General features: G+C 45.0%; 101 protein-coding genes and 3 pseudogenes (1 of these 104 running past the window's edge). 37 read left to right on the forward strand and 67 right to left on the reverse strand.

Annotated features, from left to right (window positions below; all coding sequences use genetic code 11):
- Positions 1–217 precede the first annotated feature (217 nt).
- Positions 218–667, forward strand: coding sequence for a DUF2489 domain-containing protein (locus DN062_RS08010; protein ID WP_162301271.1), 450 nt, complete (start codon positions 218–220; stop codon positions 665–667).
- Complete coding sequence (locus DN062_RS08015) at positions 664–1041, forward strand: hypothetical protein (RefSeq protein ID WP_112158819.1); 378 nt, start codon at positions 664–666, stop codon at positions 1039–1041. The genes DN062_RS08010 and DN062_RS08015 overlap by 4 nt, the downstream gene beginning before the upstream one ends.
- Positions 1042–1048: 7 nt before the next feature.
- On the opposite strand, the gene DN062_RS08020 is transcribed toward DN062_RS08015, so the two are convergent.
- The 6 genes from DN062_RS08020 to DN062_RS08045 all read right to left on the reverse strand — a co-directional run bounded on the left by DN062_RS08020 (position 1049) and on the right by DN062_RS08045 (position 10091).
- On the reverse strand, positions 1049–3661 hold the full coding sequence (locus tag DN062_RS08020) for an ATP-binding protein (RefSeq protein ID WP_112158820.1): 2613 nt from the start codon (positions 3659–3661) through the stop codon (positions 1049–1051).
- A gap of 2 nt (positions 3662–3663) precedes the next feature.
- Positions 3664–4557 carry an ABC transporter substrate-binding protein gene (locus DN062_RS08025; RefSeq protein ID WP_162301272.1) on the reverse strand — a complete coding sequence of 298 codons (894 nt, stop codon included), beginning with the start codon at positions 4555–4557 and terminating at the stop codon, positions 3664–3666.
- A gap of 65 nt (positions 4558–4622) precedes the next feature.
- Positions 4623–6665: a TonB-dependent receptor plug domain-containing protein gene (locus tag DN062_RS08030; RefSeq protein WP_162301273.1), complete on the reverse strand. Its 2043-nt coding sequence runs from the start codon at positions 6663–6665 to the stop codon at positions 4623–4625.
- 39 nt (positions 6666–6704) lie between these two features.
- Positions 6705–8813: a TonB-dependent receptor plug domain-containing protein gene (locus tag DN062_RS08035; RefSeq protein ID WP_112158823.1), complete on the reverse strand. Its 2109-nt coding sequence runs from the start codon at positions 8811–8813 to the stop codon at positions 6705–6707.
- Between the two features lie 136 nt (positions 8814–8949).
- The gene (locus tag DN062_RS08040; RefSeq protein WP_112158824.1) at positions 8950–9525 is read right to left on the reverse strand and encodes a YceI family protein; all 576 of its coding nucleotides are present in this window, start codon (positions 9523–9525) and stop codon (positions 8950–8952) included.
- A complete protein-coding gene (locus DN062_RS08045; RefSeq protein WP_112158825.1) occupies positions 9522–10091 on the reverse strand; it encodes a cytochrome b in 570 nt (189 codons plus the stop codon). The genes DN062_RS08040 and DN062_RS08045 overlap by 4 nt, the downstream gene beginning before the upstream one ends.
- An 80-nt stretch (positions 10092–10171) precedes the next feature.
- On the opposite strand from DN062_RS08045, the gene DN062_RS08050 reads away from it, so the two are divergent.
- Positions 10172–11101 (forward strand): LysR family transcriptional regulator, encoded by a 930-nt coding sequence (locus DN062_RS08050; RefSeq protein WP_112158826.1) that lies wholly within the window; start codon positions 10172–10174, stop codon positions 11099–11101.
- Between the two features lie 7 nt (positions 11102–11108).
- On the opposite strand, the gene dacB is transcribed toward DN062_RS08050, so the two are convergent.
- Entirely contained in the window at positions 11109–12563 is a 1455-nt protein-coding gene (gene dacB, locus DN062_RS08055) for a D-alanyl-D-alanine carboxypeptidase/D-alanyl-D-alanine endopeptidase (protein WP_112158827.1), read from the reverse strand.
- 158 nt (positions 12564–12721) lie between these two features.
- On the opposite strand from dacB, the gene DN062_RS08060 reads away from it, so the two are divergent.
- From DN062_RS08060 to DN062_RS08095, 8 genes are all read left to right on the forward strand, one after another.
- A complete protein-coding gene (locus tag DN062_RS08060; RefSeq protein ID WP_162301274.1) occupies positions 12722–14077 on the forward strand; it encodes a TAXI family TRAP transporter solute-binding subunit in 1356 nt (451 codons plus the stop codon).
- The gene (locus DN062_RS08065) at positions 14067–15167 is read left to right on the forward strand and encodes an MlaE family ABC transporter permease (RefSeq protein ID WP_112158829.1); all 1101 of its coding nucleotides are present in this window, start codon (positions 14067–14069) and stop codon (positions 15165–15167) included. The genes DN062_RS08060 and DN062_RS08065 overlap by 11 nt, the downstream gene beginning before the upstream one ends.
- Before the next feature lie 85 nt (positions 15168–15252).
- The gene (locus tag DN062_RS08070; RefSeq protein WP_205126689.1) at positions 15253–15948 is read left to right on the forward strand and encodes an ABC transporter ATP-binding protein; all 696 of its coding nucleotides are present in this window, start codon (positions 15253–15255) and stop codon (positions 15946–15948) included.
- A gap of 5 nt (positions 15949–15953) precedes the next feature.
- A complete protein-coding gene (locus tag DN062_RS08075; RefSeq protein ID WP_112158831.1) occupies positions 15954–16853 on the forward strand; it encodes an MlaD family protein in 900 nt (299 codons plus the stop codon).
- The gene (locus DN062_RS08080; RefSeq protein ID WP_112158832.1) at positions 16850–17452 is read left to right on the forward strand and encodes an ABC-type transport auxiliary lipoprotein family protein; all 603 of its coding nucleotides are present in this window, start codon (positions 16850–16852) and stop codon (positions 17450–17452) included. Before DN062_RS08075 ends, DN062_RS08080 begins: the two co-directional genes overlap by 4 nt.
- Before the next feature lie 41 nt (positions 17453–17493).
- Positions 17494–17922 (forward strand): protein tyrosine phosphatase family protein, encoded by a 429-nt coding sequence (locus tag DN062_RS08085; protein WP_205126690.1) that lies wholly within the window; start codon positions 17494–17496, stop codon positions 17920–17922.
- A 51-nt stretch (positions 17923–17973) separates the two neighbouring features.
- Positions 17974–19731, forward strand: a complete 1758-nt coding sequence (locus tag DN062_RS08090; RefSeq protein ID WP_112158833.1) for a SulP family inorganic anion transporter — start codon at positions 17974–17976, stop codon at positions 19729–19731.
- A complete protein-coding gene (locus tag DN062_RS08095; RefSeq protein WP_112158834.1) occupies positions 19732–21798 on the forward strand; it encodes a hypothetical protein in 2067 nt (688 codons plus the stop codon).
- A 23-nt stretch (positions 21799–21821) separates the two neighbouring features.
- Here the strand turns inward: DN062_RS08095 and DN062_RS08100 are convergent, their stop codons facing one another.
- The 3 genes from DN062_RS08100 to DN062_RS08110 all read right to left on the reverse strand — a co-directional run bounded on the left by DN062_RS08100 (position 21822) and on the right by DN062_RS08110 (position 28810).
- On the reverse strand, positions 21822–22739 hold the full coding sequence (locus tag DN062_RS08100; protein WP_112158835.1) for a transglutaminase family protein: 918 nt from the start codon (positions 22737–22739) through the stop codon (positions 21822–21824).
- A 56-nt stretch (positions 22740–22795) separates the two neighbouring features.
- A complete protein-coding gene (locus DN062_RS08105; protein ID WP_162301275.1) occupies positions 22796–25411 on the reverse strand; it encodes a circularly permuted type 2 ATP-grasp protein in 2616 nt (871 codons plus the stop codon).
- A gap of 63 nt (positions 25412–25474) precedes the next feature.
- Positions 25475–28810 (reverse strand): transglutaminase family protein, encoded by a 3336-nt coding sequence (locus tag DN062_RS08110; protein WP_112158837.1) that lies wholly within the window; start codon positions 28808–28810, stop codon positions 25475–25477.
- Between the two features lie 332 nt (positions 28811–29142).
- Here DN062_RS08110 and DN062_RS08115 point away from each other — a divergent pair, with 332 nt between their 5' ends.
- The 3 genes from DN062_RS08115 to DN062_RS08125 all read left to right on the forward strand — a co-directional run bounded on the left by DN062_RS08115 (position 29143) and on the right by DN062_RS08125 (position 32364).
- Entirely contained in the window at positions 29143–30600 is a 1458-nt protein-coding gene (locus DN062_RS08115; protein WP_112158838.1) for a circularly permuted type 2 ATP-grasp protein, read from the forward strand.
- Positions 30601–30603: 3 nt separating this feature from the next.
- Positions 30604–31587 carry an alpha-E domain-containing protein gene (locus tag DN062_RS08120; protein WP_112158839.1) on the forward strand — a complete coding sequence of 328 codons (984 nt, stop codon included), beginning with the start codon at positions 30604–30606 and terminating at the stop codon, positions 31585–31587.
- A gap of 123 nt (positions 31588–31710) precedes the next feature.
- Complete coding sequence (locus DN062_RS08125; RefSeq protein ID WP_112158840.1) at positions 31711–32364, forward strand: hypothetical protein; 654 nt, start codon at positions 31711–31713, stop codon at positions 32362–32364.
- A 127-nt stretch (positions 32365–32491) separates the two neighbouring features.
- Here the strand turns inward: DN062_RS08125 and DN062_RS08130 are convergent, their stop codons facing one another.
- From DN062_RS08130 to typA, 4 genes are all read right to left on the reverse strand, one after another.
- Positions 32492–33934: a sodium-dependent transporter gene (locus DN062_RS08130; RefSeq protein WP_112158841.1), complete on the reverse strand. Its 1443-nt coding sequence runs from the start codon at positions 33932–33934 to the stop codon at positions 32492–32494.
- Positions 33935–34087: 153 nt separating this feature from the next.
- Positions 34088–34525, reverse strand: coding sequence for a D-aminoacyl-tRNA deacylase (gene dtd, locus DN062_RS08135; protein ID WP_112158842.1), 438 nt, complete (start codon positions 34523–34525; stop codon positions 34088–34090).
- 18 nt (positions 34526–34543) lie between these two features.
- Positions 34544–35494 carry a prolyl aminopeptidase gene (pip, locus tag DN062_RS08140; protein ID WP_112158843.1) on the reverse strand — a complete coding sequence of 317 codons (951 nt, stop codon included), beginning with the start codon at positions 35492–35494 and terminating at the stop codon, positions 34544–34546.
- 112 nt (positions 35495–35606) lie between these two features.
- Positions 35607–37415 carry a translational GTPase TypA gene (gene typA / locus DN062_RS08145; protein ID WP_112158844.1) on the reverse strand — a complete coding sequence of 603 codons (1809 nt, stop codon included), beginning with the start codon at positions 37413–37415 and terminating at the stop codon, positions 35607–35609.
- 402 nt (positions 37416–37817) lie between these two features.
- On the opposite strand from typA, the gene glnA reads away from it, so the two are divergent.
- From glnA to glnG, 3 genes are all read left to right on the forward strand, one after another.
- Entirely contained in the window at positions 37818–39230 is a 1413-nt protein-coding gene (gene glnA, locus DN062_RS08150; protein ID WP_112158845.1) for a type I glutamate--ammonia ligase, read from the forward strand.
- A gap of 219 nt (positions 39231–39449) precedes the next feature.
- On the forward strand, positions 39450–40523 hold the full coding sequence (glnL, locus tag DN062_RS08155) for a nitrogen regulation protein NR(II) (protein WP_112158846.1): 1074 nt from the start codon (positions 39450–39452) through the stop codon (positions 40521–40523).
- Positions 40507–41940, forward strand: a complete 1434-nt coding sequence (gene glnG / locus DN062_RS08160; RefSeq protein ID WP_112158847.1) for a nitrogen regulation protein NR(I) — start codon at positions 40507–40509, stop codon at positions 41938–41940. The genes glnL and glnG overlap by 17 nt, the downstream gene beginning before the upstream one ends.
- A 1-nt stretch (position 41941) precedes the next feature.
- Here glnG and DN062_RS08165 read toward each other — a convergent pair whose 3' ends face one another.
- The 4 genes from DN062_RS08165 to leuS are packed head-to-tail and all read right to left on the reverse strand — an operon-like array spanning position 41942 to position 46507.
- Complete coding sequence (locus DN062_RS08165; RefSeq protein WP_112158848.1) at positions 41942–42325, reverse strand: c-type cytochrome; 384 nt, start codon at positions 42323–42325, stop codon at positions 41942–41944.
- Positions 42326–43360, reverse strand: a complete 1035-nt coding sequence (holA, locus tag DN062_RS08170; RefSeq protein ID WP_112158849.1) for a DNA polymerase III subunit delta — start codon at positions 43358–43360, stop codon at positions 42326–42328. It abuts the gene before it with no gap.
- 40 nt (positions 43361–43400) lie between these two features.
- Entirely contained in the window at positions 43401–43901 is a 501-nt protein-coding gene (locus DN062_RS08175) for an LPS-assembly lipoprotein LptE (RefSeq protein ID WP_112158850.1), read from the reverse strand.
- 11 nt (positions 43902–43912) lie between these two features.
- Positions 43913–46507, reverse strand: coding sequence for a leucine--tRNA ligase (gene leuS / locus DN062_RS08180; protein WP_112158851.1), 2595 nt, complete (start codon positions 46505–46507; stop codon positions 43913–43915).
- 169 nt (positions 46508–46676) lie between these two features.
- Here leuS and DN062_RS08185 point away from each other — a divergent pair, with 169 nt between their 5' ends.
- Positions 46677–47246 (forward strand): zinc ribbon-containing protein, encoded by a 570-nt coding sequence (locus tag DN062_RS08185; RefSeq protein WP_112158852.1) that lies wholly within the window; start codon positions 46677–46679, stop codon positions 47244–47246.
- Here the strand turns inward: DN062_RS08185 and lnt are convergent.
- Genes lnt through miaB form a run of 5 tightly spaced genes read right to left on the reverse strand, consistent with a single transcriptional unit; the run spans position 47166 to position 52370 of the window.
- A complete protein-coding gene (gene lnt, locus DN062_RS08190) occupies positions 47166–48677 on the reverse strand; it encodes an apolipoprotein N-acyltransferase (protein WP_239995741.1) in 1512 nt (503 codons plus the stop codon). The genes DN062_RS08185 and lnt overlap by 81 nt on opposite strands.
- Positions 48678–48685: 8 nt before the next feature.
- Entirely contained in the window at positions 48686–49522 is an 837-nt protein-coding gene (locus DN062_RS08195; protein WP_112158853.1) for an HlyC/CorC family transporter, read from the reverse strand.
- Positions 49523–49531: 9 nt separating this feature from the next.
- Complete coding sequence (gene ybeY / locus DN062_RS08200) at positions 49532–49987, reverse strand: rRNA maturation RNase YbeY (protein WP_112158854.1); 456 nt, start codon at positions 49985–49987, stop codon at positions 49532–49534.
- On the reverse strand, positions 49984–50991 hold the full coding sequence (locus DN062_RS08205) for a PhoH family protein (protein ID WP_239995742.1): 1008 nt from the start codon (positions 50989–50991) through the stop codon (positions 49984–49986). The genes ybeY and DN062_RS08205 overlap by 4 nt, the downstream gene beginning before the upstream one ends.
- Positions 50992–51020: 29 nt before the next feature.
- On the reverse strand, positions 51021–52370 hold the full coding sequence (miaB, locus tag DN062_RS08210) for a tRNA (N6-isopentenyl adenosine(37)-C2)-methylthiotransferase MiaB (protein ID WP_112158855.1): 1350 nt from the start codon (positions 52368–52370) through the stop codon (positions 51021–51023).
- A gap of 107 nt (positions 52371–52477) precedes the next feature.
- On the opposite strand from miaB, the gene DN062_RS08215 reads away from it, so the two are divergent.
- Complete coding sequence (locus DN062_RS08215) at positions 52478–53413, forward strand: SPOR domain-containing protein (RefSeq protein ID WP_162301276.1); 936 nt, start codon at positions 52478–52480, stop codon at positions 53411–53413.
- On the opposite strand, the gene DN062_RS08220 is transcribed toward DN062_RS08215, so the two are convergent.
- The 6 genes from DN062_RS08220 to DN062_RS08245 form a co-directional block, all read right to left on the reverse strand.
- Positions 53410–54852, reverse strand: a complete 1443-nt coding sequence (locus tag DN062_RS08220; RefSeq protein WP_112158857.1) for a sensor domain-containing diguanylate cyclase — start codon at positions 54850–54852, stop codon at positions 53410–53412. The genes DN062_RS08215 and DN062_RS08220 overlap by 4 nt on opposite strands.
- A gap of 174 nt (positions 54853–55026) precedes the next feature.
- Entirely contained in the window at positions 55027–56034 is a 1008-nt protein-coding gene (locus DN062_RS08225; RefSeq protein WP_112158858.1) for an ABC transporter ATP-binding protein, read from the reverse strand.
- Positions 56031–57005: an ABC transporter ATP-binding protein gene (locus DN062_RS08230; protein WP_112158859.1), complete on the reverse strand. Its 975-nt coding sequence runs from the start codon at positions 57003–57005 to the stop codon at positions 56031–56033. The genes DN062_RS08225 and DN062_RS08230 overlap by 4 nt, the downstream gene beginning before the upstream one ends.
- Before the next feature lies 1 nt (position 57006).
- Positions 57007–57960 carry an ABC transporter permease gene (locus DN062_RS08235; RefSeq protein ID WP_112158860.1) on the reverse strand — a complete coding sequence of 318 codons (954 nt, stop codon included), beginning with the start codon at positions 57958–57960 and terminating at the stop codon, positions 57007–57009.
- Positions 57961–57988: 28 nt separating this feature from the next.
- Positions 57989–58975, reverse strand: coding sequence for an ABC transporter permease (locus tag DN062_RS08240; protein WP_112158861.1), 987 nt, complete (start codon positions 58973–58975; stop codon positions 57989–57991).
- Positions 58976–59034: 59 nt separating this feature from the next.
- Complete coding sequence (locus DN062_RS08245; protein ID WP_112158862.1) at positions 59035–60618, reverse strand: ABC transporter substrate-binding protein; 1584 nt, start codon at positions 60616–60618, stop codon at positions 59035–59037.
- 354 nt (positions 60619–60972) lie between these two features.
- Here DN062_RS08245 and DN062_RS08250 point away from each other — a divergent pair, with 354 nt between their 5' ends.
- The 5 genes from DN062_RS08250 to DN062_RS08270 all read left to right on the forward strand — a co-directional run bounded on the left by DN062_RS08250 (position 60973) and on the right by DN062_RS08270 (position 65926).
- The gene (locus DN062_RS08250) at positions 60973–62346 is read left to right on the forward strand and encodes an O-antigen ligase family protein (protein WP_112158863.1); all 1374 of its coding nucleotides are present in this window, start codon (positions 60973–60975) and stop codon (positions 62344–62346) included.
- A gap of 97 nt (positions 62347–62443) precedes the next feature.
- Positions 62444–63025 (forward strand): DUF6436 domain-containing protein, encoded by a 582-nt coding sequence (locus DN062_RS08255; protein ID WP_133256754.1) that lies wholly within the window; start codon positions 62444–62446, stop codon positions 63023–63025.
- Between the two features lie 97 nt (positions 63026–63122).
- Positions 63123–64568, forward strand: a complete 1446-nt coding sequence (locus tag DN062_RS08260) for a methyl-accepting chemotaxis protein (protein ID WP_162301277.1) — start codon at positions 63123–63125, stop codon at positions 64566–64568.
- A gap of 109 nt (positions 64569–64677) precedes the next feature.
- A complete protein-coding gene (locus tag DN062_RS08265) occupies positions 64678–65082 on the forward strand; it encodes an RNA-guided endonuclease InsQ/TnpB family protein (protein WP_239995749.1) in 405 nt (134 codons plus the stop codon).
- Between the two features lie 490 nt (positions 65083–65572).
- Entirely contained in the window at positions 65573–65926 is a 354-nt protein-coding gene (locus DN062_RS08270) for a reverse transcriptase family protein (protein ID WP_112158866.1), read from the forward strand.
- An 86-nt stretch (positions 65927–66012) separates the two neighbouring features.
- Here the strand turns inward: DN062_RS08270 and DN062_RS08275 are convergent, their stop codons facing one another.
- The 8 genes from DN062_RS08275 to DN062_RS18475 form a co-directional block, all read right to left on the reverse strand.
- Positions 66013–67614 carry a sensor domain-containing diguanylate cyclase gene (locus DN062_RS08275; protein WP_162301278.1) on the reverse strand — a complete coding sequence of 534 codons (1602 nt, stop codon included), beginning with the start codon at positions 67612–67614 and terminating at the stop codon, positions 66013–66015.
- An 87-nt stretch (positions 67615–67701) separates the two neighbouring features.
- The gene (locus DN062_RS08280; protein ID WP_112158868.1) at positions 67702–69582 is read right to left on the reverse strand and encodes a methyl-accepting chemotaxis protein; all 1881 of its coding nucleotides are present in this window, start codon (positions 69580–69582) and stop codon (positions 67702–67704) included.
- Between the two features lie 344 nt (positions 69583–69926).
- On the reverse strand, positions 69927–71093 hold the full coding sequence (locus DN062_RS08285) for a nucleotide sugar dehydrogenase (protein ID WP_112159032.1): 1167 nt from the start codon (positions 71091–71093) through the stop codon (positions 69927–69929).
- A gap of 2 nt (positions 71094–71095) precedes the next feature.
- Positions 71096–72493: a phosphomannomutase gene (locus tag DN062_RS08290; RefSeq protein ID WP_112158869.1), complete on the reverse strand. Its 1398-nt coding sequence runs from the start codon at positions 72491–72493 to the stop codon at positions 71096–71098.
- Between the two features lie 10 nt (positions 72494–72503).
- Positions 72504–73070, reverse strand: coding sequence for an Rpn family recombination-promoting nuclease/putative transposase (locus DN062_RS08295; protein ID WP_112158870.1), 567 nt, complete (start codon positions 73068–73070; stop codon positions 72504–72506).
- A 343-nt stretch (positions 73071–73413) separates the two neighbouring features.
- Positions 73414–73647 carry a DUF2442 domain-containing protein gene (locus tag DN062_RS08300; protein ID WP_036514630.1) on the reverse strand — a complete coding sequence of 78 codons (234 nt, stop codon included), beginning with the start codon at positions 73645–73647 and terminating at the stop codon, positions 73414–73416.
- 5 nt (positions 73648–73652) lie between these two features.
- On the reverse strand, positions 73653–73913 hold the full coding sequence (locus DN062_RS08305) for a DUF4160 domain-containing protein (protein WP_112158871.1): 261 nt from the start codon (positions 73911–73913) through the stop codon (positions 73653–73655).
- A gap of 8 nt (positions 73914–73921) precedes the next feature.
- Positions 73922–74107 carry a hypothetical protein gene (locus DN062_RS18475; protein WP_133256755.1) on the reverse strand — a complete coding sequence of 62 codons (186 nt, stop codon included), beginning with the start codon at positions 74105–74107 and terminating at the stop codon, positions 73922–73924.
- Between the two features lie 785 nt (positions 74108–74892).
- On the opposite strand from DN062_RS18475, the gene DN062_RS08315 reads away from it, so the two are divergent.
- A complete protein-coding gene (locus tag DN062_RS08315; protein ID WP_112158873.1) occupies positions 74893–75651 on the forward strand; it encodes a hypothetical protein in 759 nt (252 codons plus the stop codon).
- A gap of 8 nt (positions 75652–75659) precedes the next feature.
- On the forward strand, positions 75660–76085 hold the full coding sequence (locus DN062_RS08320) for a HEPN domain-containing protein (RefSeq protein WP_112158874.1): 426 nt from the start codon (positions 75660–75662) through the stop codon (positions 76083–76085).
- A 35-nt stretch (positions 76086–76120) separates the two neighbouring features.
- Here DN062_RS08320 and DN062_RS19200 read toward each other — a convergent pair.
- A pseudogene (locus DN062_RS19200) lies at positions 76121–76195 on the reverse strand (mannose-1-phosphate guanylyltransferase); the annotation flags it as partial.
- Between the two features lie 995 nt (positions 76196–77190).
- On the opposite strand from DN062_RS19200, the gene vapB reads away from it, so the two are divergent.
- The 5 genes from vapB to DN062_RS08355 all read left to right on the forward strand — a co-directional run bounded on the left by vapB (position 77191) and on the right by DN062_RS08355 (position 79675).
- Positions 77191–77421 (forward strand): type II toxin-antitoxin system VapB family antitoxin, encoded by a 231-nt coding sequence (gene vapB, locus DN062_RS08335; RefSeq protein ID WP_112158875.1) that lies wholly within the window; start codon positions 77191–77193, stop codon positions 77419–77421.
- Complete coding sequence (vapC, locus tag DN062_RS08340; protein ID WP_112158876.1) at positions 77421–77822, forward strand: type II toxin-antitoxin system tRNA(fMet)-specific endonuclease VapC; 402 nt, start codon at positions 77421–77423, stop codon at positions 77820–77822. The genes vapB and vapC overlap by 1 nt, the downstream gene beginning before the upstream one ends.
- A gap of 380 nt (positions 77823–78202) precedes the next feature.
- On the forward strand, positions 78203–78613 hold the full coding sequence (locus tag DN062_RS08345) for a hypothetical protein (RefSeq protein ID WP_112158877.1): 411 nt from the start codon (positions 78203–78205) through the stop codon (positions 78611–78613).
- Positions 78614–78753: 140 nt separating this feature from the next.
- Positions 78754–79068: a HipA domain-containing protein gene (locus DN062_RS08350; RefSeq protein ID WP_112158878.1), complete on the forward strand. Its 315-nt coding sequence runs from the start codon at positions 78754–78756 to the stop codon at positions 79066–79068.
- Positions 79069–79273: 205 nt separating this feature from the next.
- Positions 79274–79675, forward strand: a complete 402-nt coding sequence (locus tag DN062_RS08355) for a 3-phosphoshikimate 1-carboxyvinyltransferase (RefSeq protein ID WP_112158879.1) — start codon at positions 79274–79276, stop codon at positions 79673–79675.
- On the opposite strand, the gene DN062_RS08360 is transcribed toward DN062_RS08355, so the two are convergent.
- The 26 genes and pseudogenes from DN062_RS08360 to DN062_RS08475 form a co-directional block, all read right to left on the reverse strand.
- On the reverse strand, positions 79668–81095 hold the full coding sequence (locus DN062_RS08360) for a mannose-1-phosphate guanylyltransferase/mannose-6-phosphate isomerase (protein ID WP_112159034.1): 1428 nt from the start codon (positions 81093–81095) through the stop codon (positions 79668–79670). The two genes, DN062_RS08355 and DN062_RS08360, sit on opposite strands and share 8 nt — an antisense overlap.
- A gap of 246 nt (positions 81096–81341) precedes the next feature.
- The gene (gene rfbB / locus DN062_RS08365) at positions 81342–82412 is read right to left on the reverse strand and encodes a dTDP-glucose 4,6-dehydratase (protein WP_112158880.1); all 1071 of its coding nucleotides are present in this window, start codon (positions 82410–82412) and stop codon (positions 81342–81344) included.
- The gene (gene rfbD / locus DN062_RS08370; RefSeq protein ID WP_112158881.1) at positions 82405–83307 is read right to left on the reverse strand and encodes a dTDP-4-dehydrorhamnose reductase; all 903 of its coding nucleotides are present in this window, start codon (positions 83305–83307) and stop codon (positions 82405–82407) included. The genes rfbB and rfbD overlap by 8 nt, the downstream gene beginning before the upstream one ends.
- Complete coding sequence (rfbC, locus tag DN062_RS08375; RefSeq protein ID WP_112158882.1) at positions 83300–83875, reverse strand: dTDP-4-dehydrorhamnose 3,5-epimerase; 576 nt, start codon at positions 83873–83875, stop codon at positions 83300–83302. The genes rfbD and rfbC overlap by 8 nt, the downstream gene beginning before the upstream one ends.
- Positions 83872–84759, reverse strand: a complete 888-nt coding sequence (gene rfbA / locus DN062_RS08380; protein ID WP_112158883.1) for a glucose-1-phosphate thymidylyltransferase RfbA — start codon at positions 84757–84759, stop codon at positions 83872–83874. The genes rfbC and rfbA overlap by 4 nt, the downstream gene beginning before the upstream one ends.
- Position 84760: 1 nt before the next feature.
- Positions 84761–85870 (reverse strand): DUF1972 domain-containing protein, encoded by a 1110-nt coding sequence (locus DN062_RS08385; RefSeq protein ID WP_112158884.1) that lies wholly within the window; start codon positions 85868–85870, stop codon positions 84761–84763.
- Complete coding sequence (locus tag DN062_RS08390; RefSeq protein ID WP_112158885.1) at positions 85867–86556, reverse strand: acyltransferase; 690 nt, start codon at positions 86554–86556, stop codon at positions 85867–85869. Before DN062_RS08390 ends, DN062_RS08385 begins: the two co-directional genes overlap by 4 nt.
- A 10-nt stretch (positions 86557–86566) precedes the next feature.
- Positions 86567–87646, reverse strand: a complete 1080-nt coding sequence (locus DN062_RS08395; protein WP_112158886.1) for a glycosyltransferase family 4 protein — start codon at positions 87644–87646, stop codon at positions 86567–86569.
- A gap of 409 nt (positions 87647–88055) precedes the next feature.
- The gene (locus DN062_RS18530) at positions 88056–88223 is read right to left on the reverse strand and encodes a hypothetical protein (RefSeq protein WP_156460555.1); all 168 of its coding nucleotides are present in this window, start codon (positions 88221–88223) and stop codon (positions 88056–88058) included.
- 98 nt (positions 88224–88321) lie between these two features.
- The gene (locus DN062_RS19205) at positions 88322–88666 is read right to left on the reverse strand and encodes an ISAs1 family transposase (protein WP_239995751.1); all 345 of its coding nucleotides are present in this window, start codon (positions 88664–88666) and stop codon (positions 88322–88324) included.
- 36 nt (positions 88667–88702) lie between these two features.
- Positions 88703–88900, reverse strand: a pseudogene (locus tag DN062_RS19210) (transposase); the annotation flags it as partial.
- Between the two features lie 278 nt (positions 88901–89178).
- On the reverse strand, positions 89179–89943 hold the full coding sequence (locus DN062_RS08405) for a hypothetical protein (protein ID WP_112158888.1): 765 nt from the start codon (positions 89941–89943) through the stop codon (positions 89179–89181).
- A gap of 8 nt (positions 89944–89951) precedes the next feature.
- Positions 89952–90914 (reverse strand): glycosyltransferase family A protein, encoded by a 963-nt coding sequence (locus DN062_RS08410; RefSeq protein ID WP_112158889.1) that lies wholly within the window; start codon positions 90912–90914, stop codon positions 89952–89954.
- Positions 90915–91078: 164 nt separating this feature from the next.
- On the reverse strand, positions 91079–91330 hold the full coding sequence (locus tag DN062_RS08415; RefSeq protein WP_112158890.1) for a hypothetical protein: 252 nt from the start codon (positions 91328–91330) through the stop codon (positions 91079–91081).
- 241 nt (positions 91331–91571) lie between these two features.
- Positions 91572–92471, reverse strand: coding sequence for a glycosyltransferase family 2 protein (locus tag DN062_RS08420; RefSeq protein ID WP_112158891.1), 900 nt, complete (start codon positions 92469–92471; stop codon positions 91572–91574).
- A complete protein-coding gene (locus DN062_RS08425) occupies positions 92462–93655 on the reverse strand; it encodes an O-antigen ligase family protein (protein ID WP_112158892.1) in 1194 nt (397 codons plus the stop codon). The genes DN062_RS08420 and DN062_RS08425 overlap by 10 nt, the downstream gene beginning before the upstream one ends.
- Positions 93656–93925: 270 nt before the next feature.
- Positions 93926–95239 carry a lipopolysaccharide biosynthesis protein gene (locus tag DN062_RS08430; protein WP_112158893.1) on the reverse strand — a complete coding sequence of 438 codons (1314 nt, stop codon included), beginning with the start codon at positions 95237–95239 and terminating at the stop codon, positions 93926–93928.
- A gap of 724 nt (positions 95240–95963) precedes the next feature.
- Positions 95964–96752, reverse strand: coding sequence for a tyrosine-protein phosphatase (locus DN062_RS08435; protein ID WP_239995743.1), 789 nt, complete (start codon positions 96750–96752; stop codon positions 95964–95966).
- A 112-nt stretch (positions 96753–96864) separates the two neighbouring features.
- Positions 96865–99105, reverse strand: coding sequence for a GumC family protein (locus DN062_RS08440; protein ID WP_112158895.1), 2241 nt, complete (start codon positions 99103–99105; stop codon positions 96865–96867).
- Positions 99106–99107: 2 nt separating this feature from the next.
- Entirely contained in the window at positions 99108–99653 is a 546-nt protein-coding gene (locus DN062_RS08445) for a polysaccharide biosynthesis/export family protein (RefSeq protein WP_112158896.1), read from the reverse strand.
- A gap of 102 nt (positions 99654–99755) precedes the next feature.
- Positions 99756–100904: an outer membrane beta-barrel protein gene (locus DN062_RS08450; protein WP_112158897.1), complete on the reverse strand. Its 1149-nt coding sequence runs from the start codon at positions 100902–100904 to the stop codon at positions 99756–99758.
- Between the two features lie 98 nt (positions 100905–101002).
- Complete coding sequence (locus tag DN062_RS08455) at positions 101003–101488, reverse strand: hypothetical protein (RefSeq protein ID WP_112158898.1); 486 nt, start codon at positions 101486–101488, stop codon at positions 101003–101005.
- Between the two features lie 295 nt (positions 101489–101783).
- Entirely contained in the window at positions 101784–102152 is a 369-nt protein-coding gene (locus tag DN062_RS08460) for a VanZ family protein (RefSeq protein WP_112158899.1), read from the reverse strand.
- A gap of 53 nt (positions 102153–102205) precedes the next feature.
- On the reverse strand, positions 102206–103603 hold the full coding sequence (locus DN062_RS08465; protein ID WP_205126692.1) for an undecaprenyl-phosphate glucose phosphotransferase: 1398 nt from the start codon (positions 103601–103603) through the stop codon (positions 102206–102208).
- Positions 103604–103674: 71 nt separating this feature from the next.
- Entirely contained in the window at positions 103675–104349 is a 675-nt protein-coding gene (locus tag DN062_RS08470; protein WP_112158900.1) for a hypothetical protein, read from the reverse strand.
- Between the two features lie 185 nt (positions 104350–104534).
- On the reverse strand, positions 104535–105512 hold the full coding sequence (locus tag DN062_RS08475) for an NAD-dependent epimerase (RefSeq protein WP_112158901.1): 978 nt from the start codon (positions 105510–105512) through the stop codon (positions 104535–104537).
- Between the two features lie 201 nt (positions 105513–105713).
- Here DN062_RS08475 and DN062_RS08480 point away from each other — a divergent pair, with 201 nt between their 5' ends.
- Positions 105714–109007: a bifunctional diguanylate cyclase/phosphodiesterase gene (locus DN062_RS08480; RefSeq protein WP_112158902.1), complete on the forward strand. Its 3294-nt coding sequence runs from the start codon at positions 105714–105716 to the stop codon at positions 109005–109007.
- A 43-nt stretch (positions 109008–109050) separates the two neighbouring features.
- Here DN062_RS08480 and DN062_RS08485 read toward each other — a convergent pair whose 3' ends face one another.
- Positions 109051–109677: a peroxiredoxin gene (locus DN062_RS08485; RefSeq protein ID WP_036511016.1), complete on the reverse strand. Its 627-nt coding sequence runs from the start codon at positions 109675–109677 to the stop codon at positions 109051–109053.
- A 222-nt stretch (positions 109678–109899) separates the two neighbouring features.
- On the opposite strand from DN062_RS08485, the gene DN062_RS08490 reads away from it, so the two are divergent.
- Positions 109900–110337 (forward strand): protein tyrosine phosphatase family protein, encoded by a 438-nt coding sequence (locus DN062_RS08490; RefSeq protein WP_112158903.1) that lies wholly within the window; start codon positions 109900–109902, stop codon positions 110335–110337.
- A 243-nt stretch (positions 110338–110580) separates the two neighbouring features.
- On the opposite strand, the gene DN062_RS08495 is transcribed toward DN062_RS08490, so the two are convergent.
- The gene (locus tag DN062_RS08495; protein ID WP_112158904.1) at positions 110581–113211 is read right to left on the reverse strand and encodes a DUF2339 domain-containing protein; all 2631 of its coding nucleotides are present in this window, start codon (positions 113209–113211) and stop codon (positions 110581–110583) included.
- Between the two features lie 210 nt (positions 113212–113421).
- On the opposite strand from DN062_RS08495, the gene DN062_RS08500 reads away from it, so the two are divergent.
- From DN062_RS08500 to DN062_RS19060, 4 genes and pseudogenes are all read left to right on the forward strand, one after another.
- Positions 113422–113943 carry a hypothetical protein gene (locus DN062_RS08500; protein ID WP_112158905.1) on the forward strand — a complete coding sequence of 174 codons (522 nt, stop codon included), beginning with the start codon at positions 113422–113424 and terminating at the stop codon, positions 113941–113943.
- A gap of 172 nt (positions 113944–114115) precedes the next feature.
- Positions 114116–114682 carry a DNA-3-methyladenine glycosylase I gene (locus DN062_RS08505; protein ID WP_112158906.1) on the forward strand — a complete coding sequence of 189 codons (567 nt, stop codon included), beginning with the start codon at positions 114116–114118 and terminating at the stop codon, positions 114680–114682.
- Positions 114636–114767, forward strand: a complete 132-nt coding sequence (locus DN062_RS19055) for a DNA repair ATPase (protein WP_275668116.1) — start codon at positions 114636–114638, stop codon at positions 114765–114767. The genes DN062_RS08505 and DN062_RS19055 overlap by 47 nt, the downstream gene beginning before the upstream one ends.
- A gap of 79 nt (positions 114768–114846) precedes the next feature.
- Positions 114847–115026: pseudogene (locus DN062_RS19060) on the forward strand (DNA repair ATPase); the annotation flags it as partial.
- A gap of 116 nt (positions 115027–115142) precedes the next feature.
- On the opposite strand, the gene DN062_RS08515 reads toward DN062_RS19060, so the two are convergent.
- On the reverse strand, positions 115143–115343 hold the 3' end of the coding sequence (locus DN062_RS08515; RefSeq protein ID WP_205126693.1) for an extracellular catalytic domain type 1 short-chain-length polyhydroxyalkanoate depolymerase. Its footprint extends 837 nt past the window's final position; 201 of the gene's 1038 nt are visible here — the last part of the coding sequence; its start codon lies off the right edge, out of view; it ends in the stop codon at positions 115143–115145.

The following is a 115343-nucleotide window of genomic DNA, read 5'->3' on the forward strand; positions in this document are numbered from 1 at the left end:
TCATCGCCGATGGTAGTGTGGGGTTTCCCCATGTGAGAGTAGGTCATCGCCAGGCATTTATTTAGAGAAGCCCCTGATTCCATGAGTCAGGGGCTTTTTGCTTTTATAAAACCTTAAAACATAGGGTTTTAAACCATCTTTGTTTATACTTGCATCTTCTAATCTTGTAACACTAAGACACTTTTATTACCTTATGAATACGATACTTTTAATTTTCATGTTTTTATTGGTCATTCTTGGCCTTCTATTCTTTATCATAAAACAGCTTCGCAGTGAGAAAGAAAGGAAGGAGAGGATTCAAGATGAGCTTGTTAAGGCTGAAGAGGCTGCTAGAAAGCATAAAGCTTACTTAACCGAGAGCATCCAAATCATTTCCAAGGGTGTTCTAGAAGAACAATGTGGTATCACAGAAGGGTGCATACGGCTCAAGGTGCTTATCGAGAACATTGCACCACACTTATTGCAACATGCTGAGTTGAAAGTCATACAATTGATGTTTGATAAAACATCTCATATCCCTTTGCTTGATGACTGGAAGGCGCTTTCTAGTCTAGAAAAAGACAAGTTTTTAGCTGAGATGTCTGAAGTTGAAAAGATTTATAAGTCAGATGTACAGTCTGCCGCTCATTTTCTTTTGCAGTATCCATTCAATCAGACTCAGCAATGACCGAATTTTTTATTATTTTTGTGATTAGTGCAATTTTCATAGGGCTAGTAGGTATCTCGCTAGCCTTTGGTCGTTCACCTAGCTACCGCCCAGAGCGGGCTTATGTCTTGAAGTTGCTGCAAGGCATTCAGGATGGCACGACTGAGCCCCATGTTTGGGATATGTTTATTGGTTACCCCATAGGGCATGATCCTGAGTTGGAGCTTGTGCGGAGAGAAATCGTTGCTATACACGAAGGCGACGAAAACCATCCACCTGCACTTTCGGGTATTAATGATTTTATCTATGACCGTGAGACACGAAAGCGGTTGTCAGTGATTGAACAAAAACTAGAGACTCTCATAAAGAATCAGCCTATCGTTAAAGACTTCTAGAAGATTGTTATGCCTCCTCAAGATCCACAACACGTTTTAGACGATAATAAGCCTTCCAAATGGTTTTGATATCATCGCTCTTAATCGCATCAGACAGTGACGCTGCTGAATGTTCAATTTCTGGTTTCTCAAAGATGCCTGAAAAGCCTTTAAGTTGATGTAAGTTTTTGTCTATTTGCTTAAAACTTCTCGTTTTCATACAGGCTTCTATTTCATTGATTTGATCAATTAATTCGTTTTTCAGTTCACTAATTGTTGTCAGTTGTCGAGTTTCAGTAAAGCGTATTTCAATTTTGGGTAAGCGACTGTCTTTTTTAGCGAGTGCTGAGTTTAATAGATCTGACAACTTATCAATGTTAATGGGTTTTAATAAAACTTTAAAAATTCCTGTTGCATTTAATGCCTCTCTTTCTCTAGGCGAAATATTTGCCGTTAATGCGATTATTTCAAGTCCTGGGTGTGTTTTCTTAAGTAGTTTTGATGCTTGTATGCCATCCATATCTGGCATGTTAATGTCCATCATAATCAAATCAGGTGTGCAGTCTTTAACCTTTTCTATGACCTCCAGACCTGTTTCAGCATTCCGTACAGTGGCACCTGCTTCTGTTAGCATTCGATTTATGAGTAGGCGGTTGTATTTATTATCTTCCGCCACCAGTATGTCCAGGGGTGTATGGAGTCTTGGAATAATTTGGTTTTCTTCTGTGTATTGAATATTACGAAAGCCAAGCGCACTGTACAATTTACTCGGTGATACTGGTTTACTTAAGAGTTGTGTATTTTTGTCTCTAACTGAAAATTTACGATCAGACGGTACCATGAAAATTAATTTGATCGATTTGTATTTATGTCGAATTTGACGAAGGCTCATCTGCAATAGACGATCATTAGTAAGCTTTGGGGGAAAGCCCAATACAATACAATTGAAACTTTTTTTGCTTTTTAATAGATCTTTAATCGAAGTAAATTCTTTTGAGTAATCGGTAACGTTTTGCAATTGACTGTGTAGTGCTGATGACACTTTAGGGTGAGGGTCATATATAGCAACACTAATCGGAAGCATCTCAAGCAGTTCATCTCTATAGACATGTGTTTGGATCGGTAAATTAACAATAAACTCTGATCCAATCCCTTCATTGCTTTCGACGCAAATGCTGCCTTGCATTAGGTTAACCAATCGATTCACGATTGCTAATCCAAGACCTGAACCACCAAAGCGTCGACTAATGCTACTATCGGCCTGAGTAAATGAGGAAAAAAGTGATTGCTTATATTCCTCAGAAATACCAATCCCCGTATCTCTAATTGATATTTTTAAAGCCCCTCCATTTTTATGATCGTAGTAGGGCGATATGATAACCTCTCCTTGTTCTGTAAACTTAATCGCATTGCTAACTAGGTTCGTAATGATTTGTCGAATGCGAGTAGGGTCACCTTTCAAATAAGGGGGAAGTGCATTTATTGGGTTGTAAATGAGCTCAAGGCCTTTTCCATGTGCAGTCGGTGCTTGCATTTCGAGGGCTTTATAGAATAACTCTGAAGGGCTAAAGCTTATCTTTTCAAGCCTCATAACATCCGACTCTAACCGAGTGAAGTCCAAAATATCATCAATAATGGTTAGAAGTGTTTGTGAGGTTTGGTCAATAATCCGTAGATAATTTTGAGTTTCTTCAGGGCGGTTGTTCAGTTTAAGCATTTGTGTAAAGCCAATCACCGATGTTAAGGGTGTTCTAAGCTCATGACTCATCCGTGCTAAAAATGCATCCTTAGCATGGTTGGCATCATCTGCCTTTTCCCGTGCTTTAATTAATTCTAAATTGGTTGTTTCAATATCATGTAAACTGCGCGAGAGGGCTTTTGTTGCCTTTTCAATTCTGAGCTCAGCCTCTCTTCGACTTAGCTGAACATTAGCTGCAAGCTGATTAATACCGCTCGATAGCATATTGAGTTCGAGTGTGGCTGAGTTACGAGCACGCGCATTCAGTTCACCGCGTTGAAGTCGTTTAATGACTTCGGTCAATCCAATAATAGGCTCAGTAATGCGTCGACCAAAAAATTTGGCTAGCATCAATGTGATAACGAAGCCAATCATGATAATTTGCAAACTGCCTAAAATTATATGGTTTTGGCGTTTAATCATCGGTTTGGCGGATACTAGCAGAATGACCCACCCGATGATTTCACGCTGTGTATCGGCTATAGCGTATTCAGGATTATCACTGAATTGAATCGGCCCTACACGAACTGGCTGTAGGAAATACCAATAGTCATCAATGATTGTAAACTCTTCGGTTAATAAGTCGATTGGAAGTTCTTGATCCTCCGTTCTAAAAACAACATTTTTGTCTACATCTAGGAAGATCACGTCTGAGATCATAGGGTCCTTAAGCAATTGGGTACTTAAGGGATTGAGTTCATTAACATTTCCACTAAAGATTCCAAAAACAGAAGCGGCTGAGAGTAAACGAGTCAACTCTGTTCCTTTATCGATGAGGGCATTGCGTGAATCGTCGAGTTTCGTCGAAGTAAAGTAAAATCCTAGAATCAGAGTTAACACAAGCATTGGTGCGAGAGAGAGGAACAAGACACGGCTGCTTAAAGAGGACTGCGTGATTGTCATTACTACTTACTCGTTTTGAGTGCATCCAGCATCTCATCTATTTCAGGTAGGTTGATTTGAAGAGTCCTAGCTGCACTACGATTGACACTTAACGAGAAATAATTAGGGAAACTTGGTGGTGGTAAGTGTTTGTGTTTCATAAAGTAATCGAGTACTTCTCCCGTTTGGCGGCCAATTTGTGTTGGTGTTGAATAGAGCCCAATGACCGCACCTGCATCGACGTAACTTGCTGAAAAGCCTATTAGTGGAACTTTATTTCTAAGTGCTATATACAAGGACCAACGTGTTGCGCTTCTGTTGAAAAGTGCATTATCCGGCAAAGAGAGAAAAACATCACTTTGTTCAATAATGGGTGTTAATTCTTGTACAGGGTTGTCTGATTCGGATAAACGAGCCGATATTGGGGTAAAGTGATGCTTTCGACTATAGGCATCAAAATGCGGTTTAAGGTGGTGTGAGTTGGGACCCAACAGGGTTCCTAAAAACTCAGCATCTGGTTGAATCAAACGTGCTAGATGAATCTGTCGCTCCAAAGGTTGGTCTAAGAAAAGAGCCGAGAGGTGCTCTTGACTGAGCCTAAGCGATGCTTGAGTGGTTTGTAGAATGAGTTCATAGGCTTGCGACGGTAAGAAAGTACAGAATAGAGATTGATGGCTTTGAATGGCCGCTAAAACACTTTGGCAGGCACGCGCACCGATGGCGATGAATAGTTGAGATGAAGCAAGGCTCTGTGTTTGATCAGATATAGCATACACCTGTACAGGATGATCACTGTTTTGTTCCATTGCTGAGACAACATTCAGGTAAGTTTGTGTGTGCTCGCTTAGTACAACACTAACGGCTGCATAGGATTTAATGATCGATAAACAAAGCACTAAAAGAATACAAAGAGTCATGAAAAAACTTTTCAGTGATACTTTTAATCTTACGTATCCATTCATCACATGTTCCATTTGTGTATTCAATCAAGGCTGTATTTCATTTGAAGAAATACTCGCCGTCCAAAATGATGATCCTGGTAAAATTCCTGATAGGTTTTCCCTAACAAGTTTTGCAGCGTAAGCGATATCTCAACTTGAGACTGTTTAAGGCCTGACCAGCGTCTACTGAGGCGAAGGTCATTCCTTGTATAACTAGGTTGCTCTTCTAATGTGCCATAGGTTTTTCGCCATTTTGCCGAACTTACTTGATAGTGGCCAAAACTGACATTCCAATTATGCTGTGGTTTCCAGTTTATCAGTATTGACGTGCTATGCTTTGGAGTCAATCGTTGGCTGGGAAAATTTTCGTAGATCCCTTGGCTCCATTCGGATGTTTTATTTTCTAAGTAAGTATAATTCATCAAAAAGTCGAGACGGTCGTTAATTTCCCATTTGAATTGCGTTTCGATCCCCACATTTGACCAAGCCGCATTATTTTCCTTTTTTCCAGGCTGATGGGCTTCATTGGTTTTGCTTGTGACAATTCCACGTGTCACTTGCTCATAAAAAAGACGATTATCTACATACGCATTGAATGATGTGAATGCATGCAGTGCGGCAATTTCCCAGCTATTGATGCGCTCTGAGTTTAAACTGGTGTTATTGATTTCAAAAGGAATGTAGCCAAACTCCGTGTTGATGCCGAAGTTGACTTCTTGTTCCAACATTGAAGGTAAGCGCTCACTTCTGCTGAATCCTAGACGAACCAATGTGTTATCTTTAATTGCGTAGTTTGCACCGAGTCGAACAGATTCGGCCTCGTTATCTGTTTTACGTTGTTCGTAAGATAAGCCGAGATTGAGATTCAGCTGTGGTGTCAGTTGCAATGAACTGTTGTTGAAGAGCCGCATGCTGTTGGCATCAATGCGTCTCTGCTGCAGAAGAGCAGGACTGATTGTTTTTTCGTAGCGATGCTGAAGCCCTGTGTAGGTTCTGAAATTAGTCGCAGGCGTATACTCAAACCCTAAAAGGGTGCTTAGTGTTTGCGTCAATCCATCTTCTCGGTACCCTTTGTAATCTGGGTTAAGACTTAAAAAAGCTTGAGCATCCTTAAGGGTATTAATATTGCTAAATTTCATTAACGTATAAGGTTCAGGTGTTCGTTCTTCAAGCTTAAGATTTTGGTAAGCATGGTCAAAATGCATGGTTAATGCTGGGCTGATAATTGATGACCAACGCAGCTGTTGATAAAAAGTTCGGTAGTCTTGTTGAGCAATATAACGGTCAGTTTCAGGAAATGCATGATAGGGATAGAGGTAGCCAATATCATTAAAGCCGGTATCTATTCCAATGCGATAGGTTATTTGGTTATGTAAACTAGGGGAGAATTCAACGGTGGCATTAAGAGCACTTCGTCGACTGCTATCATTAAAGCGATTATTGCCATTATTTTCAGTATAAAAGCCTGATAATGAATAAAAAACCCCTCGATTTTGTTCAGAAAACTTGGCATGTACTTGGCGTGTGTTAAGTGAACCAAAGGTAGTGGATATTTCAGTTTTGCCAATCATTGCCGGATGTCGGGTTATAAAGTTGATTGAGCCTAAAAAGGCATTAGAGCCAAGTGTTGCAGTATTGGATCCACGAATAACCTCAACTCGTTCAATATCTTGCGGCAGTAAACCAATGCTGTTCCACAGAACAGTAGACAATAGAGGTGTATAGACAGAACGGCCATCAATCATTATTTCAAGATGGTTTGGAAATTGGTCATTTACGGAGTGGTAACTCGTACCGAATTTGTTGCTACTGACGTGGAAGGCTTGAAAACCCGGAACAAGACGTAATATATCCACAAGATGCTGCGCACCAGAGGCCTCAATCGTTTCTCTGTCAATGATGGTGACTGAAGACGGTGCTTCTAATAGTGTTTGGGCCATGAGTGTCGCCGATGTCACGACCGGTATGTGCGTAAGTAAGGCTGTTTCAGAAAGGTCTTCGGCTAAGGCTTTTAGGCTTATAAGGGCTAAGCTAAGCAGTATGCCTTTTTTAAGCGTATGCGATATAGAATCCAAAAAAAACAAAACGATTACATCCTTGTGGATCATGCCATTGAAGTTTTATTAATAGGTTAAGCGCAATTGTAGATAGGTCCTGCGTTCAAAATCATGGTGATCATAAAACTCTTGGTAGGTTTTATTGAAGGCATTTTGTACAATTACTGAGGTTTCTAAGTCTTGTTTTGCTCCTATGCGCCATTGCTTCGATACGCGCAGATCGGTTCTATTATAGGCATTTTTGTCGTCACCTTCTAGCCAATGCACCTTCCCCATAAAGTAATGAGAGGCACTTAGCTGCCAATCAGGTGCGGGTGACCAATTGATGAGGAGAGATGCAGTATGCTTTGGTGACAGCATAGAGCGATTAAAAAAACCACCGCCAATACCGTCATTTGACCATCGAGCTGCATCAGTGTCGATGTAGGCGTAATTGGCTAAAAACCAGATGTCATCGTTAAGTTGGAGTTTCAGTTGTGTTTCCACCCCTTGGTTACGCCACTCGCCAATATTGCGATTTTGCCGAGCTCGCTTATCTCTATGCTCTTCTGTTACGGCTAGATTATAGCTGGCAATACCCTGAGTGATTTTTTCATGGAATAGTCTTAGATCAATATAACCAGGTAACTCAGAAAACTTGTGAATAAAGCCGATTTCACTGCTATTGATCTGCTCGGGTTTTAGGCCTGAGCTGGCGATAACAGTGGTGTCATAAGTACTCCCATCAGGGTTGTATAGTGTAAAGTTATGGTGTCGCTCTACAAGCGAAGGTAAGCGCTCACTTTCGCTATATCCTATTCGTAACGTGCTGTTTTCGGTTAAACGATAATTGCTGCCGATGCGGTACGATAGGGCAGCCGAACTGCCTTCTTGCTTTTCAAATAAGGCGCCTACATTCAGTATCAGGTTTGGCTTGATACTGTATTGCAGGTGGTCAAAGATGCGGACTCGTGTGCTGCTTACGTCTCCAGTTTGAAATAGAATACCGCTCTTTCCTTGGTCATACCGCATGCCAACACCTGCTGTGTTCTGCAGATTGCCTTCTTGGTGATTGATTGCAAGTTGTAAGTCTTGTTGCGTGGTTGAGCCATCTTCGCCTAAGCGTCTGAAACCTGGGTTTGTTTCAAGTAGTGACTGTATGTTGCGATAAACTGCACTTTGTCGAACTAAATCGGGATAAAGCTGCCACAGAGCATATTCATTTGGAGAAAGAAGGCTATGCAATAAGTCATCAAGGGATTTATTCTCTTCTTCTAAGCGAACATGACTTCGGTAAGCCGTTAAATTGAGTTGGGTTTTGTCAGACAGATCTCTCCGCCAGCGAAGGTGTTGGTAGTCTGCATCATAGTCTCGACGAGCCGTATAGATACTGTAAAGACGGTACTGTGGGGCCTTAAGGGAACCAATGGTAATATGGCCAGTATCATACCCAAGCCAGATGTCTACTTGATCCTGTAAAGTGGGAGAGAAGCTACCCGCAAATGATATATAACTGCGTTGACCACCATCTTGGAAACGTTTACTGCCCGCGTTGGTTTCATGGCTTAGACTTAAACGATAGTGACCAGATGCATTGGCTTCGGTAAAGCGCACGTGACCCATTTGTGTATCTAAAGAGCCCAATGTTGAGTTAAGTTGCATGCGTGGCTCAGTGGCTGGATGGCGCGTAATGATATTAATGGCACCCATAAACGCATTTGAGCCATGAGTGGCGGTATTTGAACCACGAATTACTTCAATTCGCTCTATATCTGAAATATGCAGACCAAGAGAGTTCCAGTCCGGTGCTGAGATAAGCGGCATGTAAACCGAGCGTCCATCGACCATGACTTCTAAGCGGTTTGGGAAGTCATTTGAGAAGCCATGGTAAGTGACACCATACTTATTGGTATTGACATGAAAGGTTTGAAAGCCGGGCACTAATCTAAATAGGTCGGGAACAGTAATTGCACCAGATGCGGCAATTGTCGCTTTATCAATGACCGTGATGGATGCAGGCGCTTCGGTTAGGTTCTGTGATAAACGAGTGGCTGAGGTGACGACAGGAATGTCCGTGAAGAAATCGTTTTCGGTCGGAAAAACTAATTCATTGTGTGCATGGCTTACGGATACAAAAGAACATGCAGCGAGTACAAACAGGATAAAAAATCGAATTGGAAAAGGGCGATTTGACATTAATACTCTTCCGCACTGGGTCTAACTCACGATAATAGACGAACTATACCGGATGCCTAAGAAAAATAATATGCCATCACACTAATACAGAATTACCCTAAAGAGGGCAATTCTGTAAGCATCTAAAGATAATCGCTTATTTGCGAATACCTTCTATTATTAAGTCAAGATGGACTATTTCTGCAGCTGGGCCAAGATTAAAGTCAGCACCAAAATCAGGCAGGTTTAATTCCGCTGTTCCAATAAAGCCTGTTCTGTATCCGCCCCAAGGATCTTGACCTTCACCCACTTTTTCGACTTGGATATCAACAGGCTGTGTTTGACCTAAGAAAGTAAGCTGGCCAGACATTACGCCTTTGCCATCGCCTAGATCTTCATATGAGGTGCTAACAAAGCGAGCTTCAGAAAATTGTCCAACATTAAAGAAATCAGAGCTACGAATATGACGATCTCGTTCAGCATGGTTACTATCGACAGACGCTGTGTTAATAACGACTTCTAAAGTTGTGTCTTCTGGACGGTCTGCATCATAGGAGTAAGTGCCTGAAAACTCGTTAAAGCGTCCTGCGACATAGCTGACACCTAGGTGATTAATTTTGAAATTAATGGACGCATGTGCGCCTTGAGTGTCGATAACATAATCAGCTGCAAAAATAGGGCTTGCAACTAAAGCACCTATCAGAGCAAAAGGCTTAAGTTTTTGAAAAATCATTGAGTGTCTCCTTTGATGCCCAGCATTCGGCTGAGCGTATTGTCTTTCGATATGTAATGATGTTTGAGAGCCGCTAACGCATGCAAACCTACTAAAATCATCATGAGTGTTGAAGCGTAGAAATGTATGTCACCAGCTAAATCTTCTTGCCTAGTGGCTAGAAAAGGCAAAGCAGGCACACTAAACCAATCAAACACCTGAATACTGCGTCCATCTGCCGTCGAGATCATGTAACCAGAGCTCACGACGATCATTAAAAGTAGATACAATGAGATATGACCTGCTTTAGCCGCTATAGTTTCCAGTGAACTCGATGAATGTATCAGAGGTTTTGGCATCATCGCTGACCAGATCAGTCGTATTATCAGTAGACAGGCAACTAAAATACCGATGCTGCGATGAATGTTTGGGTAGATACGATAGCCTGGGTCATAATAGCCTAGGGATACGATATACAATCCTAGAGGGTACATCCCCAAAATCGTTAGAGCCATTAGCCAATGAATACTGATACTGATCCAGCCATATGTCTCAGTTGTATTAACCCATGAACGCGTAAATTTCATAATGTACCTTTGTTTAAGTTTCTATGCTTAGAGTAAAGCGTTCATGCTTATTCGTCTAATGCATTATTTGGATAGCCACTATGCATAAAGTGAATTTTGCAAATTTGGATTTGAATTTATTACGTGTTTTACATTGTTTGTTAGATGAAAAGCATGTGTCGAAGGCTGCTGACCGTTTGCATTTGAGTCAACCTGCCGTCAGTCGTGCTTTAGCTCGCCTAAGGGATAGCTTCAATGATCCACTGTTGGTGAGGACCGCTCAAGGTTATGCACTCAGTGCGCGAGCGGAGTCTATGCAATTGGAGTTGGCTGAGGTGCTGCGCTCCATTGATCGAATGATCGCTAAACCCATCTTTGATCCAGCGACAGATCGTGGCGTGATCAAAATGACGGGTTTAGATTTAGAGTTGGCGCTTTATGTCCCTCAATTGGTTCAGCGCATGCGAAAACTCGCCCCTTTTATGCATCTGGAAACCGTGCGGCAAGAGTTGGATAGCTTTTCGATGCTGGATAAGGACGATGTGCAGCTGAGTCTGAGTGGTCTAGAACCCATGACATCGGGCGGTAATTTTCATCGAGTGAAACTGGATACAATGCCAGTGGTCTGTTTGATGGATGAAGGTCATCCTCTTACCGGATCTGAGATGACGGCTGAAGATTATGCAAGTGCTCCACATGGCTTGGTTTCGATTACTGGGCGCGGGCCCGGCAGTATGGATCAAGTGCTTGAGGAAGTTGGGTTACAGCGAGAGGTTGTAGTGCGCTTAAGTGGTTTTATGTCTGTCGCCGATTATTGTGAAGGTACAGATTTAGTCTTCACGTTACCTTTACGCTTGGCGCAGCGTATTTCGGCGGGTCGAAAATTGAAAATGTTACCTTTACCGACTGCACTTCAGCGAAACCCAGTGGCTTTTTATATTTATTGGCATGCGCGACACCATCATGACCCCCGACTGACGTGGGTACGTTCGCAGCTCTTGGAAATTACCCAAGAGCTGCCTCGCCTTTGACGTCTACCTAGCAACTGCCATCTCGTCTAGGCTGTTGATAAGCCCAGTCGACAATAAGTTGTTGCATGCGAGTGCCATGGCCTTGATGAGCTTCTGGATGATTAATCATTAAGACCACCATGATATCTTCATCACAACGGCTGCGAACGTAACCACTAATTGCGGAGACTTGATTTAACAGTCCCGTTTTCAAATGCATGCGTCCGGCCTTCGGATCGTTACGGTATTGGCGGCGTGTGGTGCCGTCCACTCCCGAAATTGACATGGATGACATAAATTCAGGGCGATAAGGACTTTTCCAGCCAGCCTCTAAAACCTGCCCTAATTGATTGGGCGTAATGCGAGCGGTTCGGCTGAGACCCGACCCATTCTCAATATAGAGCCCCGATGTATTGACGCCTGCATTTGCAAGCGCATTGCTTAGGGCTACTCGTGCTTTTTCGAGGGTGGCCGGTGCACCTAAGCGTTCTGCACCTAGGGTGAGCGCCATATGGCGTGTCATCACGTTATGACTCCATTTATTGGCGACCTTGATGAGATCCCCTAAGGGACGGGATGAGTGCACCATCACACGCTCGCCAGTCAACGGCGTACCTGAGTGAGAACGAATTTGGCCAGTGAGCTCTCCCCCCCATTGCGCCCAATGCAAACGGAAGAGCTCGGCGGCATTATAAGCAGGGTCGACAGCGCTTCTCAGAAGTTCATAAGGGCCGCATTGCACAGGATAACTTCCACTTAGCGTGACTTGGTTTCCTGTAACATCGTAACGTATACCCCGCTGCCAAGCATCGCAGCTACCTGACCCTCTAGTGAGTTGATTGTTGATGCGCAGGCCAGGTAAGGGAGGCTCAACTTCAACTCGAATCTGATTAGTGCTGTTCTCTGGAATAATATGGAACTTTAACGCATTTGAGTTGACATGCAGAGCGTAAGGCAGTTGATTATAAGCTCTAAATGGTTGACCATCGAAGGCGCCAGGATCTCCCGCAGGAAGGTTAAAGTAGCTGTCATCTAAAATAACATTTCCTTCGATGCGTTTAAGTCCTGTTGTTCTTTGTAAGTCACGTAGCATGCGCCAGTGCTCTTCACTCACAAGTCCCGGGTCTCCAGTACCACGGATAATCAAATCGCCACGTAAAACGCCATTCACAATCGGTGCCGTTGTTCGTATTTCAGTGCGCCAAGTATAGTCTGGGCCTAGCTCCAAAAGAGCAGCAAGTGTCGTTGCCAATTTGATAGTTGATGCAGGGTTAAATAGCTTATCACTGTTATGACTCGCTAAAACCTGCGTGTCATTTGCGCGTTTAATCCATATACCCATTGAATCTAAGGGTAAAGATTGCGAGCGTATTGTTTGCTGTAAGCTTGATGGAAGGCTATCCGCATAGGTGATAGAGGATAAGCTGGTGTAACCCACGAACAGGGAAGCAATTAGCAAAAAATGGCGAGTTTTTCTTAACATGTTGAGTGCTCTTATCAATCCATTTGAGTAATAATCATCTCTGTATCATACAGATATTGCGTGATCTCTGTCAGCGCCAAATACACATATAGGCAAACACTGTGGTACTCTTTCATAAGAATACTTAAATATGACAAATGGTTAGGGGAAAGAGGCCTATGCGAGTAAGCCAACGCATGCGTTTAGGGATTGAATATGTGAATGTCATTCTTCCTTTTATTCTTCTTGGTGCCGTGCTCTTCGCAATTGCTTGGCCGTTTGTAGAGCCTGCTCCGCCAGAACGTTTTACCCTGTCCACGGGGGCGAGTGGCGGGGCGTATGAGCAAACAGGGCGCCGATATGCCGATGCGTTTGAACAGGCAGGTTTTGAATTACACATTGTTCCCAGTGCTGGATCGGTTGAAAACTGGCAACGTCTCTTACGCAAGGAAGTCGATGCTGCATTGGTTCAGAGCGGCACCCTGCCTGAGGGTCAGGCTCTCCAAGACGTTCAAGCCGTCGTGAGCATTGCCTTAGAGCCATTGTGGGTTTTTTATCGATTAGATACCCGATCAGCTACTGCAGACCCTCTTGCACGGTTAAGTGATCTGAGTGGAAAACGAATTGCTATAGGTGCAGAAGGCAGCGGTACTCAACGATTGGTGAGTTCACTGTTAAATGAAGTGGGTATGTATGGAACCCTAACGCAAGGCACCGAGTTGGTTAGTCTAGGCGGGCGAGAAGCGGTTGAGGCCTTGCGCAGCGGGCAGGTCGATGCCGCCGCCTTTGTGATGTCACCTGATGCCCCTTTAATGACTGATTTGTTGTTAGACCCGAATCTACACGTGCTGGATTTTAAGCGTGCTGAAGCGATTGCTCGTCGTTTGCCTTATCTAACGGCGGTTGTATTGCATCAAGGTGTCGTTGACTTAAAAAAGAATTTACCACAAAGGGATATTCACTTATTAGCCGCTTCTACGTATTTGGCCATTCATCGTGAGACACATCGTTCGATCGTCCAGTTATTGATTGAGGCAGCCAAACGTGATCAAACACGCTTAAGCTTGTTGGCGGAACCTGGGTATTTTCCCTCCTTGAGTCATATTGATTTACCCATTGCATCTGAAGCCGACTATTTTTTTCAGCGTGGCCCTAATATTCTACATCGACACTTACCCTTCTGGTTGGCATCATTGGTGGATCGCTTAGCCATATTGATCATTCCACTGCTGGCGATCATGATTCCACTTTTCCGAGTGGCCCCGCCGGCACTTCGCTGGCGTGTACGCCGACGTATTTATCGTTGGTATAAAAAGTTGCGTGTGATTGATGCTGATTTAATGCGCTCCGATACACCAATGGAGCTGATTCAACAGGATTTGAAACTGGTCAGTCACTTCGAGGATGATGTGGCAAATACGGATGTTCCTTTATCCTATATGGAAGAATTTTATAATTTACGTTTACATGTTGCCTACATAAGAGAAAGGTTAGAGCGTCGTTTAGCTCAGTTGGAGGATACACATGGCACTTAGCCATAAAACCGAACTACCGACCTTGGTCCTGAGGGATCAAGGCTATTGTTTGACTGGGCACTGGACCACACATCATATTCAAGCTCTTCAGCGTGTAGGTCTCCCTCGCTTAAAAGGTGGTACGATTGATTGGTATTCAGAGATTCAGTCTTTGGATACGAATGGTGCTGTTTTTTTACTAAAGCTGATTAAAAACAATGGATCTGTCTGGCCAAAAGGATTATCAACGGCACATGAGCGATTGTTAAACTATGTGGATCAGTATGCGATAGAGGTGCCGGCAAAAGCACCTGAGTTAAATATGCTGGCAGATATCGGTTATCGTGCGACACAAACGCTGGGACACGGGCGCGAATTGCTGGAATTTTTTGGTCGACTGTCGGCATTGCTGTTCAGCTTGTTGCTTAACCCACGTCAATTAAAAATTAAGATGCTGTTGGATGTTGTGCAGCGCGACGGTTTGCATGCCGTGCCTATTATTGCTCTTCTAGCATTTCTGTTGGGGGCGGTGATTGCCTATCAAGGTGGATTGCAGTTGGCGACCTATGGCGCCAATATTTTTATTGTTGAGCTGGTTTCATTAACCATGCTAAGAGAGCTTGCCCCTCTGATCTGTGCAATTATTGTGGCTGGGCGTTCGGGCTCCTCTTACGCCGCGCAATTGGCGACGATGCAAATGAACCAGGAGGTTTTGGCTTTACGCAGTTTGGGGCAGGACCCTTTTGCCTGGCTTATTTTACCAAAGCTGCTGGGGTTAATGCTGGTCATGCCGTTATTGACCCTATTGTCTATGTTTGCCGGTATAGCAGGTGGGATGGTCGTCGCATCCTTGCAATTAGGCTTGAGCCCTCTTGAGTTCCTGCAAAGGTTTGGAACGGAAGTGGGCGTAATCCATGTATGGGTAGGTTTGATTAAGGCCCCTGTGTTTGCTTTGCTGATTGTTAATGTAGGTTGTATGCAAGGCTTATTGGCAAAAGGTGGCGCTGAAGCGGTTGGGCATAGTACGACACGAAGTGTGGTACAGGGGATTTTTTTGGTCATTATTGCCGATGCATTGTTTTCGGTATTGTTTGCACAACTAGGTTGGTAGCCTCCAGAGGAAATGAATGACTGTCGTCAATCTTAAGGACATATGTACACGATTTGGGACGCATGAAGTCCATCGGGATTTATCTTTGACAGTAGAAAAAGGTGAACGCCTTGCATTGGTTGGAGGGAGTGGATGCGGTAAGTCGGTTTTGCTGAGTGAAATTGCGTTGCTTCGTCAACCTGATGCAGGCGATATTGAGCTATTTGGGCTTAGCCTGCAGTCATTGAATCAATCAGGCATGGCGCACTTACGTAAACAAATAGGCATGATGTTTCAGCAGGGAGCTCTGTTTAGCAGTTTGACCGTTCTTGAAAACATTATTTTGCCTCTTAGAGAGCATCAGCGTTTATCTGAGTCACATTTGCAAGAGTTGGCGATGTTAAAACTAAAACTGACGGGCCTTCCAGATATAGCTGCTTGGAAATACCCTCAAGAACTCAGTGGTGGCATGCTAAAGCGTGCTGCAGTGGCGCGCGCCTTGGCACTAGATCCAGCCTTATTATTGCTGGATGAACCAACTGCTGGACTTGATCCAGCAGGGGCGAGTGATTTTGACGAAATGCTGTTAGAGTTGCATGCAACCTTAGATTTGACCTTAATTCTAGTCACGCATGATTTGGATTCCTTGTGGCGAGTGACCAGCCATGTTGCTTTTCTAGGTGAAAAAAGAGTGTTAGCGAAGCAACCCATGTCTGTATTGTCAGAAAATTCACACCCAGATATTCAGCATTATTTTAGTAATACCCGCGCTCGCCGTGCGGCGATAGAACTGGAGAATTAAGTCTAATGAACCCTCGTATTAACTATACACTCGTGGGTGTGTTTGTCGTGTTCTTAACCCTAGCAGGTTTAGGCTTGCTGGCTTGGTTATCCCAAGATACACGACAGCTTCAGCGTCAGCCGTATGTGACGTATTTTAGCGAGTCCGTCGCAGGTTTGAATGAGCGTGCGACGGTACGTTACTTAGGCGTTCCTGTGGGAATAGTGGAGCGAATCTCTCTTGACTTAGAGGTAGAGGGGCGAGTGCGTTTAGATCTTCGTATCGATCCAGACACACCTATCCGAGAAAGCTCGGTTGCAACGCTTCAAAATCAAGGTATTACAGGTTTGTTGTTTGTCGAAATTAGCAGTGGGAATGCAGACAGCCCACGTCTTAAAACGTCGGCAGACCAGCCGGCTGTGATCACAAGTCAAGCGTCTCGTTTGTTGCAGATTGCAGATGCTTTAGGTGAGTCCTTGGGGCAAGTAAATGAGCTGATTCAAAATCTGAACAATCTAACATTTCAAATCAGTCTATTAACGGATGCAGAAATGCGAGATAAAATTGGCTCACTATTAGACAGTGTGGTTCGATTAACAACGAGTTTGGATGTGCAGTTGGACTCCTTGGATTTGCAGGTCTATGCAGATTTGGCGCATTCACTGATTCAGTTGAGTGATGAAATGCAACAGCAGTTGGTTCGTATACCCGATAGTGTTGATGGGATGGGCCGCCAAGTGCAAGAAAGTCTAGAGCAAGCAGGTCGACAGCTCGCGTTAATCTCAAGAGACAGTCAAGCAACGGCACGACAGGTCTCACCTGTGCTATCTGAATTGGAAACTCTGTTGGAATTATTAAATCGAGATACAAATGTTTGGCTGAAGGGGGCTGGTAAAAGGCCTCCTGGGCCTGGAGAAACCCCATGAAATACCTTCGCCATATTGTCAGTGTCTTTTTGCTCAGCGCAATAGTGAGTGGCTGTGCCTTGCTACCTGAGTCAGGCAATGCGCCAGTTCAATTGCAGTTAATGCCCTTGCTGCAAGAGAGTCGCAGGAATGTCGTCGAGGGAATCGATACGCCCGTGTTAGTGATAGAGCGACCCCAGTCCACGGCTGCATTAAATGGCCGTGCCATTTGGTTTCAGTCGGGACTTAATCAGCTCAGCCCTTTCCGTGACCATATTTGGAGTGAGTCTTTACCACAACAGATAGAGCATTTAAGTATCGATTATTTGTCTGGGCGTTTGTCTCAGGTCAGTGTCCATATGGACAGGCCGGGTATAGACTCAGACTATCGGTTACGAATTCATTTGCATCAATGGCATTTAGATCAAACCTCTCAACGTTTGTTGGTGGTGATCCATGCCGATTTATTGCGTGCGGATGGTCAGCGAGTTGTCAGTTGGCAATGGCAGCACTCAGAAGCTTTGATGGAGGTCAGTGCTCCAGGGTTGGCCGCCGCCGGACAGGTGTGGCTGCAAAAATGGTTAGATCAGGTTGCCGATGGACTACAAGAGTATTTATAACCAAGGTGCATTAAAGTGTGACTTGTGCACAGGAGAATAGAATGAGTACGACTTTACCCCCAATGCGTCAATTGAGTGAACATCTGCGCACGGCTGCGCAACTTTCGTCAGATGAGGTTAAGGCCTTAGCTGCGCAGGGTGTTAAAACCCTGATTTGCAACCGTCCAGATGGAGAAGAGGAAGGTCAGCCCAGTGCGGAGTCAATGCGCACTTTGGTGGAGTCTTTGGGAATGAATTGGTACTTTTTACCCGTTGTTTCAGGGCAAGTGATGGACGAACAAGGTGATGCGTTTGGCGAAATACTCGCTAAAGCTGAAGCACCGGTAGTGGCCTATTGTCGAACAGGCGCACGTTGCGGTTGTCTATGGGCGTTGAGTCTACGACATGAGCGCAGTGGTGAACGTTTGGTTGAGGCGTTGAAGTTGGCTGGATACGATATGCCAGATTTCTTTAAGCGCCTCCAAGGATAAAGATTTGAATGAATCCTCCTGCACCTGATAAGGCGGTCTGGATGTCACTGGATGCTTAAACAAAAGACGTCTCACCCTAAAGGGAATGCTTTGTACTCAGGTGTTTGGGGGCTTATTCGAGCGGGTGGCTATCAGCGGGCACTATTCGTTCAAGATCTGTCAGCGGCGTTGGTCGTCACCCTGATGCTGATTCCGCAGAGTTTAGCCTATGCACTCTTAGCTGGCTTGCCTTTGCAAGTAGGGCTGTATGCCAGTGTCTTGCCTTTATTGGCTTACGCGCTCTTTGGGACGAGTTCGAGTTTGTCCGTTGGTCCCATGGCCATTATCGCACTTTTGATCGCCATAACGCTTGAGCCCTTAGCCGTTAGGGGGAGTGATGAGTACGTTGCGCTTGCCATGTTATTGGCTCTTTTATCCGGCGTCTGTCTTGTACTCATGGGCGTATTGCGGATGGGGTTTCTTGCTAATTTTCTCAGTCATCCAGTGATGGCTGCATTTATAACGGCGTCCGCTATTCTAATTAGCTTAGGCCAGTTAAAAGGCATTACCGGTATTGCAGTGGAAGGCAGTACGGCTTGGCAACAAGTGAATAGTATTTTTCAATCCGTACATTCTCTTCACTTGCCAACTTTGGCATTAGGGGTTGGGTCTTTAGTCTTTTTACTGTTAATGAGGCGTTTCCTTTTGCCCTTATTAGCACCACTAGGGCTGTCTGCCAGGGGCGTGTTGCTCCTTTCTCGTATGACCCCCCTGATGGCTATTTTGGTCACGACTGGCATTGTATTTGCTCTAGGACTACATGAGCAGGGCGTCAGTATAGTGGGTGCTCTGCCTCAAGGTCTTCCTCAACTTCAACTGCCCCAGATCAGTTTAGCGCATATACAAATGCTGATCCCTGGGGCTATTTTAATTAGTTTGATTGGCTTTGCAGAATCGATTGCAATCGCAAGAAGTTTAGGAGCGATGAGGCGACAGCGCGTTAACAGTAATCGTGAGCTGTTGGGTTTAGGCGCGGCGAATGTGGTGGCGGGGTTTAGTGGTGGGATGCCAGTGACCGGAGGGCTTTCACGCTCGGTTGTTAATTTTGATGCAGGTTCAGTTACTCCTTTATCTGGCGTGATGACGGCGGCTTGTATTGCACTCATTCTATTGTACTTCACCGGTGTTCTTTACTATCTACCCCATGCCGTGCTGTCGGCGATTATCATTGTAGCGGTGCTTGGGTTGGCAAATTGGCAGGAGTGCCGACATCTATGGAATTATAGCCGTGGCGATGGCTTATCGTGGATAGTCACCTTTATTGGTGTGCTGTTATTCGGGGTGGAAGTAGGGTTGATGGCTGGCGTTATAGCTTCATTGGCGAGTTGGCTTGGGCGAAGCAGCAACCCTCATATGGTAGAAGTGGGGCGGGTGCCAGGCACAGAGCATTTTCGTAATACTCAGCGCTATGACGTAGAACGCTCAGAGCGCATATTAACCCTGCGCATAGATGAGAGTTTAATGTTTGCTAATGCGCAAGAGGTTGAGAACTATTTGTTAAATATGCTGGCGCAACGTACAGATGTTGAGCATTTGGTATTAATGGGATCGGGGATTAATCATATCGATGCCAGTGCGTTGGATATGCTAGAGCGTGTTAATGAGCTTTTGTTGGAGCAGGGGGTACAATTACATCTATCGGAAATAAAAGGCCCTGTATTGGATAGATTGCAGCAAACCCAGTTCTTGCAGCATTTGAGCGGTCAAATCTTTCTGACACAGCATCAAGCCATCCAGACACTGGATCAACTCGATAAAAGGGTAGACTAAATGTCAGAGAGCTTGAGATTAAGGCCTGTATTGAATGTCTTGGTCGCCGGTCATAGACAAGAAAGGCTTCAACGAAACTGGAACATTCAAAGTGATAGCAAGCGCTCCGAATACCTGAATGACGCGTTGCAAGTAGTCTTAGCTCAAGTTAAACAGGTTGGGGCCCAAGTTTTCCAAGATGCACATGTTTTGTATGAAGGCTCGCCTGAATATAGGCTGTTGACGGGCGTAGCGACTGGGGTCGATGAAATGGCTCGGGGCTTAGCCTCTGCAAATGGCTATTCCTTGCGGATGATGACAGCATCTACACCGAAAGAGCGGCTTGACTATGACCATCAACTGGTGAGTTTAGATAACAGCCGTACGCAAAGTGACATGGATGAGAGTGACTATCGGTTAAGAGATGATATCCTTTTAACCTTTTCGGATATCACGATCGCTGTTTGGGATGAGCAAGAACCGATCAAAATACGCAGTGGTACAGCTCATTTGATCCGTAATGCCTTGATTAAGAGGACTCCGGTCATTCTGCTGTCACTGCCAAAAGGCAGCGATACACCGGTCATAAAAATGACGGAGTTAACACGTTTAACAGAAGCTCGTCTGCTTGAAATGCAGACAATGGAGTGTTCACCTTATCAGTTACTGGCCTGTTTTTCTGAAGCGGATGATTTGCATTGTCTGTCTAGACGTCTTGATGAGTATTTGCGCTTAATTTTGGCACCGTTTCAAATGTCTGAGGCGGTGCAGGAAGAACTAAAGCAGCATCAGCTGATTATCGAACAGCCTTCATTTTTGCAATACTGTCTTCAAACATTTTGGTTTGTGCTCAGTTTTGGAGTCCTACCGAAACCTATGAATTCCAAGCAGTGGCTTAAGCGTCAAACAACTTGGTTAAAGGCCATGTTTCATCCACCGCAAATGAGCCAAGCGTTTAGGGTCTATCGCATTTTACATGCGAGTGCAGAGCGGGAAACCTTCCAAGACAGAACCATTCGGCATATTCATGTTTTTTGTATAGCCTTGTCACGTTTAGAGTTACGCCGTTTGTTGTCTGCCTTTATGCCAGGTGCGGGTGCGCCTCAAATATCAATGAGTGCAGAGCAAATGCCCAAAAGCGCATGTATCTCTTCAATTGGTTGGTCGTTTGCTTGGGCCGATCAACAGGCACATATCTACTCGTCTCGTCACAAACATGATATTTGGGTTATCTATTTTGCAGCTGCATTCGCCGTCCTTTGTGCGGTGGCTGGAACATTAAAAATATGGCCAGCCTCACAAGAGGGGCTAACGTTAACTTGGGTCTTTTTTGAGTATTTCTTATTGCACTTCATTTTAAGACGTGTGTTACGCTCACGTTTTAATGATTGGCATGGACATTGGTTGAGTTATCGTTTTATTGCGGAACAGCTGCGCTATGCGAATATTGGTTATCCGCAACTCGTTTTTCCATCGTCATTTCATCATTCGTATTGGACGGTACAGCAGAACACTCTATCGTTCAGAAGTGCAGAGCTTTGGGTTTTACAGCGGGTGTTGAAAACACAAGGGTTACCTCAGCCAGAATCAGGATACTGTTTATCAGAACAAAACCAAGAGCTGCTAAAAGGGATGCAGAAGGTGATAGATGAGCACCGTACTTACTTTTTAAACAGCTATCAGACGTTGCATCATGAACATAGCTATTTGCACAAATTGGCGTTTGGACTCTTTTCGGTTACGTTTTTAGCCGTGACGGTGCATTTTTTTGTGAATTTATCTTGGATCTTGATTTTTACCGCTTTCTTCCCCGCTTGGGGGGCGGCGATCCATGGTATTTTATCTCACAATGAAGTGGCTCGAATGTCAGCGATGTCGGGTCGGGTGTGGAGTCAGCTAGACACCTTTAACGATGCATTTGAGTTGTATCAAATTCGTTTACTTGAGCCTGATAAAACCGTCATGGGCACTTGGGACAAGGCGAAGGAGTTGCGTGAAATGACTCGGGCTCTACTGAACATTCTATCAGAGCAAAATCAAGAGTGGCGCTCGTTGCTGCAGCATAACCACCCTGATTTACCCGGTTAGAGCTTAAGCGCCTGACTCAAGTCTCAGGCTGCATTCGCGTCTGCAGTTGGCAGTGGAATGACATCCACGGCGACAGATAAAAAGTCATTGCCTCCTCCCGTCATTACCCCCTTGAGTGGCGTAACATCGGCAAAATCCCTACCCCAACCTAAAATGATGTAGCGCTCGTCGGGTAAGCAGCCATTGGTCGGATCAATTTCGAGCCAGCCCCATTGCGGAATATACACAGCGAGCCATGCATGAGTCGCATCTGCACCTTGAAGCTTTTCTTGCCCAGGTGGCGGTAGTGTTTCCATGTAGCCACTCATATAGCGCGCAGCTAACCCCAATGAGCGCAAGCAACCGATGGCTAAATGCGCAAAATCTTGGCAGACGCCACGACGAGAGGCAAGCACATCGAGAATAGGTGTTGCGATAGTTGTATGCTCGGGGTCGTAAATGAAATCTGCAAAAATTTGCTGATTGAACGCAATAATAGCATCAATTAATGAGCGATCGGAGGTAAAGCTCGTACGTGCGTACTCAGCCAATAACGCGTCATGACGAATAAAGTCTGAGTCCAACATAAACAGTCTTGCTTCTAAAAGATCTTGATCAATACAGGCTTCTAATGCCCTCTGCCCCGTTTTAAGTTGATCTACAGCGCTTTGCCAGTTGAGATCAATCTCTGCGGGTGGAAAGGGACGGGCCGAGGTGGTAATAACACTGCTTGCTGTCACTTCAAGCGTATTGTGAAGATCTTGCATCGAGAAGTAGTTGACGCGATTACCAAAAAAATCGGGCCGCTCGCGCAATCTGACAGGGGCGGGTGAAATAGATAGCTCAGCGGACTCAACCTCTTGCCAGGGCATGATTCTGGGCAAGAGGCGTGCTTCATTGTGGCTTAAGGTCACATCACTTGAGTAGTCATATCGAGTGGTGTGACGCAATTCGTATTTCATCAGTGTGTCAGGTGCTCTAGCTTAAAAGTGCTCTATTGTATCTAGACTTGGCATGCTTATACAGTGCTTTGCATGGTCACCAATTGGCGAGGTGCTTCCACATGGCTGAAATGGCTATGTGAAATGGCATTGGAAAGCTCCGACATGGGTTGGATGAGTTGATCAAGCAATGTGGCCAACGCAGCTTGTGCCTCTTCCGAATGATCTATGTTCACTAAGTTATCTAAGTCGGCAAGATGCAATGCACTTGTCGCTTGTATCACTAAGCGGGTCTCTTGGTTGCGGTAGGGCGAAATATTCGGATGTGGTAATCGCTCGATTTGTCGGCTAAGTCGTTTCAACATGTATCCGACGGAACGCGGGTTGGTTTCGTCAAACAACAGTAGATCTAGGATTGCGGATGGATGCAGTTGTGAACGATAACGACGACGATACACGGTGAAATTATCGGTGGTTGCTAACACAACTTCCCATAAGGGGATGCCGGGATGCCTAGCGGTGAGCAAGGCTAAACGCAGCAGTTCTAGCGATAGCAATATCCGTTCAATAAAGCGACCAATATCCAAAAAACGCCAGCCATAATGATGTGGCATTGTTTCGTTGCATAAACCAAAAAAGGCAGCAAGGTTGGTGACGACGCCCTCTAAATGCCGTTGTGCCATAATCGCGCTCTGTGCGCTTGGCATATCATTGAAGCGTTGGCGAAGATTGTTCACTGTGCGCCAAGCATCATCCCCTAGATGGTCACGAACCGCGCGGCAATTGCGTAGAAAGTGACTAAATAGCCAAGGCATGCCGTCGTTTTGGTGTTCTGCAAACAGTTCTAATAAACAATTTCGTAAATTCAAATACTCCGCACGTGTTAATCGAGTATTTTCAGTCGATGCTGATTTGAGAGCTTTAATTTCGCTCGGTACGTTTGGATAGTCGAGTTCTAGTGCCGCGAACAGGTCGGGAATTAAGCGGGTGCCTGTGTCTTCTTGGTCTTCCTGTTGTAAGCGAGAAAAGGTTTCACGTAGTAGACGTGATCTGATATCTAAACGTTCACCATAGCGTCCCATCCAAAAAAGGCTATCGGCCACTCGACAAGGCAGATCGGTGCCGTCGCGAGTGACAACAATGGGACCATTGGCTTGACGCAACAAACTGATATGCGGTTGCGGAACGGGTGCCATCACCCATATATCTTTGACGGTTTGGCTTTCCATTAACGGCGTGCCTGCATTGCCAATCCAAGCGAGTCCGCCCGGCATAATACGGTACTGGCGTTCTGCAAGTGGTTTGAAAAGGTCATCAGGCTCAACCAGACTGAACAAGCGTAAGTTCACGGGTTGAGGTTCGAACTGACGGCTTTTGATATTAAAAACAGGTGTTGTTGCCGCTTTAGGCTTATCCAATGCAACGAACAAAAAAGGCTGGCGTTGGATGGATTTATACAGCGTTTCCCGTTCGTTGACAGATAGGTTTTCAGGTTTGATCAAACGGGTCGGCGTGCGTACATCTTTAATTAGCCATTGCCCCGTTTCATTGAGAACACGCTCTAATTGTTGATCTTGGCCACACCATAGAGCAGCTCTATTCTTTAACAGCAGCTTTTCACCTAAGAGGTGTTGGCAGAGTTCTGGCATGAAAATGGATAAAGCGGGGTGCTCCAATACGCCAGTTCCTAAGGCGTTGGCGATTTCAACCTCACCATTGCGTGCAGCCTGCATTAAACCAGGAACACCAAGTAATGAATCGCCTCGTAGTTCTAGTGGATCACACCAAGGGTCGTTGATTTGTCGAAGAATAATATCGACGCGTTTGAGCCCCCCAAGTGTTCTCATGGACACTTGCCCATCACGAACGACGAGATCGGCGCCTTCAGCAAGCGTGAAGTTCATATAGTTGGCAAGCCAAGCATGCTCGAAATAGCCTGGACTACCGGGTCCTGGTGATAACAACACAATGTTGGGATGCTCTTTCTGACCGCGGTTTAAACTGGCTAGACAGCGCAGTTGGGCCTGTAAAAAACCGGCTAAGCGTTTAATCGGCGCTTCTCGGTACAAATTGGGTAAGGCACGGGCAAGGGTAATACGATTTTCGAGCGCATAGCCTGTACCAGAAGGCGATTGAGTCCAATCACCCAATACTTGCCATTCGCCTGAGGCATTTCGTATAAGATCTGTGCTGTGAAAAATGATATAGGGGCGATCCGGTGTTTGCTCTTCATTCAGTGCCGGAAACAGATAGCTTGGGTGAGTGTAAATGAGTTCAGGCGGTAAAATACCTTCTTTGATGACATTTCTTGGCCCATAGAGATCATTGACTAAGGCTTCAAGTAAACGAACTCGTTGTGTTAATCCTTGCTCTAATGTCTCCCACTCAACTGTACTGATCACATACGGAAGACAATCCAGCTCCCAAGAGCGCATGCGGCCAGGATCATCTTCATAGGAGTTAAAAGTAACCCCATTCTCATGCAGTAAGTTTTGCGCTTCTTCACTTCGCGCAAGCAGGGTTTCTGTACCTAGCTGGCTGAACTCCTCAAGCAGAGAATGCCATTGAGTACGAATGCGATCATCCGAACTAAAAAGCTCATCATGGGCGTGTACCCCATGCTGGTTCAGTTGTTTAAGATAAGCAGACAGCATTGCCTGAAATTCTGCATTAAGTGAATTGGGGTCGAACATCATGAGTTCCGTATTGGGCCAAGAGGCGGCTTTAGCCTCTTGGCGCTAAGTGAGAAGAGACAATTATAAATCAGAATCTCCTTTAGATCTGTGATCACGGCGAAGATCTAAAGTATGAGGATACTCAGGTTGGATTGTTTCAACACCTAAGTCCATTTTTCCTTGTGTATGACCTTGCGCCCAGAAACGAGACAAGCGTCTAGATTCTGCTGCGTTCGCATTCACTGGGAAGTCTTCGTAATTGCGCCCAGCAGGGTGTGAAACATGATAAATACAGCCCCCTAATGAGCGCTGGTTCCACGTATCCACCAAGTCAAACACTAATGGAGCATGGACTGGAATCATAGGATGAAGCGCGGAAGGTGGTTGCCAGGCTCGGTAACGAACACCTGCGACGGCTTCAGAGTTCACTCCTGTCGGTTGCAGAGGCACTCTGCGTCCATTGCAGGTGAGTATATGGCGAGCGGGGTTATAGCCAAACAGCTTGACCTGTAAGCGCTCTACGGATGAATCAACATAACGTGCTGTGCCACCGCCACTGACTTCCTCACCTAACACATGCCAAGGTTCGATGGCTTGTCGCAGCTCAATTTGTACCTGGTCGTAGATAACCTGCCCATGTTGTGGGAAACGGAACTCTAAGAAGCTTTCGAACCAGCTAGGATCAAAATCAAAGCCATGTTCACGAAGATCATCGAGTACATCTTTAAGGTCTTCCCATAAATAATGGGGGAGCAGCCATCGGTCATGCAGAGCGGTTCCCCAGCGAACCAGCGGTTTACGATAGGGCGTTTCACTAAAGCGCGCCACCAGTGCGCGTATGAGAAGCTGCTGCATCAAGCTCATTTGAGCATGAGGCGGCATTTCAAAGCCACGCAATTCGACTAAGCCTAAGCGCCCAGTTGGGCTGTCAGGGGAGTACAGCTTGTCTATACAAAACTCGGCGCGATGCGTGTTACCGGTAATGTCGGTTAACAGGTTGCGCAGCAGGCGATCCACCATCCACGGCTGTGGAATCTCGCCAACGGGCATTTGTTGAAAAGCAATTTCCAGCTCGTATAACGCTTCATGGCGGGCCTCGTCAATTCGAGGTGCTTGGCTGGTTGGGCCTAAGAACATCCCTGCAAATAAGTAGGATAAGCTTGGGTGGTGTTGCCAGAAGGTGATCATGCTGGCCAGTAAGTCTGGACGTCTTAAAAAGGGTGAATCAGACGGCGTTTCACCGCCGAGCGTGACGTGATTTCCGCCACCTGTGCCAGTGTGGCGTCCATCAAGCATGAATTTCTCGGTACCCAAACGTGCCAAGCGCGCTTCTTCATATAAGCACTGAGTTCTACTCACAAGCTCACGCCAGGTTTTTGATGGCATGATATTGACTTCGATCACCCCTGGATCTGGCGTAATCAAGAACTTCTCCATACGATTATCGGACGGAGGTGGATAGCCTTCGATACAGATCGGGAGCGCCATATCAGTGGCTGTTTTCTCAATGTGAGCCAACAATTCTAAGTAGTCTTCCAGTCGCGGTAATGGCGGCATAAAGACAAATAACTTACCTTCGCGTGGCTCAATACACAACGCCGTGTGAATGATAGGTCCATCAGCCGAATCCGGGGTCTGCTCCTGGATGTCTTGCTTTAGTGGCGTTGGAGCGTGAGGCCCTGGTGTTTGTTTTGCTTGCACGTCACTGTAGCGACTTGCAACTTCTCCATGCATATCGGCCAGTGGTGCTTGATGTTCAAACAAACTGGTAGGATGTTGGGTGTCGTCGCGACCTGCAAAGGGTAGGGCTGACAATGGAAGTCTGAGCCCCATAGGTGAGTCCCCAGGAATGAGGTACAGCGACTCACGTCGAACGGGCCAAGGCCCCGACTGCCACTTAAGGCTACTTGGATTGCGGTTCAGAGGGAGCGTGAAGCCAGTGATTTCATCCAAGCCTCGCTCCAATAGACGTGCCAGTCGTGCACGATTTTCATCGTCTTTCAGGTCTTCTTTGCGAAGATCGATATCAACGGGTTGCTGGCGCTCTAACCACAAGTAGTAGTAGGCATCTTCGAAACAGGGAATGATCCACTTTTCGGCCACCCCGATACGCTTAGCTAAGCGGGTTGCAAAGCGATTCGCCACTTCAGGTGTTGCTGAATAGTCTTTGTACATGTCGGCCAGTAGGCCGTCATTTTTCCAGACAGGAAGACCGTCTTTACGCCAGTAGCATGCTAAGGCCCATCTAGGTAAAGGCTCACCGGGATACCATTTCCCTTGCTGGTAATGGATAAGGCTGCCAGGGGCAAAATGTGGTCTTAGACGCTTTAATAGGCTTTCGGCGAGGCGACGCTTGTTAGGGCCTTGAGCTTCGGTGTTCCATTCAGGCGCATCCATGTCATCAATCGACACAAATGTTGGCTCACCACCCATCGTTAGACGGAGGTCGTTGGCCTCAATCCGTTCGTCTACATAGTCGCCAAGCGCATCGATTTTAGACCACTGCTCTTCTGTGTAGGGCTTTGTGACACGAGGATCCTCGTGAACCCGAGTGACACTCATCTCAAAATCAAATTCAACTTCACACTTATCCGAGAGTCCGGTAATGGGCGCGGCACTGGAAGGTTCGGGAGTGGCGGCCAAGGGAATATGGCCCTCGCCAGCAAAAAGTCCCGACGTTGGGTCTAGACCGACCCAGCCTGCACCTGGGATGAACACTTCTGTCCAAGCATGCAGATCGGTAAAGTCGACCTCAGTGCCTGAAGGGCCATCGAGCGCTTTGACGTCGGCCGTCAGTTGGATGAGATAGCCGGAAACAAAACGGGCCGCTAAACCGAGGTGTCGTAATATTTGTACCATGAGCCATGCAGAATCTCGGCAAGAACCCTGAGCTTTCTGCAAGGTTTCTTCCGCTGTTTGTACACCGGGCTCCATGCGAATCAAATAGTCGATGTCTTGCTCTAAACGCTGATTAATAGCGACAAGAAAATCAACCATAGGAGTTGGTTTATCGGTAACTTCTGTTAACCACTGTGTGAGTAAAGGGCCGGATTCAGTGATTTCTAAATAGGGGATTAGCTCTTTTTTTAATCCATCGGGGTACTTGAATGGAAAGTCTTGCGCATAGTCTTCAATAAAAAAATCAAATGGATTGATAACCGTCATAGGGGCTATCAGCTCAACATCAACATGCAGGTGTGTCACCTTCTCCGGGAACACCAATCGAGCCAGATGGTTTCCAAAGGGATCTTGCTGCCAATTTATGAAGTACTCACCACCGGACACTTTGAGTGAGTAGGCATCAATAGGTGTACGACTATGGGGTGCAGGTCTAAGGCGCACTAAGTGAGGAGAGAGGTTGACGGGTCTGTCGAAGTCGTAACGGGTAGAGTGCTTCAGTGCAACACGTATGGTCATCGTCTTAATCCGGTCAATGATCGTTAAGTTAGTATAGTGAATGAACAGCAATTGATATGCCACTTATACCGTCTATTTATGTAATTAATAGTGAATTCATAATAAAGGTAGAAAAAATGGGCTAACAAGAACTATAGTCTAAAAACAACGATTCATAACTAGAGGCAAATTGCTGCACTATTTTGGTGCTGATGTTGGTTTTGTTGATGAGCATTATGGTGCATAAATGGGGACGATAACGAAAAAACGCACATCCTTATCAACAAAATAACGGTTGGTATGGCAATTGCTAATATTCTTGTAACATCTACAAATAGAACGGAATGCATGCCATGAGTAAAGTTAACTGGCAAAATTATGCGTGTAATGGCTTTTACGATGAGCTACTCGCAGGGCCCGGACAACCGCGAGATGTTTCTCGGATGTTGTGTGAGTATTTAGCGCAGTTGGATGCACGAGAACTCGCTGATCATAAAACAGCGGTTGACGTTGCAATTCAAATGATGGGGATCACCTTTACGGTGTACACCGAAGGCAGCATGATCGATCGTGCTTGGCCTTTTGATATCGTTCCAAGAATTATTCCTTTAGACGAGTGGCAAAGAACCTCTGCAGGGTTAAAGCAGCGTGTTCAAGCACTCAATATGTTCATCGATGATCTGTATCATGATCAAAAAATTGTTAAGGATGGTGTTTTTCCAGCGGAAGTTTTAGCACAGTCTGTGAACTTCAGGCCTCAATGTGTTGGCATTACACCACCGCACCGTGTTTGGGCACACATTTGTGGCTCTGACTTAGTCAGAGATAAGGATGGTACGCTCTACGTATTAGAAGACAATTTGCGCGTGCCGTCGGGCGTCTCTTACATGTTGGAAAATCGCAATGTCACGAAGCGCGTACTGCCCGAGCTATTTGCAACAGGGCGGATACAACCGGTTGATGATTACACCGATCAGCTATATGACATGCTAGCATCTATGTCACCAAGACCTGGAGACGACCCACAAATCGTTGTTCTAACCCCCGGAATTTATAACTCCGCTTATTTTGAGCACTCCTACTTAGCTCAGCAAATGGGCGTTGAGCTGGTGGAAGGCAGTGATTTAGTGGTTGGCGAAGATGACTGTGTCTATATGCGTACAGTCGATGGTTTGCAACGAGTGGATGTCATTTACCGTCGTATTGATGATATGTTCTTAGATCCCGAGGCCTTTAACCCTGATTCAATGTTAGGTGTTCCGGGTCTGATGCGCGCTTGGCGCAGTGGTAAGGTTGCGTTAGCCAATGCGCCGGGAGCGGGGGTTGCCGATGATAAAGTCGTGTATGCCTTTGTTCCTGAAATTATACGCTATTATCTTGATCAAGAGCCTTTATTGCCGAATGTGCCAAGCTATTTGTGTATGTTCGAGGATGATCGCAAGTATGTGCTGGATAATCTCGATAAGTTAGTTGTAAAACCTGCGAATGAGTCGGGTGGCTATGGTATGTTGATTGGTCCTCACTCCACTAAAAAAGAGCGAAAGATTTTCGCTGATTTGATTAACGCCAATCCCCGTAATTATATGGCGCAACCTACGTTATCCTTATCAACCGCTCCGACTTTGTGTGATGAAGGAATGGAGCCGCGTCATGTCGACTTGCGCCCCTTTATTCTGTCGGGTGGTCAGTCCACTTATGTGACGATGGGAGGGCTCACTCGTGTGGCGATGACCAAAGGGTCCTTAGTGGTCAATTCCTCACAGGGTGGGGGTAGCAAAGATACTTGGATTGTCGATACTAAGAGGGGTTGAGTTATGTTATCAAGAGTTGCCGAAAGTGTGTATTGGATGGCTCGCTACCTCGAACGTGCGGAAGATACAGCACGGCTGATAAGTGTTAACAGCCATTTATTGTTGGATTTCCCCAAAGCTACCCGGTTGGGTTGGTCTTCTTTAGTGACTATTACAAGCAGTGATGAGGTATTTGACAAGTACTATACAGAAAGAGATGAGGAGAGTGTGCTCAGTTTCTTCTGTGGAGATCGTCGTTACAGTGGTTCGATTGTTTCGTCGCTTGCTGCCGCAAGAGAAAACTTGAGAACAACGCGTGATGTGATGCCTCAGCGTATTTGGGAGGAGGTTAACCAGCTGTTTTTGGCAATCAGCCATCAAGTTGAGGCTGGAATAACACCTAGAAATCGCGATGCGTTTTTGAATCGAGTCATTCGCAGTTGTGAGACGGTAAACGGGATGATTGAGGGAACGTTGAGCTATACGCAGGTTAGAACGTTTCTACAGTTAGGACGCTCCATCGAACGTGCTGACATGACAACGCGCATCATTGATGTCCGTTCAGAGAATCTATTGCCGCGTACTCCCGAAGAAATGACGCCTTTTGAAACCTTGCAATGGGTTAGCGTTTTAAAGTCTTTAACTGGGTTTCAGATGTACCGTCAGCATGTTCGTTTGCGCGTGCGAGGTCCTGATGTGCTTCGTTTCCTGTTGCAGGATGTGCGTTTCCCGCGCGCCGTTGCATGTACCTTAACCCAAGTCTGTGCCGAACTCAGCCAGCTTCCTGGCCATGTACGTGCATTGGCAGCGGCACAAAACTGTTTAGCACATATCACCAGTGCGGATATTCCGCTCTTGTCTTCAGAGCCGGATCAACTGCATCAATACATAGATCAATTGCAAATTGATTTTTTGGATCTACATGATGCCGTCGTCGACACTTGGTTTACCCTGTTGCATGAAAAGGAAATCGTTGCCCAGTTAGCGCAAACCCAAACGCAAAACTGAAGAATCCCATCACCTAGATCTGGCACTGATTTTCAGTGTCAGATCTAACAATATATCGACAAAAAAACAAACCCCCTTCAAAATACACCTTTATTATTTCAGGACAATGACAGAGGGTAGGGAATGTCGCACGCTTTAAACAGCATCAAGTATTCTATTCTGAGTTTTTTGGGTTTAGTCGTAGGGCTGTTATGGTCACCCTTAGCGGTGTACTTAGATATCGTGGTGATTGGCCATGGTATGCCCGAACAAGGCGTGACTGAAATCAGTCAATCCATTTTCATTGGTTTATCCGCAATTCTTTTTTTTAAACTGATGTGGACTGAACGGGAGCAACGCGGTTTTTTAGTGCTAGTGGCCAGTTTTTTCCTGTGTATGTTTGTTCGTGAACAAGATGCGCTACTGGATATGATAAAACCAGGCTTATGGCAATATTTAGTCGCAGGGATCGCAGGGCTTTCGGTTTTGATGGCATTGTTTTGGCGTAAGAATTTATTGGTATCGATGGCAGAGGCGGCAAAGTCTTACCCGTTTGCATATATATTGGCGGGGATTGCATTGCTGTTATTTTTTAGCCGTGTATTTGGTACTGGCGCGCTATGGGAGGCCATTTTTACGCATGATTTGGATCGTTCGGCACCTAGGCTTCTTAAGAATACGATCCAGGAAGGGATTGAGTTAGCGGCTTATGCACTCATTTTATATGGGAGCTTGCTGTATACGTGGGAGCAAAAGCGCAGAGGCATGCCATTGCCTGATCGAAATGAAGTGACTTAAACACAGATATTAATTTCAGGATCATGGATGAACAGTAGGCTAAGATTGAAAAGACTGTGGATGTTTCAATAAAAAGCCGTGTCCATCGCTTAAGATGAAGACACGGCTTTTACGCATAAATCAAACGTTAATTGGCTTTGTTATTGGCCATAAAGGTGCGACCAGCTGTAAATGCACCAATGATCAAAACTGAACCAATTGTAGGGATCAGGTAACCTTCAACTTGTGGAATTGTCCGTAAAAACACGAACGCAACCGCTGTTGGTGCAATAAATCTGACCAGAAACTGCCAAATTTTGAACCACTGATCATTGGTGGCCATTTCCCGAATGACTTCATCACGACTCAATGCCCATCCTGCAAACAAGGCAATGAGTAAACCGCCCAACGGCATTAGAATGTTTGTTACAAACTCTAACACATCAAAAGGTGAGCGATTAAACAGTGTGTGGGTAATGGTGCCTTCTGACCAGATATTGAAGCTAAATACGGTGACTAAGCCAAGCAACCAACAGCCGAAAATCATAATGCCAACGGCTGTAGGACGGCTTAAACCGTATTTCTCAACCAGAAATGCAGCCACTGGCTCAACAAGAGAAATGGCGGAGGTCAGCGCTGCACCGATCACTAAAATAAAGAAAATACCACCCAGTAAAATACCGCCGGGTAGGTCAGCAAAGGCGATAGGAAGTGTTACGAACATCAATCCCGGTCCTTGCCCCGCTTCCATGCCGCTGCCAAAGACCAAGGCGAAAATTGCAATACCTGCCAGTAAGGCAATGACGGTATCGACTAGAGCAATCCAAATAGCGGTCCGTGTGAGGGATGCTTCGCTGGACATGTAGGCACCATAAGCCATGATGGCACCCATGCCTAAGCTTAAGGTGAAGAAGGACTGCCCCATTGCTTGCAGCCAGCCTTCAAGGCTTAGATCTGATAGATTGAACGTGAACAGAAACTTCATGGCGGCCACTGCATCGCCTGCGATAATGCCATAGGCAAGAACAATCAACAGGATAAAGAACAGAGCGGGCATCATAAAGCGTAATCCGCTTTCAATCCCTTTATGGATGCCCATACCCACAATCGCACCTGACGCGATAATGAATAGGGTGTGGTATGTCAGTAGAAGCCCAGGTGATGCGAGAAGGTCACCAAATGCAGCGCCTATTGTTTCGGCACTGGCTCCGCTCAAGGATCCTGAAAACATAAGTCCAGTGTAGTGAATAGCCCAACCGGCAATGACCGAATAGAAGCTTAGGATAATGAAGGCCGCTACAGCACCCATCCAGCCAATAATCTGCCAGTTGGAGCTGGTGCCATGAGATTTGGTGAGGTACTTCATACCCATAATAGGGCTTTTCCGGCTTGCACGGCCGAGTAAGCTCTCAGCAATCAGGATGGGGATACCCACTACCGCAATGGTGAGTGCATAAATGAGTATGAAGGCTCCGCCACCATTCTCGCCTGTTAAGTATGGGAAACGCCAGAGATTCCCGAGGCCGACAGCCGAGCCAACGGCGGCAAGCAGAAAGGTCCCCTTATGGGTCCAAATTTTAGGTGAGCTCATAATTTTGGCTGATCCGTTATAGTTAGAGTTATATATACTGAGTATAAACCGCCGATTTTACCTTATATCAATAGGCGGTTTTTTTTGAAATTTCCAACTATAAGATAGAAAGGTTTGCCTAAGGCTTAAAAAATAAGAAAATCTCCTAATTCTTTAGGTTTCGAGCAAAAAAGTGACAGGGCCGTCGTTGACTAACGAAACTTGCATATCCGCCCCGAATTGCCCAGTCCCTATGTGTTGATAGGTGGCTTGGGCGCGCTGAACAAAGTAGGAGTAAAGGGTTTTTCCTTGTTCGGGTGTCGCCCCCATTGAAAAGCCGGGGCGCAAGCCTTTCTTCGTGTCAGCGACGAGCGTGAACTGCGAGACAATCAATAAACCACCGTTCACTTGCTGTAAGTTAAGGTTCATACGGCCAGCATCATCAGAAAACACCCGATAGTTAAGCACCTTATGGAGCATCTTATCGGCGGCTTCTTCTGTGTCCTGCCTCTCAACACCCAGCAGCAGAAGTAGGCCCTGGTTAATGTGTCCGATGCATTCATTATCAACATGAACCGACGCATGCTGTACACGTTGAATGAGACCTTTCATTATGTCGTCGTCCCAAATTTAGGCTTTGAGTTGAGCAAACTGATCGGTTGCTTTGATCAAGTTATCCGTTATCCCTGGCTCAAATGCCGAATGACCTGCATCACGAATAATATTCAGTTGCGCGTTGGGTAGCGCTTTGTGCAGAGCAAAGGCTTGCTCAATCGGGCAGACAACGTCATAACGACCGTGGATAAGAATTGTGGGAATATCGTTTAGAACGTCGGCATTTTTGATGAGTTGATTATCCGTCATAAAACTATTGTTAATAAAATAGTGTGCTTCAATTCTTGCCATTGCTAATGCAATGTGTGGATCACCAAAGTGCTCCGCAATATCGGTGTTTGGATGAAGGGTTGAGCAGCGGCCTTCCCAAATAGACCACGCCTTTGCAGCAGCCATGCGTGCTAGCTCATTGTCAGAAGTTAAACGCCGATAATAGGCGGCTAGCATATTGTCGCGTTCAGCTTCGGGTATCACGCTCACATAGTCTTGCCAATAATCCGGAAAAATTGCGCTGGCTCCTTGTTGATAAAACCAGCGGATATCCTGAGGGCGGCATAGAAAAATACCTCGCAAAATCATACCCAATACACGTTCGGGATGGGATTGGGCATACGCCAACGCCAAGGTTGATCCCCATGAACCTCCAAACAGTAGCCATTGCTCAATGTTGAGATGCTGGCGTATGGTTTCCATGTCGCTGATTAAGTGAGGTGTGGTGTTGTTATCTAAGCAAGCATGTGGCGTCGATTGTCCGCAGCCTCGTTGATCAAACAGAACGATTCGATACGCTTCTGGATTAAAAAAGCATCGATGTGCGGGTGATATCGAGCCTCCCGGGCCTCCATGTATGAAAACAACAGGGATGCCTTGAGGGTTGCCACACTCTTCTACGTATAGAGTATGCTGTTCGTCGACAGCAAGGCGATATTGAGCATAAGGACTGATTTCAGGATATAAAACCCGCATGGTTGGCTCCACCGAAGAAACTGATCATAGATACATCCCATGATAACGCAAAAAGGCAGCCTAGGCTGCCTTTTGAACGTTTATCCAGCGCGCGAGGCGCAGGCTAAACCAATTACTTTTTATTGCGCTTGCGCTCGTTTTCTTTCAAAAACTTCTTACGAACACGAATGGCAACAGGTGTAACTTCGACCAATTCATCGTCTTCGATGAAATCAAGCGCTTGCTCAAGAGAGAAACGAATTGGCGGTGTCAGTACGATGTTTTCATCAGTACCGGATGCGCGCATGTTGGTTAGCTGCTTACCTTTGGTTGGGTTAACAACTAAGTCATTTGAGCGTGCGTGGATACCAATGACCATGCCTTCGTACACTTCAATGCCTGGGCTTACGAATAAGCGACCACGTTCTTGAAGTGTGAAAAGTGCAAAGCCAAGCACTTTACCGTTCACCATAGACACTAACACACCATTATTACGCGCCGCGACGTCGCCGTCTTTTACGCGACCATAATGATCAAAGACAGAAGTCATAATGCCAGTGCCTGAGGTCATGGTCATAAATTGGCTACGGAAACCAATTAGGCCACGAGAAGGGATCATAAAGGTCACGCGAATGCGTCCTTTACCGTCCACTTCCATGTTGGTCATGTCGCCTTTACGCTTACCGAGCTCTTCAATCACCGAGCCTTGGTGCTGCTCTTCAACATCCAGCATCACCAGTTCGTATGGCTCGCGAATTTCACCGTCGATTTCTTTTTGAATAACTTCGGGACGAGACACCCCTAATTCAAACCCTTCACGACGCATGGATTCGATCAAAACCGATAGATGAAGTTCTCCACGACCTGATACTTTGAATTTCTCAGGAGAGTCGCCTGGCTCAACACGCAGCGCCACGTTGTGAATTAATTCACGCTCTAAACGCTCTTTAATGTTGCGGCTGGTAACAAACTTGCCTTCTTTACCTGCGAAGGGTGAGTCGTTCACTTGGAAGGTCATAGAAACTGTTGGTTCATCAACCGACAGTGCTGGCAGCGCTTCAACGACGTTAGGGTCGCAGATGGTGTCAGAAATGTTCAGTTGGTCAAGGCCTGTGATACAAACAATATCGCCAGCCTCAGCTTCAGGAACTTCTACACGCTCAAGTCCATGGTAACCCATGACCTGTAATATTCTACCGCTGCGCAATTGAGCATGGCTGTCTATTACTTTAACTTGGGTGTTGGTTTTCAGACGACCACGTGTAATACGGCCAATTCCGATAACACCAACGTAGCTGTTGTAGTCCAGTGCCGAGATTTGCATTTGCAACGGACCTTCTGGATCAACGCGTGGTGGATGAACGTGTTTAATGATCGCTTCAAACAATGGCGTCATGTCTTCAGCCATGTCATCGGCATCTAAGCCCGCGATACCGTTCAACGCTGAGGCGTAGACGACAGGGAAGTCTAGCTGCTCGTCGGTTGCGCCAAGGTTATCAAACAGATCAAATACCTGATCCATAACCCAGTCTGGACGTGCGCCTGGACGGTCAATTTTGTTGATAACGACGATTGGATGCAAGCCTTGAGCAAAGGCTTTCTGAGTTACGAAACGTGTTTGAGGCATTGGGCCGTCAACCGCATCAACCAACAGAAGAACAGAGTCTACCATCGAAAGAACACGCTCTACTTCGCCACCGAAGTCCGCGTGCCCCGGTGTATCAACGATGTTGATACGATAGTCGTTCCATTTAATGGCTGTGTTCTTGGCTAGAATCGTGATGCCGCGTTCACGTTCTTGGTCATTCGAGTCCATGATTCGCTCAGAGGACTCGTCACGGCGAGTTAAGGTGCCGGACTGCTGTAGCAGTTTATCGACGAGGGTTGTTTTGCCATGGTCGACGTGGGCGATGATAGCAATGTTTCTTAAGTCTTCGATCACAAGTTTGTACCGGTTCTTTGTCTAAAGCGCATTATTATACGCAACTAACCCCGAACAAGCGACGAAAGTTTGATGACATTTTGAACAAGTCAATTAAATTTATATTTGCACCGGGATGGCGCAAATTTATGGTTGTTCCAGTATGATTCTAGAGTGCGTTGCACAAAATACGATCGTCGCCAACGTCTTTCGTGAGCACTAATGGTGCATTTTTAGTAAATGTGTACTTTAATGGTGCAAAAAGTGAATGGTCACCGATTTGTCGACTCATAAGAGTCCTGATTTAGCGGGGTTTTTTACACTGGCACGTTCATTGCTTGTACTGATGTAAGCGGTTACGCCGGATATTTTCTGCATCCGGCCTCCGGCAAATTCATATAGCTAACATGTGGAGAGAGTCGTATGTCAGAGAATACTCTGAATCTAATCAAAGAGAGCGGTGCTAAGTGGATCGACATGCGTTTTACCGACTTTAAAGGTAAAGAGCAGCACGTTACCATTCCAGTATCTGATATGGGTGATTCCTTCTTTGAAGAAGGGAAAATGTTTGATGGTTCCTCTATCGCAGGTTGGAAAGGAATTCAAGAATCTGACATGATCCTGATGCCTGATGACAGTGCATCGGTTCTGGATCCTTTCACTGAAGCGCCTACTGTTATTGTTCGTTGCAACATCGTTGAGCCAGCCACTGGCCAAGGCTATGACCGTGATCCACGTTCAGTTGCTTTGCGTGCTGAGCAATTTTTAGCGTCTACAGGTATTGCAGACTCTGCAATGTTAGGCCCAGAGCCAGAATTCTTCGTATTTGACGAAGTAAACTGGCATGCTGATATCAGTGGCTGTGGTTATACCATCTCCTCTGAAGAAGCGGCTTGGTCTTCTAACATGAAGCTTGAAGGCGGCTCACGTAACACTGGACACCGTCCACGCGTAAAAGGTGGTTATTTCCCTGTTCCGCCAATCGACTCTTTGCATGATATTCGTGCTGCTATGTGCGACGCGATGGAAGCAATGGGCTTAACGATTGAAGTGCATCACCACGAAGTAGCAACCGCTGGTCAGTGTGAGATCGGTGTACGTGGTAATACTCTGGTTAAGAAAGCAGACGAAGTTCAAATCCTGAAATACTGTGTGCATAACGTTGCACATGCGTATGGCAAAACTGCAACCTTTATGCCTAAGCCATTGGTTGGCGATAACGGTTCAGGTATGCACGTTCACTTGTCTATGTCCAAAGATGGTAAAAACATCTTCGCAGGCGACGGCTATGCGGGTCTAAGCGATTATGCGCTTTACTACATCGGCGGTATTATCAAGCATGCTAAAGCGTTGAACGCAATTTGTAACCCATCAACTAACTCTTACAAGCGTTTAGTTCCTGGTTTCGAAGCGCCTGTTATGTTGGCTTACTCAGCACGTAACCGTTCTGCATCCTTGCGTATTCCTTACACCACAACACCAAAAGCACGTCGTGTAGAGGCTCGTTTCCCTGATCCAGCGGCGAACCCATACCTTTGCTTTGCAGCTCTGTTGATGGCAGGTATCGATGGTATTCAGAACAAGATCCACCCTGGTGACCCAGCGGATAAAGATTTGTATGATCTTCCAGCTGAAGAAGCGAAGTTGATCCCAACCGTAGTGGGCAGCTTGACTGAAGCCTTGGATGCGTTGGAAGCAGATCATGAGTTCTTGACCAAAGGCGGCGTATTCTCTAAAGATATGCTAGATGCTTACATTGGTCTGAAGCGTGCTGAAGTTGAGCGCATTAACATGACGACTCACCCAGTTGAGTTCGATCTGTATTACTCTGTTTAATGTCATTAAATGATAAAAAACCTCCCTCGGGAGGTTTTTTTTTGAGTAAAGTTTCAGTGCGTGTTTAAATGTTTCGTGCACTAAATTGGTGCTTATTGGGTGCTCTTGAACCTGTAGCCTGTCCATAATGTTTCATGCAGTGCCCGTAAATGGGCGTTGGGAAGTGAAGGCAAAAGTGGCCTCTTTTTTGCAAATAGAAGTTACAGAGTTGGAGGCCGCATGTTTAGTTTAGATACATCGAAACAAACGTTAGAAAACTTAACAACATCTGTTGTGATGCTGGATAAAGAGTTGCGGGTAAAATACATGAACCCCGCAGCAGAGATGTTGCTGCAGATTTCTTATCGTCGTTTAAAAGGCAAGCCCCTCACTGAGTGCGTGGTCTTTGCTGAAGACGACGTGCGCTTGTTAAAAGATGCGTTAAAAACATCGCACCCTTTCAGTAAGCGGGAAGCCAGAATTGTTACCATTCTATCCAATGAGTTGTTGATCGATTACAGCGTCAATCCACTGTCAAACTCGGGATTGCTATTAGAAATTCAAGCTCGTGATCGTTTAATGCGCATTGAGCGTGAAGAAGAGTTGCTAAATCGCCATGCAACAGCACGATCATTGGTGCGTGGCTTGGCACATGAAATTAAAAATCCACTCGGTGGGATACGAGGGGCTGCGCAGTTGTTAGAGCGGGAGCTTGATAACCCCGAGCTGCATGATTACACACGGGTCATTATCGAAGAGGCGGATCGCCTAAGAAATTTAGTTGATCGTTTACTGGGCCCTCATAATTTACCTCGGATTGAGGAGATAAATGTCCATGCGCTACTTGAGCGTGTTTGCAGTCTTGTCGATGTCGAATCCAATCACTTAATTCGTTTTGTTCGCGATTATGACCCAAGTATTCCTGAATTTTTAGGTGATAAAGAACAGTTAATCCAAGCGATTTTGAATATTTTACGCAATGCGATGCAAGCGCTGCAGGAGGCTTCGACGCCTGAGCCGAGTATCCTTCTGAGAACACGCGCTCATCGTCAAGTGACTTTAGGGAGCGAACGACACCGGCTCGTGTGTTCAATAGAGATCATTGATAACGGGCCGGGTATTCCTGAAGATTTGGTCAGTTCCATTTTTTATCCTATGGTCACTGGTCGCGCAGAAGGGTCGGGTTTAGGGTTGTCGATAGCGCAGGCCATTATAAATCGGCACAAAGGCTTGATTGAGTGCAGCAGTGAGCCAGGACAAACACGTTTTCAATTACTAATTCCTCTGGAGCAAAACAATGAAATCACCGGGTAATGTCTGGGTTGTCGATGATGACCGGTCTATTCGCTGGGTTTTAGAGAAAGCCTTAAGCTCGGCGGGAATGAAGACCGCTATGTTTGAGTCTGCTGACGATCTCATTAAGCGACTGGATAAAGAGCAACCTGACGCTATTGTCAGTGATATCCGCATGCCGGGTATGGATGGATTGGCGTTACTGAATCATATCCAAGCCATTAATCCGGATATGCCGATCATTATTATGACGGCTCATTCCGATTTAGACAGTGCTGTGGCGTCGTATCGTGGCGGGGCATTTGAATACTTGCCAAAACCCTTTGATGTTGACGATGCTGTCGCGCTGGTTCGTCGGGCTGTTGAACATGCCTATGAGCGACGTATTCAATCGCCTGAAGTGGTTGATGACACAACGGCTGAAATTATTGGTGAAGCACCTGCCATGCAGGAAGTTTTTCGCGCGATTGGTCGTCTTTCTCAATCCAATATTACCGTTTTGATAAATGGTGACTCTGGAACGGGCAAGGAGCTTGTTGCGCATGCACTGCATAAGCATAGCCCGCGTGCGGAACATCCTTTTATTCCGTTGAATATGGCGGCTATTCCTAAGGACTTGATCGAATCTGAGTTGTTTGGTCATGAAAAAGGTGCCTTTACAGGGGCAGCTGCAGCGCGTCGTGGGCGTTTTGAGCAGGCAGATGGGGGTACCTTATTCTTAGATGAAATTGGCGATATGCCTGCCGATACACAAACTCGTTTGCTACGAGTACTGGCAGACGGTGAGTTTTATCGAGTGGGAGGGCACACGCCTGTCAAAGTGGATGTGCGTATTATTGCCGCGACCCATCAAAACCTAGAGAGCTTAGTGAAAGAGGGGCGTTTCAGGGAGGATTTATTTCATCGTTTGAATGTCATTCGTATTCATATTCCGCGGCTTTCACAGCGTCGCGAGGATATTCCTCGGTTAGCACGCCATTTTTTGGCGCGATCAGCAGAAGAGTTGAGTGTTGAGCCAAAACAGCTCAAGGCCGAAACTGAGCAGTTCATTTGTGATTTGCCCTGGCCTGGTAACGTTCGGCAGTTAGAAAACACCTGTCGTTGGTTAACAGTGATGGCATCGGGGCGTGAGGTGTTGGTATCTGATTTACCGCCAGAGCTATTGGATCAACAAGATCAAGGTTTAGCATTAAATGGTAACTGGGAGCAGTTGCTTCGTAATTGGGCGGATCAGCAGTTAACCAATGGTCGTAAAACCATTCTTAATGAAGCCGTTCCACAATTTGAGCGTGCCATGATTGAGGTTGCATTAAAACATACGGCCGGACGTAAGCGCGATGCCTCTGAGTTGTTGGGCTGGGGGCGTAATACACTCACACGCAAAATCAAAGAACTGGGCATGGAAGACAGTTCGGGCGACGAGGATGAGGACGACTAAGTTAGTCGCTTGCAGGCTCTAGGGGCGCAACGCGCTCCATGCCTTGCAAGGCTTTCATGCGTTGCTCATGACGTAAGGCCACAGCATACTCGGCGACAGCTCTGGCTTGGTGCTCTGTTAAATCAGGAAAATGTCCCATGGGGTGTCCAAACTGGTAGCCGTGCTTGATGATTAAGATGACATCGTGCTCTTGCAGTTGATTGACGCCAGGTGGAAGGTTCTGAAGCTCAGGACCTAAGCCTCTGTAGGTGTGGCACTCTTTGCAATAGTAGGCATAAAGATCTACACCTTGCGTCATCTTTGCAGGGTTGTCTGAATCGCTACAGCCAGTGAGAATCCCAATGCTCATGGCTAGTAGGGATAGGTGTCGAATACGTGCGTTCATCTAAGCCTCCAATGCCGCTAACGGAAGTGCTGCGCCAGCCAATGCTAATACCAATTGCGCCATAATCAGCCAAGGGTCATGCTGTCCTTGCCCTTTTATGGCATGGTCTGCCAGTGCGGCTTGTGAAAGCATTTTTTCTAAATCATCCAGATGCAATCGTTGGCAGGCTTTTAAAACAGGGCCTTTGCGTTTGCCCCAGACCTTTTCTTTTTGGCAGAGCGTGTCTGCCGCCATACCGCGTGACAGACCTTGCATTAAGGCATAGAGCGTTCTTATTTCACGCGTGATAGCCCAGAGGACCACAGGTGCTTCAACCCCTTCTTGCCGGATGACCTGCAAAATCTTCTGACACCGAACAGGTTGTCGCATGAGGGCTGCATCCATCAACGCAAATACATCATAGCGCGAGTTGTCCGAAACGGCCTCTAGAATTTGCTCGGCCGATATTTGGCCATCAGCACAGAGTAACCGTAATTTATCCAGTTCTTGGCGTGCAGCAAGTAAATTGCCCTCAACACGATCCGATAAAAGCTGTGCCGCTTCCGTATCAAGGTGTAAGCCTAACGCAATGCCACGTTGAATAAGCCATCCCGGTAGTTGCTGAGGCTCAAGTGGCCAAATTTCGACCATCAGGCCACGCTTGTCAATCGTGCTGTACCACGCGCTTTTTTTACTGCCTGCATCCAGCTTATCTGCCACTAATAACAATGTAGTATCCGGTGCTGGATTGTCTAGGTAGGCTTGTAGGTGCTGGCTATCTGCTTTATTGATTTTGGATTCGCCTAAGCGTATCTCAAGAATTTTCTGCTCAGAAAACAGTGACAGAGCATTGGTGCTTTGTAGGGTACCTTCCCAGCTAAAATGCCCATCGACTTGAAAGACCTCTCGTTCAGAGAAGCCTTTTTGGGACAAAAAACGACGAATGTAATCGCAACTCTCTAGAGAAAGCAGCGGCTCATCCCCGTAAACAAGGTATACGGGGTAAACCGGATTTGAGCTCAATTTGGCCGGAAGGTCCGTTGGGCGCAGTTTCATGCTTGCGAGTCGCTCTAGGAGTCAGTTATTGATTATCAGCTCACGAGCTTTTCAAGCGAATGTATTGACGCATAATTTGTTGCGCAAGTTCGCGTCTGATTTGCTCTTTAAGAATGATTTCCTGTGTTTCTGTGGCGGTGATGTTGTCTGGATCGATACTGTAAACACGTTCCGCGTAGAGAGTGCGCTCAGGTAATAATTCATTGCCTTCACTGTCGACTACGTGTAAATGGATCATTGTTCTAAGCTCGTACTCAGATGAGCGTGCTAAGCGTGTTAGAGAGACCGTCCGCCGTATATCAGATTGATTTTTTAGCAGTAGTTGGATGTCTGCCCCCGGGAGAACCTCTACCCCATTTAACGTCATCGCTTCAGTGACCGCTTGAACCATCGCTTGGCTTACGGACTCAGAGACAATACTGACGTGTGACAGTTCATCAGAAACACTATACGAACCACGTAAATGAAAACCACATCCGCTGACCATCAAGGTCAGCAGACACAGTAAACACCAGTGGCGCATGCGCAAGGACATCGCCATTATTAAAACTCCTAGCCGACCACTATGTTAAGCAGTTTATTCGGCACTGCAATTTTCTTACGGATCATTTTGCCTTCCATGTGTTTTTTCACATTTTCTTGTGCCAATGCCAAGTGCAAAAGTGTGTCTTCATCGGCATCGGCCGCCACTTCGATGCGCGCACGCACCTTGCCATTGACTTGAACAACGATTTCAACTTTTGAGCGAGTCATCGCTGCTTCATCTGCGACGGGCCAGGCGGCAGACACCAACGCATTTTGATGACCTAGCAGAGTCCATAGCTCATGCGTGATGTGGGGCACAATGGGTGACAAAAGTCTGACCCCAGCCTCAAGTGCTTCTTGCATCACCGCACGACCTTGATCAGAGGTGTCATCGAAACGTGATATGGCATTCGACAACTCCATGATGGCTGCAATAGCGGTATTGAAGGTCTGACGACGCTCAATATCATCGGTCACTTTACGAATGGTTTCATGCACTTTGCGACGAAGTTCGCGCTGGTTATCGGTGAGGTCTTCGCTGTTAAGCTCAACGGCGGGAATACCAAGGCTGACATGGTCGAATACCTGTTTCCAAAGACGACGCAAGAAGCGGTGAGCGCCCTCAACAGCTGAATCTGACCATTCCAATGACTGCTCTGGCGGTGCCGCGAACATCATGAAAAGACGAACCGTATCGGCACCATAGCGGTCAATCATCACTTGTGGGTCTATGCCGTTGTTCTTGGACTTAGACATCTTGGACATGCCTGAGACCAATACTGGCTCACCATCATCTTTATGACTGGCACTAATAATCCGGCCTTTATCATCTGTTTCAGTGATGACGTCTGTGGGTGAAATCCAGACCTGACCACCACGCTCGTCTTCACGGTAATAGGTTTCGGCTAACACCATACCCTGGCAGAGTAGACGAGTGAAGGGTTCATCAGAATCGACAAGGCCTTCATCACGCATCAGCTTATGGAAGAAGCGTGAATAGAGTAAATGCAAAATGGCGTGCTCAATCCCACCAATATATTGGTCAACAGGCAACCAATAGCGAGATTGCTCGGGGTCTAACATCCCATCGGTTTTATTTCCGCTGGCGAAGCGAGCAAAGTACCAGCTTGACTCCATAAAGGTATCAAAGGTATCTGTTTCGCGCTCAGCAGGGCCACCGCAACAAGGACAGGTGGTTTCAATGAAACTAGCAAGCTTTTTGATCGGGGAGCCAACGCCATCGAACTCAACGTCTTCAGGCAGAACAACTGGTAGCTGATCTTCTGGAACAGGAATTGGGCCACAGCTTGCACAGTTAACGACCGGAATAGGCGCGCCCCAGTAACGTTGACGAGACACACCCCAATCGCGTAAGCGATAGTTAATGGTGATTTGTCCGCGGCCACGTTTGCTCAGTTCATTGGTGATGGCTTTGAAGGCTAGGTCGAAGTCCAAATCATCAAAGTCGCCGGAGTTGATTAAGCTCCCTTTCTCGGTGAAGGCTTCTTCATCAAGATCGACCTTGAGGTTGTTGTCGATAGATGCGATGACTTGCTTGATTGGCAGACCATACTTTTTAGCAAACTCCCAGTCACGCTGATCATGGGCAGGTACTGACATGACGGCACCAGAGCCATACTCCATCAATACAAAGTTGGCCGTCCAAACAGGGATTTTTTTACCCGTGAGTGGGTGAGTTGCTTCAATGCCTAAATCAATGCCTTTCTTTTCCATGACCGCCATATCGGCCTCAGCCACTTTGACATTTTTGCACTCATCAATGAAGGCAGCAATATCGGCAGACGTCTCCGCGGCTTTTAACGCGAGCGGATGTTGTGCGGCCACCGCGAGGTACGTCACGCCCATGAGGGTATCGGGGCGTGTTGTGAACACCTGAAGATCGCCGTAGTTTTCAACTTTGAACGAGACATCCGCGCCTTTAGAGCGTCCGATCCAGTTACGCTGCATGGTTTTGACTTGCTCTGGCCAATGCTCAAGCTTGTCCAAATCATCCAACAACTGATCAGCATAGTCAGTGATTTTTAAGAACCACTGTGGAATTTTTTTACGCTCGACCAAGGCACCTGAGCGCCATCCACGGCCATCAATAACTTGCTCATTTGCCAAAACGGTTTGGTCAACAGGATCCCAGTTGACCTCGGCTTCGCGCTTGTAAACCAGTCCTTTCTTCATCAAGCGTGTGAAGAACCACTGCTCCCAGCGGTAATATTCTGGATGGCAGGTCGCGAGTTCACGAGACCAGTCGTAACCAAAGCCCATTTGCTTGAGCTGATTACGCATATAGTCGATGTTTTCATAGGTCCATTTTGCGGGGGCAACTTTATTATTGATCGCCGCATTCTCAGCCGGTAAGCCAAAGGCATCCCAGCCCATCGGCTGCAGTACGTTTTTACCCTGCATTCGCTGGTAACGAGAGACTACATCACCTATGGTGTAGTTACGGACATGTCCCATATGCAGTCGACCGCTTGGGTAGGGGAACATGGACAAGCAATAAAATTTCTCGCGTGATGTGTCATCAACGGCTTTGAAACTTTCGTTATCTTCCCAGTACTGCTGGGCATTTGGTTCAATGGCCTGTGGCTGATAGTGCTCGTTCATTGTGTCTGATCAGATCTCTTGTTTGACGTCGGTACAGGCTGTTTTGAATAAAAGCCCGTTGGTCGATGTCAGATTAATTGGAAAGATGAGTCAATGCGGCATAGCATACAATATATGCAGAGATGCAAACAGGGCTTAATCACATCACCTTGCAGGTGAAGGAGACTTTATGAGCGACCCACTAAAAAAAACAAGCGATAGTGCTTCAAAAATGTCGCGTATCTACGATCGTGTCTTGGATCGAATACGTCATCAATTGGATGAAGCGGGCTATCAAACATGGGAATCGGTTCAGGCCACTATCCGTGACGCAATAGAGTTGGAAATGGCGGCAGAGGAAATGACGCGCGATGAGATAGATCTACTCAGCGCCTACATTGAACGAGACCTCAAACAAATCGGCTATTATGCGCATGAAACGGGTGAGGGCATTGCGGCGTGGTTGAACTTTGATTTAAATGCGCTTGAGCAAACAATGGTCAAGCGTTTATGGGAGTTAGCAGACCAGACTCGGGTGCAGCATGAATTGTTGCGTGAACAGCTAGCGCATGCTGATACAGAGTATTTAGCAGGCGAAGTCACTGTGCCTGGCAAGTTGCGTTGTTTAAACTGCAATGAAGAGCAAGTGCTTATTCGAAGCGGTAGTATTGAACCTTGCTCAGCCTGCGGTGCGGTGATATTTATCCGAGATTCGCTGCCATGGCCGCCAACCCAGCGTCATGAGCAACAGGGCGATTAGCAGAGTCGGCCAAACACCCAAGTGTTGATAGGGTGTTTTGCCTTGCATGGCTGGGACTTCGGCTGTTAATACCTTGGCGACCTTGCGGGGTATTTGTGCTTCTATACTGCCGTCCGATCGAATGACGGCTGTAATGCCATCATTTGTCCCGCGTAAAAGCCAGCGCCCGTTTTCGATGGCACGCATACGGGCAATTTGTAAGTGTTGATACGCGGCGAGTGAGTCGCCAAACCAAGCATCATTTGAAACAGTCAGGAGTAAGTGGCTGTTGAGGGCGGAGATGCGTGTTAATTCGGGATAAGCGATTTCATAGCAAATTAATGGCGCAATGGCCCAATCCTTAAGGGGTAAGGTGAGCTGGGTTTCTTGAGGTAAGCTAAATTCTGACATAGGTAAGTCAAAAAAGGTAATGAGCCCTCTAAGTTGGTTTTCAAAGGGAACATACTCACCAAAAGGCACTAAGCGTTGTTTATGATACACGCCCGAGCTGCCACTAAAAATACCCAAACTGTTGTGGAACATCATCAAGCTTTCATCATGTGGGTTGCCTGTCATGAATGGGAACCCACTCATTAAGGTGGTGTCGTAACTGTCCAGATAGTCAAAAAAGGGTTGGACGTATGGAGCGGCCTGGAAATATAACGAAGGAATGGCTGTTTCTGGCCAAATAATTAAATCGACATCCTTGTGCGGCATACTTAATTCAATTTGCTGATTGAGAATGCGCGGCAGGTTGTCGCTATCCCACTTGTCATGTTGAGAAATATTGGGCTGAACCAAGGCAACGCGAAGCGGTGGTTTAGCATCAGGGGTTGTCCATTCGTTGGGTAGGAGTAGGGTCAGCAACGGCAAGGCGAGGGCGATGAGGCCAGGCCCAGGTCGTTGGCTGCGGATGGCCTCTGTGATTCCCACCGCGAAGAGCAAAGAGAGTAACGACAGTCCCCAAACCCCAAGTATTGCCGCTAGTGAGCTTAGGGGAGTATCGATCCAAGCATAGCCTAAATATAGCCAAGGAAAGCCTGTAAAAAGCCAACTTCGCAGCCATTCAAAGAATATCCATATACCAATAAACCCTAGCCATGCATAGCGAGGTATTCGATAGAAGCGTGCAAAGCACCATCCTTGTAAAGCAAATAGCGTGGCTAAAGCCATCACGAATAGGCTTGTGAGTAAAACAGCAAGAGGAACGGGAGCGTAGCCATAGGTATGAATGCTGACGTATACCCAAGAAACGCCCGCACCAAAGAAACCAACGCCGTAACACCAGCCAATCCATATGGCCCGTTTAGCGGTTATGCCAGCAATGCATAGGTAAAACAAAGCAGGGCTTAACAGCGCAAATAAGGGCATATTGAAGGGCGCGAACGCTAAGGTTGCGGTCAAGCCTGCACTAAGACTGACCGCCGGGCGAAGTAGACGACGTAGATTCAAACGGATGCCTATGATTGCTCGACCTGTAACAAGCGTATGCGACGGTTGTCTGCCGATAAAACTGTGAAGTTAAACTGATCAAAACTCACTTGTTCACCTTTTAGTGGCAAACGACCAAAGCGCTGAGTGACTAAGCCGCCGATGGTGTCGAATTCGTCATCCGAGAAACTGCTGTTAAAATGATCGTTGAAGTCCTCAATGGTGGTTAAGGCTTTAACAAGGTAGCTCTGTTCGTCCAGTGCTTTGATATTGCCTTCGTCATCATCGTCATCATGCTCGTCTTCTATTTCACCAACAATTTGCTCTAAGACATCTTCGATCGTGATTAACCCAGAGACGCCACCATACTCATCAACAACAACCGCCATATGGTTTCGTGCCCCACGGAACTCACGCAATAGAACATTCAGACGTTTACCTTCAGGAACAAAGACGGCAGGGCGGATGCAGTCTTGTAGGCTGAAATTGTCGAGATTGCCATCAAGCATGAAGTTAAGCAGGTCTTTTGCTAATAGAATGCCGATGACTTCATCTGGATTTTCGCCACAGACGGGAAAGCGCGAATGTGCGGTCTCAATAATGGTAGGTAAAAAATCACGCGGTGCTTGGTTGATTTGCACCATTGTGACTTGAGAGCGAGGTACCATTGCGTCCCGGACTTTCATATCCGATACCTGCATGGCCCCTTCAATAATGCTCAGCGCATCATTGTCTAATACGCCAGCTTCAGCTGCTTCATATAACCCTTGAATCAGTTCTTCCCGGGTAGGGGGTTCATCAGAAAAAGCCTGCGCTAGCTTTCCGAGCCAGCCTTTAGTGGCAGATCCCGATCGTTCTTCGCTCATAATGTCCTCTTAAGCGGATAAGTATGGATTTGAAATACCGAGCTGAGCAAGAAGATTGATTTCCAGTGCTTCCATCTCTTCGGCGTCAATGTCATTTATATGATCGAATCCGATAAGATGCAATAGGCCATGAATCACCATGTGTGCCCAATGATGCAATAAAGGTTTGTTTTGCTCTTGCGCTTCGCGGGCAACGACATCCGCGCATATGGCTAAATCACCAATTAAATCAGTGGGTACGCCCGGCGGAGCTTCAAAAGGAAAAGACAAAACATTGGTCGAAGAGTCTTTTCCACGCCATGTGTGGTTAAGCTCTCGACTTTCGTCTTCTGTGACAATACGGATACAGACTTCTGCTCGTAAACGCCGTCCTCCCATCGCGAGCTTTAGCCAGCGCTCGAAGTCGGCTTCCGTGGGAAGGTCTTTATGGTTTGTTTCATATAAAACGTCTGCAAAGTAACTCATGAGTGGTTCTCGTGTTTGCGTGAGCTTCTTTCAGCCTCAAGTTTTTCATAACGATCATAGGCCACAACGATATGTTGGACTAACGGATGGCGAACTACGTCGCGCGCGGTGAAGTGTGAAAAACCGATACCCTCAACGCCTTTGAGTACTTCTATCGCATGCACCAATCCTGAGCGAGTGCCTTTGGGTAAGTCAATTTGAGTGACGTCACCCGTAATAACGGCCGTCGAGCCAAAACCTATGCGCGTAAGGAACATTTTCATTTGTTCACGCGTGGTGTTTTGGCTTTCATCTAAAATCACAAAAGAGCCATTGAGTGTACGTCCACGCATATAAGCTAACGGCGCTATCTCAATCACGTTCTTTTCAATGAGCTTGGCTACTTTTTCAATTCCGATCATTTCGTAGAGAGCGTCGTAGAGGGGGCGTAAATAAGGGTCAACCTTTTGCGATAGATCGCCAGGCAGAAAGCCCAGTTTTTCCCCAGCCTCAACCGCAGGGCGAACCAATAAAATGCGACTGACTTCTTCGCGCTCTAAGGCTTCAACCGCACAGGCAACGGCGAGATAGGTCTTGCCTGTTCCCGCAGGTCCAATGCCGAAGTTGATATCTAGGGTTTGGATTGAACGCACGTACTTTTGTTGGTTTTCACTGCGCGGACGAATCTGCATCTTGCGTGTACGGATGGTGTAGTCCCGGTCCGCAACACCCGAGGAAGGGAGTTGTTGTTCGAGGCCTGTTTGTTGTAACCCTAAGTGAATGTCATCGGGGCTTAACGCTTTGCCTTTACACGCCTGCTGGTAAAGGTCCTGAATCAGCGGTCTGACTTGGCGGCTGATTAGGCTATTGCCAATTAATTGGAACTTATTGCCGCGATTGAGCACCTCAATGCCCAGACGTTCTTCAATCAGTTTAAGATGCTCATTCATTTGACCACAAAGACTGGCAAGAGCGGCTGGGTTGTCAGGTTCAAGCGCAAAGTTTACAGGTTGTTGGTTTGACAAGTTATCATCCTAAAATGGCTGGCGAAATATTAATGCGTTTGATCTAATTCTGACGATACGAGTTCGCCAACTAAAGAGTTTGCATACGCCTGCACAATACGAACATCTGCAAAATGGCCAATTAAGTTGGGATCGTCGCAACGGAAGTTAACCACTCGATTGTTCTCCGTACGCCCTGAAAGCTGGCCGGGATCTTTTTTAGAGTAGCCATTGACGAGAATACGCTCGACATTATCGACCATACGACGACTAATCTGCATGGCTTGCTGTGTAATACGGTCTTGAAGAATGTTCAGTCTTAGTTTTTTTGTTTCATCTGTGACATTGTCCGGCAGATCGGCGGCTGGAGTGCCCGGACGACGGCTGTAGATAAAACTGAATGAGCTATCAAAGCCTATCTCTTGAATTAAATTCATTGTGGCTTCGAAATCTGCATCAGACTCACCGGGAAAACCGATAATGAAGTCGGATGAAAAGCTGATGTTCGGTCGCAGCTTACGAATACGGCGCAGTTTTGACTTATACTCCAAAACGGTATGGCCACGCTTCATGGCCATTAAAATTCGGTCAGAGCCACTTTGTACAGGCAAGTGCAGATGACTGACTAACTCAGGAATATCGGCATAAGCCTGAATCAAGCTTTCACTGAACTCAACAGGGTGAGAGGTTGTGAAGCGAATGCGATCGATGCCATCGATTGTAGCGACACGACGTATCAACTCGGCCAAATCGGCGTCAGCGCCATCGGAAGTTGCGCCACGGTAGGCATTCACGTTTTGACCGAGCAGGTTGACTTCACGCACGCCTTGTTCTGCCAGCTCTTCACACTCTCTGAGTACATCGACCAGCGGTCGGCTAACTTCTTCACCGCGCGTATAGGGAACCACGCAGAACGTACAATATTTACTGCAGCCTTCCATAACAGACACAAAGGCTTCGGCACCCTCTACTTTTGGAGCAGGCAGATGGTCAAATTTTTCAATCTCGGGAAAGCTAACATCAACGATCCCGACGATGCCTTTTTTGGACTCATTAATCATCTCGGGCAAGCGGTGCAGCGTTTGCGGGCCAAAAATCATATCTACATAGGGCGCACGATCACGAATAGCCGAGCCTTCTTGGCTTGCCACGCAGCCACCCACACCAATAATAAGATCCGGGCGCTTCTCTTTAAGCTTGCGCCAACGACCCAATTGGTGGAATACTTTTTCCTGTGCCTTTTCGCGGATGGAGCAGGTGTTGAGTAATAATACATCGGCATCATCAGGTGAGTCAGTCAGTTCTAGTTCATGACTTTCGCCGAGAAGGTCTGCCATACGTGATGAGTCGTACTCGTTCATCTGACAACCGTGTGTCTTGATAAACAGCTTTTTAGCCATGTGTCACCTGTGTTGCAAAAGAGGTTAAAATCAGGATCGCGAATTATAGCTGAGCCGAGGCTTGTAGGCTACCGCTGGTTAAATTATAGACAAATTGGGTGGGAATGATGGGATTGTCTTTAAAGTGGACGGATATCGTCGGAATGCTATGCGCTCTATCACTGCTGACAACCAGTGTTCAGGGTTCAGAACACTCTGCCCCTGTTTCTGAGGAAGATCAAGTGATCTCTCAGCAACTCATGAGTCAACTGCAAGATTGGTATCGCGCAGCCGATGAAAATGATCCAGACGCCTATTTCAATCTTGGTCAATACCATCGAACAGGAATAGGAATCGAGCCTGATTTAGAATTGGCCGAGTTCTTTTATGGAAAAGCGGCTGAATTAGGGCACCTATCGGCTCAAAAAAACCTAGCAACGCTCTATTATTTTGCCTTCCCAGATTCACCGCGCACCCAGCAGGCTCATGATTGGTGGTTACGGGCTGCCTATTCTGGAGACAATGAAGCTCAAATGCGTTTAGCAGCCTTGTATTTTAAAGGTCCCGTGTTGATGGATCCGATTGAGGGTGCCGCTTGGGTGTTTGTCGCTGCCAACTCAGGTGACATGAAAGCAAAAGTAGCCCAAGATCAGCTTGAAAACAACTTATCAGCCGATGCGCTTGTGCAGGTTAAAGAGCGGCAAGCCATTCTACAAACCCAGATGAAGCGTATGCCGCCATCATCATTTGAAGCAAACTTACAAAGCTCAGACGCCGAAAGCTCGCCCATGCATTTGAGTATCCCGATTGAAGGGCCTCGGCACTATGTTCAAGTGGCAGCGCTTACCAATCGAGAAGATGCCGATCAAATGGCTAAGAAAATTCAAACAGAGCACAAGGATATTCTCGAACAGGCAAGAGCCTATGTGATGGAGTTCATGCCCGCGACAGGACGCGTGATCTATCGTGTCCAAATTGGGTCGATGGATGAGGCGAGTCATGCGGCGGCCTTATGCCGTCAATTTAAACAACGTCGTATTGATTGTTTTGTCGGGCGCGATTAAGTTGCTTTTAAATTAAGCGATGCATCTTCAGTGTTTAATGTTGATGCACTTTGACATTTGTTGCGTCCCGTTCTTTTTGCTGTATAGAGTGCGAGGTCAGCCTGCTTTAGTAACTGGTTTAACGTATCATCGATTGTAAGTAAGTGGCTGATACCGATGCTGGTGGTAATGTTTGTATCGGTTTTCGGTACCAAAATGGATGAAATGGATAGACGTAACCGTTCGGCGACTGCAATTGCTTGATTTGGTCCAGCATCATCCAGTATGAGTGCGAACTCTTCACCTCCAAGTCGGCCTTGAATATCGGTACTGCGACAGATCTGACGGCAGCATTCTGCGACTTGCATTAACACTTGGTCTCCTGCTTCATGCCCCCAGTTATCATTTACAACCTTAAAATGATCGATATCAATCATCAGAACAGCCATGTTTCTCTTTTGTCGTTTGCAGCGTTCAAGTAGTGCAGTGCTTTCCTGGAAAAACGCCTTGCGATTGAGCATTTGCGTTAGCGAATCGTGTGTAGCGTCAAACAATGCGGTTTTACGTTCCTCTAACGAAGCTCCTAGCAACATCGCCATGACTAAATTAACACTAAAAAGAGTTTGTAATTCAATTGCTGGGTAGTTACTTAAACCCAAATAAATATAATGCCAGATGGCAGTGGTATTGACACAAATGGCTGAAAATAAAGCAAATCGTATCCCATAGAAGCTAGAGGCCCAAGCCACTGGTAATAAAATTAGGTATCCAAAATTTCCTAATTCTGTTGTTAAGCCTGTCGCAACAAATAATAATGTTGTGGCTGACGATATGATGACAAGCAAAAGAATTGGATAAACGAGACCTTTTTGGAAAACATCATTGTAATCATAATTTTTAAAATAAAAATCTAAAAATAGGCTTAGCGCTGCTAGAAACAATAAAATACCACCTAGGTCTCCAATCCAAAAGGACATAATAATATTAAGCTCTTGATCAGTATCAATTCCGACAAAAGTTGAGATGAGAAAGGTTGCAGTCAATGCTGATAGAAACGATGTGACCGATAGGCTTCCTATCAAAATTGTGACTGAGCTTAACCTATTGAGTGGTAAGCTGAATTTAGAGGTTTTCTTTAAGACTAGTCCTAATATAGAGTAAAAAAATAGCTGTCTGATCGCCATGGATATTTGAATGGCACCCCATTGCCAAAAGGGATCAACAAACGATGCACCAACCATCACTGCAATGGCACTGGGTAGGATATAGATGGGTCCAAATCGGTATACGAAAAAAACGATGACACCTGCAGCCGGATAAAAAGCACTGACCAGATTGCCAATCTCAAAGAGGCCTGCAAAGTTCCATAGAAACGTATAAAGAAAAATAAGTAGCAGTGACCTAAGCAAAAAAATCATTTTAGTACTTAGCATCATTAATCGTCCCTGTGTAATTGCCATTAATATCTAGGTTAGTATAAATCAGAGTTAACGCAAAGCAATATTATGTCGTTTAATCGATGCGCTCAACAGAGCACTGGCCTATTTCAAATCAAAACTCCTTTTTCATGAGTCAGTTTCACTCATGAAAAAGGTTTTTTAATGTTTTCGGATTGTGTAAGTTCACAATAAAATTCAAGAGGATATTGAAATTCTATTCTCTGCAGAGGCCCAACAGGAGACAAAACTGCCATTAATCTCATGAATTTTTGGTCTTTCTTGCGTGCACTTAGTGTTCGCAAACTCGCATCGTGGATGAAAAGTACAACCCGATGGTGGATCAATTGGGCTTGGGATCTCACCCGTCACTTGTTTGCGCCGACGTCCAGACATTTCATGATCTGGGATCGCATCCAATAACATCCGTGTGTAGGGATGAGCTGGTTGTTTAAATAGTTGGTCACTCTCAGAGTTTTCGACCATTGAGCCTAGGTAAAGCACACCAATACGATTGGCCATATGCTTTACGACCGATAAGTCATGACTAATGAATAGATAGGTAAGCCCAAACTCATCTTGCAAGTCTTGCATTAAGTTCAGTATTTGAGCTTGAACAGAAACGTCCAAGGCTGATGTCGGTTCATCGCACACCAAAAAATCGGGTTGTGCAGAAAGTGCCCTAGCGATCGCGATACGTTGCCGTTGACCGCCCGAAAACTCGTGAGGATACTTGTGTTGATCTCGGCCGGATAAGCCTACCTTGTCCAGTAATGTTTCAACACGCTTAGAGACCTCGCCTTGTCCTTTGGCTAAGCCAAATGCATCAATTGGCTCAGCGATGATATCTCCGACTCTCCAGCGAGGGTTTAAGCTTGCGAAGGGATCTTGAAAGATCATTTGTATACGCCGTCTGAGCGTTTTAAAGGTCTCTCCTTGAGTTTCACGAAGCGAAAGACCATCAAACAGGATTTGGCCAGAAGAGGGATGAATTAAATCGACGATGAGTTTAGCAATGGTCGATTTGCCAGAGCCAGACTCCCCCACAAGCGCAAAGGTTTCACCACGATTAATATTGAATGAGACATTGTCAACCGCGGTTAAAAATCGCTGAGGTTCACGTTCAATGAGGCGGTTCAGCCAAGGTTTAGACACGTCGAAATGACATGATAAGTTCTTAACTTCCAGTAGAAGATCTGAGCTCATGAACTCTCTCCGTCGTAAAGCCAACAGGCAACTTGTCCTTTTTTGGTTTTTATTAAATCAGGGCGTTGTTGCTTGCAGCGATCAAACTGCTGCGTGCAACGAGGATTGAAGGCGCAGCCTGCTGGTATGGCATCTAATCGTGGCATACTGCCAGGGATTTGCACCAGTCGATCAACTCGCTCGGTTAATGAGGGTATTGATCCCATTAAACCTTGCGTATAAGGATGTTGAGGGTCTTTGACAATTTGACGTACATCGCCAATTTCTGCAATTCGTCCGGCATACATCACTGCCACACGATCACACGCCTCTGCAATGACCCCCATGTCATGTGTTACCAGCATCACCGCTGTTCCGTAATCATGGCACATGCGTTTGAGTACATCGATAATCTGCGCCTGTACCGACACATCTAGAGCAGTGGTGGGCTCATCTGCAATAATCAACTCTGGCTCTCCGGCCAAGGCTAAGGCAATTACAACTCGTTGCCGCATCCCCCCTGAGAACTGATGAGGGTAGTCATCAATCCGCTTGCTCGCTGCTGGAATTCCCACTTCATCAAGCAATTGAATCGCACGTGCCCGAGCGTCTTTATCACTTAACGGAAGATGGGTTTGAAGGGTTTCAATTAACTGATCAGCAATGGTTAAAATAGGATTTAGCGACGTCAGTGGATCTTGGAAGATCATCGCAATTCGTTTACCACGTAAGCGACGCATTTGTTCATATGGCAGTTTGTCGATACGCTGCTCTTTTAACCATATTTCGCCAGCGGCAATATGTCCAGGTGGCTCAAGCAGACCGATAATGGCCGCACCTGTTAGAGATTTGCCCGCACCAGACTCCCCGACCATACCCAAAATTTCACCTGGGTAAATATCAAATGTGACGTGATCAAGCGCTGTAAGCCGCGTCTTACGTTTTGGGAACTCGACAACAAGATCCCTTACAGAAAGTAATGGTTCAGTCATGCTAACGTAACCTTGGATTAAGGGCATCACGAAGCCAATCGCCAAGCAGGTTCACTGACAAGGCAAGCAGTAACAGAGTGATGCCTGGAAACAGTGTGATCCACCATTCGCCAGAAAAAAGGAACTCATTACCCACCCGAATCAAAGTTCCAAGGCTGGGTTGGGTTGCAGGTACTCCAACACCCAAAAAGGACAAGGTGGATTCTAGAATAATTGCCAGTGCTAAACCGATAGTGCCGATTACCAATACCGGACCCATGACATTCGGTAAAATATGACGTCCTAGAATGCGAAAGGAGGAAACACCAAACAGTCGTGCGGCTTGAACATATTCTTTGTTTTTCTCTGCTAGAGTCGAGCTGCGAACCGTTCGTGCATATTGCACCCAATCGCTTAAGCCGATTGAAAGAATTAACACATAAATGGCGGCTTGCTCCTGCATTTCACTGGGTATAAGGCTCTTCGTAATCCCAAAAATGAGCAGTGCGACTAGAATCGCAGGAAAGCTTAGTTGTACATCCGCAATACGCATAATTAAGGTGTCAACCCAGCCACCTTTATAACCTGCTATCAAACCCAACGTAATGCCTAAGATTGCCGCAAATGCTACAGCTGCAAAGCCAACTAACAGTGAGATACGCGCACCGTACAGAATGGCTGAAAAAATATCTCGACCTTGGCTGTCTGTTCCCATTAAGTAAACATTGCCCGTGAACGCATTGGGTGCCATAGGAGGAGTAAAACCATCCATCAGATTGAGTGAAGATGGATCAAAAGGTGTATGAGGTGCAATCCAAGGCGCGAATGCGGCGGCCAAAATAATTGCTAGGGTTAAAATAGCGGACAGAATAATAATAGGACGACGACTGAAGTCGTAAAAAAGATCACTGTCGAGAATCCGACCGAGTAGCCGACGCTTCACTGTCGCCGTTGAGTTGGGCGTATTTTCAGTCATATGCATTTCTCATAGAAGTTTACTCTTTTCATCGGCTAGCACTGCGTTTTGTCACCCGTAAGCGGGGATCAACGGCGAAGTACAATAGATCTACGATTAAGTTAATAATGACAAACACCAGTGCAATTAGAAGCAAGTAGGCCGACATAAAGGGAATATCGACAAAACGAATAGCATTAATAAATAGCAGACCAACCCCAGGCCATTGGAAGACTGTTTCGGTAATAATTGCAAAAGCGATGATTGAGCCGAGTTGTAATCCTGCAATGGTGATGACAGGCAGTAGTGTGTTTTTTAAAGCATGGCGAAAATGTATTGAACGCTGCTTTATGCCACGGGCACGTGCGAATTTGATGTAATCGGTACGCAATACTTCCAACATTTCAGCGCGAACTAACCTCATCAATAGCGTCAACTGAAAGAGACCTAATGTGATAGAAGGTAAAATTAACGATTTCCAGCCCGAAAGAGTTAGTAGACCCGTGCTCCAGTTTTCAGTCACTTGAACGGTTTCACCCCGACCAAACGAAGGTAACCACTGCAACTCAACTGAGAAAACATAAATCAGTAAAATACCAATCAAAAAGGTCGGAAGAGAAACGCCAATTAACGACGACGACATAATAAAATGGCTGAGCCATCCATCGCGCCTTAGCGCGGTGTAAACGCCTAGACCGATTCCTAAACTAATGGCTAAAACGCCAGATACAAGCGCTAGCTCAAGAGTGGCCGGAAGACGTTCTGCAATGACATCGGAAACAGGTCGAGCCATACGGTATGAAATGCCAAACTCACCTTGTACCGCATTGCCTACAAATCGAAAGAACTGAATTGGAATGGGGTCATTTAATCCTAAGCGGTCACGTAGCTCGGCGCGGTCTTGCTGACTTGCTTCTTGGCCGACCATATTATTAATCGGGTCACCAACAAACTGGAATAAGCTAAACGAGATGAAGGCAACCACCAACATCACCATAGCCGCTTGAATGATGCGGCGAATCAACATTGCAATCATAATGCTATGCTCATATGAAACAAGGAACCTCCGCCTTTAAAAAGACGGAGGGGGATGGATTACTTAAAAGATAAGTATTTCAACATCGGTTGGTTTTGAGACTGCACCGCAAAGTCGATATCTGAACGAACGGCCCAATTCAAAACTTGATGGTGAATGGGTAAGTAAACCGTATCGCTTTGAACAATTTCCCATGCTCGCGCGATCTTCGCATTACGCTCGTTTAGATCCGTTTCGGTCGGTAATGAGCGAGACAAACTGTCAAACTCTTCATTTGACCAGCCCGTGAAATTCCAAGCGCCCGTATTTGGGGTTTTGGTTTCCAAAAGGAAGTCAAATACGTAATGTGAGTCAAGTGGTGGAACGGCCCAGCCGAGGATATAAAAATCCAGTTCGCCTTGTTGCAGCTCAGCGAAGTGAATGCTATTGGCGCGTGCATCTAAACGTACATTGATGCCTGCTTGCCCTAGCATGCCAGTGACTGCCTGGCAGATAGCCTCGTCATTAACATAACGATCATTTGTACAGGTCAGAGTGACATTAAAACCGTCAGCATAGCCAGCTTCCGCTAAGAGTTCTTTTGCACGGTTAATGTTGGTCTCGGGAACACTGTCGAGTTCAGACGTCCAACCGTTCACAAAGGAAGGTGCAATCATACCTGCGGGTACGGATTGATTTCGCATCACCACTTGTTGAATGGCATTACGGTTGATGGCAATGTTCATTGCTTCACGAACACGCTGATCAGCAAAGGGGTTTTTTCCTTTAATGTTTGATGTTCGTAGCTCTTCACGTCCCTGATCCATCCCAAAGAAAATGGTACGGTTTTCAGGAGCCGATAGCATTTTAATGTTGCTGGAGTTGCTTAAACGATTAATGTCTTGAACGGGTACGTCTTGTAAAAAGTCAACTTCTCCAGACAGCATAGCAGCTGCCCGAGTTGCGGCTGACTGAATAGGCGTTAGTACAATACGACTAATTTCCATCGGAAATTGGCCCACTCCCCAGTACTCATCATTTCGCACCATTTCTGTGCGTACGTCAGGGTCACGACTGATTAAACGGAAAGGACCTGTTCCGTTTGCATTTCGCACAGCAAAGTTTTCCTCACCTGACGAGTAGTCTTGAGGTGTAACGACATTGTTAGCCTCAGACCAAGCTTTGCTCATGATGAATAAGTTGGTTAGATTATTGGGCAGCAAGGGAGTGGGGCCGTTCGTTTCTATATGAACCGTTAAAGGATCAACGGCACGAACGTCAACCACAGAGCTGATTAGCGTTCTCATGTCCGAGTTTGGATGCTGAGCGCGTTGGAATGAGAAAACGACATCCTCCGAAGTAAACGGGGTTCCATCATGGAAATGAACACCTTCGCGCAGTTTAAACTCCCAAACATTTGGATTCTCGGTAACAGACCATGAAACAGCCAAACCGGGTTGCATTTCTGAGTCTAAATCTAGGTAAATAAGAGGATTGTAAATCTGATGTGCGACTGCGTGGGTTTGTCCGTGGTTTTGCGAATGTGGATCGAAGGTCAGTGAATCGCCTGCACTGGCCCAACGCAGCGTTTGAGAATGGGCGCTAGTCATTAAAACCATTGAAATTGCAGCGCCAAGCGTCATGGCACGAAGTGTCTTCTTCATGTGGGTTCCTCATGAAATTATTATATCCTCGCAGTAAGGAATGACTGCAAAGGCTAGTTTAGATTTAAACAACCTAAAGACTAGCTTCAGGACTCGTTATTATCTAGTGGATCTTGTGGATGATTTCAGCGAAGTTACACCTTGCTGAAATTTTATATAATGACAAAATACGTCATCTAACAAGTGACATAAATGTTCATTTACTTGTTTATAAACATCTTTTGCTGTTTGCCTCTGTCTTGGAGCTAAAGCAGGGATAGAATTTAAACAAGGTCGCATAGATTCTTTTGTCGAGCGCGATTAAATTGTTTAGAATCCTACCCAATTGTAAGGCCGCAACAGGATGGCGTTAGTATGGATTATGAGTACCCTCAGTCACGTTTAGAACGCCTTACCGCTGCTGCAATTTTACTATTATTGGTTTGGATGCCCTTGCCATTGGGAAGTAATCGGTCTTGGTCAATGGCATTGTTCATCTTGCTTGTGGGTGTGTTGGCCCTGATTTGGGGGGTTGCACTCCTTCGAAGCCGCCCCGTACCGAATCGATCTTTACAAGCGGCTTGGTTGATGTTTGCCCTTCTTGTATCGACTCAGGTTTGGGTTGCGCTCCAGTGGTTATTGGGCTTGACGGCAGATGTGGGTCGTACCTTTCAAAGTTTGATGCTGGGTATTACCTATAGCCTTCTTTTCTTGATGGTCATCAATCTGTTTAATACACGTAAACGTTTGACGGTGCTGTTAGCCGTGATTGTCATTAGTGGCACCTTTCAAGCCTTTTATGGGGCCATCATGGTGTTATCGGGTGTTGAGTGGCTACTCGGTGTTCCTAAAGAGTTTTACAAAGGCAACGCAACGGGAACCTTTGTAAACCGCAATCATCTTGCAGGCTATCTCGAAATGACGTTGGCCTGTGGTATCGGTTTAATGCTGGCGCTCAGAGATGGGCAGCCCTTTCGCTGGGTCAATGTACTTGAACTCTTATTAGGCCCTAAAGCCCGATTGCGTCTTGCCTTGGTCATCATGGTCATAGGTTTGGTGATGAGTCAGTCACGCATGGGCAATGCAGGGTTTTTTTCGAGCTTATTAATAGTTGGCAGTATTTTTGTTCTGATTAATCGTCAAAATCGGCTCAGAAATAGCATGATACTCATCAGTATTATTCTGATCGATATGTTGGTGATCAGTCAGTATTTTGGATTAGAGCGCTTAAAAAATCGTCTGATGAATACAGAGGTGGCGATTACTCAAGAAGAAGGGCAGTTGGTGTTCGATATCAACGACCTCAGAGGACTTGCGTTTACACAGTCTATTCCTTTAGCACAAGAAAAAACCTGGATTGGCCATGGTGCCGGAGCGTATGAGACGGTATTTATTGGGCATACAGGCCCCAATTTTGGTGGCCATTTTGATCATGCCCACAATGACTATTTGCAGTTTTGGGTTGAGTTTGGGCTGATTGGTTCCTTGCCATTGTTATTGTTTACACTCTTGGCATTGTTTCACTCATTCAGGGCGCTTTGGAATAGAGAATCCCTCTTTAGAAGCGGGGTTGGCTTTGGAACGGCCATGGCTATTATTGCCATCGTAATACATTCGGCGTCTGATTTTAACTTGCAGATTCCTGCCAACGCCGTGACCTATGTGGTGATTTGTGCAATAGCCGTGCTAGCCAATGGCCATTCGCGTAAAAAATACCGTAAGCGCTATCATACGAGTCATGAGTCTTAGGAGATTAATTCGTTTGGGTGACGGAATACGCCTTATGTTGCACCAATAGGTGACGATAAGCGTATTGATTCTAATAAGTTGTAAATAGGGTGGAATGTTGAAAAAGTTAAGCACGGGTTGTCATTGGCAAAAGATCATTGCATATATAGCCCTGCTGACTTGGTTACTGCTGATGATGTTCAGTTTTTGGTGGTTCCACTTTCGTTATTTGCACGCGGCTAGCTCAATCGAAGGTTGGGTAATGTTTCAACAAGATCATATTCAGTTGACACTGGATCATCCTACCCATCAACCCACACTAGTGCATTTTTTCGATGTTGATTGTCCATGCAGCCGTTTTGTGACTGCAGATATCAAACAGCTGATTGATTTTTCAGCCGAGCAGGCGCAGGTCAAAATACTGGTGCCTAGGTTGGACGATATCCCCAAAGTGCACGGCATTTTTGGCCAGCAGGTTACTGTGTTGCTTGCCGAGGTAAAACCGGTTGCAGCACCGGCGGCTTGGCTGGTCAATACAGAAGGGGAGACGGTATATTTAGGACCTTACTCGGATAGTGGTATCTGTCGTAGCGACAGTAATCATCTGGTAGGCGAAATGCTTGCTGATTTACTCCTGGGTAAAGAGATCGAGCGCTATAATCATCTGACTACAGGCTGTTTCTGTAGTTGGCCGACATAAACCATTCAGGTAGATTGAGAGCATAATAATGATGCCAAACTCCACAGAACTAGCCCCCTTTTCACTTTATGATCTGCGTTGTAAAGGCGATCGGATCATGAGCGGGGTGCAGGTGTTATTGTTATTAATTAGCTTTTCGTTGGCCAGTCTCTATTCAACTTGGTTGGAAGCTATGATGATTGGCGTGCCCTCTGCCGTCTTACCCGTGTTGCTGACCTTTTGGATGCCTGGTAGCCGTGTGACACGTATCTCTCAAGCCTTGTCATTTATGGTGTTTTCAGCACTACTGATTCATCAAGCAAATGGCATGGTGGAGATGCATTTCAGTATCTTTGTGTTGTTGGCATTTTTACTTTTTTACAGAGACTGGTTACCCATTGTTCTAGCGGCAGGTTTGATTGCGGTACATCACCTCAGCTTTAATTTCATGCAGGAAGCTGGACTCGGTGTTTATCTATTTGAGTTTAGAACAGGAATTGATATCGTTTTAATACATGCGGCGTTTGTGGTATTCGAAACCGCCATCCTTGTTTACATGGCAGTGTTCATGCAAAAAGAGAGTCTCCAGGTAGAAGAAATCTCTAATACCGCACAGCGATTGACCATGAGTCAGGGGGTGGTTGATCTCAATACCCCGATTAGTCAGCCAACATCGCCGCTAGCAAAAGCGATCGATGAGTATATTCAGGTCATCCAAGCCGCACTAAAGCAGACCGTTGCCATTGGGCAGAGTTTACACATATCGCTACCTGATACCTTGTCAAAACTGCGAACAACGCAGTCATTTATCAAGCAGCAGTTTGATCAGTTGACGCAAGTTGCATCGGCTGTTAATGAAATGACAGCCTCTTTCAGAGAAGTGGCCTTGAGTGCGCAGTCCGCACAGAGCGCGGTTGAACTGACCAATAATCAATCTTTAGAAGCCAGTCAGAAAATAGAGTTAGCACATGACAATATGCAAACGCTATCCGTTACCATGAGTAACTCCCACCAGTTAATTTCTAAGCTAGAGTTGGAGTGTGATGCCATAGGATCAGTGGTCAACGTAATTAGAAGTATTGCAGATCAAACCAATTTACTGGCACTAAATGCGGCTATCGAAGCAGCTCGTGCCGGTGATAAGGGTAGAGGGTTTGCTGTGGTTGCCGATGAAGTCAGGCATCTGGCCAGCAGTACTCAAGAGTCAACTGAACAGATTCATAAAATAGTCGAAGGTTTACAGCGGGTCAGTCGAGAGGCTGTGCAGTCTATGCACTTGAGTCTTGATAAAACCAATCAGTCCGTTGTTCAAGTCTATGATGCCCAAGTAGCTTTCAAAATCATACTTGAGCAGATTTCGGCCATCCAAGCGTTGAATATACAAATAGCACAAGCGACAGAAGAACAGTTTGCCGTTGCAGAAGAGGTTAATACCAGTATTAATCAGGTCATGGAATTGGGTAGTGCGATTCGTTCTGAAATGACAAGCAGCATTCAAAACAGTGAAGACTTGAAGCTAGAGGCCGATCAGCTATCAAAACAATCCGCTCGCTTCAAACTTTAATTGATCTCGCGGCACAAGACGAAACATTAAATCTGCAAAGTCTTAGCAAAATAGCGCGTAAACCATCCGGGCGAAAGCGCGATTACGGGTCGCCAAGGCGCATGAGCGCCTGGCCAACGCCTGTGCTGATTATCAGCATAAATTATCTCGACAACTCATTGACGATAACCAAGCGGTGATTGTTGAGACGTTAAAGATCAAAAACCTGCTTGAAAATCGGACGCTTGCCAAGCACATTGCCGATGTAAGCTGGGATAGTTTGATCAAGAAGTTAACGTATAAAGCGATGCATGCAGGTAAGCACCTAGTGAAGATTAATCCGTGGTTTGCCGGCAGCAAAACCTGTTCTTGCTGTGGTCATAAAATCCCATCGTTACCGCTGGCAGTTCGCATGTGGGATTGCCCTGCCTGCGGCACTACCGACATAGACCGTGACATCAATGCCGCGATCAATATCCGCCAGCAAGGTTTGATTCATTTACGAGCGGAAGGACTGTCCGTTCCTGCCAACTGAGGCTGTGTAAATCCGATCACGTATCGGTTACGGCCTGTGACGTTGGAAGCATCGCCCGATAGGGCGGTGAGCAGTCAGTGCGCCGGGCATGGCGCACGTCTATAGGGTGAAAGTCCCGAACAGTGAAGTCAGGAGTAACTGTTAACTGTTAGCCAGAGGGCAAGGGTGTCCATCGTAAGGTGGAATCTGAAGGAAGCCTGCGGCAAACAACCGGCCTGAGGAACACGAATCTCATAGGAGGCGGGATGCATGGAGTGAGTGGGCTGACGGCCACAAAGCTCATCCTGACACAGAGCATGCATAACGTATATGAGGCAGGTAGATGGTTGGAAAGACGTGTGTCTTACCCCGGGAGATCCACATAGACCGCTAGAGCTAGATCAACTCAGAAGAGAAGTGACGGTGAGGGATTTGTGGAAGTCAGCAGATGCCATAGTAGGAGGCGACGTTCCCTCTGAAGGGCTGAAGGTAGAGTGATAGGGTTGATCTAATGATCTCTGAACAAAGCGATGACCACTGGGCGAAGTGTAGCCTAGATCAGGTGACAGTAGGCGCTCAACCCAGCGAACCCTGCTACCCAATAACCTTGCAGGACGTCCTTGAGCGGTCGAACATGGCCCAAGCATGGAAACGGGTACGCAGCAACAAAGGAGCGGCCGGCACCGACGGTCGCTCAATCGAAGAAACAGCCGAATATCTACAGACGCAATGGCCAGTCATTCGGGACGCACTTTTGTCGGGTAGGTATACACCTGCTCCAACACGAGTGGTTTATATCCCGAAACTGGGTGGCGGAGAACGAATGCTGGGAATCCCCTGTGTCGTTGACCGTCTGATCCAGTAAGCGATCATGCAGCATTCTATGGGTCTGCTGACCCCCTCCTACTCGATCGTAACGAAGTCTTGCTGTTGAACGAGATAACCACGTTATCAGATCTGGATCCTGTTTCTACCCGCTTGTTTGGCTCGATACATTTTCTGATCTATTTCGACTAGAAGAGTTTCTGGGGAGTGAGTTGCGGTGAATTCAGACAAGCCCAGACTGATGGTAATCTGCAATTTTTTTGGAAAAGAATGTTGGTGAATTGCTGTGAAAATTTTCTCGGCAATCTGCTCAGCGTTTTTCAGCCGAGTACCGGGGCAGATCAGCAAAAACTCTTCGCCTCCCCATCGACCCAGCGTATCGCTCTCACGAATCGAGTTTTTCACGACCTGCGCCAGCTGAATTAACACTTGATCCCCCGCTTCATGCCCGAAGGTGTCATTAATCCGTTTGAAATAATCAATATCAAACATCAGCACAGAGAATGGCTGCTGGTCGCGATAATAACGGCTGATTTCTTTATTCAGTATCTCAAGCATTCTGCGGCGATTGGCGATGGATGTGAGTTGATCGGTATGGGAGAGTGTGTTTAATAATTGGTTTTTTTCGTTCAGCTCAATATTCTTCTGCACCAATGCTTTCTCGGTCAGTTTTTCGATCGCGGTTGAGATCATTCCTATCTCATTATTCGGAAAACGATAGTGAGTGTCATCCTTTCCTTCAGTGATCTCCTGAACGCGCTTATGTAGCTTGATTAAAGGCGTGATCAAATAACGGCTTAATCCTAAGCTCAATAACCATGTCGTCATTAAAGAAGCCAAAATAACGAAGACGAGACTCGATGCAATGGTTCTAATGATGGGGTCACGGATATCGGCTATATCGACTTCAGTCACCACAATCCAGCCTAGCTCGTCAATGCGATGATAGTGAGCTAACCGTTGTTTGTCTCCGTCACGATAGTTGAGTTTGTCTGTGCTCAATTCAGAGGAAGACAATTGTGTAGCGATGGATTGATGAACACTCTCGGGTAGCGCTGTATCTGCATGAATCAGTATCATTCCTTGTTGATCCAATACGAAATTGTAAATGGTTGGATATCGCGTATCTTGGGTTGCTAATGCTTTCATGATTGCGTCCATGCTGGCATCAATCGAGATCACGCCAAGCACCTCTTGTTGGTCATCTGTGAATGCCTTACTAAAGGAAACCATCCATTCTTTAGATTTGATTTCTTGGTAAGGTAAACCATCCGAGATACGAGGATAGGTTTTTAGTGCGGCTTGATACCAAGGTCTGATTGTTGAATCAAAATCATTGGGTGGTGTGTAATTATTGATCAGTAGAGAGCCATCCGCATATCCAGCAAAAATAAAATTGATATTGGGGATAGTATTTTGCAGTACCTGAAAAAGCTGCAGAATCTGCTCCTGAGTTTCAGGCTCACCATGGTGAAGATGATTCAATCCTGAACGAGTGCTGCTTGAATACTCCAGTGCTTGACGAAGTGGCGCTACATACCCCTGAATTTGGGTCGCAATAAAGCGGTTTTTGTTACGTAACACCGATTCTGCGTTTTCAATGCCTTGCTTGTAAAAAATCGCCGCTACACTAATACTAATCAGTACAATAGCGATCAGCGCTACACTGGTGGTGATGACGAATATTTGTCTCTCTAATGTTGAGAGGGGCTTAATATGAAGTTTCACGCTGAACCTTGAATACTCGGCGGCTCCATCGTATGAGATCGCCAATCTAAGAAAATGCTGTGTGTAGCCTCAAATCCATGATTGAGGCTATACCTTAAATTTACTCATCTGTTGAGCTTGTGTTTCACTCATGTGGAGCATGTCAGCGCAAAGGTGCTCCTGTTGTCCGGCCTCATTGGCCACCATCTGACTCAGATCACGAATATTTGTGGTGTTACGGTTAATTTCTTCGGATGTTGAGCTTTGCTCTTCGGCTGCGGTGGCTATCTGCACAGTCATTTGGTTAATTTCATTAATGCTTTCACGGATTTTATTCAGTGCTTCACTGGCTTTAAGCGCTTTACTCTGAGTGTTTTGCGCGTGAGTGGTGTTTGCACGAATAGAGGCTTCAGCCGATGAAACGCCACCTTGTAACTGATCAATCATCAAGCGAATTTCAGTCGTGGATTGCTGTGTTCTGGAGGCTAAGGCTCTCACCTCATCCGCCACCACCGCGAAACCGCGTCCTAGGTCTCCGGCACGAGCGGCTTCAATGGCCGCATTAAGCGCCAAGAGGTTGGTTTGTTCAGAGATGTTGATAATGGTGGTTAGAATAGACTCAATGTTAGTACTAAAATCGGTTAACTGGGCAATGTCACTCATCGCTTGATTCATCCCTGACACTACGCTGTCTATGGCAGCACAGGTTTCTTCCACAATGGTGGCACCCTGAGCGGCATTGCCATCTGCATTTTGAGCAGCGTGAGCGGTGATTTGGGCATTTCTGGCGACTTCATGCGCAGTAGCGGACATTTGATGCATTGCGGTTGCAAGATGCTCAATTTCCTCAAGTTGTTGACGAATGTTGTCGGTTGAGCTTCGAGCGGATAGGGCTGTTTCTTTTGAGTTTTTCTGAATTAACTGAGAGTCCTGTTTGATTTCAGTAATCAGTGAATGCATATACGATACAAATTGATCAAAAGAACGAGAAACATCACCAAACTCATCATTGCTTTGGAAGTTTAAACGACGCGTTAAGTCGCCACCACCTTGACTGATCTCCTTTAGCGCAACGCCTAGTTTATCGAGTGGGCGTAAAATCACCTGCATTAAGCTATACAAAATTGCACAGGAAACAATAACACTAATGATGGCCCCGATTATAGCTAACATCCCAAAGGTTCGAGTTGCAGCCATTACTTTGGATTCATCTAGCACCACACCAATAAACCAGTCAGTACCTGGCACGTTAGCAACAGGTTGAAAAGAGACAAAAGATGGCGTGTTTTGGACAAGAGCTTGAGCCATTTGTTGCTCATTCAGCGGACGACTCATGCTTGGAATTAACGTGGAAAGTGCTTCACTGTTCAGGGATGAATCAGGGTGAGACACAATGATCCCACTGGCGTTCACAAGGAAGGTATAACCTGTTTGGTTAAAATTAATCTGATTTAGCGTATCAGAAACGGTAGTTAGCCGTAAGTCACCGCCGAAGGCACCGACACTTCGGCCTTGATTCGTTAGTTGGGTTACGGCTGAGATGATAATTTCACCCGTACCCGCATCGACATAAGGATCCGTAAAAACGGCCGTTCGATTTGCCATTGCCAGGCTATACCAAGGACGGGTTCGCGGATCCCACCCCGTGGGTGGCGTCCAGCTGGCGGTAGCGATAGGCGATCCATCGTCGAGTCCGCCAAAGGTGAGTAAAAAGCTGCTTTCAAGCGCTTTTGCACCCAAGACCGTGACAATTTCATCAAAACTATAACGACGATCGACTTGCTCACGAGTTAGATTGATTAAACTTAATTTGCCATTTAACCAGGAGCTAACATCCTGACTGAGGAGCTTGGACGTTTCGAGGATGTTTTGTTGTGTTTGTTCGTAAATCGCGCGTTTGAAGGAAAAGTATTGAACTGTGGATAAAAGCGTTATGGTCAACGCGATTAGGAGAGAGGTCACAAGCGAAACTTTGTATTTGACTCTCATAATTCAGCCTCAGTAAGCATGTTTTTAAAAAGAGTATAAACGAAATTGACTCAAAGAAAAGCGTAGCCGAATGCCCAGGAAGCAATAGCGGATCCTCAAAATCCGAGATACGTTAGCGCGACCAGTCGGCTAGCGTTTTGTACAAAGATCCGTTTGATCCTCTGGTATTGATGGCAACGATCTGCGAGATAGAGAAAACATTGCCATCATGGTGATGAGACGACTCTACTCTCACAAATGATGCCATCAATATTTTGATATTAATCCTTTAATTTCAAGATGATATCTTGCTTTTATCTTACAAAAAACGGCATGAATTCTCCCTGAAGCCTATCTTCTTTGCCTTAATCACTGCCAAACAAATCCCGCGTGTACACCTTGTCAGTCACATCGCTTAACTCATCTGAAGGGCGGTTCGCGATAATAACATCGCTCAGGGCTTTAAACTCTTGCAAATCCTTAATGACGCGCGAGTTGTAAAAATCCTCTTGCTCCATCACGGGCTCATACACCACCACCTCAATCCCTTTCGCTTTGATGCGTTTCATAATGCCTTGAATGGCAGAGGCGCGGAAGTTATCGGAGCCCGCTTTCATCACCAAACGATAGACACCGACCACCTTGGGGTTTTTGCTGATCACTGACTGAGCGATAAAATCCTTCCGGGTTGAGTTGGATTGAACAATGGCATTGATCAAGTTGCTCGGCACGTCGGCATAGTTGGCCAGCAATTGTTTGGTATCTTTGGGTAAGCAATAGCCGCCGTATCCAAAGGAAGGGTTGTTGTAATGCGCGCCGATACGTGGGTCTAGACCGACACCTTCAATAATTTGGCGGGTATCCAAGCCATGCGTTTCGGCGTAGGAATCCAACTCATTAAAATAGGCCACACGCATCGCCAGATAGGTGTTGGCAAAGAGTTTTATGGCCTCGGCTTCGGTGGAATCGGTGAAGAGTACGGGGACATCAGTTTTAATGGCGCCCTCGGTTAACAAGCCTGCAAACACCTCGGCACGCTCTGAGCGCTCACCGACAATAATACGAGAGGGATAGAGGTTATCGTAGAGTGCACGGCCTTCACGCAAAAACTCGGGCGAAAAAATGACGTTGTCTGTGTTAAATCGCTCGCGCAGATTGGCAGTAAAGCCCACGGGTACGGTCGACTTGATGACCATAATGGCATTTGGATTGATTGCCAACACATCACTGACGACGGCCTCTACACTGCGGGTATTGAAGTAATTGGTTTGAGGGTCGTAATCGGTGGGTGTGGCGATGATGACAAAATTGGCATCGGTATACGCGTCTTGCTTATCCAAGGTGGCTCGAAAATTTAAGGTTTTGTATGCCAGAAAATCTTCAATCTCGGCATCTTCGATGGGGGATTGACGTTGATTCAGTTGCTGGACCTTCTCGGGAATTATGTCCAGTGCAACCACTTGATGGTGTTGAGCGAGCAGCATGGCGTTAGAAAGACCGACATAACCGGTACCTGCGATGGCAATTTTCATCATTATATACGTTCCTTGATTAATCCTAAAACCTGTTCGACGAGTATGGCAGAGCGCTCAGCCGAGTCTGTTTCAACATAACAGCGTAGCTCCGGTGCATTTCCTGATGGGCGAAGATGAACGATCTCATGGTTAGCGAGCATCATGCGTAAACCATCAGTGGTGTCGATTGTTTTAATGCGAGCGGATAGCTGTAAAGCATCATATGCCAAATCAGGGTTTGCCTTCCACTCTTGGAGTAAACCAAGGCTTTTATCTGTGGGCACTTGAGTGATTCGATCACTGGCCGTGTAGCGTTGTGGCAACTGTTGAACAAGTTTGGAGATAGAAATACCCGACTCGCGTGCCGAACTGAACAGCGCCAAGGCAGGAAGCAGCGCGTCCCGAGTGGGAAGTGCATCCAACAAAAAGCCGCCATTGGCCTCAAATCCTGCAACTCGGCTGTGACGTTCACTCAATTGTTGCATAGCTTCAATCACATAAGGAGAGCCGATACGTGTCCGCATCACCTCAGCAAAGGCAGAAGAGGTTTCTATCGCGGTGTTGCAACTCACGGGGACGGCTAAGGCCTCTATCTGTAAATAACGAGCACAGATTAAGCCTAATAGATCACCACGTAACCATTGGCCCGTTTCATCAGCGACTAAAGGTCTGTCGCCATCGCCATCAGTCGAAAGAATGGCATCAAACCCATGGGCCTGTGACCAGGCCTTACCGCGTGCGATGTCGTCTGCTGACACGGCTTCGGTATCAATGGGAACAAAAATGTCGCTACGTCCTAAGGAGACCACCTCTGCACCTAACTGACGGAGGAGGGCCGTGGTAATGTCACGACCTGCAGCGGAATGTTCATACACCCCGATTTTCCAACCCTTTAAGACATTGTCCGGAAAGCGCGAGCGAAGGTATTGCAGATAGGTGTTAACGGCGGCACTTGAGGCTTCGAGACGTTCGGGAGTGAATGCCGGTAGGGCGACATTTGTTGTTAATATCAGGTACTCATCGGCTTTGGTTATTTCGCCATCGGGGCGATAAAATTTAAGGCCATTGCGATCAAAGGGGATATGGCTGCCCGTAATCATGATTGCAGGGCAGGCCTGTTCCATGGCGTGTAAAGCCAGTGCTGGCGTCGGGAGTACACCGTAATAATCGACAGCCACACCCAAGGCCTTTGCTGCCCCTGCACAAGCGGCGGCCATGGCTTGGGAGCTTGGGCGCAGATCAATGCCAAGGGCTAATCGCTCAACTACATGCCCTTGCTGCTGCAAAGCGGTTAAAAAATTCACCGTGAAGGCTGCACACACCTCATCGGTAAAGTGCTCAACTAATCCACGTGCGCCACTGGTGCCGAAGTTGATTTGAGAGTGTTCTAGGATTTGAGCAGTGTGTTGGGTTGTCATAAAAATTCCGTTATTTAACAAACCTTAGGGGTGGCAAATTCTGATAGTATACCGCTCTGCTTAATCCTCCCACTACACTATTGCACAGACTTCCATGCAGAAAATTCAGATTCATCTGCAAAATGTTCCCCAGTGTGAACTTCGGTTGGGTTTCATCTCGCATTTCAAATCGCCACACGGCTTGTTGTCGTTCGGCGTCTGATCCATCAAATAAATCAAAATCCAGTAGGTGCAGTCCAATGGATGCGCCAAGGTGTTGGTAGTCTTGGCCTGCATCAAGTTGGTTGCTCAGTGTTCGGGCGAGGTAAAACAAGCCTCGTTTGTGCCATGATCCGTATTTGCGCACCTGTATTTCGACATTATAGCAGTGTCCTTCGGCATCACGCGCTAATACATCTAAAACAATGCACTTTCCGTTGAGTTCACTGGGTTCTATGTTGGGGTTTAGAATGTCAAGAGAGGTGATAGGGGGTAAGTCGTAGCGTAAATCATTGATCAGATGGAGAAGTAAGTCGGGTGACTCACCGAAGAGTCTTTTAAACACATAATCATTGGTGGGGCTAAGTAGTTCGTTCATGAGATATCCTTTCTCGTATTGCGTCCTGTGGGTTCTTACTTGTGTAGCGGTATTTGTGGTGCTGGATCTATTATAGCCTAGTTTCGTTAGGGGTCTTTTAGGTAGGCTACGCCCTGACTCATCAACACTCAAGACACGGCATGAATCCATCCCTGGAGCCTCGCGTTTGCCATCCATGGCAAACGACGGTCTTGTGTGCTGATCAGTCAGAGCTTTAGTTAGTTCGGAAGCGGTTTTTTTTGACCAAATCTTGATCTTACCTTGATGCGAGAAATGACAGAACAGTTGAGATGAAGGTTGAACAAGGAATTGTTACACTGACCCCGATGACCCCGATGACAGCTCACGCTGCCACCTTCCGATACAGTGCATCTGGGGCCAGATCCGCATCGTTTGGCCAGCACACGGCACCAAATTCATCTACCCGCACCTGGGCGAAGAATTCTGGGTCTTTTAATGGTTCAAACATTGGCCCGAACAGGCGATCCGCAAGGCAAACCTCTCCATAAGTGCCATCATCGAAAGTGACCGCGAGAGTGTATTCAGGTTTAGCTTCTACATTGGTTACTCGGCGCATGGTGCTTACTCCAATGGCTCAATCTTGTTGAGAGGCTGATGTTGCTCAGCCAGTTTCCAGTCGTTCAGTAAATCTTGTCTGTGCTCGACCGCCCATTCAATGACCATCGCCTTGGCTCTTTTGGGTAACGAGCCTTCCATAATCTCCAGAGTCTCAATTGAGATAATCGCTTCATGCCCGCTGTAATAGGCATGGAAATGAGGCGGATTGTGGTCGTCGTAGTACATTCGTATCAGGATGCCAAAGAATTCGCTGATGGTTGGCATTCGCGCTCCTATGTGCCGATGCGAGCACGAGGCACTGCATCCGGCATCCAGTGTGTTATTATTTCGAGCACAACATCCATAGTGCTTTCACCTTTGTAGTTGCCTGACTCACACCACATGCCATCGCTATCGAGCACACCGAGAATGACATGAGCAGCACTTTCATCAAATTCCGGATGTGTGAGTACGCGCAACCACGTGAAATCGATACTTTCTGGAGGCGCCGCTTCAACCTAATCTGAAGTTGAGTGTTTTCGACACAACACATGATCATCATGATCAAGCTCGTATAGGTAGGCATTAGAATCTTTGTAGCCATAGATGCACTCCTGAGCATAAATCACTAGATACGAATTATAGTGCCTGTATTAGTGCGGCAAATCACCCACCAGATACGTTATTATAGTCAAATTACACCATTAACATAAAGCTGGGAATCAACCATCAATTACGAACACCCCCAAAACAATGCATTTTCCGTTGAGTTCACTGGGTTCAATGTTGGGGTTTAATATGTCAAGAGAGGTGATAGGGGCTGAGTAGTTCATTCATGAGATATCCTTTCTCGTGTTGCGTCCTGTGGGTTCTTACTTGTGTAGCGGTATTTGTGGTGCTGGACTATTATAGCCTAGTTTCGTTAGGGTCTTTTAGGTAGGCTACGCCCTGACTCATCAACACTCAAGACTCGGCATAAATCCATCCTTGGAGCCTAGCGTTTGCCCTCCATGGTTGTGTGCTGCTAAGTCAGTGAGTTGGTGCTACGCCATTAAAAACCGCCAACGACCCAATCTTTCCTGCTGATCGAGACATGACTTCGAACCAGATCACAAAATGTGTAATAGGGTTTTTCCGGGAATTGTTACACCGACCCCGATCTTGCTGGTCTCGATCTCATTAAGCTTGCACTGATGCTGTCCTCATGTAGAATGAACCCTCTAGTGTTATGAAAATGGATTAATGTCCTGATATGATCGGTCTAATGCCGCAAACTAATGTGGATGAAGTTCTCGCAAAAATTGCCAGATTTGAGCAGTTTGGTGACAACGATAGCCATGTTGTGTTTGAAAAAAAATCTCTCCAAAGAGAGATTCAAAACGATATTAAAAAGCTTAAAGAAGTGTCGATTTCTGATGGTTACATGACCGATATGATCTTTAATGGCATTCAAAAAAATGAAGCCAAGTGTAGAAGTTATTACGAACTTGCGAAACAGCAGGGTGCTTATTCTCGTCAGTTAGACTGGAACTTTGCGCTGAGTCTGGGTTATCTAGGTTATGAAAGTGAAGCCTCCGATATTTTTTTGGATCTTGTTGATCGAGATCTAGGTGAGCCAGAAATTTACAGAGGCGCATCAACTCATTTTTCAGACATGGGCTACTTTGATAAAGCTGTGCAAGTTTTAGAAAAAGGCTTGAAGCTGAAGGATTGTCTAATCACGGAGAGGCTTATAGTGTGTGAAAAACTCGCTAATTTCGTTGATCAGCTCAATATTCCTAAAAATGAACTCAATCGTTACATGAGCACGGTACAAGAGTTCCAACAAAAGAAAGGGCTGTACTTCAAAGATCGTCGCTATGATTTTTTTGATGACGGACATGAAACGATTGCGTGTATTGAGATAAACACAGGGAAAAGCATAGATGATGTTAATCGTTTAAACGATGAATTATTCGATCTATTAGCTTCGAAAGATTTTACAGCTGATATTGCTTTAAATTTTGTTACCATGTTCAGATAGGAGTCTGCATGGCAATCACGCCAGATAATCTTTATTGCTGGGCTCAAGACGCCCATATACAACAGTGTGATAAGAAAGCTCTAGAAGAAACAAGTTATAGAGCTACGGCAAGTAGAGCTTATTACGCTGTTTTCCACACGGCCAAAGCTGTTGAATCAACTTTCCTGCCTTCTTACACAGGTCCTGAAGCAACTCATCAACTTCTTGAGAAGAATTTACTGTCTGCAAATCGAAGTAATACGTGTAATCTCAACGATGAAGAAATTAATCAGATTAAGTCTTTAGCTTACGCACTAAGATCAATAAAAGCCCTTCGTGTTAAAGCGGATTACAAAATAGAGTTAGACTTTACAAAAGCTGACTGTGATTTAGTGATGAATCAGACAACTAAATTCATTCACAAAGCACAATCGCTTTTATCTCTGCCCCGGTAATTTGTGAATAGCACAGCCACCCGAAGTATTAGCCCTTAAGCACGTCCATACCGATCCTCAAACCGCACAATATCATCCTCACCCAGATAAGAACCCGATTGCACCTCAATTTGAACTTAGGCAAGTAGCGCGTTGAAGCGTTTGTTGTAGCAAGCTGAAACCCGAGCCAGTCAGGCGTGACCCGGTCAGGTCTAAAAACTGTTTGGCATAACCAGAGCGCGACAGAGGCCAGAGTCATGTGCCCTGGCCGCCAGGGATGATGGGATATATCATGGAGTTGTTAGTTTCTGTTTTTTGGCAGTGTTGCGACACAATTTACACTATTCACCCAGAAAAAAACCTTTTAATTCGAGAAGTTTTATATGTTTTGCATTTTAGGCTACGCCCTGACTGATCAGCACTCAAGACACGGCATAAATCTATCCTTGGAGCCTCGCGTTTGCTATCCATGTAGAACGACGGTCTTGCGTACTGATCAGTCAGGGCGTTTGAAAGTTTGTGCTAGTTCGCTACTCAGCATTGACCGTATTATTATCGATGGAATCATACAACAAGCATTAAAAATATTGAGGTATCAGAGCTTAGCTATACCCATTAGGGTTCATTGATTGTCAACGCCAAGTATCCTGCATCATATCTTCCAATGTTTTCGTCGCTTTCCAGTTTAACTGAGCCTCAGCTTTGCTAGCGTCTGCCCAGAAAGCGGCCAGATCACCCTCGCGGCGGGGTGCGATTCGAAAGAGGATGGTTTGGCAGGAAGCGTCGTGAACTACTCACTGCTAAAGCGGCTGAGCTTGTCGTTCATGAGATATCCTTTCTCGTGTTGCGACCTGTGGGTTCTTCCATGTGTAGCGGTATTTGTGGTGCTGGATCTATTATAGCCTAGTTTCGTTATGGGTCTTTTAGGTAGGCTATGCCCTAACTGATCAGCACTCAAGACACGGCATGAATCCATCTTTGGAGCCTCGCGTTTGCCATCCATGGCAAACGACGGTCTTTGGGCATTGTTACTCCAATACCGATCCTACTTGACACCCTTCTAGTACCTACTACAATTGCATGTATACATATCATGTATATCCAAGAATGGCTAGGAGCTTTACCAATGGAAAGCGCATCAATTTTCAAAAGCAATACCACTCAGGCGGTGCGACTCCCAAAAGCTGTAGCACTTCCTGAGTCTGTTAAACGAGTCAATATAATTCCGCTTGGACGTGCTCGTCTGATCGTTCCAGAAGGAGAAGGTTGGGATAGCTGGTTTGATGGCGAAGATATGACTGAAGACTTTATGGTCGATCGCGACCAACCTGCGGATCAAGATAGAGAAATGCTCTAATGCATAAATACATGCTTGATACCAACATCGTTATTTATACCATGAAAAATAAGCCTCAGTCGGTCAGAGAGGCATTTAAAAAGCATTATGGTCAAATGTGCATATCAAGCGTTTCATATATGGAGCTTGTTTACGGCGCTGAACGCTCATCGAACCCCGAAAGTAATCTTCGCAACCTTGAAGGATTTATTGCCCGAATGGATGTTCTCCCTTATGCGGAGGCTGCAGCCGTTCATACTGGGCAGATTCGAGCTGAACTCACCCAAAAGGGAACCCCTATCGGTCCCTATGATCAGATGATTGCCGGCCATGCTCGATCGATGGGGCTGATCCTAGTGACCAATAACACCAAGGAATTCGAGCGTGTCGACGGGATACGCATTGAAAACTGGGTATCGTGAGAAAGATCTTACTCCCCCCATCTTTTCCAACACCGTAGGTAAATATCAAAACTACAGGTAACTTGGGGAATACACTTCATTATTGGCGACTTATCCTAGGATGCTTTAAATAGAGATATTACACCGATCCCTATTATATTAGACTTTTTGATTGAAACTTCTCTAAAAGTCTAGAATAGTAGTCATTTATGAATAAGCGACTACTTTCTCTTGGCCAGCGTCTGTCAAAAGCGCGAAAACAGTTTTATCCTAACGATACACAGCACATTTTTGCCGTGAGAATTGGTGTGTCCAAAGCGACTTATGCAAAGATGGAAAAAGGGGACTTGAGTGTCAGGGCAGCATGGACAAGTACTTTGAGGCAGCCTCTTTGTTAGGCCTTGAATTCAAGTCGGCTGACAGAGCGTTATGCTCTTGAGCATGAAGCGCCATTAGCCTGTGATCATGAGCTTATAAAAGAGTTAAAATACACGTATGAAATTGACAGAAGAGGTCAAAACGGAAAATTTGAGTTCAAACGTGATTTAACCTTTAAATCACTGTCGGCGGCTATGTCCATTGCCGCGATTGATGATTTTCCAGAGGATTATGATTGGTTTCGTAACATCTGGCATCCATTAAAATGGACGATAATCGATGATGCTATGATACATGAGTCGCAGTCATTCTGGTTGTATTGTGCGAATTGGAATTGGAATTTAGATTTGTATATTTTGTTACAATTTCCAAGATGTTCTCGAAAAGAACGTTATCTTCTTTATTTGCTCGGTCGAACGGATTTACTGCCTTGACATCTCTGCCCTCAACTTTTTAATTTGCCGCCACTAGGCGGAAAGGGCGGGAATTCCAAAAATGATGCGGCTTATTCTCTGTAGAGTGAACTAGCCACGCTAGAACGGCTTATGCCGTTTAGCGGGAGTAGTTCACCGCGGTGATTCACAATACAGACGATCACGAGCGCAATTTTAGCTTGATGCATGATGGTTCAGGGTATTGCTTTGCTCCTGCCTACGATATGGTAGCTTCTTTAGCAATCGGTCAATACCCTATAGCTGGTTATCACAATTCACCTTATCCATTGTTTCCATCGAATGCGAAAGGGAAGGTATTTGGTTTATCTTCCTCTAAGGTCACTCAAATAGCGGAGGAAATGATAGAAACTACGCTTAAGTGGCAAACCTATGCCGAATTAGCAGGCGTCTCTGAACAGGATATTTTGAAAATTCAAAGTGTCATTAATCATTAAGTTTCTACAAACCAGCCCTGACTGATCAGCACTCAAAACACGGCATGAATCCATCCTTGGAGCTTCGCGTTTGCCATCCATGGCAGACGGCCTTGTGTGCTGCTAAGTCAGTGCGTTCGAAAGTGCCCGCTCTGATGTCATATTGCATCGGTTGAGATCCTATGAGATCTTACTCCGACCCCAATTTATATTTAAAGGTTTGTTAATGAGCAATGACATTAAGGATGATCCGTTTGTTAAAGGTTTGTTAGAAAAACTGCCAGCAAGTGACCGCGAGAGCTTTTCACCAGATCAACTACAAGCCCTGAAAATAGCACTCGGTGGACGTTCTTGGGGTACACACGTAATTGATGTCAGATGGACGCTGAGGTTTTGGCATTGGCGCTATTATTTTGTTTTTTTAGCGGGTCGCAACCGACGAGAATTATCAAGAAGGGAAGTGGCCATTTCTCGATTCGCGATGGCCTTGCTTCTATCTGTTTTTTTAGTGATCTCTACCTTGGTAGGGTTGCTCGTACTCTATTTAATCAAATCAGCGCTCGGTATCGATCTACTTCCGGGTGTTTCTTTGGGAATATGGGATTGGTTTAAAGGATCTTTTAAGTAACCCTACCATACCGATCCTCAAACCGCACAATATCATCCTCACCCAGATAAGAACCCGATTGCACCTCAATTAGCTCCAACGGAATCACGCCGGGGTTCTCCAATGCATGCACTTGGCCGATTGGGATGTAGGTGGATTCGTTCTCGGTGACGAGATAGGTTTCATCACCATTCGTCACCTTGGCTGTACCGCTGACAACAATCCAATGCTCTGCACGATGGTGATGCATTTGCACCGAGAGTTTGGCGCCGGGTTTGACAGTAATTCGTTTAACTTGATACCGCTCGCCATTGTCGATGGAATCATACACACCCCAAGGACGGTAGACTTCGCGATGGTTAAGATGCTCGGTGCGACCTTGGGCCTTTAAGCGCTCGACGATTTTCTTAACGTCCTGAACTTGATCCTTATGCGCGACCAGCAAAGCATCCTGCGTATCGATAATGACTAAATCTTCAACACCCACGGTTGCGATTAAGCGCTTCTCACCTTTAACCAACGTATTGTGGGTATTCAAAGTCAGAACATCGCCGGTCAGATGATTGCCTTGGGTATCCTTTTCGCTGACTTCCCAAAGTGCTGACCAAGAACCGATATCACTCCAGCCCGCATCCAAAGGCACCATGGCCGCCTGTTGCGTTTTTTCCATCACGGCGTAATCAATAGAATCCTCTGGGCAGGCGGCAAAGGCTTGCGCATCGACACGGATAAAATCTAAATCAGCAGCCGTGTCTAGCATAGCGGCTTGGCAAGCTTCCAAAATATCGGGGCGCGATGTTTTTAACTCGTCCAAATATCGGCTGGCGCGGAACAGAAACATACCACTGTTCCAGCAATACTCACCTGACTCAACATACGCGGCGGCGGTCTGTGCGTCTGGTTTTTCAACAAAACGACTGACTTTAAAACCGACCTCACCTAACGTAGCCCCTTTTTGAATATAGCCGTACCCCGTTTCGGCATGGGTGGGTACAATGCCGAAGGTGACTAAATGACCTGCCTCTGCCAATGGGCTGGCACTTAAGACGGTGTTTTGGAAGGTGAGGGGGTCTTGAATTAAGTGATCGGCGGCGAGGACTAGAAGTAAAGGATCATGACCCTGTGCCGTCGCGTGTAACGCGGCCAGTGCGATGGCGGGTGCCGTGTTGCGACCGACCGGTTCGAGAATAATTTTGGATTGAGTGAGGTTAAGCTGGCGCAACTGCTCGGCAGCAATAAAGCGGTGCTCTTCGTTACAGATCAATAAGGGGGGAGTGGAACTTAGGCAAGTAGCGCGTTGAAGCGTTTGTTGTAGCAAGCTGAAACCCGAGCCAGTCAGGCGTGACCCGGTCAGGTCTAAAAACTGTTTGGCATAACCAGAGCGCGACAGAGGCCAGAGTCGTGTACCTTGGCCGCCAGCGAGGATGATGGGATATATCATGGTGTTGTTAGTTTCTGTTTTTTGGCAGTGTTGCGACACAATTTACACTATTCACCCAGAAAAAAACCTTTTAACTCGAGAAGTTTTATATGTTTTGCATTTTAGGCTACGCCCTGACTGATCAGCACTCAAGACACGGCATAAATCCATCCTTGGAGCCTCGCGTTTGCCATCCATGGCAAACGACGGTCTTGTGTGCTGATCAGTCAGTGCGTTTGAAGGTTTGTGCTAAATCATTTAAAACCACTAACCACCCAATCTTTCCCGCTGATAACTCCCATCCTGTACATGCTTGCACCATTCAAGGTTGTCTAAATACCACTGCACCGTTGCGCGGATACCCGTTTCAAAGGTTTCTTGGGGTTTCCAGCCGAGTTCTTGGTGTATTTTGCTGGCATCAATGGCGTAACGCATGTCATGACCGGGTCGGTCTTTGACGGTTGTGATTTGATCACGATAACTACCTTGGGATTTAGGACGAAGTTCATCCAATAAATCACAGATCGTATGCACGACTTCAATGTTTTGTTTCTCGTTATGACCGCCAATGTTATAGGTTTCACCGATCTTGCCTTCCAGTGCAACCAGAACCAGTGCACGGGCATGATCTTCAACATATAACCAGTCACGTATTTGATTGCCTTTGCCGTAAACAGGTAAAGGTTTACTATCCAAGGCATTCAAGATCATCAACGGAATTAGTTTTTCAGGGAAGTGATAAGGCCCGTAATTGTTAGAGCAATTCGTGATTAACGAGGGTAAGCCAAAGGTACGTTGCCATGCTCTCACTAAATGATCTGAACCTGCTTTACTTGCAGAATAGGGCGAACTTGGTGCGTAAGCTGTTTTTTCGGTGAAAAGTGGTAATACACCTGACTGCTCTTCCGGGTGAGGTAAGTCGCCATAGACTTCATCTGTCGAGATGTGATGAAAACGAAAGTTTGCTTGTCTGTCAGCGTTCAGTGTTTGGAAGTAAGCTCTGGCTTGTTCGAGTAGCGTAAAGGTTCCCACCAAGTTAGTTTGAATAAAATCACCCGGTCCATCAATAGAACGATCCACATGTGACTCAGCGGCCAAATGCATTATGAGATCAGGCTGATATGTGTTGAACACGCGCTTAACTTCTGCGGCATCGCAGATATCCACTTGCTCGAATGCATAACGCGTGTTATCACTGACACTGCTAAGCGATTCAAGATTACCTGCGTAGGTCAGTTTATCCAGATTCACCACTTGATGTTCGGTGTTAAGAATCAAATGCCGAACAACCGCCGAACCGATAAAACCAGCGCCGCCAGTCACTAAAATTTTAGCCATGAGTGGTTTCCTGTAAATTCGCAAGGCAAAGCGCTAAAGAGTCTTTCCAGTAAGGGACGTTCACGTGTAACGATTCTCGAATTTTAGCCTTGTTCAATAGGCTAAAATGAGGCCGTTTAGCGGGCGTAGGATAATCTTTGGTTTCAATAGGCTGAGCATCACAGACGATGTCGCTAAGCTCAAAAATGGCTTTCGCAAAATCATACCAGCTACAAACCCCTTCATTACTGTAATGAAAAAACTCACATCCTTCGTGTGAATAGATGCCTTGATGATGTTGTGAAATCAGAGTGAGCATAGCGTCTGCTAAGTCACCCGCATAAGTAGGACTGCCTATTTGATCAAAAATGACATTGAGCTGATCACGCTCTGATCCTAAACGCAGCATGGTTTTCACAAAGTTATTGCCATACTCGGAATAAACCCAGCTGGTTCGGATCACAGTGGCATTGGCTAAACTCGCTACTACGGCATTCTCATTGTTTAATTTACTCAGCCCATAAGCATTGATTGCATCCGTTGGATGTGATTCTGTGTAGGGTTGATAATGACAGCCATCAAACACATAGTCCGTACTGATATGCACGAGATACGCAGTATTTTTCTGCGCCCATTCTGCCAGTTGTTTCACGGCTAGGTGGTTGACTTGATCAACCAAGGAAAGCTCTGACTCCGCTTTGTCCACCGCAGTATAGGCCGCACAGTTTAAAATATAATCGAATGCCTTATCAGCTAAGTATGTGCTTATCGCATTAGGATAAGCCAGATCAAATTCCGTGTGATCTACAAAAACGAAATCAAATTGCGGATATTGATTCGCACGAACTTGTATAGAGTGACCCAGTTGCCCACCGACTCCGGTGACTAAGACCTGTTTCGGCTCTTGCTTAGGCATAATAATTGACCCCATAGTCGAAACACTGCCCTAGCTCGCTTAGTTTAGGCTGCTGTTTATCCTTGGCTGATAATTGAATTTCTTCCGCAGCAATACCCCAATCAATACACAAACTAGGATCATCCCAAGCTAAACCTCTATCACACTCTGGTGAGTATAGGTTATCCACTTTATAAGCAAAGATCGCCTGTTCACTGAGCACGACAAAGGCATGGGCAAAACCACGAGGAATAAATAACTGATGCTTGTTTTTATCATTAAGTACAGCGCTGACATGCTGACCAAAGGTGGGACTTCCTGTGCGAATATCGACGGCAACGTCTAACACCTCTCCTTGAATGACTCGCACAAGTTTACTTTGTGCATAGGGGGCTAATTGAAAGTGCAGGCCGCGAAGAACGCCACGGCTGGAAGACGATTCATTATCTTGTACAAAGTGAACGGGATAACCCGCTGCAGCTTCAAACAAGTCATGACGAAAGGTTTCAACAAAGTAACCGCGTTGATCACCATGCACTTTAGGTTCGATCAACAGCACTTCCGGTATGGCTTGGGGAATAAACTTCATAACTTACGACCTTCCTTAGCACGCTTGACAAGGTATTGACCATACTGGTTTTTCAACAAAGGCTCTGCGAGTGCAAGGAGTTGATCTTTATTGATATAACCCATCTCATAGGCGATCTCTTCAAGGCAGGCCACTTTTAAGCCTTGACGCTTTTCAATCGTTTCAATGTACTGAGAGGCTTCCAACAGACTTTCATGAGTACCAGTATCCAACCAAGCATACCCACGGCCCAACAACTCAACCTTTAAGCGACCCTGATCAAGATACATTTGGTTAAGCGTGGTAATTTCCAACTCACCTAGACCAGAAGGCTTCACTTGACACGCCATGTCCACAACGTCAGACGGATAAAAATAAAGACCCGTGACCGCATAGTTAGATTTAGGTGACTTAGGTTTTTCTTCAAGACTGATCACCGTCCCTGAAGCATCAAACTCAGCCACGCCATAGCGTTCTGGGTCATTCACGTGATAACCAAATACCGTGGCTTTACTTTCATGTTTGACGTTAAGAACCGCATTCGCTAATAACTGCGGAATGCCATGACCGTAATAAATATTATCACCTAGCACGAGGCAAGCATCATCGCCAGCAAGAAAGTCTTTGCCGAGTATAAACGCCTGAGCTAACCCATCAGGGGAGGGCTGGACAACATACTCAAAACGAATACCCAACTCTGAACCATCCCCCAAAAGGCGTTGAAAAGAAGACTGGTCTTCTGGTGTAGTGATAATCAGGATCTCTTTGATACCGGCTAACATCAATACAGAGATAGGGTAGTAGACCATCGGTTTGTCATAGATGGGAACTAACTGTTTTGATACACCCTTGGTGATAGGGTATAGGCGTGTGCCTGATCCACCAGCGAGAACTATTCCTTTCATATTACTTTTCCTTTGGGTAGTGTTTTAGTAACAACTGCTCATATTCACCTAGAATTTTTTCCCATGTGAAATGCTGAGTATGGCGGTTACGACTATTAAGTTTAAGAGAGGATACAAGGAAGTTGTCGTTCAGTAATTGATCGAAGCAGTTAGAGCAGCTTGAAACATCAGAAAAATATACGGCGGCATCATCAGCTACCCAACGATTAAATCCATTGTCATGAGCCAAAATAGCACTGCCAGCACCAAGGGCTTCGACGAGTGAAGGATTAGTACCACCAACTGTATGACCATGGATGTACAAACGAGAGTGAAAGCGCAGTGCGCTTAAAGTGTCTTTATCATAAATTGCACCAGGGAAAAAAACCTCTTCTGAAGCAGCAGCCTTAACCGCATTATGATACGAGTGGCTATCTGAAAAGTTGCCTAATACCATTAGTCTATGATTACGTTTTTTTGAGGAAAAGGCTTTAACAATTTCAAGAATTGAATTTTCTGGTTCCGGGCGAGCAATGATCATTGAATAGCTATTTGACTCGATGTTGTAATCAGCAAGGCATGCATCTGACGCATTCAAAATAGCATGAGAACCATAGGGTATCATGGTGATCTTATCACCTTTAACATTTCGTTCTAGGTGACGTTTGATTAACGGATGGTCTGCGACTAAATGATTACCAATTAAGCTGCCCAGTTTTTCATTTAGCCAAAACCAAGCTTTTGCCTTGTTTGACCACTTAGCGCGATGCCATTCAATACCATCCATATTGATGATGTTGGTTTGACCTTTAATTCGGTTAAGAATATTAAAAATTGCTGTGTTATAACCCAGTGTTAGCAAAATACCAGTCTTACTCATAGCATCAATAGATGCCTTTAAATCAAAAAACATGGTGTTAAGCGCACTGTCATTTTTGGTTTTGATGTTGATCAAGTTGATATCATGGTACTGTTCAAGTGGCGATGAGTTTGCATTGTCAATTTGACAATATACATTCACATTCCAGCCGCGCTTAGATAAATACAATGCAAGCTCATCAGCGAAGGTTTCGAAGCCACCATGTTGTGCAGGGATGCCTCTTGTACCTAAAATATATAATGAAAAAGTCATCTGATCTTCCTTATAAGCTTGGCAGGAACGCCTCCAATGAGCGAGTTTTCTTCAAAAGAGCTTGTTACAACTGATCCAGCAGCTATGACACAGTTATTACCTATAATAACACCAGCTGTAATCGTAACTTTAGCACCAATCCAGCAATTCTTTCCTATTATTATTTCACTACGTGTTGTTCCTTGATGCCTGATAAGCAAATTGGGGTCTTCAAAATTATGGTTTTCAGGATGGCAACTAAGGTATTGGCCAATGATTGTATCTGAGTGTATGGTTACACCCCCTGAACCTCCTATTCTAGAAAACTCACCAATACCAACATTATCATGGATAAAAATATGACTGCCCAAATTAGAAATATCGCTTGAAACTATTAATCTACTAAAATCACTAATCGTAACATTATTTCCAATTGTTATGCCTTTTTTTCCTAATGCATCAATTAGACAGTAACTGCCAATTTTTACTTTTTTACCAATATTAAGATGACGTTTGTATCGTATATCAGAATTTTTCCCAATAGTATTGAAATCCAAAGGATTAAAGAAATGAAAAAAACTACGAAAAAAGTCAATGGTTAGATTTAGTAGAAAAATAAAAGCATCAGCGTTACTTAGATGATTAAAGTCAGAATTTATACCGCTTCGATTTTTCTTTAATTTTTTAAGGATATAAATAAAAAACATATGTCAGTGCCTAAAGAGATTTAAAAAAATTAACAATATTTTTTTCAAGAGTTTTGTTGGTGAAATTGTTATTGTATGTATTTAATGCATTGATTTTAATGTGATCTAATGAGTTATAATTATTTATTATGTATAAAATAATTTTTTGTAGATCTTCAGTAGAGTTTGGATTGAATTTGAAACCATTACAATTGTGTGTAATGATTTCAGTCATACCACCGTGATTAGCAATAACCGTGATCTTTCCATGAGCCATTGCTTCAATAACTACCCTACCAAAAGGCTCAGGTTTTCTTGATGGGATAACAACAATATCTGAAATGGTAAAATAGGTAGATGGATCATCAAGAAATCCTGTAAAGAAGATTTTGCAATTATTTAGTTTTTTTGATTTTTTAAGTAGTTTATCTAAGTTATCTTCTTGCCCAGGATAAGGCGACCCGACTATAAAAAAATTATCTATTAAAGATAAATCATCCAAGTTTACAATAGAGTCTAAAAGTAAGTCCGCACCCTTCCAATCATTAATCCTACCTACAAATAAAATATTAATGCTATTGGTTTTTGGTGGGGCTAGGTTTTTTTTAATTGATACGGCGTTGTAAATTACTTCCCCATTATAGTTGAAAGCATCTCTTACAGTTTTTGAGTTGTAAATAATTCTAGACTTTGAAAGTGAAAATAAAAGTTTAAATATTTTTAAAATTTTTTTACTTGGTAGTTCTCTAACATGAATTATTTTCTTTAGTTTTCTATTAAATAGTGGAAGTATGAATGTAATGTTAACAATTGTATTAATATAAATTATATCGTATTTTTGAGACTCTTTAATAGACCAGAAATATCCCTTTAAAATTTTAAAAAATTCTGAAAAAGGTCTTTTACGCAGTGTCGACTTTCGGAGAACACCGAAGTCATAAATAATAAGATTAGCATTAAGCGAATTAAGCTTTTCTGCTAGTGGGCCGCTCTCAGGTATAATAATTGTAACGTTATAATTTAAATTGCAGATTATTTCAGCTACTGTTAAGAAACTACGATCTGAACCGTATAATTCGGCGCCTTGATGTATTAATAATATCTTTTTCATTTTATGTTTTTTGGACTGTTGTATATATAGATTAAATTTGTGTTTGTCTGCTGAGAATTATTTTAAAAGTATATGTGTATATCGCTTTATTAGTAGTGTGATCTGATAGATTGAAATTCACCCTAAACTAGGGAAGCTGCGATCAAGTTATCAAATTAAAGCAGCTTAGAACGGCCCGCCCACTGCTGGGCACAATTCAAACAAGTACTAACTGATTTTTGTCGATTTTAAGCCAGTAATGGCTATTTTTTGCATTTTTTGCATTTTTTGCATTTTTTGCATTTTTTGCATTTTTTGCATTTTTTGGTACCATATGCGTTTTTTTAGGCGGATGTAGGCTGCCATCGTATTATCTGATCTAATCGAACAATGTTCGCCAAAGTAAAGAGCATCGTCAGCCACGGAAAAATTATGAAACCCCGCATGTCTCTAAGACTTGCGATAAAAACAGTCGACTCATCGCAGCCTTCTTTCGCTTCCTTTGAATAACTGCTTCAAAGGTCTTTTCTCTTTTCAAGAAGTTCATCGCTATATGACGAATCTCTGCTAGGTTTTCCGCGGCATCTTCACGACGCATCCGGCAAGCACCTTCTTTAAACGCAACATCCAATGACTAATGCAGTTTATTCTCAATAAACCAGTGCTAGCGAACAGATTGTGAAAAGCGCTCCGCGGTTAAGATTTAGACGAAATATAATAGCGAACTTGTGCGTGGTCACGAATTGTTTCATCTTCTTGTCGGAATGAAATGACCACTCCGACACGCTTCATTCCTGGCCAATCAAATGACAAGTTTACGAACTCATCAAACACATCACTGACAACATATAATCGGGTTTCCTTGCGACCATGACTCGATTCAGTTGTACTAAAACAATCACCTTCATACTGGAGTAAACGACTCATCGGAAAGTGCTCTTTGAACGCTTTTTCCAGACGAGGTTGATTGCCTTTTACAGCCAACAAGTAGTCGGCTTCTTTATCAATGATTGCCTTAGCAATTGCACGCTGACAGCCCATCGTATCAAGTGTCACAAGACATCCACGGATTTCTAACAATTTTAACAACTCTGCATCAAGCTCTTTGAGCCGTTTCATCATGGATGCATCCATACCGCCAAATTTGGCACGCCACTTATAAAACTGAGCGGAGCTCATACCATGTTCGCGGCATAGCTCTGGCACCGGGACTCCTTTCTCGTTTTGCTTCAGAATCGCTAGGATCTGACTGTCTGTGTATCGTGATTTACGAATAGAAAACTTCTTCGTTTAATTTTAACGGCATTTTCTACTTATAACTGCTCGGATTTTTCGGGAGGATTACAGCATCAACGATGATTATCTTATGCATTTTCACTAGAGTGGAGTCGCATTTCGCCTAATAAGATTTATTGCTCTGCGCTGAGAGTTTCCGGGCGTCTATATTAATGAATGATTTATTTAAAATCAGATATTAAGTTATATTAGGTTAATACAGCAATAATAAAGTTTTATCATTTTGTTTCAAAGTAAAATATAGATTTTGTTAATAATCATTGAGTTTCTAGGGCGAAGTCAATTTTTATTGTTTCGCTGATGGGTTTTTCGATCAGAAATCTTTTAGCAAGAACTTTCAGTCTTTTAAAACCTTTTTGTGTCACAATCTGACTAGAAAGCGAAATATCATCAGTGCGTAGGTAGATAGCAGCGGGATAAGGTATAGCTTGCAGAGGGCGTCCTTCAGTCTCAGCTTTTTCGCCCCAAAATCGATGTGACTTGAAGCTGCTATAACGATTATCTTCATCTGTTAGTGTTTTCGGGAGTTCATCCTGTGTAAGATAAAATATTGCACAACTACCGCATTGCTGATCAAAATTTCTGGTAAGAGGCAAGATTTTTTTTGCTCCAAAATAATACATAAAGCCTTGATTTATTAAATATCCATGAGGACTTTTATTCTCTAGTACGTAATCTACAAGGTTGCGATGTATTAGATCATCCGCATCCAATAGCATTAGATATGCACTTCCTACTCTCTGATGGAGATAATGACCAATTACTTGTTTTTTATATCCTTTATCAGCGAGCATCTCAGCCCTATTTTGCGGTATAGATGAATTGACAGGAATAAAGGTCACAAAAGATTTATATTCATTTTTAATTGGTGGTATCTCATGGCATGCAATAAGATGGTGAAAATCTTTACAGCTCTGATTCGCGACGGAGGCAAGCATCGAATTAAGCATTGTAACACTCTTTTCCCAATTCACCGCAACTTGTTTGCTCAAAAAAGGTGTTCCAAAATAAAATGAAGTCATACTTTAACCTATGGCTTGTTTGAATAGTTTTCTGTTAAAATTTCTGTAGGTTTATATTCTTGATAAGGTTTGTTGATCAGTGCTTTTAGCATTCCTAGCCCGCGATAATAGGTTCGCTTAATCTTCATCGCACCAACTTTTGGTAAAAACGGCGTAAATGGTAAAGCCATCGCACTAGGAATAAGGCGAATCATTCCTTGTAATGCAAGTTTTGTTGCTTTAGAAAGTGAAGGATCAAGGGCTCTTTCCGTGATAGTATGGGTATTACCTAAACGCAAAAAACGATTGCATAGCCATGATTCAGTGAGACGGCTCGCTGGTACGTCTTCCCATACTTTAGCTTTAGCTGACCAGACAATAGTATGCCCTTTAGAAGCGGCTTGTTTGAAAAACAAGTGATCAGTGCCACCTGTATGGCGCATACTTTCATTAAAACGGAGTGATTGATCCTCAAACACGCGAGACTCGATCAATACATTATTTGAAGCAGCATTGTGTAAAACTTGCCCATCTTCATATCGTTGACGGTTGTAAAATTCTCCATGAATAATCCATAGAGGCACTCTTTCAATTTCATAAACTGGAAAAACTGGTCCCCAAATGATTGAAGCATTGGAATTATTCTGCATATCTAGCATTGCTTGCAGCCAATTGGGATCAACAAATTCATCATCATCTAAAAACGCAATTTTATCTACGTTTAGAGCAAGAGCTTCTTTTATCGCTCGGTTGCGCGCAAATGGAATTCCTGGTTCCATCTCAAGATGATAAGTGACATTGAAATTAGTTTCAGGCTGCCATTGAGAGACTACTTCTTGTGCAGATTGATGCGGATCATTGTCAACGACAATCAATACAATGCTAGGGGATTTTTTCATGTTGAAGTATAAACCGTCTAGAGATTTTAATAGTTTTAACAATCCTTCTGGTCTACGGTAAGTAATAATACAGATAGCAATTAGTATCGACATAATAATAGACTCAGTCTATGGTTTTGATGATGAATAATTTAAGTATATAACTTCTAATATCACGGAAAAGTCGTGCCCTTCATGGCTCTATGACTTTCGTAAAATTATATCTACTCATCATAGCTTTCTTTCACTTCCTTTGGATTCAGGCTTTAAATATCTTTTCACTTTTTAAGAAGTTGATGAAGAAATGACGAATTCTTACGATGTTCGGCGGCACCTTCACGATGTTCCACCTTCCAATCTTGGTGATAGTCTTTAAGAATTGAGAAATAGCTTAGCAGGTCTTGTGGGTTCATGACGATCCCTGATGAGAATAGAATTTTTGCATCAGACCATACTTGTTGGTTATAAGCTAATTTTTCTGTCTCCGCATTTCGGTCAAAGCCAATGATAGCGATAGCAAGGGGTTTCATGACTTATCCGTCCCTGAAAGAAGGTCAGCAACTAGATGCTATAAAGCGAATGTTACATCATTCAATCTTAGCGTAGGTTTTAAGAATTCAGACGTGGCTGTGCAGGTCTTGCGGATCTGATGAAAATTAAATTATTGCATTAGACTATATTTATTTTAAATTAATATTTCGGTTTCTTTATTTAGTCAAAGCAATTGACAGCATTATTTTCATAATTCCCCCCCCCGTTTTTAAATATTTACTACTGACTTAAATCTCTTTTTGTTTCTAGCTTAACTGCAGTAGGAGTTATTATGAATTTTATTGCACAAAAAAAACTATAAACTTTAAGGAAGTAAGCATAGCTACAAAAAGATATTTTTTTCATTGAACTCAAATTGTTGATTTTAAATATTTTTCTGAATTGTGCTATAGGTGGTCTTAACATTATAAATGGATTTAGATAAGTTTCTTTGTATGTGATATATCGATCAGGAAATTTGTTAGCTAAATTCAAGTGCCCCTTAATTACTCTTGATTTTTTAAGAAGTTGAGCTTTTATCGATCTTGGTGGATGGTAAACAACGGCATCATTATCATAATAGAATAAAAACTTATTTTTGCTATAGACTCTGTCCCCAAACTCTGTATCCTCACCAGAGCGTAAATTAGACATGAAGTATCCAACTTGTTCAAATACTTCTCTGCGTACGCCTAAGTTAGCTGTGGGTGCATGTCCTCTTTTCATATAGTTTATAACATCAAATGCACTTATAGCGTCATATTCTTCAAAAAAATTAGTTATTAGTTTTTTATCAATTTCAATTTTGCCACCAACATAGTCATAATTATTTAGTGAGTTGTACATTAATTCAATCCAGTTTTTGGATACCCTAACATCAGCATCGATGAATAAAATTAGATTGTACTTTGCAAGTCGAATTCCTATATTGCGCCCTTCAGCAGGACCAACATTATTGTATATAGGAAAGTGAATTACATTGAAATCGAAACAGACAGATTCTACTATTAAGTCATATCCATCATTAATTACAATGATTTCAAAAGGTATTTCATTCTTGTTCTGATTGAATAATGAAGAAAGGGTTATTTTAAGACCATTTGGGTCATATCCAACAGGAATGATGATGCTTAATGCCATTTTTTACCTATTTTAAAATTTCTCGTCTCAATTAGCCAAATTATAGATAGTAATAAAATGTAAATATTAACTGATAACATGGCGCCACTTTCAAAAAAACCTCTTATCATTATTAAAGGAACGCAAAGGTATATTGGATATGAGGTTTTTTCAAATTTCAATCGTAATAAAAATATCAATGACATCATCAAAGATGTTATATATAATATTGTAATAATTAAGCCGTATGAAACAAATGTAGAAAGGTAGCTGTTGTGTGCAGAATAATTTCCTTCAATTCCTGAATAAAAATTGAATCTATTCCAAAAATCTTGAGTTAAAATATAGTTGCCTTGTCCAAAATATAGCTTTTCTAAAGCTATATTGTAATAATAACTCCAAAGCATTGTTCTGTTGCTGAAATCATTACTTTTTTCAGTTATATTGAATATTTCGGTAAGAATCCAAGTGTATGTGAATGAGAATAGTCCTAAAATTACTAGCATGAAAAAGAATAGTGTTGTTTTGTTAATTTTTCTTCCAATGTTTATATAGAAAATTAAAATTAGTAAAAGAATCATTAGGATTATTGATGTTGTTGATTTGCTTAATATGATCATAATTGTTGCGATTATTATGAGTGTGTATTTGATAATATTTTTTTGTTCGCTTGTGTAAACGAAAGCCAAAGAAATTAGTGTTAAGAAACCAAAACTATTTTTGTGATTTAAAAGCCCTCGTGCTGCGCCATCATGAAGACCCTCCATAAATGATATGTGTGGTAAAAATAAGAGGGATAATGAATTTATAAATATAAATAACTTGAAAAACTGTAATAATGATTTAGTTATCTCTTCTGGGTTTAAAGTGCGCACAAGAATTGTAATGTATGAAAAAAATATAAATAGCCTTAAAAAGGTTTTGAAAGAGTCTACAACGTTGTTTGATAACATCGAACTAACAAAAACCAATAAAATTAGCAATGTCACTCTTATATCAAATAGTTTTTGAATCCCATTTTTTATTACACCTATTGTTGCGGTCAAAGCCATAATGATAAAAAGAGTGTTATCAGATAATGTTCCAAAGATTTTTATGTTGAAATTGGGATTTAACTCTCTTGTTATAGGCCAGTACCACACACCACTTAAAATTATTAATGCAAAGTATAATGATCCTATATAAATGTATTTTGTTTTTAACATATTGAACTCAATAATTAATTCATTTTAAACGTACAATATCGTTTTGTTGCGATTGGTTTAATCTAGGGTGTGTGAACTAAGATTTAATAAAATTTTTCTAGTAATTTAAGTTGTATGACATTAAAGTTTAATTAAATGAAAGGTCATAAGACGCCATATTTTTCTGTTACTAGTTAAAAATATTGACTCATCTCTTTTTTTATCAGCCTTAAATGCTTTTTCTTTGATGTTTTGCAATTCTGCTACAACTAATGTGTTTTTTTATATAAACTAAAATAGCCATGACCAAAAAACCATGCCAGAAATCACAGTTGCTGCTGGCAGCATTTTTACTAGGTATTTATGTAAAGGAATAATAAATACTTTGCGGTACATATAGTAATAAGCTTGAAAAAAGTTGATATGAAATGCTGCTACAATATACCAGCACATAAGTTCAATATCTCTTTGTATTATTCCGATCAAGATAGCGCCGACCACTACTATTGCTGATAGTAAACCACTTAAGAAGAGAAGATCTGCACGATTCATCGCTTGGAAAAAACCTCCGCTAGTAGAGAGAATAACTTGTACTGGAATTGCAATTGAAAGTATGCTAATAATTGGAATGACGTTTAACCACTGACTTCCCAACATCAACAGCACGATTGAATCTGCAAATACAAACATTGCAAGACCAGCTGCTGCTCCGACTAGAGATAATTTAAAGGTAAAATCTCTATGAACTGCCTCTACTTCTCTGGGATTACCAGCATGTTTACGTATGACTGGTTGTATTGCTGGTGTCATTGCAAATGTTAGCAGCAACATTGGATATCGCATAAGTTGATATGCTTTATCGTACGAACCAAGTGCAATTGCTCCCATGTATTTACCAACCAATATGTTGTCTAAGTTACGTGAGAAGTAATTAATAAAATTAAAACCGAATTGGTATCCCGTAAATCTCAATAAGGGTTTTATTGCAGAAAACTTGTGACCAGGCATAGGACGACCAAACTCAGTTTTTCCAGAGAAGTACCATATAAAAAAGAATATTGTTGCTGCACTTACCGGTCCTTTTGCGGCTAGAGCATGCAGAGGGTCAATAAATTGAGCTAGACCCACTGCAGTTGCTGTACTACATATTTCTGCTGCAAAACTTGCGTTTGCAATTCGAAAAAAGGCTTGTTCTCGCAATAATATTGCATTAGGTATAATGCAAGCAGAAAAAAACATAAGACTTATAGCTATATATGGCACAATTTCATCAATGCGTGGTATTTTGTAAAATAGTAGAAAAGCTGGTGCTAATGCAGCGAATCCAAGTGATAATACCAATCCTACTGTTAATGTTAAGCCAAAGAGACCATTGCGATCCTCCGACAGCAGACAATCTAAGTTGATTATAGCTGGTCCTAAGCCTGCCTCTGCCATCAACTGGAAGAAAATGAAAAAAACCATAATAGCTGCTACTATACCGAATACTTCTGGTGTGAATATGCGCGCTAGGATCATCATTGAAGATATGTTGACTGCATATACTGAATAGCGGCCTATCATACTTTTGAAAATAGCTTTATAAAGATTATCTGATTTAAACATATGAACGAATATATAGTCGAAAAAAACATTAGTGAAATGATTTTGGCTTTTTTGATTTTTAAGATTGTTTACACTTGAATTTTAAGTTTTCAAAGTTAAATCCTATGTTTAAAAGTTTAATATTTTCCCGCTATATTTAGCATAGAAAAAATTATTAACACGCCGTATATCTCTTAGACTTTCGAAAATACCATTTTCAAATTGTGCCTTGTTTCGCGTTCTTTGAATGTCTGCTTTAAAGATCTTTTCACTTTTCAAAAAAGTTCATCGCTATATGCCGAATTCCTTTGGCGTTCTCCGCGGCATCTTCACTACGTATCTGACAAGAATCTTGTCTATACGCAATATTCAATGATCAATGATCAATGCAGTTTATTCTTAATAAACCTATGCTTGTAAACAGCCTGTCAGAAACGTTTCGCACTTAAGATTTCAGAGGTAATATAATAGCTAAATTGCTCGAGGTCAGAGATGATTTCGCCTTCTTGTCGGAACTAAATAGCCACTCCATACTCTTCATTCCTGGCTAATCAAATGACAGATTTACTAACTAATCAAACAGTTCACAGACAATATATAATCGGATTTCTTTGCTATCATTATTCGACTCAGTTGTAATAAAATAATTCTCTTCGTATTGTAATTAACGATTTTTTTCTGTTTACTTATTTCGTTCTAAGTCATTTATAGAAAGGTAGTCCATCATTTTTCCTTAGCTTAAATGTTATGCAATCATCTCTCTTGGGCGGTGCAGTACTAGAGCTTCGTATTCTGATAAAGACGCTTCGGCTATTACGACTTCGCGTGCAACAGAGAGGATTGGTGGTCTATGTTGTACGTTGTGTGCATCGCTTGCCAGAATTGTAATCAAACCATCACGAAGCAACTGAACTGCTATGCCTTGGGCGCGCTCACCAAAGTTCCCAGCCATTGAACCCGCTGTCACTTGCAACAAACATCCTTGGTCAACAAAAGGCTTTAGCTTGCTTGGTGTTTGCATGATGGTTTTGTTGCGCTCTGGGTGTGCAATCATGGGTTGGAAGCCACGCTTGATTAACCAAGCGGTGAGTTTGTCGCTGCCCAGTGGTATTCCACTGTGAGGGAGTTCCAGTAGGATAATGGGTTTTCCGTGCCAGTGGCCTATAAAGGGAATTTCATTTTTCTCGATTCCCATCATAATTTCAGGACCAATGCGAACTTCAGCCCCCGGACTTAGTATAGTTAACGCAATATTGTGCTGTTGTAAGACAAGTCGCAGTTCTTCAAAGGCCGACGCGATGGTCTGCTTAGTGTTTTCATATCGCCCCGGATGAATATGGGGTGTGCACACCATGTGCGTGATGCCATCTTCTACCGCAATTTTGGCCAAGGCCAGCGCGGTGTCTAAGTCTGGTGCCCCGTCATCGATGCCAGGTAAAAGATGGTTGTGTAAATCAATCATGCTGTACTTCAAATATGGCTTAGGTGTATCGGGGAGGTGGACTTGGCAAGTTAACCAAACGCCTTTTGACACGCTACCGCCCTAAGGTTGCATTCGGCTATCCTTAACGCCTACTTATCAAATCCATCTTATGCAACCTCATACCAGAGAGGCTTTTAACGTTATTCAATCATGCGTATTGCGTTTAGGCTTTATTACCGCCGCTATACCCGTAGTAATCGTAATAGCCGCCGTAGTTGTAGCCTTGTTTTTTCGCTTTCCTAATATCGACTTGGTTCAATACAACGCCCGTAATGGGAGCGTTGCTTTGCAATAACTGACCAACACCCTTAATAGCTAAAGGACGGGCCGTTGCATCGGATTTAATCACATAAACCACCGCATTGGCATGCGTAGACAAGACCAGCGCATCGCTCACGGCTTGTACGGGCGGTGAGTCGATAATGACACGGTCGTATTTCTGGCTGATCTTATCCAAAACCTCTTTAAAGCGAGGGTTAGATAACAGCTCAAGCGGATTAGGTGGGACAACTCCCGCACTTAATACATCAATGCCATCAACGATATTAATCGCTTCTTCCAAGGTTGCTGTGCCAGAGATTAAATTAGCTAAGCCGGCAGTACCTGGGGCAAATTCAAAGCTTCTTGCCATGGTGGGGCGACGCATATCAGCCTCGATTAAAATAACACTTTCCATTTGGCCTAGTGCCGATGCTAGGTTTGCAGCAACGGTACTTTTACCCTCATTTGGAATCGATGAGGTCACCATTATGACTTTGTGTGGTTTATCTATGCCGGATAAAACTAACCCAGTGCGAATGGTTCTTATTGACTCTGCGAAGGTTTTATCCTTGTTTTCAGAGAACATGTGGGCCATCGCTTTACGGTCTTTTTTCGACAGTAACGGCAGAATGCCTAAAACGGGTAGATTTAACTTGTTCTCAACCTCTTCGATACTCTTAAATGTATTATTTAAAGCAGATAGTAAAAGGGTTAACCCAACCCCAAACATACCTGCCATTATTCCAGAAATTAAGATGATTAAGGACTTACGGGGTTTAATTGGATGCTCAGGCACAACAGCTCGGTCCACAATCCGTGCATTTGCCGTTTCAAGATCCGACGTCGCCGTTGTCTCTTTCAAGCGTGTCATAAAGGTGTCGTACAAGGTACGGTTTGCATCCACTTCACGCTGCAACTCACGTAACTGGAACTCTTTACGTGAAATATCTTGAATCTGCTCTTTGTTCTCTTCGACCGAACGGCGTAACGACTGCTCATTGGCAACCGATAATTGATAATTACGCTCAATTCCTGCAACAATCTGTTCTACCTGCGTGCGCAAACTGGCCCGAGCTGCATTGAGGTCGCTCTGTGCCGCTTCCATCGCCGGATGGCGCGCACCGTAGCGGCTCGACAACTCATCTACGCGTGCCCGAGCGCGTGCTTCCTCTGCCTTAAACGTCTGAATTAATGGATTGCTCAACACCGCTGGAATAGATGCTAAACGCTCCCAACCTCCAGAGCGCATGGCTTGTACTTGACGAAACTCACTCTCTGCTTCGGCACGGTTACGACGCGCATCAATCATGCGGTCACTCGTTGCACTCAACTCACTGGCGGTCACCGTTAAAATACCGCCGACATCCACAATGCCCTCGGCATCACGGAAAGACTGCAAACGATCTTCAGCTGTTTGTAAGTTCAAACGTAACTCGCTGAGGCGGCTGTTCATCCAAGTAGTGGCTGACATGGTCATTTCCATGCTGGCATCAAGCTGACCATCAATAAAGCCTTCGGCCAACGCATTTGCCGCTGCCGCTGCCGTAAAGCGATCCGCCATGTCCACATTAATACGCACCAACTGGCTGCGCCCCACAGGGGAAATGGTGACACGCTCCATAAAGGCACGTGTGACACGTTCAATGATTTCATCTTCTGATACTGGAATTGGCTCTTCTAGATCCTCTGGCACAATGCCTGGAATAAACTGATTGATATCGAAGTTTTTCAACATGCCACGAATATCAACTAAAGGCGGCTCCTGCTGAGCAGGGTCAAACTCATAGTGGGTGTGAAGGTTAAGGCGACGTACAACACGCTCAGCCAATGCACGCGACTTTAACAACTCGAACTGTGTTTGCAGATACTCATTCCCTGAACCATCAACACCGTATACCTGCTCAATCGATAAGACTCGTGCGCCTTTTTGCTCAATCAACAAAGTAGAGGCAGCACGGTAAATAGGGGTAATGCTCATAACAACTAAGGTTGTTAGCACCATGACAATAAAAACGAGTGTAATAATGCTCCATTTACGACGCCAAAGGGTATTCCAAAGGGCGAGGAGATCGATTTCGTCATTGTCCATTTTTTCTCTAAGCCAATTGCGTGACTCAGTGGCAGGTAATGTGTTGCTATCCATGTTTAGAAAAAGCCCTGATCAATTTGAATAATATCGCCTGGGTTAACGGATGTGTCCATCGTGGCACGCTCGGGAGTACGGCTGGTGTCACCATCACGAATAATGGTCATGCGGCGTTGAGAGGCACGCTCGGTTAAGCCGCCAGCCATAGCGGCAGCTTGACGCAAAGTCATTCCTGGCTGAAAGGGGTAACCACCGGCATTACGAACTTCGCCAGTGATAAAGAATTCTCGGTATTCGAGTATACTAACGCTTACATTTGGGTTGACTAAAAAGTCACCTTCCAGGCCACGCTTAAGCTCATTTTCAAGCTCTGAGGCGGTCATGTTAAGTGCTCGAATCTCGCCTAAAAAGGGGTAAGAAAAAGCTCCAGCATCATTTAGACGAACGCTCTCTAGCGAAAGATCGGGTTCACCAAATACACTGATTTTGATGACATCGCCAGAGGATAAGCGATATTGGCTGTCTGTCATTGCTGATGCAATGCCACTGAATAGAGTAATTACTAAAAGACCGATAATCGATATTACTTTTTTAAAAAAGGGCATGATGCTTTCCTTAACCAAGATTGAGGTGCACAAGATCGTGTGCACCATTGTTTGACATTATTCAGGACGGTTGTGAATCCGGCCTGAATCGCAAACACAAGGTTACAGTCCCATTGTGAGTTTCAACATGTACTGATTACGATCATGGTTCTCTGATGCAACTGTGGAGCTTTGATCGTTGTACTGGTAACCCAAGCTTAGATCTAACCAACGGCGGAGTTCATAAGTCACACCTAAACCTAGGCTTTTGACCTTGTCGTTACGTCCGTTGTCATAATCTTTGTTTGTATGACTGATACGCGCGTTAGTAGTGACAAACCCACTCCAACGATGATTCCAGTTTAAGCTTGAAATTGTTGATTTTATGGAGTCCGCACCTTCGTCACCTTCATCAATACCTTGTCGCGTGGTAAAGTTAAAAGCAGAATAGGTAAGCGGCTGCCAGGTCATCCCGATCTCCCAACTGCTGGAGTCTCGGTCTGCTTTTGTTGGGTCTTTGAAATCCTTTTTAACGTGACCAACTTTCGCAGTTCCAGCGGTAAACGCAGTCGCTTGCCACCTAATACCGGCAAGGTAGGACATGTTTGTACTGTCGAACTGGTTGGCTGACTTATAATCAAACTCACTGTGGCGAGCTTCAGCTAATAGCTGTGTTCTTGGGCCTATACGGTAAAAAAAAGTACCGCTGAGTACATTGCTGTCTAACTCTTTATCAAAGTTGACGTTGTTGTCAGTTCGCTTGCGTTCGTGATTATAACCAAGCTCAATGTTCATTAAGGCTGAGGGGGCGCCAAAGGTATACACTGCGCCTAACCCACTGGTGCTAAAACGATCATTGGCTGTGCTGGTGTCGGTATCATCAACATCTTCGACCTTAGCATAGCTTGCGCGGGCGACTAAGCGGTTGCGAACATTAAATTCCATGTTGGCTGTGGCTGAAAGAAGATGGTCTGTGTTGCTGTCTTTAGAACTGGAGTGAAAGTTGTCGTGTACAAAACTGTAGGACAGTTCGTACAGACTGTTGCGCTCTTGTGCTGACAAAACAAAGTTAGGTTTTATCGTGGTTATCCAGCTTGTTTCTGCTTGGTTATTTGCGCGAAAGTTATCGTCGTACGTTTCAGAGAGTTCAAGAGTTGGTACAAAATCAAAGCCGCCCATTTTTATGCTGGCAGGTTCTATGGCATGTACTTGAGAGGCAAATGCACTCGATACGGCAAGTACTGTGGTACTAATTCTGTACAATTTTTTCATAAATAAATCCCTTTGCGGTCTCAGTCACTAACAGTCTATCGTTTAAACCCTATCACTCTTGTTAATCATTATTGAATGAACAAGAGTGATTTTGAAAATTAATTAGGGCTTGATGGTGTAATACCACCGCCGCCACCAGCGCCAGCCGTTGGTATACTTGTAGCAGCTAAAGTATTTGGCCCAGTACCTGCTAAGTTACCACCTTCTGTTGTTGTGTCGCCAGGGCCTGCAGCGGCTGCCTCTGCTTCAGCAATTGCTTCAGCAACAGATGCGATCATATCGGGCGATACCTCAGAGACCCCTGCTAGTAACTCAGCACTGAGCTCAGGGAAGTTGGATATAAACGCAGTTGTTATGCAACTAACTAATGCTTCATCATCTGCTGCCGTTACAACAAGGTCTAGGGTTGACTGAAGGATTGCATCAGTGTCATCTCCTGAAAACACAGTCACTTGCTCACTTGATAACGGAGTACACGTAGTCATTGCTGAAAGTAGTGTGATTTCTTCAGAAGCTTCTTGTGCAAACGCAACTGACGAAGCCAGTGCCGCTGCAAGAGATAAAGCAAGTAAAGATTTGCGCATTTTGATCGTCCTCGAATCCTGATTTGACAATCCTAACGTCACTGCATGGCAGCTAGGTTACAAAGATGCACCGGTTGTATGAAAAACACTCAAACAAAACGTACTGCGCGCAGATTGTCCATTTGTGTATAATACAGGTTTCGTGCCAAGTCTGGCTAGCAAATTTACTGCATTGCAATAACTTTTTCTAAGCGTTTGAATTTTTAGGAATTGTTTGAAAGTTAATAAAGTAGGGCTTTATATGGTTTGTTTTAAATGTCATTAAGTTGGCAGATTTGCCTTCATTTAGTGCATTTTAATCTTTAGTTGTGCACCAAGAATGAAGGTAACGACCGATAACAGCCCATACACCCAGCGCAATCAAAACCCCTGTGATGTTTGCCGCCACATCGGCCCAGCTAAAGGTGCGATTAGGCTGGACAAAGTGTTGAAGGTACTCCAACCCAGGTGCCGCCAAAAATAAGAGCGGCCATACCCAAACTCCTCGCAACGACATAAACGCAAATCGGCTGACCAACGCAAAACCCAAAAAAGCGATTAGGTGCATCCACTTATCCGAGTGATCGAAAAAATCCGGGGGAGACTCGGGGCGCAGCAACCCCCAAAGCAAGACAGCAAAGCATAAAATGAATAAAGGAAGGCGCAGAAAGTTAAGAATAAACACGGGGTCTCCGTTTAAGAGGTGCGAAGTGTAAGGGGGACTTCGCACCTTAGGTGTTAATAGGCGTTTTTGTTCACAAAACCTTTGAAAAACGTCAAGAAAATAATCTTTATGTCGAGCCACAAAGACCAGTTGCGAATGTATTCAAGATCATATTCAATGCGTTTTTCCATTTTTTCGAGCGTGTCGGTTTCGCCTCGCCAGCCGTTAATTTGTGCCCATCCGGTGATGCCAGGGCGCACTTTGTGGCGCAGCATATAGTAATCGACTTGCTTGCGATATTCTTCGTTGTGGGCAACTGCATGGGGGCGGGGGCCAACCACGGACATATCACCGATTAACACATTAAAAAACTGTGGGAGTTCGTCAAGCGATGTCCGTCGAATAAAGGCCCCGACGGGTGTAATGCGACTGTCGCCTTTGGTCGCTTGCACGACAACGTCTTTATTTTCCATTACCTTCATTGAGCGGAATTTATAGACACCAATGCGTTTACCATCCAGACCATAGCGATCCTGACGGAAGAGGATGGGACCCGGTGAGGTGAGTTTAATGGCTAAGGCCACACCAATCAGAACAGGTGAGATGCCAATGAGTGCGCAGGCACTAAACAAAATATCAAACGTTCGCTTATAGAACTCTTTGATACCAGAAAGGGGTGACTCAAACACACTGATGGTGTCGATATTGCCGACACTGCTAACGTTTGCATGCATTAGATTTTTTAATAAAAAGTCAGGCACTAGCAATACATCGACGGTTGAATCGCCAAGTTCATGAATAATATTGGCAATCCGTTTTTCGGCTAGCAGGGGTAAGCAAATGTATAGCTTATTTATTTCATTGCGCTGAGCCATTTCAACCGCTTCTTGAACCTTGCCAATCAGCTGGTCTGAGTGCTCAGCGAGTCGCTCTTCGGTACGATCGTCAAAAAAACCTATGCACTTGAGCCCCATTTCTTTGTGCTTGTTGATTTGCTCTTGCAGCTTAAGCCCCGAGGGCGTCAGTCCAATAATGGCGACCTTACGTAAGCCAAATCCATTGGCGTAGCGTTGATGTTTGATTTTACGATAGATTAGACGCCAACCGATAAAAGAGAAGAGCGAGAGTAAGTACCAACTCATTAGGGTGAGTCGTGAGTAAGTTTCGGCTTCTTTCATCAAAAACAGCATGAAGACAGTGAGCAAAAACGAGATACTCAGTACGGCAAATAGCAGCATGATTCGGAGAGTGAATTGCCCCGCTCTGAGCACACGATACAGCTGCATTGACTCACCCAAGTAAGAAAAAATGGCCAAGTTTGCAAATAACAGCAGCCAGTAATCTTTACCGTAAGGTATTCCATTTATGTACATGGCCAACAGCAGCATGACCACCATAAACATCATGTCAATAATACGATAAACGGACGTCGATTTACTGCTAAATCGCAAGTTAGGGTTGCTTTCAATCACTGTTGTATACTCCTTTAAACTACACAGCAACAAGGTTTAAACGCCATTAAGGTTTGCTACGCTAAGCGTTATTAGCCGCACATGGGTGCAGAGTTTTCCGTTTGACTGCGAAAATACACACAGAAGGTGGCAAGCAGCCTAGCATTATTAAGTTGTTCAGTGAGGGGGCGAATATTCCGTCGGTCCGCTATCGCCGCTTGCGCGGTTGTTTCAAGGACTAAGCGTTTTTGTAGGGGTGATAAGCCAGACCATAGGCCAATTCCCATGCGAGAGAGTTCTAAAAGTATGTCTCTTCTCCATGGGCCTGTTTGCTTGGCCATTTGATACGCCTCTGTGAATTCGTCATCAAGCTCTAATAATTGCGATTTCATCAGTGCGACATGGCTCCAGGCATAGGGCCAAGTGGGGCGAAGTTGGGTATCTGTTTGGTAGGCTTGCAAAGCGGATCTTCTAGCTGCATCGGCTTGTGAGTCGCCGATGGGTAGATGGAAGGCTTGCCATTCGTATACTTTTCCAATCCTAAAATGGTTAGCACCTTGTTCGATGGGAAACCATGAGTGCGCTTTTAATGCGGCTGTTTGCGCGATGTCTAAAGCTTTAGGATTTGGCGGGATGCCTTGGCTTTGCCAATGCTCCAAAAATAAGTCAACTTTGTGTGTATGAAACGAAGAGACAAGCATTTTCAGTCCGATCAGGATGATCAGACAAGCAGTACCAATTAATAAAATGGGGAGAGGCTTGCTCATCCTTTACACTCCGTTGCGCTTGCCTTGAGATGCAACACGTCTTGCGTCAGTAAAATCTATCCATAGGTTATTAAATAGTACCTTTGTTTCTGGGTAAAGTAGAAATTACGGTTTTTCGTGTTTTTAGACGACTCGGTGCGGGTCTCAATTTAAACACGGTGCATATGATGAGCAGTGAATAGCCCCTAGCACTTGTAATACTCTTTATACCAAGAAATAAAGGCATTCACTCCCTGTTCAACAGAGGTATTCGGTGAGTATCCAGTGAGCTCAAATAAGGCCGAGGTGTCGGCCCATGTGGCGGGCACATCACCGGGCTGCATCGGCATTAGATTTTTGATCGCTTTCTTGCCAATGGCGTCCTCTAAGCACTCAATGAATTTCATTAAATGTACAGGTTTCCCATTACCGATATTAAACAATTGGTAAGGTGGCGATTGCTCCGTGCCAGCGGGTGGCTTATCAAGCACTTGGATGACGCCTTCAACAATGTCGTCAATATAAGTGAAGTCGCGTTGCATATCCCCATGGTTGTAGACATCAATGGCTTGGCCTGAGTAGATGGCTTTTGCAAATTTCATAGGTGCCATGTCTGGACGGCCCCAAGGGCCATACACGGTGAAAAAGCGAAGCCCTGTCATCGGCAGTTGATATAGGTGAGCATAGGTGTAGGCCATGAGTTCATTGGATTTTTTGGTGGCCGCATATAGGGAAATAGGCGTATCAACACGGTCATTGGTTGAGAAGGGCATTTTAGTGTTGTTGCCATAGACGGAGCTGGAGGTCGCGTAGACGAGGTGCTGAACGCCTGAGTGCCTGCAGCCTTCTAAAACGGTCATGGTTCCGACAACATTGCTGTCGATGTAGGCCATAGGATTGTCGATTGAATAACGAACACCCGCTTGAGCGGCGAGATGAATGACGGCATCAAAGGCTATATTGTCAAACAGGTTTGTCATGCCATTTCGGTCAGCAATATCAAGGTGTGTAAAGGTGAAGTTGGGGTGGTCTTGAAATTGAGACAATCGGGCGTGTTTGAGCAGAGGGTCGTAATAGTCGTTTAAATTGTCAATGCCTGTCACATGATGGCCAAGGTTAAGCAGTCTGAGTGTAACAGCTGCACCAACGAATCCGGCCGTGCCAGTGACAAGTATCTTTGACATTGAAGTGTATCTCGCACAAAAAACACTATCATAACAAAATTTTTAATAGGGGTCAGGCAAATAGATTAGACGTGCTATAACCTATGTTAAGTGTTTGAACTCTAGAGGGAGATTAAAAATGTGTAGATTAATTTTACAGATAGTCTAGGATTCAGAAGTATCAACATGAGTAATTGCTGTATTAAATATAAGTGAGTTTCAATGTCGATTCTCGGTACAAAACGTCAACTTAGATTCCAAAAAATTGCGACGAGGACGGCAGCGACTCTGTCTATCGCAAAAGAAAAAGAAGAATTTGATGCCGTGATCAATGCGTGTCTTAAAGATGTGGCGGCATTGTTTAAAGTGGATCGAGCCTACTTGTTTGAATTTAATCAGGACCTAACTCAAATAGAGAATACCCATAACTGGATAGCCGAAGGCTTGTCGTTACCTAGCAATGAGTTACGTTTCTTTGATGTCAAAGATGTGCCTTGGTGGAAAGAAACAATCTTTGGGCAGGGCCATATCAGCGTTGGAGATGTGCAGCAGTTACCGTCTCGTGCAGAGAAAGAGCGCGTATTGTTTCCACAGCTGGGTATTTGTGCCTTTATTGATGTGGCGACCTATGGAAGCGAAGGCAATATAACGGGCTTTATTGGCTTAGCCGCTATGACGAAGCCTAGGCCTTGGGGCTTGGCCGATCGCCTCGCTTTAAGAATACTGGCGGGGATTCTAGGGTCGGCACTTGAAAGTCGGCGCACTTTGCAATTGATTCAGCGTCAATCTCAATATCGAGCACTAATCTTGGGCTTGGCTCAATCCTTTATCAATTTTCCGATTCACGAATGCGACTTAGCGATTAATAAAGCCCTTGAGCGCATCGCTGTGTTTTTCAATGCGGATCGTGCCTATGTGTTTGACTATGATTTTGACAATCAAACGAGCAGTAACACCTATGAGTGGTGTGCTCCTGGAGTGTCGTCAGAAATTGCAAAACTTCAAAATATCCCACTGGATCACGTTAATGACTGGTTATCGTGTCATCTTCGCGGTGAGCCCCTTTTCATCAGTAGTGTGAAGTCCTTACCTGAAGGTCAATTACGCGCTTTATTAGAGGCGCAAGAAATCCAGAGCCTGATTAATGTGCCACTCATGAATGGGCAGGAGTGTTTGGGGTATGTGGGCCTTGATATTGTTAACAAAGATTCCGTTGCATTAGGTCGGGATGAACAAGAGTTATTAGCGTTGTTTGCAAATTTATTGGTCAACGTACAGTTACGACTTCAGACCGATAAGGTAATGAGGCAAAGTGAAGAGCGAGCAAACGCGCAACGAGCTGCAATTGCCAATCTGGCATTAAATTCGAATTTGATTGCCGGTGATATGACCGATGCAGTTCATTTTTTGCTGCGAACCTTGTCTGTGGCATTGCAGGTCGATCGGACCAGTTTTTGGATCTTAAAAAATCATGAGTTACATTGCATAGCGGCCTATCATGCGCAAGATAGGTCTTTCTCGGATGGGCAAGTGATCCTAAGGGAAAATATTCCTTTCTACTTTGAAATATTAAAGTCTGCAGAAGTTATCTGCATTGATAACACTCAGGAAGATATGCGTCTTCTTGAGTGGAGGGATCTTTACACCAAAAAGTTGGGGATAACGTCTTTAATCGACGCTGGCATTTTTCTTGATGGCGAAGTCGCAGGGTTAATTTCGGCAGAGCACTTGGGCAGTCCTCGTAAGTGGCATTTAGATGAGGAGTCGTTTGTCTCTACGGCGGCTGCTATCGCTACGCAGTTACTTTTAAATGTAGAGCGTAAAAAAGCGGAAGAACAATTGAAAGAGGCGGCGAGTGTATTCCAGCACGCCAACGAAGGCATAATGATTACGGAGGCAGATGGTACGATTGTCGATGTGAACGAAGCCTTTACGCGAATCACTGGCTATACCGCGGACGAAGCAATTGGGGAGAATCCGCGTATCTTGAAATCAGGAAAACAGGATAAAGCAGCCTACGACACCATGTGGAAAGCGCTGTTAACGGAACGTTCATGGACGGGAGAAATATGGAATCGTCGTAAGAATGGAGAGGTCTATGCTGAAAGGCAAACCATTAGTGCAGTTCTAGACGATGACGGAGAAGTAAAGCGTTACGTTGCACTTTTTTCGGATATCAGCGCGCTGAAAGCGCATCAAGAGCAACTTGAATACATTGCGCATTATGATGCCTTAACGGGTTTACCCAACCGTGTTTTATTGGCAGACCGTATGCAACAGGCTATGTCTCAATCTTTGCGTCGCGATGAAAAAATGGCGGTTGTGTATTTGGATTTGGATGGGTTTAAAGAAATTAATGACGCTTACGGCCATAGTGTTGGCGATCGGTTTTTAATCATGCTGTCGGCCAGTATGAAGTCAACTCTGCGCAGCAGTGATTCCTTGGCGCGTCTAGGTGGTGATGAATTTGTTGTTATTATGACGGATCTTTCCAGCACTGACTCCTGTTATCCTTTGCTGTCACGTTTATTAAGTGCGTCTTCTGAAAGTGTTCAAATAAATGATCGTGCATTAAAAGTGTCGGCCAGCTTAGGCGTGACATTTTTCCCTCAAGCCGAAGCCATCGATGCTGAGCAACTGTTGCGTCAAGCGGATCATGCCATGTATCAGGCCAAAATGAGCGGGAAAAACCGCTATCATATCTTCGATGCCGAGCAGGATCGTTTTGAGCGCGATCGACATCAGTCGTTACTACGCCTAGAAAGGGCATTGAATCATAAAGAGTTTGAGTTGTTTTATCAGCCCAAAGTCAACATGCAAACACATGAGGTCATTGGGCTTGAGGCATTGATTCGTTGGCGTCATCCGAAAAAAGGGATTCTCTCTCCTGCTCATTTCCTGTCTGAATTACATCATCATCTGTTAATGGTGCGCTTGGGGGATTGGGTGTTAAACACGGCGATGGCTCAAATGTCTGAATGGCATGAGCAAGGGGTGAGTCTGGCAGTTAGCGTTAATGTGGACCCCATGCAAATGGTGCAACCTAACTTTGTTGGAAAGTTGCAAGAGTTGCTGAGTCTTTATCCGACTCTGGGGCCTGATAGTTTAGAGCTAGAGATTCTTGAAACCAGTGCAATTGAGGATATGGCGCATGTGTCCGCACTACTGCATAGTTGTAAGCAGCTAGGGGTTCGAATTGCCTTGGATGATTTTGGCACTGGTTACTCATCACTTTCGTATTTAAAACGCCTACCTGTCGATATGATCAAAATTGACCAAGCGTTCGTTAGAGATATGCTAGAGGATGCGGATGATCGGAGTATTTTGCAGGGGATTGTTGGTTTGGCTGAAGCCTTTAACCGCCAAGTGATCGCCGAAGGTGTTGAGACCGATGCCCATGCTCAGTTGCTCATTGAAATGGGGTGCAGCTTGGGGCAAGGGTATGCCATTGCTAAACCTATGCCAGCTGAGGAGGTGTTGCCTTGGTTGGCCTCATATTCTCAGACGGTGCATTGAAACCCTGCGCTCAGGATGCTGTCCCGAGCGCAGTCTGCTTAACTTAGACTTTCGTTAAGCGTAAGTAAGGACGCAGTTCATTCCAGCCTTGTGGAAAAATATCTTTTGCCGCTTCGTTGCTGATGGAGGGTGGAATGATAACTTCATCGCCTTTTTTCCAGTCAGCAGGTGTCGCAATGCGTTTAGCATCACTCAACTGCAGCGCATCGATGACGCGAAGAATCTCATCAAAATTACGTCCACATGACATAGGATAAGTCATGGTAAGACGAATTTTCTTATTCGGATCGATAATGAACACGCTTCTGACGGCCGCTGTCTCGCTTTCCCCTGGGTGAATCATGCCGTAGAGCTCAGATATTTTATAATCTTCATCGGCAACGATAGGGAACTCTAAGGTTGTATTTTGGGTGTCATTGACATCTTCAATCCATTTGTTGTGTTCTTCAACAGTGTCGGTTGAAAGTCCTAGAGATTTTGTATTACGTGCTGCAAACTCACTGGCTAATTGAGCCGTGCGTCCCATTTCTGTTGTGCAGACTGGAGTGAAGTCAGCGGGGTGGCTGAAAAAGAAGACCCATGAGTCGCCGCTCCATTCGTGAAAGTCAATTTCACCTTGAGTCGTATCGATTTTGAAGTTCGGTGCGATATCGCCTAAACGTAATGACATGTGATATTTCCTCTTAGATTGATGTGCGTTCATTCAGTGACGCTAGAGTATCAAATATATCTAATTGTAATAAGTATATTCTATTAATGAATATAATAGTGAAAATCAATCTAACATAAGAGAAGTCTAATTGAAAATGATTTAATATTAGTTGTCGCTAGAGTTGTTTCAGTCGCGAAGGTTCGCATCATTTTCAATCACAGTACTTTAAAGAGAAGAACGATGGACATTAAAGAGTTAGAGCCGGGCTTCAGTATTTGTCATGCCATTCAGGTATCAGATGTGGGCCGTATTAAAGCATTAGGTTTTAAAAGTGTTATTTGCAATAGAGTGCCCGGTGAAGCGGATGACTATCAGCATGACTCTAGTCTTCGCCAAGCCATTGAGGCAGAAGGGCTGTACTGGCAAGATATTCCAGTCGTACCGGGCGAGTATACAGAAGAAGCAATTGAAGCCTTTGGGTATGCGATTGAGGCGCTTCCGACACCCATTCTTGCTTTTTGTAGGACTGGGCGCAGAGCGGTTTCTTTGTGGGTTCATAGCCAAGTTAAGTTGCAAGATTGTGACTTAGGCGCTTTGCTCAATGCCGCTCACGCAGCAGGCCATGACATACAAGACAGTCGCCCCGCGTTAGAAAAACGCATGGCGAATAAACCGTAAATAGGTCGCTGTTATCAGTATGAGCGCTGCCTAGAGATAGGTGTATAATTGCAGCGAATAAAGCGTGTCGGTCTTTTCGATGCTTGAGGATGACTTAGTGGACCGTCTTAATGCGCAAGAAAATCAACTGGAACAGCTTGAAGCCCAGTTGCTGACGGCACAAGGTGACGTTCAGAAAGCACGCAGCGCTTTTGAAGACTATATTTCTGGCTTGTAGTTCACCTTCAAAAACGCACTGAGGTCTTATACTTCAGTGCGTTTGGCCGACTGTAAACGTTCAATGTATTGATGAGTGAAGGCTAAGCCTAATAAACACAAGCCAAGACCCATGAACGATACCACCCGTAGCAATCCGGTGAGTCCAGACATGTCGATCAGGAAAATTTTCCCTATCGTGATCATTAATAGCACCATTCCGGCTTGATAAAGTCGAGCTTTTTGGCGCAGGGTGCCATAGAGCAAACTTGCGACGGCCATCATCAACCAAACCAAAGAGTAGGTGTACAGCTCACCCCCTTCGGCTCGAGGTACTAGCGAGAGTTCTCCCTGCCAAAGATGTCGAATTTCCAGATTCAGAAAGATCCAAGTGCCGATGCCTGCTAGCGCATAAAAGTGCGTTTGCAAGGCAGGTTTATAAAACTTGGCTGCCAACCAAAATAACAGAAGGGGTGCACCGTAGGCCAGTAATAGAAGGTTGGCAATGGGGCGGCTGCTGATCACGTCATTTGCGTGAAATAGCGGGTTAAACCAGGTTAAGAGCAGGGCGTAATTGAGCACGAGTGCCAGCAATAACACTTGAGCGGCTTTATGGTAAAAGGGAGTCAGTTGCTCTGATAAGAAGCCACGGTAGTAGTAAACCAACCCGAGCGCCCCCCACAATACACCATTGAGCGCGGCTTCCGTAAAACCGTATTCATGTTTAAACATATCCCCAGCGTAGAGCCAATAACGCAGTGCCATCGCACAGAAGAGTACACCTAAGTGCAGACTGACACCCTCTAACCATCGACGCAGGCTGAGATCTCGGTTGAGTCTTGAGGCGATAAGCGTGAGAGCAAAACAACCCGCATAGATAAGCAAAGACGTTTCAAATGTTGGCAAAACCCAAGGCAAAATAGTGAGTCGTGTGAGAATCAGCATTAGGATGACTTTCATCAAACCCTTTAATAAAGGATGAGGGTTTTCTTTATGAAGCCAAGCCAGTGAAACGACCTGAGCGGCTAATGCGAGTGTGAGTGTGGCAGTATCGAGCAAAATGATGACGGCCAGTGAATAGCCAAGATGACCTGCAAAGATCAGCCAGGTTTTGCTAAAGTCTTTTTGTTGGCGAAGGTGTCCTCGTCCGATATAGGCCAATCCTAAGATTAAAGATAACGCACTGACAAAGCCCTTATGCAGCGGAAGTTCGGTGTATTGCCACATGAGCGCTAGCGCGATTAAGGGGAACAGAGTGCCTAAGGATAACGCGAGTGCCGGATAGCGAGTCCTGCGCAAGGATAAAAAGGCAAAGGCACAATACATCAGCGTCCAAACAAGTAATAGTTGCTGCAAAGTAAGTGAGTATTCGGGTGCGGTAAGGGTCCAATGGAATGCCAAATTGGCCAGTACAATCGCAACCGTCATTAGCAGGGCGCTTAGCCAAGGCAAGAGTTTCAAGTTTTCATTGCGTGAGCTGGCGGCAAGAATGAGCAGCAGTAAGGGTGTCCAAGACAGAATAGCGTTTTCCCATGTTGGGTTGAACAGAAAGCCAATGGCCTGTGCTAGCAATAACAGGGCTAAGCCAAGGGTGAGATGTTGTTGATCTTGTTGCTTTAGTCGAAAGAAAGCTCTAAATGATCGCTTTAATGGCTGATCAAAGAAGGTTTTTTTCAAGCTAAAGTTCGCGTGCGGTATGCTGATTAAGGCGTAGCCCGCCAGCGTAAGGTAGAGCCCAGTCCATTCAATGCCATAGTTGGCGACTTGCATCAGCCACCACCAGCCCAAAATACCCGCGAGGGTTAGAGCGAAAAGCCAAGCACGCTGGACATAGCGTTGCAGGAACAATGCAGCGCTGCTGATAATGAGGATGTAGACAAGCACCAGTAAGGGCTCACCTCCACTGCCACCAAGCAATAAAGGCACCAAATAACCGCCCGTAATGCCGATGAGTGCAAGTGTGGGCCCGTGCCATAATGCCAATAACATGCTTCCGAGTGAAACGAGCGCAAGTAAAGCAAATACGAGAAGGGGTGGCCAGAGTTGATATAAGTGCAGCGACGCTAAGATGACGCTGTAAAGCATGACACTAGCGCCGCCTGCCAACGCTGCAACGGCTGAGTAGGCCACTTGAGTTTTACGCCTGAGCCACTCGGCTGCCACTAAAAGCCCTAAGCCAGTGATGATGCCTAAGAAAATACGAGCGGTTGGTCCGAGCAGCCCTTGTTCAATCGAATAACGTGCGAGAAAAACACCCGATAAAGCAACGCAGAGTCCGCCCACCCAAACCATCCAGTTCCCGGATTTTGACGAGACTGTTTGGCTTTTTTTCGTAGGCGTACTTTCTGGCTTGGGTGTAGGGCTTTGCGTATTTTTGCTATCCCAAGGGTCTGCGACGGATGCCATTGCTGCCTCAACAGACTGCGCGTCAAGGGGAACAGGTTTAAGTGACGATCTGGAGGAACTCGTTGATTGTGCTGGCTCGTTTGAGGGCCGTTCGGATAGGATTTGCTGATGAGAGCTTTCAGCCGACGATGTTTTAGTTGCTTTAAGTTGCTCAAGCTCTGCAACTGTACGCTTGAGTTTTTGCAGTGTAAAAAAATTGGTCCAACTTAAAATGATGCTGGAAATCAAGAGGAGTAAAAATAAAGCGCCCAATAAAAACCATGCATCCGTCATCTTAGCGTCTTATCCTTGTTTTTTCGGTGTGTATTCTTTGTTTAATGCTCCTATCCTACTTGCCGAAGCTCTTTAGTTAAAGCCCGAAAGTCAGAAAACGATTTACTCTCGCATTCATTCTCTGTGTGCGATGTCGTACAGACGCCCTTTGCTCAAATGGAGAGACTGGTCATCCACAGTTTCGCATGGGGCATCCCCAGGAGAAAGACTATGAATGAATACAGCCACTACGTATCAGGTTTTTTTGCCCACCGTGATGAAGCTGAGAGCACACTTATCACCCTTCTTGAGCAGGGGGTGTCACCCGAGCGGATGAACATCTATGCTACAGACTCGACTTCATCTTCGCCAGAGCAAGAAGTTAAGAGTGACGGTGTACTAAAAGACATAATTGTAGACGGTACAATCGGCACAGCGGTGGGTACCGGCATCGGTGCTCTCGGCAGTGTAGCGTTGGCAGCAACGAGTGTGACTCTGTTTGTCGCTAGCCCATTGGTCGCACCCTTGGTGTTGATCGGTTGGGGAGCCAGCATTGGTGGCTTGATCGGAACGGCCGTTGGTGCCGCGGGAAAGGAAGGCAGTAAAGATTTCTGGCTTTCTGATTTAGTCCGAGATGCCATCGCCAATGGGCATGTCGTCCTAGTGGTGGAAGCTCGGAGTGAGCAGGAAGCAGCGATTGCACGGAGGGTGATGGAGGCGTCGCTTGGTGAATACACAGAGAAAGAGGCTTAAAATCTCTTCTGTTGAAGAGTTCTTGAGTAATGTTTATCAGGTCGCTTCCGTATTGTTTGGGGTTTCTAGATCACTGGTGATTGGCAATTCTTGGTGATATATTTCGGTGATTACCTGACAATACGAAAAAGCAGAATTCAAGAATGAAATCCTCAGCAAAAAAGTTTTCCACATGAAGACACGCTGTGCATGGTGCAGTGACGACCCTCTGTATCAAGCCTATCATGATCACGAGTGGGGCGTGCCTGTGCATGATGATCGTCATTTATTTGAGATGTTGTCTTTAGAGGGGGCGCAGGCTGGACTCAGTTGGATCACCATCTTGAAAAAGCGCGAGTCCTACCGTGAAGCCTTCGCTAATTTTACGATTCCATTGGTTGCTGATTTTGATGAGGCGGATATCGAGCATTTGATGCTTAATCCAGGGATTGTGCGTAATCGTCTAAAGATTACCTCTGTGATTAAAAATGCCCGTGCAGCGCAGCTTGTTCAAGCTGAGTTTGGCAGCTTAGATGCCTATTTGTGGCGTTTTGTGAATGACAAACCCCTTCAGAATGCTTGGGCAACCTTGTCTGAGGTGCCCGCGCAAACGCCTGAGTCTCAAGCCATGAGTCGTGATTTAAAAAAACGTGGTTTCAATTTTGTTGGCCCGACCATTTGCTATGCGTTTATGCAAGCGGTGGGTATGGTCAATGATCATACGCTGGATTGCTTTCGTTACGCAGAAGCCAATCATTAAACGCATTGATGCCATAGGCGAAGCCTGTATCCAGTTGCCGGAGGATCACGGCCTTATTTTTCCGGGTGGTTGTTATTTGGTGTAGGGCGGTCTGCGTTATTTTAACAATGATCTTGAAGGGTTAGTCTTTCAACGCGCCCGTGCGCTCGCCCAATGGCGAGGACATGCTCTATGTGTTTTATGAAGCCACTGATGGCACGGTCGCTTTGTATCCCTACAATTTGATTAGTAAAGCCCTAAATAACCCGATTATTAGTCATGGTTATGCCTTAGCTGAAGATGGGCGTCTGATTGTCTTTACAGCGGAAGATGAACCCTCTCGAACGCACCCTATGCAAGTCTGGCGTACGCCTTTTTTTCTGAATACTTTGCCAGCCAGCAGCCCAGCAGTCAGTCATTTTATGGGCGCATCGGCAATCCTGAGTTGGTTAGAGGGATATCAGCCGCTACTACTGGGCAGTCATTCACGAAACTGTCTATCCATAAACGCCCACACCATGCGCGATGCATCGGGTCCTCGCGCGTCACTAAAGTTGCCACCACTGGCTGCACCACCACTCCACGCATGCCCAAGTGACTCAATTTTAATCAACGTCGCTACCGTTTTTACGCCACACTTGAAGTCCGTTACAGTCATTGGGTAGCGCTTGCCGCGCTGTAA

Source organism: Nitrincola tibetensis (assembly GCF_003284585.1).
Taxonomy (GTDB): domain Bacteria; phylum Pseudomonadota; class Gammaproteobacteria; order Pseudomonadales; family Balneatricaceae; genus Nitrincola; species Nitrincola tibetensis.

Coding starts and splice junctions, on each gene's coding strand:
- DN062_RS08010 (WP_162301271.1), top strand. CDS start 218: ATGTTTTTATTGGTCATTCTTGGCCTTCTATTCTTTATCATAAAACAG.
- DN062_RS08015 (WP_112158819.1), top strand. CDS start 664: ATGACCGAATTTTTTATTATTTTTGTGATTAGTGCAATTTTCATAGGG.
- DN062_RS08020 (WP_112158820.1), bottom strand. CDS start 3,661: ATGACAATCACGCAGTCCTCTTTAAGCAGCCGTGTCTTGTTCCTCTCT.
- DN062_RS08025 (WP_162301272.1), bottom strand. CDS start 4,557: ATGACTCTTTGTATTCTTTTAGTGCTTTGTTTATCGATCATTAAATCC.
- DN062_RS08035 (WP_112158823.1), bottom strand. CDS start 8,813: ATGTCAAATCGCCCTTTTCCAATTCGATTTTTTATCCTGTTTGTACTC.
- DN062_RS08040 (WP_112158824.1), bottom strand. CDS start 9,525: ATGATTTTTCAAAAACTTAAGCCTTTTGCTCTGATAGGTGCTTTAGTT.
- DN062_RS08045 (WP_112158825.1), bottom strand. CDS start 10,091: ATGAAATTTACGCGTTCATGGGTTAATACAACTGAGACATATGGCTGG.
- DN062_RS08050 (WP_112158826.1), top strand. CDS start 10,172: ATGCATAAAGTGAATTTTGCAAATTTGGATTTGAATTTATTACGTGTT.
- dacB (WP_112158827.1), bottom strand. CDS start 12,563: ATGTTAAGAAAAACTCGCCATTTTTTGCTAATTGCTTCCCTGTTCGTG.
- DN062_RS08060 (WP_162301274.1), top strand. CDS start 12,722: ATGCGAGTAAGCCAACGCATGCGTTTAGGGATTGAATATGTGAATGTC.
- DN062_RS08065 (WP_112158829.1), top strand. CDS start 14,067: ATGGCACTTAGCCATAAAACCGAACTACCGACCTTGGTCCTGAGGGAT.
- DN062_RS08075 (WP_112158831.1), top strand. CDS start 15,954: ATGAACCCTCGTATTAACTATACACTCGTGGGTGTGTTTGTCGTGTTC.
- DN062_RS08080 (WP_112158832.1), top strand. CDS start 16,850: ATGAAATACCTTCGCCATATTGTCAGTGTCTTTTTGCTCAGCGCAATA.
- DN062_RS08085 (WP_205126690.1), top strand. CDS start 17,494: ATGAGTACGACTTTACCCCCAATGCGTCAATTGAGTGAACATCTGCGC.
- DN062_RS08090 (WP_112158833.1), top strand. CDS start 17,974: ATGCTTAAACAAAAGACGTCTCACCCTAAAGGGAATGCTTTGTACTCA.
- DN062_RS08095 (WP_112158834.1), top strand. CDS start 19,732: ATGTCAGAGAGCTTGAGATTAAGGCCTGTATTGAATGTCTTGGTCGCC.
- DN062_RS08100 (WP_112158835.1), bottom strand. CDS start 22,739: ATGAAATACGAATTGCGTCACACCACTCGATATGACTACTCAAGTGAT.
- DN062_RS08105 (WP_162301275.1), bottom strand. CDS start 25,411: ATGTTCGACCCCAATTCACTTAATGCAGAATTTCAGGCAATGCTGTCT.
- DN062_RS08110 (WP_112158837.1), bottom strand. CDS start 28,810: ATGACCATACGTGTTGCACTGAAGCACTCTACCCGTTACGACTTCGAC.
- DN062_RS08115 (WP_112158838.1), top strand. CDS start 29,143: ATGAGTAAAGTTAACTGGCAAAATTATGCGTGTAATGGCTTTTACGAT.
- DN062_RS08120 (WP_112158839.1), top strand. CDS start 30,604: ATGTTATCAAGAGTTGCCGAAAGTGTGTATTGGATGGCTCGCTACCTC.
- DN062_RS08125 (WP_112158840.1), top strand. CDS start 31,711: ATGTCGCACGCTTTAAACAGCATCAAGTATTCTATTCTGAGTTTTTTG.
- DN062_RS08130 (WP_112158841.1), bottom strand. CDS start 33,934: ATGAGCTCACCTAAAATTTGGACCCATAAGGGGACCTTTCTGCTTGCC.
- dtd (WP_112158842.1), bottom strand. CDS start 34,525: ATGAAAGGTCTCATTCAACGTGTACAGCATGCGTCGGTTCATGTTGAT.
- pip (WP_112158843.1), bottom strand. CDS start 35,494: ATGCGGGTTTTATATCCTGAAATCAGTCCTTATGCTCAATATCGCCTT.
- glnA (WP_112158845.1), top strand. CDS start 37,818: ATGTCAGAGAATACTCTGAATCTAATCAAAGAGAGCGGTGCTAAGTGG.
- glnL (WP_112158846.1), top strand. CDS start 39,450: ATGTTTAGTTTAGATACATCGAAACAAACGTTAGAAAACTTAACAACA.
- glnG (WP_112158847.1), top strand. CDS start 40,507: ATGAAATCACCGGGTAATGTCTGGGTTGTCGATGATGACCGGTCTATT.
- DN062_RS08165 (WP_112158848.1), bottom strand. CDS start 42,325: ATGAACGCACGTATTCGACACCTATCCCTACTAGCCATGAGCATTGGG.
- holA (WP_112158849.1), bottom strand. CDS start 43,360: ATGAAACTGCGCCCAACGGACCTTCCGGCCAAATTGAGCTCAAATCCG.
- DN062_RS08175 (WP_112158850.1), bottom strand. CDS start 43,901: ATGGCGATGTCCTTGCGCATGCGCCACTGGTGTTTACTGTGTCTGCTG.
- leuS (WP_112158851.1), bottom strand. CDS start 46,507: ATGAACGAGCACTATCAGCCACAGGCCATTGAACCAAATGCCCAGCAG.
- DN062_RS08185 (WP_112158852.1), top strand. CDS start 46,677: ATGAGCGACCCACTAAAAAAAACAAGCGATAGTGCTTCAAAAATGTCG.
- DN062_RS08195 (WP_112158853.1), bottom strand. CDS start 49,522: ATGAGCGAAGAACGATCGGGATCTGCCACTAAAGGCTGGCTCGGAAAG.
- ybeY (WP_112158854.1), bottom strand. CDS start 49,987: ATGAGTTACTTTGCAGACGTTTTATATGAAACAAACCATAAAGACCTT.
- miaB (WP_112158855.1), bottom strand. CDS start 52,370: ATGGCTAAAAAGCTGTTTATCAAGACACACGGTTGTCAGATGAACGAG.
- DN062_RS08215 (WP_162301276.1), top strand. CDS start 52,478: ATGGGATTGTCTTTAAAGTGGACGGATATCGTCGGAATGCTATGCGCT.
- DN062_RS08220 (WP_112158857.1), bottom strand. CDS start 54,852: ATGGCAATTACACAGGGACGATTAATGATGCTAAGTACTAAAATGATT.
- DN062_RS08225 (WP_112158858.1), bottom strand. CDS start 56,034: ATGAGCTCAGATCTTCTACTGGAAGTTAAGAACTTATCATGTCATTTC.
- DN062_RS08230 (WP_112158859.1), bottom strand. CDS start 57,005: ATGACTGAACCATTACTTTCTGTAAGGGATCTTGTTGTCGAGTTCCCA.
- DN062_RS08235 (WP_112158860.1), bottom strand. CDS start 57,960: ATGACTGAAAATACGCCCAACTCAACGGCGACAGTGAAGCGTCGGCTA.
- DN062_RS08240 (WP_112158861.1), bottom strand. CDS start 58,975: ATGATTGCAATGTTGATTCGCCGCATCATTCAAGCGGCTATGGTGATG.
- DN062_RS08245 (WP_112158862.1), bottom strand. CDS start 60,618: ATGAAGAAGACACTTCGTGCCATGACGCTTGGCGCTGCAATTTCAATG.
- DN062_RS08250 (WP_112158863.1), top strand. CDS start 60,973: ATGGATTATGAGTACCCTCAGTCACGTTTAGAACGCCTTACCGCTGCT.
- DN062_RS08260 (WP_162301277.1), top strand. CDS start 63,123: ATGAGCGGGGTGCAGGTGTTATTGTTATTAATTAGCTTTTCGTTGGCC.
- DN062_RS08270 (WP_112158866.1), top strand. CDS start 65,573: ATGATCTCTGAACAAAGCGATGACCACTGGGCGAAGTGTAGCCTAGAT.
- DN062_RS08280 (WP_112158868.1), bottom strand. CDS start 69,582: ATGAGAGTCAAATACAAAGTTTCGCTTGTGACCTCTCTCCTAATCGCG.
- DN062_RS08285 (WP_112159032.1), bottom strand. CDS start 71,093: ATGAAAATTGCCATCGCAGGTACCGGTTATGTCGGTCTTTCTAACGCC.
- DN062_RS08290 (WP_112158869.1), bottom strand. CDS start 72,493: ATGACAACCCAACACACTGCTCAAATCCTAGAACACTCTCAAATCAAC.
- DN062_RS08295 (WP_112158870.1), bottom strand. CDS start 73,070: ATGAACGAACTACTTAGCCCCACCAATGATTATGTGTTTAAAAGACTC.
- DN062_RS08300 (WP_036514630.1), bottom strand. CDS start 73,647: ATGCGCCGAGTAACCAATGTAGAAGCTAAACCTGAATACACTCTCGCG.
- DN062_RS08305 (WP_112158871.1), bottom strand. CDS start 73,913: ATGCCAACCATCAGCGAATTCTTTGGCATCCTGATACGAATGTACTAC.
- DN062_RS08315 (WP_112158873.1), top strand. CDS start 74,893: ATGCCGCAAACTAATGTGGATGAAGTTCTCGCAAAAATTGCCAGATTT.
- DN062_RS08320 (WP_112158874.1), top strand. CDS start 75,660: ATGGCAATCACGCCAGATAATCTTTATTGCTGGGCTCAAGACGCCCAT.
- vapB (WP_112158875.1), top strand. CDS start 77,191: ATGGAAAGCGCATCAATTTTCAAAAGCAATACCACTCAGGCGGTGCGA.
- vapC (WP_112158876.1), top strand. CDS start 77,421: ATGCATAAATACATGCTTGATACCAACATCGTTATTTATACCATGAAA.
- DN062_RS08355 (WP_112158879.1), top strand. CDS start 79,274: ATGAGCAATGACATTAAGGATGATCCGTTTGTTAAAGGTTTGTTAGAA.
- DN062_RS08360 (WP_112159034.1), bottom strand. CDS start 81,095: ATGATATATCCCATCATCCTCGCTGGCGGCCAAGGTACACGACTCTGG.
- rfbB (WP_112158880.1), bottom strand. CDS start 82,412: ATGGCTAAAATTTTAGTGACTGGCGGCGCTGGTTTTATCGGTTCGGCG.
- rfbD (WP_112158881.1), bottom strand. CDS start 83,307: ATGCCTAAGCAAGAGCCGAAACAGGTCTTAGTCACCGGAGTCGGTGGG.
- rfbC (WP_112158882.1), bottom strand. CDS start 83,875: ATGAAGTTTATTCCCCAAGCCATACCGGAAGTGCTGTTGATCGAACCT.
- rfbA (WP_112158883.1), bottom strand. CDS start 84,759: ATGAAAGGAATAGTTCTCGCTGGTGGATCAGGCACACGCCTATACCCT.
- DN062_RS08385 (WP_112158884.1), bottom strand. CDS start 85,870: ATGACTTTTTCATTATATATTTTAGGTACAAGAGGCATCCCTGCACAA.
- DN062_RS08390 (WP_112158885.1), bottom strand. CDS start 86,556: ATGTTTTTTATTTATATCCTTAAAAAATTAAAGAAAAATCGAAGCGGT.
- DN062_RS08395 (WP_112158886.1), bottom strand. CDS start 87,646: ATGAAAAAGATATTATTAATACATCAAGGCGCCGAATTATACGGTTCA.
- DN062_RS18530 (WP_156460555.1), bottom strand. CDS start 88,223: ATGCGTCGTGAAGATGCCGCGGAAAACCTAGCAGAGATTCGTCATATA.
- DN062_RS19205 (WP_239995751.1), bottom strand. CDS start 88,666: ATGGGCTGTCAGCGTGCAATTGCTAAGGCAATCATTGATAAAGAAGCC.
- DN062_RS08405 (WP_112158888.1), bottom strand. CDS start 89,943: ATGACTTCATTTTATTTTGGAACACCTTTTTTGAGCAAACAAGTTGCG.
- DN062_RS08410 (WP_112158889.1), bottom strand. CDS start 90,914: ATGTCGATACTAATTGCTATCTGTATTATTACTTACCGTAGACCAGAA.
- DN062_RS08415 (WP_112158890.1), bottom strand. CDS start 91,330: ATGAAACCCCTTGCTATCGCTATCATTGGCTTTGACCGAAATGCGGAG.
- DN062_RS08420 (WP_112158891.1), bottom strand. CDS start 92,471: ATGGCATTAAGCATCATCATTCCTGTTGGATATGACCCAAATGGTCTT.
- DN062_RS08425 (WP_112158892.1), bottom strand. CDS start 93,655: ATGTTAAAAACAAAATACATTTATATAGGATCATTATACTTTGCATTA.
- DN062_RS08430 (WP_112158893.1), bottom strand. CDS start 95,239: ATGTTTAAATCAGATAATCTTTATAAAGCTATTTTCAAAAGTATGATA.
- DN062_RS08440 (WP_112158895.1), bottom strand. CDS start 99,105: ATGGATAGCAACACATTACCTGCCACTGAGTCACGCAATTGGCTTAGA.
- DN062_RS08445 (WP_112158896.1), bottom strand. CDS start 99,653: ATGCCCTTTTTTAAAAAAGTAATATCGATTATCGGTCTTTTAGTAATT.
- DN062_RS08450 (WP_112158897.1), bottom strand. CDS start 100,904: ATGAAAAAATTGTACAGAATTAGTACCACAGTACTTGCCGTATCGAGT.
- DN062_RS08455 (WP_112158898.1), bottom strand. CDS start 101,488: ATGCGCAAATCTTTACTTGCTTTATCTCTTGCAGCGGCACTGGCTTCG.
- DN062_RS08470 (WP_112158900.1), bottom strand. CDS start 104,349: ATGAGCAAGCCTCTCCCCATTTTATTAATTGGTACTGCTTGTCTGATC.
- DN062_RS08475 (WP_112158901.1), bottom strand. CDS start 105,512: ATGTCAAAGATACTTGTCACTGGCACGGCCGGATTCGTTGGTGCAGCT.
- DN062_RS08480 (WP_112158902.1), top strand. CDS start 105,714: ATGTCGATTCTCGGTACAAAACGTCAACTTAGATTCCAAAAAATTGCG.
- DN062_RS08485 (WP_036511016.1), bottom strand. CDS start 109,677: ATGTCATTACGTTTAGGCGATATCGCACCGAACTTCAAAATCGATACG.
- DN062_RS08490 (WP_112158903.1), top strand. CDS start 109,900: ATGGACATTAAAGAGTTAGAGCCGGGCTTCAGTATTTGTCATGCCATT.
- DN062_RS08495 (WP_112158904.1), bottom strand. CDS start 113,211: ATGACGGATGCATGGTTTTTATTGGGCGCTTTATTTTTACTCCTCTTG.
- DN062_RS08500 (WP_112158905.1), top strand. CDS start 113,422: ATGAATGAATACAGCCACTACGTATCAGGTTTTTTTGCCCACCGTGAT.
- DN062_RS08505 (WP_112158906.1), top strand. CDS start 114,116: ATGAAGACACGCTGTGCATGGTGCAGTGACGACCCTCTGTATCAAGCC.
- DN062_RS19055 (WP_275668116.1), top strand. CDS start 114,636: ATGATCATACGCTGGATTGCTTTCGTTACGCAGAAGCCAATCATTAAA.